This window comes from Richelia sinica FACHB-800, from assembly GCF_014698825.1.
In the GTDB taxonomy this organism is placed as follows: Bacteria; Cyanobacteriota; Cyanobacteriia; order Cyanobacteriales; family Nostocaceae; genus FACHB-800.
The window spans coordinates 1-104,612 of record NZ_JACJTT010000017.1 but is presented as its reverse complement, the minus strand read 5'-3'; the positions used below and the strand labels follow the sequence as shown (position 1 = coordinate 104,612).

General features: G+C 39.8%; 94 protein-coding genes and 1 pseudogene. 56 read left to right on the top strand and 39 right to left on the bottom strand.

What is annotated here, in order from left to right; all coding sequences use genetic code 11:
- Positions 1–67: 67 nt before the first annotated feature.
- Positions 68–955, bottom strand: coding sequence for an AAA family ATPase (locus tag H6G73_RS13690; RefSeq protein WP_190605305.1), 888 nt, complete (start codon positions 953–955; stop codon positions 68–70).
- 271 nt (positions 956–1,226) lie between these two features.
- Between H6G73_RS13690 and H6G73_RS13685 the strand changes: the two genes are divergently transcribed.
- Both H6G73_RS13685 and H6G73_RS13680 read left to right on the top strand, forming a co-directional pair.
- On the top strand, positions 1,227–1,673 hold the full coding sequence (locus H6G73_RS13685) for a VOC family protein (RefSeq protein ID WP_190605311.1): 447 nt from the start codon (positions 1,227–1,229) through the stop codon (positions 1,671–1,673).
- Positions 1,674–1,691: 18 nt separating this feature from the next.
- The gene (locus H6G73_RS13680; RefSeq protein WP_190605303.1) at positions 1,692–1,985 is read left to right on the top strand and encodes a hypothetical protein; all 294 of its coding nucleotides are present in this window, start codon (positions 1,692–1,694) and stop codon (positions 1,983–1,985) included.
- Positions 1,986–1,988: 3 nt separating this feature from the next.
- Here H6G73_RS13680 and H6G73_RS13675 read toward each other — a convergent pair whose 3' ends face one another.
- From H6G73_RS13675 to H6G73_RS13650, 6 genes are all read right to left on the bottom strand, one after another.
- Complete coding sequence (locus H6G73_RS13675; RefSeq protein WP_190605301.1) at positions 1,989–3,560, bottom strand: metallophosphoesterase family protein; 1,572 nt, start codon at positions 3,558–3,560, stop codon at positions 1,989–1,991.
- A 132-nt stretch (positions 3,561–3,692) separates the two neighbouring features.
- On the bottom strand, positions 3,693–4,334 hold the full coding sequence (locus H6G73_RS13670; RefSeq protein ID WP_190605300.1) for a hypothetical protein: 642 nt from the start codon (positions 4,332–4,334) through the stop codon (positions 3,693–3,695).
- A gap of 68 nt (positions 4,335–4,402) precedes the next feature.
- On the bottom strand, positions 4,403–5,785 hold the full coding sequence (locus H6G73_RS13665; RefSeq protein WP_190605297.1) for an HlyD family efflux transporter periplasmic adaptor subunit: 1,383 nt from the start codon (positions 5,783–5,785) through the stop codon (positions 4,403–4,405).
- Positions 5,786–5,805: 20 nt separating this feature from the next.
- On the bottom strand, positions 5,806–7,956 hold the full coding sequence (locus H6G73_RS13660) for a peptidase domain-containing ABC transporter (protein WP_190605295.1): 2,151 nt from the start codon (positions 7,954–7,956) through the stop codon (positions 5,806–5,808).
- Between the two features lie 123 nt (positions 7,957–8,079).
- Positions 8,080–8,412: a hypothetical protein gene (locus tag H6G73_RS13655; protein ID WP_206756234.1), complete on the bottom strand. Its 333-nt coding sequence runs from the start codon at positions 8,410–8,412 to the stop codon at positions 8,080–8,082.
- Positions 8,413–8,544: 132 nt separating this feature from the next.
- Complete coding sequence (locus H6G73_RS13650) at positions 8,545–8,799, bottom strand: CTB family bacteriocin (RefSeq protein ID WP_190605289.1); 255 nt, start codon at positions 8,797–8,799, stop codon at positions 8,545–8,547.
- A gap of 184 nt (positions 8,800–8,983) precedes the next feature.
- Between H6G73_RS13650 and H6G73_RS13645 the strand changes: the two genes are divergently transcribed.
- The 4 genes from H6G73_RS13645 to H6G73_RS13630 all read left to right on the top strand — a co-directional run bounded on the left by H6G73_RS13645 (position 8,984) and on the right by H6G73_RS13630 (position 13,198).
- Positions 8,984–9,277 carry a hypothetical protein gene (locus H6G73_RS13645; protein WP_190605286.1) on the top strand — a complete coding sequence of 98 codons (294 nt, stop codon included), beginning with the start codon at positions 8,984–8,986 and terminating at the stop codon, positions 9,275–9,277.
- 177 nt (positions 9,278–9,454) lie between these two features.
- Entirely contained in the window at positions 9,455–10,333 is an 879-nt protein-coding gene (locus H6G73_RS13640; protein WP_190605284.1) for a bile acid:sodium symporter family protein, read from the top strand.
- Positions 10,330–10,767, top strand: a complete 438-nt coding sequence (locus tag H6G73_RS13635) for a YidH family protein (RefSeq protein WP_190605281.1) — start codon at positions 10,330–10,332, stop codon at positions 10,765–10,767. The genes H6G73_RS13640 and H6G73_RS13635 overlap by 4 nt, the downstream gene beginning before the upstream one ends.
- A gap of 76 nt (positions 10,768–10,843) precedes the next feature.
- Positions 10,844–13,198: an arylsulfatase gene (locus tag H6G73_RS13630; RefSeq protein WP_190605280.1), complete on the top strand. Its 2,355-nt coding sequence runs from the start codon at positions 10,844–10,846 to the stop codon at positions 13,196–13,198.
- A 224-nt stretch (positions 13,199–13,422) separates the two neighbouring features.
- On the opposite strand, the gene H6G73_RS13625 is transcribed toward H6G73_RS13630, so the two are convergent.
- The 6 genes and pseudogenes from H6G73_RS13625 to cobU form a co-directional block, all read right to left on the bottom strand.
- Positions 13,423–14,460: a hypothetical protein gene (locus H6G73_RS13625; RefSeq protein ID WP_190605278.1), complete on the bottom strand. Its 1,038-nt coding sequence runs from the start codon at positions 14,458–14,460 to the stop codon at positions 13,423–13,425.
- 236 nt (positions 14,461–14,696) lie between these two features.
- The gene (locus H6G73_RS13620; RefSeq protein ID WP_190605276.1) at positions 14,697–14,936 is read right to left on the bottom strand and encodes a ketohydroxyglutarate aldolase; all 240 of its coding nucleotides are present in this window, start codon (positions 14,934–14,936) and stop codon (positions 14,697–14,699) included.
- 148 nt (positions 14,937–15,084) lie between these two features.
- A complete protein-coding gene (locus tag H6G73_RS13615) occupies positions 15,085–16,458 on the bottom strand; it encodes a S8 family peptidase (protein WP_190605274.1) in 1,374 nt (457 codons plus the stop codon).
- A gap of 469 nt (positions 16,459–16,927) precedes the next feature.
- Positions 16,928–17,389 (bottom strand): annotated as a pseudogene (locus tag H6G73_RS25215) (IS4 family transposase); the annotation flags it as partial.
- A gap of 145 nt (positions 17,390–17,534) precedes the next feature.
- Positions 17,535–17,981, bottom strand: coding sequence for a hypothetical protein (locus tag H6G73_RS13600; protein ID WP_190605268.1), 447 nt, complete (start codon positions 17,979–17,981; stop codon positions 17,535–17,537).
- Positions 17,982–18,037: 56 nt separating this feature from the next.
- Complete coding sequence (cobU, locus tag H6G73_RS13595) at positions 18,038–18,586, bottom strand: bifunctional adenosylcobinamide kinase/adenosylcobinamide-phosphate guanylyltransferase (RefSeq protein ID WP_190605266.1); 549 nt, start codon at positions 18,584–18,586, stop codon at positions 18,038–18,040.
- A gap of 231 nt (positions 18,587–18,817) precedes the next feature.
- On the opposite strand from cobU, the gene H6G73_RS13590 reads away from it, so the two are divergent.
- The 4 genes from H6G73_RS13590 to hpsU all read left to right on the top strand — a co-directional run bounded on the left by H6G73_RS13590 (position 18,818) and on the right by hpsU (position 22,293).
- Complete coding sequence (locus H6G73_RS13590) at positions 18,818–19,612, top strand: hypothetical protein (RefSeq protein WP_190605264.1); 795 nt, start codon at positions 18,818–18,820, stop codon at positions 19,610–19,612.
- A 169-nt stretch (positions 19,613–19,781) separates the two neighbouring features.
- Complete coding sequence (locus H6G73_RS13585) at positions 19,782–20,717, top strand: glycosyltransferase family 2 protein (protein WP_190605262.1); 936 nt, start codon at positions 19,782–19,784, stop codon at positions 20,715–20,717.
- A 9-nt stretch (positions 20,718–20,726) separates the two neighbouring features.
- On the top strand, positions 20,727–21,665 hold the full coding sequence (locus H6G73_RS13580; protein WP_190605259.1) for a glycosyltransferase family 2 protein: 939 nt from the start codon (positions 20,727–20,729) through the stop codon (positions 21,663–21,665).
- A gap of 40 nt (positions 21,666–21,705) precedes the next feature.
- Positions 21,706–22,293, top strand: a complete 588-nt coding sequence (gene hpsU, locus H6G73_RS13575) for a hormogonium polysaccharide biosynthesis acetyltransferase HpsU (protein ID WP_190605257.1) — start codon at positions 21,706–21,708, stop codon at positions 22,291–22,293.
- A 119-nt stretch (positions 22,294–22,412) separates the two neighbouring features.
- Here the strand turns inward: hpsU and H6G73_RS24840 are convergent, their stop codons facing one another.
- On the bottom strand, positions 22,413–22,538 hold the full coding sequence (locus tag H6G73_RS24840) for a hypothetical protein (RefSeq protein WP_256443772.1): 126 nt from the start codon (positions 22,536–22,538) through the stop codon (positions 22,413–22,415).
- 34 nt (positions 22,539–22,572) lie between these two features.
- On the opposite strand from H6G73_RS24840, the gene H6G73_RS13570 reads away from it, so the two are divergent.
- A complete protein-coding gene (locus tag H6G73_RS13570; protein ID WP_190605255.1) occupies positions 22,573–22,824 on the top strand; it encodes a type II toxin-antitoxin system ParD family antitoxin in 252 nt (83 codons plus the stop codon).
- A gap of 3 nt (positions 22,825–22,827) precedes the next feature.
- The gene (locus H6G73_RS13565; RefSeq protein ID WP_190605253.1) at positions 22,828–23,145 is read left to right on the top strand and encodes a type II toxin-antitoxin system RelE/ParE family toxin; all 318 of its coding nucleotides are present in this window, start codon (positions 22,828–22,830) and stop codon (positions 23,143–23,145) included.
- A 72-nt stretch (positions 23,146–23,217) separates the two neighbouring features.
- Here H6G73_RS13565 and nifJ read toward each other — a convergent pair whose 3' ends face one another.
- On the bottom strand, positions 23,218–26,787 hold the full coding sequence (gene nifJ, locus H6G73_RS13560; protein ID WP_190605251.1) for a pyruvate:ferredoxin (flavodoxin) oxidoreductase: 3,570 nt from the start codon (positions 26,785–26,787) through the stop codon (positions 23,218–23,220).
- Positions 26,788–27,298: 511 nt separating this feature from the next.
- Between nifJ and H6G73_RS13555 the strand changes: the two genes are divergently transcribed.
- The gene (locus H6G73_RS13555) at positions 27,299–28,189 is read left to right on the top strand and encodes an AAA family ATPase (RefSeq protein WP_190605249.1); all 891 of its coding nucleotides are present in this window, start codon (positions 27,299–27,301) and stop codon (positions 28,187–28,189) included.
- A gap of 36 nt (positions 28,190–28,225) precedes the next feature.
- Here H6G73_RS13555 and H6G73_RS13550 read toward each other — a convergent pair whose 3' ends face one another.
- A complete protein-coding gene (locus tag H6G73_RS13550) occupies positions 28,226–28,399 on the bottom strand; it encodes a hypothetical protein (RefSeq protein WP_242034195.1) in 174 nt (57 codons plus the stop codon).
- Between the two features lie 256 nt (positions 28,400–28,655).
- On the opposite strand from H6G73_RS13550, the gene H6G73_RS13545 reads away from it, so the two are divergent.
- The gene (locus H6G73_RS13545) at positions 28,656–30,086 is read left to right on the top strand and encodes a YcjF family protein (protein ID WP_449314288.1); all 1,431 of its coding nucleotides are present in this window, start codon (positions 28,656–28,658) and stop codon (positions 30,084–30,086) included.
- Positions 30,087–30,302: 216 nt separating this feature from the next.
- On the opposite strand, the gene H6G73_RS13540 is transcribed toward H6G73_RS13545, so the two are convergent.
- Complete coding sequence (locus H6G73_RS13540) at positions 30,303–30,671, bottom strand: hypothetical protein (protein ID WP_190605247.1); 369 nt, start codon at positions 30,669–30,671, stop codon at positions 30,303–30,305.
- A 77-nt stretch (positions 30,672–30,748) separates the two neighbouring features.
- Positions 30,749–31,984 carry a lipid-A-disaccharide synthase gene (locus tag H6G73_RS13535; RefSeq protein ID WP_190605245.1) on the bottom strand — a complete coding sequence of 412 codons (1,236 nt, stop codon included), beginning with the start codon at positions 31,982–31,984 and terminating at the stop codon, positions 30,749–30,751.
- Positions 31,985–32,726: 742 nt separating this feature from the next.
- On the opposite strand from H6G73_RS13535, the gene H6G73_RS13530 reads away from it, so the two are divergent.
- From H6G73_RS13530 to H6G73_RS13500, 9 genes are all read left to right on the top strand, one after another.
- A complete protein-coding gene (locus H6G73_RS13530) occupies positions 32,727–36,713 on the top strand; it encodes a magnesium chelatase subunit H (RefSeq protein WP_190605243.1) in 3,987 nt (1,328 codons plus the stop codon).
- Positions 36,714–37,021: 308 nt separating this feature from the next.
- Complete coding sequence (locus tag H6G73_RS24450; protein WP_244997518.1) at positions 37,022–37,231, top strand: type II toxin-antitoxin system HicA family toxin; 210 nt, start codon at positions 37,022–37,024, stop codon at positions 37,229–37,231.
- Positions 37,232–37,374: 143 nt separating this feature from the next.
- Complete coding sequence (locus H6G73_RS13525; protein WP_190370542.1) at positions 37,375–37,713, top strand: type II toxin-antitoxin system HicB family antitoxin; 339 nt, start codon at positions 37,375–37,377, stop codon at positions 37,711–37,713.
- An 8-nt stretch (positions 37,714–37,721) separates the two neighbouring features.
- Entirely contained in the window at positions 37,722–38,297 is a 576-nt protein-coding gene (locus tag H6G73_RS13520) for a Uma2 family endonuclease (protein ID WP_190605241.1), read from the top strand.
- A 73-nt stretch (positions 38,298–38,370) separates the two neighbouring features.
- Complete coding sequence (locus tag H6G73_RS13515; RefSeq protein ID WP_190605239.1) at positions 38,371–38,724, top strand: hypothetical protein; 354 nt, start codon at positions 38,371–38,373, stop codon at positions 38,722–38,724.
- Positions 38,725–38,775: 51 nt separating this feature from the next.
- The gene (locus H6G73_RS13510) at positions 38,776–39,786 is read left to right on the top strand and encodes a DUF4238 domain-containing protein (RefSeq protein ID WP_190605237.1); all 1,011 of its coding nucleotides are present in this window, start codon (positions 38,776–38,778) and stop codon (positions 39,784–39,786) included.
- Positions 39,787–39,843: 57 nt separating this feature from the next.
- Positions 39,844–39,972: a hypothetical protein gene (locus tag H6G73_RS24835; protein ID WP_256443773.1), complete on the top strand. Its 129-nt coding sequence runs from the start codon at positions 39,844–39,846 to the stop codon at positions 39,970–39,972.
- A 27-nt stretch (positions 39,973–39,999) separates the two neighbouring features.
- A complete protein-coding gene (locus tag H6G73_RS13505; protein ID WP_190605235.1) occupies positions 40,000–40,266 on the top strand; it encodes a type II toxin-antitoxin system HicA family toxin in 267 nt (88 codons plus the stop codon).
- The gene (locus tag H6G73_RS13500) at positions 40,250–40,462 is read left to right on the top strand and encodes a type II toxin-antitoxin system HicB family antitoxin (protein ID WP_190605233.1); all 213 of its coding nucleotides are present in this window, start codon (positions 40,250–40,252) and stop codon (positions 40,460–40,462) included. Before H6G73_RS13505 ends, H6G73_RS13500 begins: the two co-directional genes overlap by 17 nt.
- 107 nt (positions 40,463–40,569) lie before the next feature.
- Here H6G73_RS13500 and H6G73_RS13495 read toward each other — a convergent pair whose 3' ends face one another.
- From H6G73_RS13495 to H6G73_RS13465, 7 genes are all read right to left on the bottom strand, one after another.
- Positions 40,570–40,968 carry a type II toxin-antitoxin system VapC family toxin gene (locus H6G73_RS13495; RefSeq protein ID WP_190605231.1) on the bottom strand — a complete coding sequence of 133 codons (399 nt, stop codon included), beginning with the start codon at positions 40,966–40,968 and terminating at the stop codon, positions 40,570–40,572.
- A gap of 6 nt (positions 40,969–40,974) precedes the next feature.
- The gene (locus tag H6G73_RS13490) at positions 40,975–41,208 is read right to left on the bottom strand and encodes a hypothetical protein (RefSeq protein ID WP_190605228.1); all 234 of its coding nucleotides are present in this window, start codon (positions 41,206–41,208) and stop codon (positions 40,975–40,977) included.
- 189 nt (positions 41,209–41,397) lie between these two features.
- Positions 41,398–41,607 carry a hypothetical protein gene (locus H6G73_RS13485; protein WP_190605226.1) on the bottom strand — a complete coding sequence of 70 codons (210 nt, stop codon included), beginning with the start codon at positions 41,605–41,607 and terminating at the stop codon, positions 41,398–41,400.
- The gene (locus H6G73_RS13480) at positions 41,591–41,791 is read right to left on the bottom strand and encodes a hypothetical protein (protein WP_039203742.1); all 201 of its coding nucleotides are present in this window, start codon (positions 41,789–41,791) and stop codon (positions 41,591–41,593) included. Before H6G73_RS13480 ends, H6G73_RS13485 begins: the two co-directional genes overlap by 17 nt.
- Positions 41,788–42,033, bottom strand: a complete 246-nt coding sequence (locus tag H6G73_RS24445; protein ID WP_217312828.1) for a type II toxin-antitoxin system RelE/ParE family toxin — start codon at positions 42,031–42,033, stop codon at positions 41,788–41,790. Before H6G73_RS24445 ends, H6G73_RS13480 begins: the two co-directional genes overlap by 4 nt.
- A 5-nt stretch (positions 42,034–42,038) precedes the next feature.
- The gene (locus H6G73_RS13470; protein ID WP_190605224.1) at positions 42,039–42,281 is read right to left on the bottom strand and encodes a ribbon-helix-helix domain-containing protein; all 243 of its coding nucleotides are present in this window, start codon (positions 42,279–42,281) and stop codon (positions 42,039–42,041) included.
- 185 nt (positions 42,282–42,466) lie between these two features.
- On the bottom strand, positions 42,467–42,853 hold the full coding sequence (locus tag H6G73_RS13465; RefSeq protein ID WP_190605223.1) for a hypothetical protein: 387 nt from the start codon (positions 42,851–42,853) through the stop codon (positions 42,467–42,469).
- Between the two features lie 948 nt (positions 42,854–43,801).
- On the opposite strand from H6G73_RS13465, the gene H6G73_RS13460 reads away from it, so the two are divergent.
- On the top strand, positions 43,802–44,062 hold the full coding sequence (locus H6G73_RS13460; RefSeq protein WP_190605220.1) for a ferredoxin-thioredoxin reductase variable chain: 261 nt from the start codon (positions 43,802–43,804) through the stop codon (positions 44,060–44,062).
- Between the two features lie 9 nt (positions 44,063–44,071).
- On the opposite strand, the gene H6G73_RS13455 is transcribed toward H6G73_RS13460, so the two are convergent.
- The 6 genes from H6G73_RS13455 to H6G73_RS13430 form a co-directional block, all read right to left on the bottom strand.
- Positions 44,072–44,293: a hypothetical protein gene (locus tag H6G73_RS13455; RefSeq protein WP_190605218.1), complete on the bottom strand. Its 222-nt coding sequence runs from the start codon at positions 44,291–44,293 to the stop codon at positions 44,072–44,074.
- A gap of 49 nt (positions 44,294–44,342) precedes the next feature.
- On the bottom strand, positions 44,343–45,134 hold the full coding sequence (locus H6G73_RS13450) for a YdcF family protein (protein ID WP_190605217.1): 792 nt from the start codon (positions 45,132–45,134) through the stop codon (positions 44,343–44,345).
- 150 nt (positions 45,135–45,284) lie between these two features.
- On the bottom strand, positions 45,285–45,800 hold the full coding sequence (locus H6G73_RS13445; RefSeq protein ID WP_190605215.1) for a hypothetical protein: 516 nt from the start codon (positions 45,798–45,800) through the stop codon (positions 45,285–45,287).
- Between the two features lie 81 nt (positions 45,801–45,881).
- A complete protein-coding gene (locus tag H6G73_RS13440) occupies positions 45,882–47,426 on the bottom strand; it encodes a bifunctional aminoglycoside phosphotransferase/ATP-binding protein (protein ID WP_190605213.1) in 1,545 nt (514 codons plus the stop codon).
- A 289-nt stretch (positions 47,427–47,715) separates the two neighbouring features.
- Positions 47,716–48,012: a 50S ribosomal protein L25 gene (rplY, locus tag H6G73_RS13435; protein ID WP_190605211.1), complete on the bottom strand. Its 297-nt coding sequence runs from the start codon at positions 48,010–48,012 to the stop codon at positions 47,716–47,718.
- Positions 48,013–48,108: 96 nt separating this feature from the next.
- Complete coding sequence (locus H6G73_RS13430; protein WP_190605209.1) at positions 48,109–49,443, bottom strand: adenylosuccinate synthase; 1,335 nt, start codon at positions 49,441–49,443, stop codon at positions 48,109–48,111.
- 139 nt (positions 49,444–49,582) lie between these two features.
- On the opposite strand from H6G73_RS13430, the gene H6G73_RS13425 reads away from it, so the two are divergent.
- The 7 genes from H6G73_RS13425 (at position 49,583) to H6G73_RS13395 (ending at position 61,094) form a co-directional block, all read left to right on the top strand.
- Positions 49,583–52,015 carry an MASE1 domain-containing protein gene (locus tag H6G73_RS13425; protein ID WP_190605207.1) on the top strand — a complete coding sequence of 811 codons (2,433 nt, stop codon included), beginning with the start codon at positions 49,583–49,585 and terminating at the stop codon, positions 52,013–52,015.
- Positions 52,016–52,161: 146 nt separating this feature from the next.
- A complete protein-coding gene (locus H6G73_RS25000) occupies positions 52,162–54,438 on the top strand; it encodes an MASE1 domain-containing protein (RefSeq protein WP_190605205.1) in 2,277 nt (758 codons plus the stop codon).
- A gap of 400 nt (positions 54,439–54,838) precedes the next feature.
- Positions 54,839–56,209, top strand: a complete 1,371-nt coding sequence (locus H6G73_RS13415; protein WP_190605202.1) for a diguanylate cyclase domain-containing protein — start codon at positions 54,839–54,841, stop codon at positions 56,207–56,209.
- 573 nt (positions 56,210–56,782) lie between these two features.
- Positions 56,783–57,313, top strand: coding sequence for a Csu type fimbrial protein (locus tag H6G73_RS13410; protein ID WP_190605193.1), 531 nt, complete (start codon positions 56,783–56,785; stop codon positions 57,311–57,313).
- A gap of 172 nt (positions 57,314–57,485) precedes the next feature.
- The gene (locus H6G73_RS13405; RefSeq protein WP_190605191.1) at positions 57,486–58,265 is read left to right on the top strand and encodes a fimbrial biogenesis chaperone; all 780 of its coding nucleotides are present in this window, start codon (positions 57,486–57,488) and stop codon (positions 58,263–58,265) included.
- A gap of 95 nt (positions 58,266–58,360) precedes the next feature.
- Positions 58,361–60,631, top strand: coding sequence for a fimbria/pilus outer membrane usher protein (locus tag H6G73_RS13400; RefSeq protein ID WP_242034194.1), 2,271 nt, complete (start codon positions 58,361–58,363; stop codon positions 60,629–60,631).
- Positions 60,632–60,641: 10 nt separating this feature from the next.
- Positions 60,642–61,094 (top strand): Csu type fimbrial protein, encoded by a 453-nt coding sequence (locus H6G73_RS13395; protein WP_190605187.1) that lies wholly within the window; start codon positions 60,642–60,644, stop codon positions 61,092–61,094.
- Between the two features lie 186 nt (positions 61,095–61,280).
- Here the strand turns inward: H6G73_RS13395 and acs are convergent, their stop codons facing one another.
- Entirely contained in the window at positions 61,281–63,251 is a 1,971-nt protein-coding gene (gene acs / locus H6G73_RS13390) for an acetate--CoA ligase (protein WP_190605185.1), read from the bottom strand.
- A gap of 266 nt (positions 63,252–63,517) precedes the next feature.
- Here acs and H6G73_RS13385 point away from each other — a divergent pair, with 266 nt between their 5' ends.
- The 3 genes from H6G73_RS13385 (at position 63,518) to H6G73_RS13375 (ending at position 65,765) form a co-directional block, all read left to right on the top strand.
- A complete protein-coding gene (locus H6G73_RS13385; protein WP_190605183.1) occupies positions 63,518–64,213 on the top strand; it encodes a hypothetical protein in 696 nt (231 codons plus the stop codon).
- Positions 64,214–64,287: 74 nt separating this feature from the next.
- On the top strand, positions 64,288–64,707 hold the full coding sequence (locus H6G73_RS13380; RefSeq protein WP_190605181.1) for a hypothetical protein: 420 nt from the start codon (positions 64,288–64,290) through the stop codon (positions 64,705–64,707).
- A gap of 335 nt (positions 64,708–65,042) precedes the next feature.
- Entirely contained in the window at positions 65,043–65,765 is a 723-nt protein-coding gene (locus tag H6G73_RS13375; RefSeq protein WP_190605180.1) for a TerC family protein, read from the top strand.
- Between the two features lie 171 nt (positions 65,766–65,936).
- Here the strand turns inward: H6G73_RS13375 and ndk are convergent, their stop codons facing one another.
- Positions 65,937–66,386, bottom strand: coding sequence for a nucleoside-diphosphate kinase (gene ndk, locus H6G73_RS13370; RefSeq protein ID WP_190605178.1), 450 nt, complete (start codon positions 66,384–66,386; stop codon positions 65,937–65,939).
- A 274-nt stretch (positions 66,387–66,660) separates the two neighbouring features.
- On the opposite strand from ndk, the gene speA reads away from it, so the two are divergent.
- Both speA and H6G73_RS13360 read left to right on the top strand, forming a co-directional pair.
- On the top strand, positions 66,661–68,676 hold the full coding sequence (speA, locus tag H6G73_RS13365) for a biosynthetic arginine decarboxylase (RefSeq protein WP_190605176.1): 2,016 nt from the start codon (positions 66,661–66,663) through the stop codon (positions 68,674–68,676).
- Between the two features lie 656 nt (positions 68,677–69,332).
- The gene (locus tag H6G73_RS13360; protein WP_190605174.1) at positions 69,333–70,763 is read left to right on the top strand and encodes a calcium-binding protein; all 1,431 of its coding nucleotides are present in this window, start codon (positions 69,333–69,335) and stop codon (positions 70,761–70,763) included.
- A gap of 387 nt (positions 70,764–71,150) precedes the next feature.
- Here the strand turns inward: H6G73_RS13360 and mnmE are convergent, their stop codons facing one another.
- A complete protein-coding gene (gene mnmE, locus H6G73_RS13355) occupies positions 71,151–72,566 on the bottom strand; it encodes a tRNA uridine-5-carboxymethylaminomethyl(34) synthesis GTPase MnmE (protein WP_190605172.1) in 1,416 nt (471 codons plus the stop codon).
- A gap of 141 nt (positions 72,567–72,707) precedes the next feature.
- Between mnmE and H6G73_RS13350 the strand changes: the two genes are divergently transcribed.
- The 4 genes from H6G73_RS13350 (at position 72,708) to H6G73_RS13335 (ending at position 77,248) form a co-directional block, all read left to right on the top strand.
- Entirely contained in the window at positions 72,708–72,887 is a 180-nt protein-coding gene (locus H6G73_RS13350; protein WP_190605170.1) for a hypothetical protein, read from the top strand.
- A gap of 203 nt (positions 72,888–73,090) precedes the next feature.
- A complete protein-coding gene (gloA, locus tag H6G73_RS13345) occupies positions 73,091–73,519 on the top strand; it encodes a lactoylglutathione lyase (RefSeq protein WP_190605168.1) in 429 nt (142 codons plus the stop codon).
- A gap of 244 nt (positions 73,520–73,763) precedes the next feature.
- Positions 73,764–76,421, top strand: a complete 2,658-nt coding sequence (gene clpB / locus H6G73_RS13340) for an ATP-dependent chaperone ClpB (RefSeq protein WP_190605166.1) — start codon at positions 73,764–73,766, stop codon at positions 76,419–76,421.
- A gap of 281 nt (positions 76,422–76,702) precedes the next feature.
- On the top strand, positions 76,703–77,248 hold the full coding sequence (locus H6G73_RS13335) for a class I SAM-dependent methyltransferase (protein WP_242034193.1): 546 nt from the start codon (positions 76,703–76,705) through the stop codon (positions 77,246–77,248).
- A gap of 163 nt (positions 77,249–77,411) precedes the next feature.
- On the opposite strand, the gene H6G73_RS13330 is transcribed toward H6G73_RS13335, so the two are convergent.
- Both H6G73_RS13330 and hpsE read right to left on the bottom strand, forming a co-directional pair.
- Positions 77,412–78,359, bottom strand: a complete 948-nt coding sequence (locus H6G73_RS13330) for a glycosyltransferase (protein ID WP_190605162.1) — start codon at positions 78,357–78,359, stop codon at positions 77,412–77,414.
- Positions 78,356–79,351, bottom strand: a complete 996-nt coding sequence (hpsE, locus tag H6G73_RS13325; protein WP_190605160.1) for a hormogonium polysaccharide biosynthesis glycosyltransferase HpsE — start codon at positions 79,349–79,351, stop codon at positions 78,356–78,358. Before hpsE ends, H6G73_RS13330 begins: the two co-directional genes overlap by 4 nt.
- A gap of 270 nt (positions 79,352–79,621) precedes the next feature.
- On the opposite strand from hpsE, the gene htpG reads away from it, so the two are divergent.
- Positions 79,622–81,598 carry a molecular chaperone HtpG gene (htpG, locus tag H6G73_RS13320; protein WP_190605158.1) on the top strand — a complete coding sequence of 659 codons (1,977 nt, stop codon included), beginning with the start codon at positions 79,622–79,624 and terminating at the stop codon, positions 81,596–81,598.
- Positions 81,599–81,901: 303 nt separating this feature from the next.
- Positions 81,902–85,789 (top strand): DUF2157 domain-containing protein, encoded by a 3,888-nt coding sequence (locus H6G73_RS13315; protein ID WP_190605156.1) that lies wholly within the window; start codon positions 81,902–81,904, stop codon positions 85,787–85,789.
- Between the two features lie 171 nt (positions 85,790–85,960).
- On the opposite strand, the gene H6G73_RS13310 is transcribed toward H6G73_RS13315, so the two are convergent.
- Positions 85,961–86,956 carry an NAD-dependent epimerase/dehydratase family protein gene (locus H6G73_RS13310; protein WP_190605153.1) on the bottom strand — a complete coding sequence of 332 codons (996 nt, stop codon included), beginning with the start codon at positions 86,954–86,956 and terminating at the stop codon, positions 85,961–85,963.
- A gap of 302 nt (positions 86,957–87,258) precedes the next feature.
- Between H6G73_RS13310 and purD the strand changes: the two genes are divergently transcribed.
- The 9 genes from purD (at position 87,259) to H6G73_RS13265 (ending at position 95,736) form a co-directional block, all read left to right on the top strand.
- A complete protein-coding gene (gene purD / locus H6G73_RS13305; protein ID WP_190605151.1) occupies positions 87,259–88,536 on the top strand; it encodes a phosphoribosylamine--glycine ligase in 1,278 nt (425 codons plus the stop codon).
- Between the two features lie 209 nt (positions 88,537–88,745).
- Complete coding sequence (gene nblS / locus H6G73_RS13300; protein WP_190605149.1) at positions 88,746–90,650, top strand: two-component system sensor histidine kinase NblS; 1,905 nt, start codon at positions 88,746–88,748, stop codon at positions 90,648–90,650.
- Positions 90,651–91,365: 715 nt separating this feature from the next.
- Positions 91,366–92,088, top strand: a complete 723-nt coding sequence (gene cysE / locus H6G73_RS13295; protein WP_190605147.1) for a serine O-acetyltransferase — start codon at positions 91,366–91,368, stop codon at positions 92,086–92,088.
- Positions 92,089–92,104: 16 nt separating this feature from the next.
- Positions 92,105–92,359, top strand: coding sequence for an Asr1405/Asl0597 family protein (locus tag H6G73_RS13290; RefSeq protein WP_190605145.1), 255 nt, complete (start codon positions 92,105–92,107; stop codon positions 92,357–92,359).
- Positions 92,360–92,689: 330 nt separating this feature from the next.
- A complete protein-coding gene (locus H6G73_RS13285) occupies positions 92,690–92,887 on the top strand; it encodes a DUF2949 domain-containing protein (RefSeq protein ID WP_190605143.1) in 198 nt (65 codons plus the stop codon).
- A 489-nt stretch (positions 92,888–93,376) separates the two neighbouring features.
- Positions 93,377–94,510 (top strand): homocitrate synthase, encoded by a 1,134-nt coding sequence (gene nifV, locus H6G73_RS13280; protein WP_190605141.1) that lies wholly within the window; start codon positions 93,377–93,379, stop codon positions 94,508–94,510.
- Positions 94,497–94,790, top strand: a complete 294-nt coding sequence (locus H6G73_RS13275) for a nitrogen fixation protein NifZ (protein ID WP_190605139.1) — start codon at positions 94,497–94,499, stop codon at positions 94,788–94,790. The genes nifV and H6G73_RS13275 overlap by 14 nt, the downstream gene beginning before the upstream one ends.
- A complete protein-coding gene (nifT, locus tag H6G73_RS13270; RefSeq protein ID WP_190605137.1) occupies positions 94,765–94,968 on the top strand; it encodes a putative nitrogen fixation protein NifT in 204 nt (67 codons plus the stop codon). The genes H6G73_RS13275 and nifT overlap by 26 nt, the downstream gene beginning before the upstream one ends.
- Positions 94,969–95,196: 228 nt before the next feature.
- A complete protein-coding gene (locus tag H6G73_RS13265; RefSeq protein ID WP_190605135.1) occupies positions 95,197–95,736 on the top strand; it encodes a (2Fe-2S) ferredoxin domain-containing protein in 540 nt (179 codons plus the stop codon).
- A 12-nt stretch (positions 95,737–95,748) separates the two neighbouring features.
- On the opposite strand, the gene H6G73_RS13260 is transcribed toward H6G73_RS13265, so the two are convergent.
- The gene (locus H6G73_RS13260; RefSeq protein WP_190605133.1) at positions 95,749–95,982 is read right to left on the bottom strand and encodes a hypothetical protein; all 234 of its coding nucleotides are present in this window, start codon (positions 95,980–95,982) and stop codon (positions 95,749–95,751) included.
- A gap of 478 nt (positions 95,983–96,460) precedes the next feature.
- On the opposite strand from H6G73_RS13260, the gene H6G73_RS13255 reads away from it, so the two are divergent.
- From H6G73_RS13255 to truB, 5 genes are all read left to right on the top strand, one after another.
- The gene (locus tag H6G73_RS13255; protein WP_190605131.1) at positions 96,461–97,525 is read left to right on the top strand and encodes a vWA domain-containing protein; all 1,065 of its coding nucleotides are present in this window, start codon (positions 96,461–96,463) and stop codon (positions 97,523–97,525) included.
- A 178-nt stretch (positions 97,526–97,703) separates the two neighbouring features.
- Positions 97,704–99,749: an NAD-dependent DNA ligase LigA gene (ligA, locus tag H6G73_RS13250; protein ID WP_190605129.1), complete on the top strand. Its 2,046-nt coding sequence runs from the start codon at positions 97,704–97,706 to the stop codon at positions 99,747–99,749.
- Between the two features lie 227 nt (positions 99,750–99,976).
- Positions 99,977–100,897, top strand: coding sequence for a DMT family transporter (locus tag H6G73_RS13245; protein ID WP_190605127.1), 921 nt, complete (start codon positions 99,977–99,979; stop codon positions 100,895–100,897).
- 362 nt (positions 100,898–101,259) lie between these two features.
- Positions 101,260–102,915, top strand: coding sequence for an alpha/beta hydrolase (locus H6G73_RS13240; RefSeq protein ID WP_313947957.1), 1,656 nt, complete (start codon positions 101,260–101,262; stop codon positions 102,913–102,915).
- Between the two features lie 86 nt (positions 102,916–103,001).
- The gene (gene truB, locus H6G73_RS13235) at positions 103,002–103,904 is read left to right on the top strand and encodes a tRNA pseudouridine(55) synthase TruB (protein ID WP_190605125.1); all 903 of its coding nucleotides are present in this window, start codon (positions 103,002–103,004) and stop codon (positions 103,902–103,904) included.
- A gap of 208 nt (positions 103,905–104,112) precedes the next feature.
- On the opposite strand, the gene H6G73_RS13230 is transcribed toward truB, so the two are convergent.
- The gene (locus H6G73_RS13230) at positions 104,113–104,445 is read right to left on the bottom strand and encodes a tetratricopeptide repeat protein (RefSeq protein WP_418889591.1); all 333 of its coding nucleotides are present in this window, start codon (positions 104,443–104,445) and stop codon (positions 104,113–104,115) included.
- Positions 104,446–104,612: the final 167 nt, after the last annotated feature.

The window sequence follows — 104,612 nt, the reverse complement described above, 5'->3', positions numbered from 1 at the left end:
GTTATGTTCATTGGCTTGAGGAGATAATGTTATGTTGACTATTTTAGGCTTTTTAGAGCTACTCTATCTAAAGATGTAAAGTTTTGTATCGACATTCAACATTTCTGGTTTGTACCATAATCATTGGTAATACCTGGGAATTACCATATATTTCTAATAATGAAGCAGCTTTATCAGAATAAATTAGAGAAATTGGCACTGTATAAACTAAATGACAATCTAAATCTTTTAGTTGTTCATTACGGTCGATAAAAATCTGGTCGTGATTGCTACGTCCATCTGCTTGTGGAACAGGGACTATTCTATCTAAATTATCAGCAATTAAAACTAATTCTGTATATCCTGAAGGTAGATTTTTTTTGGAATCTTGAATAAATTCATTCAATGCCTTAGTTAAAGTAACTGTATGGGGATTAATCAAATCACGAATTTTGCGGCGTTCGCTGGGTTCACTGCGTATCTTAGTAGTTATTTTAGCAAATTGTGAAACCTGTGCTTCAATTGATAATTCTTCTAAAGAAATCTTCGTTTGTAAAAAATCTTTCAAGTCTTCACATCTTTCTTTTAACCAATTCAATATAGCTGGAGAATTAGTTTTATCTTTAAATGCTGTTAATATATTGCGTGTGCAAGCTAAGAGGATATCTGTATATTGAACATCCTCTGGATCAATATCTTCTTCATCAGCGGCAAAGTAGATGACAAAAAAACCTTTTTCATCTAAATCTTTTTGCAGTCTTAGTAATTCTGTAGATTTCCCCGCACCACGATGACCTGCATAAAGTTGACAGGTCTTTCTATCAGAATATAAAATTTCTCTCCCTACAGCTTCCAAAATATCACCATCTCCCCGCACTTCCTGACAGTCAACATAAGCAGGGTCACCAGCAGGTAAGGGACGAAATGGGTCAAAAGCATTATATAGGCGTTTTAAAAAAGCAAAATCTGAAGTCATATTCCAAAATCTCACCACCTAACGGCATTTTAGCGCGAAAATATTGAGATTTAGACTTGAGCTAATATTAAGTCAGTCGGCGATAAAAATTTAATGTATATGAAGAAATATAAATTATGGGTAGGGTGTGTTATGCCGTAGGCTAACGCACCTGAAATTATTGATGTTGCGCTGTGCGACAACACACCCTACATTTGAGTTTCTTAATATAACTTGAAATATTAGCATCTTACAGATAATTTTAAATTTATAAATTCTCAATTTAGGGATGATGATTGCTCAAAAAACTATTCCCGTCGGCTATCTACGCAAAGTCCATCATATCGCTTTAAATGTCCGCGATATGCCAGCATCCCGCCATTTTTATGGTCATATTTTAGGCTTACATGAACTCACAGGGGAAGAAGTCCCAGAAACATTAAAAGAACTGGTGGCATCTGGTAAGGTCGCTAATTTTATTACCCCAGATGGAACAATATTAGACTTATTTGGAGAACCGGAATTATTACCACCAGACCCTGACCCCAGTAAGTCTTTCACTAGGGCATATCATTTAGCCTTTGATATTAATCCAGAATTATTTGATCAAGCTGTGTCCGTAATCAGGGAAAATAATTTAGAAATTGCCCACGGGCCTGTTACCCGTCCTACAGGTAGGGGTGTGTATTTTTATGACCCTGATGGGTTTATGATTGAAATTCGTTGTGACCCTGCGTAGTGGTAAAGGAGTGTTGTCTTGAGTAAGAACTTAGCGCAAGTTTTAAAGGTAATTGAAGAAGCAATTACTAAACCACCAATTCCCCATGACCCCTATAAGCAATCTTTAAAGAATTGGGCTATGTATTGCTTACGGGACCGGGGGTTTATTGTAGTTTATGCCCAAAATGCAGATTTTGCTGTGCAGTTTAAAGGTGGTGACAAGTTATATTTCAAGGTGGCAAATACTGCTGGTGATTTAGATGATAAAACCAATTGGATTATTTGGGATAGTGCCACTAAAACCGCTAGTTTAATTCCCCAGATGTTGTAGATATTAAATCACAAAAGAATTCAACAAGCGATCGCACCATTTGTCCTCCACCAGTTCTGTTACCATCGGTGTAATGCGAAACTGAGGCAGATTGTCACCTAAAACATCCACACGCACGCAGGAATAAGGCTTGCGTGTATTTAAACCATGGCCACTCCGTCCCACATACAACAGGGAGTTTGCCACTTTGCGGGTGGAAATACCATTAGCCTCGTGAAAGGTTTCCATCAGTTCTAAACCCTCTTCCCGTTGCCGACGGGGACGGCGACCACTACCGCCGGAAATGATATAGTTGATATGAGAATCTGCATAACCCGTGTTTTCTGTTTGCAGGTGTTCTAAACAATGGGCATGACCGCTAAAAACTAAATCAGCAATGGGTCTTCCTTGATGGAGATTTCCCAAGGTCGCTGCAACCTGGTCAAATGCCCACCGCAAACGATGACGCACAGCTAAAGTTTGGCCTTGATGCCATTTGGTGGCTTCTGTCACATAAGGGGGATGATGGAGAAAAATAATTCGTCCCCGTACCTCGCTATTATGCCAAGATTCAATTAACCTATTTTTTAACCACTCCAATTGTTCCAAATCAACATCCGCACTGGTGTGAGACTCTAATTGCTTTTCTACGTCAATTTTGATTTCATTGATTTGGTCTAATTTACCACCCAAATCAGCTAGTTGTTCTGCCTCACTGGGATAATTGGGGTTGAGTTTGTCGCACGCTGCTAAAATCTGCAATTCTTCTTGTTCGATTTCCAGACGACGCTGCTGCAATTGTTGACGGTAAGCATCACCAGCTTGAGTTGCTGGTAAAGGTTCAGGAGTATTGAAAGTATTAGAATCTAGGGCAAAAAAGTCGATGCCACCATAGCGGAAAGTGTAGTAACGGTTAGGTAAGCGTGTAAATTCTCCTGGTTGATACCGTAAACACCTGCCATTATCAGTTTTCGCGGTGTAATACTGGTCTAGATGCCGTTCTAACTCTAGAGGGTAAGAAATGCCTCCTAAATAATCTAAAAATGCCCTAGCGTAAGCATCTCCTTGATTAGAACCATGCCAACCAATTTCAATATCTTTGTAGCGAAAGATGCGACGTAATGGCAAGGTAGCACCAGCAACCAAGCGATAGGGCCATGGTACATCATAGTAATCATGATTACCCAAAACTGGCAAAATTGGCAACTTAAACACCATATTGTCGTAGGTCAGACTATCTGGGTTTTCACCACCAACTAGAAATTCTCGATAGGGCTGAATAAAATTTCTGGGATAATATTCGCGGGAACCAACCACATAAATCACATCCCCGGTGTGCAGAACAAAACGGCAGTCCCCACCATATTTGAGCATCATTTCCATCACTTGACGTTGAGGATGGTGGGAATAATGGGACTTGGTACCGCTATCACCAATGACCATAAAGGAAAACTCAGAATTTTCCTGATAGTCATCATCTACGACCATGGAGGTTTGGTCAATTTGGCGTTGGACAATGCTGGGATGTTGCCACCTCACCCGTTGCTTCATCTTGTGAATTTTGACAGGAACTGGTGGTTCAGAAATCAATCTCATAGCTGAAATAAGCTACTGCCTGGGAACTAATATATGCAGGTTTGTAAATTTACTGTAACAAATTTATTGAGGAGGGACAAACTTGCACAGGTGCGATTGCTCTACACATTAGCACCAGCAATTATTGATATTTTACCAACAAAACGACCAAAATAAACTTAAATCTTCACTTGACCAAAAACATTTCCCAGACATTAAAAATTGAAAACTCTCAGAGAGATATTCTAAATCTGGTAAATTAGCATAAAAACTTAAAGTTGAGCGGTCAGGATAGGAAATTTTTATATTAATTTTGTCGAGAGTTGCGTCTGTTTCTAGATTTAAAATCATCGAAATAGCTAACATCCCTTCTGGTAATGTTATTTGCATTAACTCTTCTACAGCCATCAAAACAATTAAACTTCTTTCCTTCGATTCATTAGACCATGTCAGAGGCATATCAAAGCTAATAGATACCAAAGGATGAGATGACTGCCACTTTTCCACCAAATAAGCCATAGATAAAGGGAGGCTATCTTGAATGGAAGCTGGACACAAACGTTCACTCAATTGCACTAAAGAATAGTGAAAATTGTCACATTTTTGAATATAAGACTTAATTTCTGTGTGAGATAGATTTAAAGCATCTATTGCTAATAAATCAAAACTTCGACGAATAGAAAAATATTCCTGTAATAAATTATCGCGAATTTCTTCTGCTTCTAAAAAGAATTTAAGAGATTGCCGATAAGACCACCATTTTAGAGCATTCTGGATTTTTTGTTCGGAGGTCATAAACTGTAGTAGCAGTATGACTGATATAAATTGTAGAATAACCTGCTTGAGGAAGAAGTGAATTATGACTATAAATCTGTTGCGAATCTAGCCTTTCGCAACATAAATTGTAGTGCAGTTTCTTCCTGGGTAATAATGTCAGCTTGTGCTTCCATACCCGGTTGCAATTGACATTGTTTTTGTTGATTACCAAAAACATGCTGTGCTGGTTCAATAGTGGCTTCAAAATATCCCCCAGTAGCTGTTTTTTCTTGATTAGTAATCACATCTGGAGAAATATATTTAACTACACCATCTAAGGTACCGTAATCAGGGTAAGGACAAGAATTTATCCGTAGTTTTGCGACTTTACCAACCACAACTTTATTAATTTCTGCGGAGGGAATCTTCGCTTTAATTACGAGTTTAGTATTAGCAGGTACTATCTCCGCAATAGATTCACCCATGCGAATAACCTGACCAGAATTACGTAAATTTTGCTTGAAAATAATTCCACTACTAGTAGCGAAAACAATACTACTTTTTAATTTATTATCAAGCTGTTTAATTGCTTGTTGATATTGTTTAATTTGACTATGTAATTGAATTCTGCGCTCAATTAATTGTTGTTTCTCTTTATGTAAAGTTGCTAAACTAGATTCACCTCTAGCGATTTCTTGAGCCACACGTTCTTGAGCAATAGTCACATTGGCAATGGAGGGATTAACAGCTACCCGTGCCGATAAAGTCTTGAGTTTAGATATTTCTAAAGATTTGCGCTCAGATTGTAGGACAGATTGTAACTGCTTCACAACTAATTGTTTTTGCTCAAATTCTCGTCTACCAATAGCACCAATTTTGGCTAATTGTTGATAGCGATCGCGATCTACTTTAGCAAACTCTAAATCAGCTTGAGCCTTGCGTACATCTGCCTCAGACTTTTGGGAATTAGCCAAAGCTGCTAACCACTCACTTTTAGTATTTATTTGTCTTTCTTGATATTCTCTTTCATTCCTCATTAAATCTGCTTTAGCTGCATTGACCGTATTAGTAATTAAATTCTGTTCGGCTATGATTTGATTGCCTAAAGCATTAATTTGGGCATCAATTTGAATAACTTGCAGGTTACTCTGTTGAATATTATCTTTAACCTGACTTCTTTCTATGAGTAATTCTTCATTATCAAGTTGGGCAATTTTATCACCCAATTTAACTAACTGATTTTCTTTGACAAAGATACTTTTCACAGTACCTTCCACTTGAGATTGAACTACCCGCACTTCTCCTGTGGGACGCACAATTGCCCCAGCTTTAACAGTGACATTGTATTTAATCCAGGAAGATAAAACAACACCTACAGTTACTGTTCCCACCAAAAATATGCCTGTAAAATAAAGCCAACTATTAACTGGTGGTAGAACAGTATCAGTTTCAACAGTAGAAACAACCTGAGAATTATGAGTGTAAAGCATAACAGTAGAATAACTAACCCTTAGGTAACTAAAAAGTCTAAATGTTCTCCTGGAATTGCCTTCAAATCTGCTAAGGAACCTTGTAATTTTAGTTTGCCCTGTTCAAGTAATACCACCCAATCTACTCGATTAATTACTTGGGGACGGTGAGTAATTAAAATAGTAGTTTTGCCTTTTCGATGTTGGAACAATCGCTCTAATACCTGTGCTTCACTTACAGGGTCAAGACCACTAGTAGATTCATCTAAAATGAGAATAGAAGGGTCATTAACAATCGCTCTAGCAATAGCTAACCTCTGTCTTTGACCACCAGATAAATTCGCTCCAAATTCACCTAAGATGGTTTGATATTTATCAGGAAGATGGCTAATAAACTCATCAGCACCAGCAATTTGACATGACCTGACAATTTGCTCAAAGGAAACATAAGGTGCCCCTAACCGGAAATTTTCGACAATAGAACGACTCCAAAAATGAGCATCTTGAGGAACGAGTACCACTTGTTGACGCAGACATTCTAAAGACAGGTCTTGGAGATTATAAAGTCCAATGCGAATATTCCCTGATTGAATCGGATATAAGCCAGCAATGATTTTAGCTAAGGTACTTTTACCACAACCAGATTTTCCAATTAAAGCAACCACTTGACCACCAGGAATGTTTAAAGAAAAATTCTCTAATAATTCCAGACGACCACTATAGTGAAAGCTGAGATTAGTTAGGGTAATATCTGTGTTGTCGGTAATTTTAGCAAAGGGTTTTTTCCCATCGTTTTCATTTTCTGGAGTCGCATCAATGACTTCTGTTAATCGTTGGGTGGCTGTTTTAGCTCGTGTAAATTCCTCCACAAAACTAATGATGGTGCTAATCAAGCCTACAAAATTAGCATTCATAGAATTAAATGCTAGTAGTTGACCGATACTCAGGTTTTCTAGAGGATTAATGACTAAATTACCTCCAAACCATAATAAGATAACGCCACCAATTGCAGAAACAAAACCAGAAAAAGTATTATTGATAATGCCAATTTGAATTGTGCGGAAACTTAGAGTAGCTAATCGGCTAAATCTATTATCTAATTCGTCTTTAAATTGTAAACCGGAACCTGTAGTTTTAAGGGTCAAGGCACCTTTAAAGGTTTCCACTAAAACACCTTGAGTTTCCGCTTCCGTGACTAGTAGTTCACGAGTTTTTTGTCTTAATGTCGGTTGGAAAATAATAGTGGAAATAGTCATAACTGCGGCAATAAATAATGCTACAGCTGTTAATTTCCAACTATAAAAAATCATAAAACCCAAAGAAATTAAAGCAATAAAGAAGCGACTAGGTAAACTAACTACTACCTGAGCCACTAATTGATTAATTTGTTCTATGTCTTGGAGCCTACTGACAATTTCACCGCTACGTCGAGATTCATAGTAACTCAGAGGGAGACGCAAAATTTGTTGCCCAAACTCTAAAACTAAACCTAATTGTAAGCGTTGGGCAAAGTGAGCAATTAAGTTAGATTGGACAAAAGAAAGACTGTGAGAAATAAAATTCATCACGACTACAGCAATAGCTACGGTAGTCAGTAACTTAGTATCTCCTCTGACTAATACATCATCGGTGAGCAGTTGTAATAAAAAAGGAGAAGCTAAGGATAGTAAACCTAAAATTAAATTAATTGGTAAGGCTTGAACGAGAATGGCACGATAAATCCACACTCGTTTAAAGAAACGCCAAAAACCACCTACTTGGTCATCTTGTTGCTCAAAAAATTTATTGGGGTCTGGTTCTAATAGTAGGATTAACCAATCAGTCCAACCTTCTACCAAATCTTTGTGAGATAGCTGACGCATCCCCACCGCAGGATCAGCAACGAGAAAACTTTTGCCTTTTTTACCATATAAAACCACCCAATGATTGCCTTTCCAGTGAATAATTGCTGGCAAAGGTGCTTCATTGAGTCTATCTAGCACCTCTGCTGATGTTTTCACTGGTCTAGCTTTAAAACCTAATGTTTCTGCTCCTCGTTTCAATCCTAATAATGTCGTGCCAAACTGTCCAGTACCTACGGCTTCCCGAATATGATTTAGTGTAAAAGTTTTTCCATAAAACCTAGCAATTGAAGCTAAACAAGCTGCGCCACAATCTTCTTCGCTATGTTGTTTAACAAATTTATATTTCATGGCTTAATGAATAGATATAGCAAATAAAAAATGGAAATATAGAAATAAATCTAATCTGATTGTTAGTGTCTGGTGAAAGTAAAACTTGGTATATGCTAATTGCCATGTCAAAACATTGATTAACTACAAACCTAAAATCCTAGTCAAGAAGTTGCCACCTCTTCTGCCGCTATTTTGTCGCCTACTATCGCTCCCGAAAAACATGGCTAAAACAAAGGTAGTTTGAGCGAAGTGATATTCTGTTTGATTAAGAGCAGAACCATTAAAATTGCCTTGATTGATATTGATGGCACTGCTACCTCTGGTGTCTATATTTGTTTGTTGATAAAACATATAGACGATGCTAGGTAATCCTAAACTGGCGAAATTACCTCCTGATACTGACTCCTGTTCTTGTGTAGATAATGTTTTAAACAAGTTGGAGTTTACAGTTGTTTGGTGTTGCAGATGAACCACGATACAAACTCTATTTTTAGCAACTACTAGATTCGCCACAACATTCAGGTGTATAGTCCCTAACTGTATTTTGTTGGACTACACACCAAATATTTTGATTAGACTAATTGCAGTAATTAATCAATGGATCAATTACGGAATTAGAGGTAGTCTAAACTTGGGAATACCAAGAGTAGCACCAAGGGTAAGATTAGCCAAACTGAAGGTTAATCTTTTATCACTGAAACCGTAAGATTGGCTAGAACTGCCATTAGGACCAGAGGTTGTACCTGACCAGAGACCTTCAATATTTTGAACGTATCCAGTCAAGTTAACAGCGCTTGCTTTTCCACCAGCAACTACTGCTTGTTCTTCCAGAGATACTTGTGTAAACAATTGATCTAACATAGTAGAATGTCCCTTGATTTAAAGACTGCGGAGAGTGTTTTGCTGTATTTACGGCTCAACCCTGCGCTTGATATCCAAGATATCGGAATCAAATCAGTCGTTCATTTACGATTTCTGCAAACTTAATTGCCAGCTAGAGAAGAATATATTTCCCTATTCAGCCGATCAAATTACCGAAAAATTCATGCCAATTTGGCTGATGCTGGGGCAAAAGTATGCTTTGGGAGTAAATAGTAGATGTATAGCTGTAGACGAAGCAGTTAGGACATTAACTAAAGCTAAAAATTGTGGTTCTTCGGTACTTTTTATGGAGAACCCACTTCAAAATAACCCTCTCGGTAGCTACCCTCATTTGGGTTGGGAATTGCTGGAGATGTGCGAGATTGATATCAAATTCCAAAGGCTATTCCCATCAGTAGATGAATTGACATCTTTACTAAATAAAGTATTGAATCAGGGCGAGCTAGTTAGTCATTAAGTGGCATCGTCAGATAAAAACAAAGCAAATAGTGACTACGTTGCAATTTAAATGCCAATTAGCTTATTTTGCAGTTATTTAATGAGAATGATAATCAAATGATAGTGGTGGCTTAGGAAGTGATCGCTCACCCACCAACTGCTTTCGACCAGGTTCAGTATCAACTATCTGAAAGCCATGCACCATCCTTTACTACTGATTCTTGTTAAAGTCACTATTTTTTTTCTGATGTTAGCCATAGGGAGCAACCTCTCTTTTGAAAAGATGCTCTCCTTCTGGCGAAAACCTGCCTTAGTATTCCGTGCGTTTCTAGCCGTGTCGCTGCTTGTCCCTCTAGTAGTTATTCTTCTGCTGAAATTGTTTAACTTACCGCCAGAAGTGATGATCGGATTAGCTTTATTGGCAGCTTCTCCAGGTGCGCCTCTAAGCACAAAGCGCTCGCAAATGGCTGGAGGCAGCTTAGGCTATGCAGCAAGTCTTCAGCTTACCCTAGCAATACTTGCGGTTTTTCTTACTCCCCTCACCTTGGCGATTTTTGCCATCTTATTTACGGATATATCGCAAAAAGTGGCAATTTTAGAAGTTGCCCGACAAGTCATAATGGTGCAGATATTGCCTGTCAGTCTCGGTCTTTTAATGCAAAAGTTTGCTCCTACATTCGCTCAAAATATCGCCCAACCCTTAACTTTTATTGCTGATGGTCTCTTTTTGGGGCTGGTTATTTTAGCGTGTATCTTAGGGCTACCACTGTTTTTCAAGCTTTGGGTACTACCACTCGAAGCGATAGCGAAGCGCTGCTGCAAGCAGTTCGCCATTATGGTAGTTGCCTCTCTAGGAATTGGACACGCTTTAGGCAGACTCGATGATGATAGCCGTTCTACCTTAGCGATTTTCTGTGTGGCTCGCAATTTTGGTTTAGCTTTGTTTATCGCCATTTTGAATCATGTAGAGCAGCAGGTGATGCCGACGCTGGTGGCTTACTTAATTTTGGGAGCCTTTGTAGGTGTTCCCTACTCCATCTGGAATAAGCGCAGATTAGCTGGAAACCCTTTATGAGTCAGCCATCCGTCAACTCAGAAACACCTGAGCAGCCTTCTACCAATGATTTAGCAGCAGATCGTACCGAACTGGCTAAATACCGCAGCCGAGCGGCAGCAGACCGCACCTTAATGGCTTGGATACGCACCTGTCTCTCGTTGATTGGTTTCGGCTTTGGTATCCCCACCATCGTGAGGACGATTGAAAATACTCACCTTAGTCATAAACTTAACCCAGTCAGATTTTCAGTAATTGTGGGACTGTCTTTTATTGGTACGGGAATGTTGGGAATGGTTTTAGGGTTGAGGGAACATCGTCAACTACTCAAACAAATCCAAAGCGATCGCTATACTTACGAAACATCTCACAGTGCGGAAATTGTTGGGGTGGCTTTGCTAGTGATTGGCTTAGTTAGTTTTCTTGGCGTAGTAATTCGGGCAATGAATTTTTAAATTACCCCCCTCCTAAAGAAGATATAGAATTTCTGGGTTTTTGTTAAAAATTACATATTCTCAAGAGGTCAGATTTATGTCTCTGCGTGAATACAAACCCGGAACTACTTTCCCCGGAGTCATCGGACGGACAGTTGATAAATCCAGTCCAGCTTGGCCAGAACCATTGCGGGCAAAAGAAAATACACCAAACGTCCTATTTATCGTCTTTGATGATACGGGCTTTGGGCAATTTGGGTGCTACGGCAGTCCCATCAACACACCCAACTTAGACGCATTAGCTGCCAATGGCTTGCGCTATAATAATTTACACACGACGGCGTTGTGTTCACCCACTCGCTCTTGCCTTCTAACTGGGCGCAATCACCATTCCAACGCCATGGCCTGCATTACAGAAGGTTCTACTGGTTATCCAGGTAGTAATGGGAATATTCCTTTTGAGAATGGGTTTCTCTCGGAGATATTACTACAGAAGGGTTATAACACCTATGCGATTGGGAAATGGCATTTAACCCCCTCAGACCAGCTATCTGCGGCTGGACCCTATGACCGATGGCCTCTTGGACGCGGTTTTGAACGTTTTTATGGTTTTCTCGGTGGAGAAACCCACCAATATTATCCAGATTTGGTTTATGATAACCACACCGTTAAGCCAGAAAAGACCCCCGCAGAAGGCTACCATTTGACCGAAGACTTGGCAGACAAAGCAATTAGCTTTATTGCTGATGCCAAGCAGGTTGCCCCAAATAAACCCTTTTTCATGTATTTCTGTCCTGGGGCGATGCACGCTCCTCACCATGTGCCGAAAGAATGGGCTGATGCCTACGCCGGACAGTTTGATGATGGCTGGGAGGCATACAGGGAAAAGGTTTTTGCTCGTCAGCAGGAAATGGGAATCGTCCCCGCCGATGCTGAACTCTCCCGCCATGATCCCGACGTTCCCCACTGGGATACTCTCTCAGCCGCAGAAAAACGGCTTTATGCCCGGATGATGGAAGTCTTTGCGGGATTTCTCACCCATACTGACTACCACATCGGCCGCTTACTCGATTTCCTCAAAACTATTGGTGAGTTCGATAATACTCTAATTATGGTCATCTCAGACAATGGGGCAAGTTCTGAAGGTGGGCCGACTGGTTCAGTTAATGAAAATCTATTTTTTAACAATGTGCCAGAGTCTTTAGAAGAAAACCTCAAAGCATTAGATAAACTGGGTAGCCCAGAAACCTTCAATCATTATGCTTGGGGCTGGACTTGGGCGGGTAATACCCCTTTTCGTCGCTGGAAAAGGGAAACTTATCGAGGTGGTATCAGCGACCCGTTGATAGTCCATTGGACTCAAGGTATTGAGGCAAAAGGTGAAATCCGTACTCAGTATGCCCACGCCATTGACTTAGTACCAACGGTACTTGAATTATTAGAAATCGAACCACCAACAACTATTAGGGGTGTCACCCAATCCCCTATTGAAGGTGTCAGCTTTGCCCATACTTTTAATAATCAAAACGCACCCACTCAGCACCTGAGGCAATATTTTGAGATGATGGGACATCGCTCTCTTTACCATGATGGTTGGCGGGCGGTTTGTCCTTGGCCTGGCCCCTCATTTACAGAAGCAGGTCAGTTTTTTGGTGCGCCAATCTCGGACCAAACTTTGACAGACTTGGATACTCATCATTGGGAACTGTATCACGTTGCTGAGGATTTTGCCGAAAATCACAACATTGCAGCGGAAAATCGCCCTAAGCTAATTGAGATGATTGCCACTTGGTATGTAGAGGCGGGTAAATACAATGTTTTGCCTGTGGATAGCAGGGGCGTGCAAAGATTGACTGAAGAACGTCCTCAGATTGCTGTGAATCGTAGCCGCTATACTTACTATCCTGATACTCAGGCGATTCCCGCCAATAGTGCAGTCAAGTTGCTCAATCGTTCCCACAGTATTACAGCAGATGTAGAAATCCCCAGAGGTGGCGCACAAGGAGTATTACTTGCTCATGGGGGTAATGATAGTGGCTACTCCTTTTATGTCAAAGATGCTAAACTGCACTGGGTTCATAATTATGTAGGGCGATCGCTCTATCATGTCGAGTCTGAGTCATTAGTCTTGGAGGGTCGGCACAAGTTGAGTTTTGAGTTTGAAGTGACGGGTCAGCCAGATTTAGCGAAGGGGAAAGGATCGCCAGGTCACGCCCGACTTTATATTGATGGGAAATTAGTTGGGCAAGCTGATGTCCCTGTGACTACTCCTTTAGCACTAGGTCTGACCAGTGGTGTAACCTGTGGGATAGCCCCTGGTGCGCCTGTAACAACTGATTATGAACCACCATTCAAGTTTACGGGCAAGATTCATAGCGTGATAGTGGATGTTAGTGGAGATTTGATTCAAGACCGTGAAGCCGAAATGCGTGCCATAATGGCACGACAGTAGCAACAAGATTAAACATTCTTTTACAGCCCCGACCGTGCAATAGAGATATCCCACATTGGTTTTTAGGGGTAAAAGTAGCAAACATACCGTTGGCGAAGTATTTAGCCTGAGTTCGGTTTAAGTAGATTCAGCTAAAATCCAGTCCATATGAAGGCTAGGCTTCTTCGGTTGGTGGCAATAAATTTCTTATACTTTCTTTCCGAACTTCGGGTAGACTCTAGCAATTATTCCAGAATGCAGTGAGCAAAGATATCTCGGTTGACAGTTGTATTTTCCTTAACAAAATAGGAACCATGAGCGCAAGATAACCTATAGCCAAACAACTCTAGTAGACAACCTGCTGGCTGAAGTCCGAGGTTTTCCTGAGTAATCTCGAACATATCTCCTAACATCCCACCTACCAAATCTCCTTGTGCATCAAGGTTAATCCATTTATTCACCATAGAGGGACGACGACCATCCTGATTTTCTGGGCGCAAAGAGGTGCGTACTGGCCCAATAGATAATGCACTGCCCACAGTAAAGAAATTCGAGACTTGTCCCTGTAAAAATTTTTCAGCTTCAAGTTCTCGTAACCCTTCGTAGGCAACTACCGTACCCCAACTGTGAGAAATGATGTCGATTTGATTGTTATTGCCCAGGAGCGGTTTTACAGTATCAGTAAAGCGATTGATGATTTGTTGGCGCATTTCACTGCTCAACATATAAATGAGAAAGTCATCAATTCCCAAAATTGCACTAGGTTCTATAACACGAGTCTGCATTGCTAGAAATACTTGGCGACCACCACCAGTTTTTACGGCTATCTCTTGTCGCTGTCTATCTTCTAATATTGCTAGAATCTCTCGCTTTAATTGCTCCTTTTGTCTAGTATCAACGATATCTAGAGCAGTGGATGAATTAACTAAATCACTCCACAATACTTCTTGGCGGGTATCACCAAGGTTGCCATCCTCGAAAACTTTCCCAATATAAGGTTGTAATGCTTGCCACCAACTGTTGGAATATCCATATTGATGCTGGCTAATTCCATGCACATAGACAAGATAACGGTTTTTAGTTATGCTTGCCACTACTCTTGTTGATTCTTGGGAGGCTGCAACCATGTCTAATAGCTTTAGGTAAGCTTCAATTAGAAGCCGTTGATTTTCTGAAACACTTTTGGCTATTGTGAGAGGTGAAGATACCTCTGGTAGTGCTTGTTTCTGCTGCTCTAAAATCGAACCATTACGAGCTTGGTTTTCTTGTTGTGGAAATGGCATAAATTTTTACTTTTTTATGTTATAAATAGGATTTTTATCAATTATTGCGAGTTTCTATCTAGTGTAATTTTCGTATTATTTACACTGATAAAAAAATGAAAATCATCGAAAATTCAACCTTTATGTGTATGCTAATTTGATAGTATTTATGTGGATTGATTAGAGTGAAATTAATTATTAATTACACCACTGAATAAGCCTGAACAAGATGGATTTTTATCGAAAATTGGGCAAACCTATTGAAGATCAGATTCTGGTGAAGGTAATTGATATTCCCGTGAGAGTTCGACATGAGAAACTCCTTCAACTTGAGATAGAGACTCCACTTTTTCAGAATCACATGAGCCAGTTATAATTCCCAGATTGTCCAACATCTGTTCAACATTCATTCCAGCAGACTGTAAGTTTTGAGCTACTTCTTGGATCTGATTTAGGTAGTTTTCATCAACTGCAATTGATAAATTAACATTTGACATATCAACAATTCTCCACCGCTTTCTGGAGTGAAACCTGTAATGATTATCAGCTGAGCCGATATTGCAAAAATGGCTACTCAACCATCCCAAGGTATAATCTAAGGATGGTTGAAGCACAGTCTTAAGATTAGAAAAGAGAAAAAATATTCTAAGGAGCTTGAACAAGTCCAGCACCAACATCTACTGAAGGTAGAGGCAGTCTGAGAGCATTTTGAGTAATTCGGTTCCAGAGAACACGGCCAGTAGCCCCTGTAGCCTCAGCATACAGAGCAGCTATGCCAGCAACATGGGGTGTAGCCATACTTGTGCCTGCCAATCTTCTATACCTCGTTGGCATCAAGTAGCTTGAATGAACATCGATTCTCGAACCTCCTACTGTCCCTGGTTCAGCCCCTGGAGCGACAATATCGACCTGACCACCATTTGCATTCAGCCCAGCATTAGAAAACCAAGCAACTTGTAGTTGGGAGTCAATGGCACCTACAGCCATAATTGAGGGGCAGTTAGCTGGGTGTCCAACTGGCTCAACTATGCCTAAATGACGCTGACTTTCGTTACCAGCAGCAGCGATAATTAACGTTCCATTCCGCAGCGCACGATCTGCAACAACCTCAAACAACCCTGAGTACGGTTGTCCAAGTGATACACGCGCTCCCAATGACATCGAGATAATTTGGCAGCCATTGGCGATCGCCCACTCAATGCCTGCTAAAATTTGGCTATCTGTCCCACTTCCCTGATTGCTTAACACTTTGCCCACAAAAATTTCTGTTTCGTAACCAATGCCATAACGTGGGGGAATAACCGGGGAAAGAGGTCCACACGCCGTACCAATACAGTGAGTTCCATGCCCGTTTCTATCTTGTACCTCTTGGTTAGGTATGAACGATTTGCCGATCATTCTCCTACCGGCAAAGTCAGGGTGCGTTAAGTCAAAACCCGTATCGAGAACTGCAACTTTAATTCCACGTCCACTAAATTTGGAATTTACGACTTTTGTGATTTGCAGTCCCCATGTTGCAGTTGTTTCGTCAAGCACCTGGATACCGGGCGAGGGCAACATTCTTTGAACACCATTAGTGGGTACTAAATGATCCACCAGTCTATCGACAGCATCCCGGTAGCCTTTGAGATATTCCATTGCTGGACTGGTAGTAGTTCTGGGGGTTATTTGTTCGACGAGACCCCCCAATCCTTGGGCGTTTAAAGCGTAAACAACTCTTTCAGCTTCAATGAGGGCAATTGGGCTACTTTCATCACTCGCCTCATGGAGTGACTGCAACTGTTCTGGGTCTAGAGTACAAACAGCAACACCCAAATTATCAAAGATTGTGGTGTCTGTTTGCTCTAGCTGCTCTGCGGTAAGAGCATTTTTCTCAAAGTCGGCTGCTCTAGCGACTCTCCTGTTTCCAGTGTAATCACGCAGTGTGCGGATTCCTGAATCGATTGCATTCTCACGCAATAATACTAAGTACCTTCCTGTTGTCTCCAACCCATTAATTGATGAGAGAGAACTAATCATAATTTTCTTCCCTTATCATTCTCTAGCAACTTATTTGAGCGCAAAGGGCAAAAATACTGTCCCAACTACTGAGAGGTCTAGGGTAAATCTCTATTTTTTAAGATGAGAAAAAGCCAATAAGCATTTGAGATTTCTAAGCAAAAATTCCTTATGAGGTGATGGCTAATCTTTACCTTTTCACTCTGGCTTGAAATAGCTTGAGCCTGTCAATATGCTTGAAAAAAGTCTAGTAAGTAATAGACTGAGCATAGACTTAGCTTAATTAGCAAGATTTACCAGAAAAACACAATGGAATCAGCACTAATATTTTGCCATGAAAAATTAGTGACTTTGCTCGCATTCAAATTGCTCAAAAACGAATGCAAAAGCATTTCAACTTTTAACTTCAAATTGTCATGGATTAATAGAATTTGAACCTCTTACTTCAGGTGGATATTGATTTATTAATCTTATAATGACTACTACAGAGCTAAGTACAGGACAAAAATTGTAGAGGAAGAAAAAACTCACTATGCTTGAAGTCTAAATCAGTAACAAGAGAAAGCAGATAATCTAAACCATAACGAAAAATACTTTGAGATGGATGACCATGTTTCTTGATTTTGATAGGAAGAGATTGATGTAACCACTCTCCAGTTTTGATAGCCCAGCACATAGCTAATGACAGTAAAGCTAACAGCTTACTCAAGCGCTTATGCTCTAGAAAATGGGTAGATTAGAGGCAAAAACCATGAGTTTTGAACATGCCAAACAAAGTTTCAATGCCCCAACGATGGCCATAGTCAGCAATCATAGTTTGTGAAGAATCATCAGAAATAACAATTAATAACTTGCCATCATCAAGACGTAAACCAGCCACATAAACTAAACGACCCCAGACCCAACGACGAGTAGATAAGACCTGAGATTCACCCACCTTGAGATGAGCAAAATTGTATTCCCAAAGGCTTTTAGAACTGTCATCTGCTATAAAACTGAACCCCCCTTACTCGGTTGGTAAGAGGGGGCTAAAAGTTTAAACATTGGAGATTAAAACTGTCAGTGGATGAATGAGCCAAGATTTTGTAGTTGTAGCCTCAGTTTTCTGATGGACAATAAACAGAAACAGAACTGGTGTTTAACAGTCGGCTGTGAATCTGTTTTAATTGGTCTTGGTTATTGACAGGACATCTAGGTGCTGGCAGGTCAGTGTTAGGCCAGGAATCTAAACTATAGCAAGGGCATAACAACGAGGGCATTCCTAAGGATCTTAGAGGTACTGGCATTGCACAGCGTCCACAAGGTAGTATTTCCCAGGTTGGTGTGAGTAAGTCGGCTATAGTTTCTTGAGTGCCTTCTAAATAACAGTCGCTGATTTCAGATTTGAGAATTTTTTGCCAGCAGTCTTCAAATTCTGGACTATAGGTCTCTCCCCTTAACACTGGTTGCGGTAATATGCTGTAATTGCCCTTGATGAATATAACTTTTTTCCCTAATTGAAACCAGTGAGCAAGATATTTTTTTACTTCTTGTTTAGTTGCCATAGCTCAATTTTAGATTTTAATTTAGTAATTACAGCCACTCAATCTTTAAGTTTCAATTAAGACTTTGGTTTTGGTAAGGGTGAACCTAAAATACTCAGATTGAGGACATATCCACCAGTCACTAAGTAAACTGTGTCACAAATGGGGCCTAACTGACGGATGAGGGAACCCAAGCGATCGCGAAATTGTCGCCCTACAGGATATGCTGGAACTACTCCCCAACCAGTTTCTTCCCCCACAAAGATGATTTGGGCAGCTATCAATTGTACTTTTTCCAAAAACTCGGCTGTGGTCTGTTGCCACATCTCATCATCTTGCGATAAAAGATTAGCTACCCAAGTTCCCAAGGAATCAATTAGCAGGCAGGTATCATGGTTAGCAGTCATCACAGCCGCAGTCAGTTCTTCTGGTACACTGAGGGTGATCCAATCTTGAGGACGACGTTGTTGATGGAGGAGAATGCGTTGCTGCCATTCTGGATCATGGGGATTTTCTGTAGCTGTGGCAATATAAACAACAGGTTGACCTGACTCCATGGCCAAGGTTTCCGCCCATTCACTTTTACCAGACCGGGCTGGCCCCGTGACTAAAATCATTTTATTCATCTACATAAAGATAAAATTTGTCAATTGTGGCAGTAATGTTGTTTTTTCTACTTTTTATTCCTAAATACTTACCGTTAGATTGAGGATTTTCTGATGGACGAGGATAATATTAGCCTTTCATAAGTTATGATTCCTCTTAGACAACAACAAAAATTTTTAATAATTAGCTTTATCAATCAAAGATTTCTGCAATCTATTGAACTCCAACGGCATAAACTTTAGGATAGCTTTATGAAAGCAGGCTTAAAACGCATCGAGGCAACTCTACACGATTTAGGAACTCGCCATACAACTGCCGCAGATTCAGGAGAGCCAACAAAACGCTCTTTTTCTTTTAGAATTAGTGTTAACGCCACCGAGACCTCTGGCATGAAATCCCCTAGCAATGAAGACGGCCCAGACTTGGGGGATGAAAATAGACATCGCGCAACAGAACAGGATCTATTTCCTCATCATCCTTCTGTAGAAACCTTTCCAGCCCAAGAAACTGGAGGCAAAGCCCCTAGTCTGCCTAAGTTTAAAAGCCCTAGTTTCAGTAATCATCGCCATGCTGCCAACCCAGCATTAGCTATGAATATGTTGCAAGAAATTCAAGAAGTTGTAGCTGGTTGGCAAAGAGAACTGCAAAAAATCTTAAAACAAATTCAAGATATTTATTTGGAAGGGCCGATTATTAATGGTTGGTTAGAATCGAATGTTCAAGAGGTAGAACCGCAGAAAGGAACAGCAACTCTCCGTCATGCAGAAGTTGACCAATTAATGAATTTTGTGGAAGAAATTTGTGCTACTGCTTCCCAAAACAACCCTTCATCAATCAAGACTGGTTATCGTCTCTGTGGTGTAGACGATGCAGGTCAAGTCTGGTCACGTCCTTGCCCCCCAGAACAAGTACCAAATATCAGTGTAGCGATCGCTCGTTATCAAAGATTACGCCAACTCTTAGCCAAGCAGCAATACTTAGAAAATAAGTTGCATCAATTATCAGAAACACTAGTAGTATTACATAGCCATATTCAGCAAATCTAAAGCTACGGAAAACTTTTTGTACCAATGCTGTTGATAAAGCTGTAATATTTGATATATGCTGGAAACACTAGCAAGAGCATGTAAAAATAGTTTTTATCTAAAAATTTGCTAGTTTTCCAGACCGGAAATTAACCCAGAAATCCTGATTCAAAAACTACAATCCCTACTCATGTCAGATATCCAAATCTCTGCCATTATCTGTACTTACAATCGAGATGCCTATTTAGGTGCAGCGATTGATAGTTTATTAGCACAGGATTTTACTGGTAACTTTGAAGTCGTGGTGGTGGATAATGGATCAAGCGATCGCACTCGCGAAGTCGTCGCTCAACGAGAGACAGATCCCCGACTCAAGTATGTATTTGAACCCACCATTGGCCTCTCTGTGGCGCGAAATACAGGGGCAAAATTCGCGCAAGCCGAAATTCTCGCTTACTTAGATGATGATGCCGTAGCTAGCCCCCAATGGTTGCAAGTATTGTATCGTGCCTATCAAGATAACCCGAAAATAGCGATCGCTGGTGGCAAAGTTACCCTGCTTTGGCCTCCCAACACCCAACCACCTCAATGGCTATCCACTGGACTAGCTGGGAATTTAGGGGCTTACGATTTAGGAGACGAAATCCACTATATTCAACAACCAGGCTTAACCCCCAGAGGCTTAAATTACTCCATTTGCCGCAGCTTTTTAACATCAATTGGCGGTTTTGACCCCCATTTAGGACGAGTGGGTAAAAACCTCCTTTCCAATGAAGAACTACAAATGACAGAATTTGCCCTGCAACGCGGTTGGCAAGTAGTTTATCTTCCCCAAGCCCTAGTTGCTCATAATGTTTCCCCAGAAAGGCTTAAACCCTCTTGGTTTTTAAATAGAGGATGGTGGCAAGGTATCAGTGAATGTTATCGCGAACAATTGGCAGGAAAAGCAGGCATCAGGCAAATTGGCCGCGGTAGCGAAAAATTTATCCGTGGCTTATATAAATCTTTACAAAACATCACAAATCCCGCAGAACGCTTTGATAAACTAGTCTATGCCTATGGACAAATTGGATACCTCAATGCTGCTATTCAAGGGCTGTTATTTCCAGCAAAAAACAAAGAGTAAAGATTAATTATGTCCTCAAAAATACCTATTTCCGTACTGATTCCAGCCAAAAACGAAGAAGCAAATTTACCTGCTTGTCTTGCTAGTTTGCAACCAGCAGATGAAATTTTCGTAGTAGACTCTCAAAGCACCGATAGAAGTCAAGAAATTGCAGAAAGTTACGGTGCAAAAGTTGTGCAATTCAACTTTGTGAATGGTTGGCCAAAAAAGAAAAATTGGTCACTGGAAAACTTACCATTTCGTAACGAATGGGTATTAATAGTTGATTGTGACGAACGAATTACCCCAGAATTATGGGCAGAAATAGCTCAAGCTATTCAAAACCAAGAATATAATGGTTATTATTTAAATCGGCGTGTATTTTTCCTCGGTAAATGGATACGCCATGGTGGTAAGTATCCCGATTGGAATTTGCGCTTATTTAAACATCAAAAAGGACGCTACGAAAACTTAAGTACAGAAGATATCCCCAATACAGGAGATAACGAAGTACATGAACATGTATTACTAGATGGTAAAGTAGCATATCTCAAAAATGATATGCTCCATGAAGACTTTCGCAACATTTATCATTGGTTAGAAAGGCATAATCGCTACTCTAATTGGGAAGCAAGAGTATATTACAACTTACTTGTAGGTAAAGACGAAAACGGCACAATCGGCGCAAACTTTTTTGGTGATGCAGTCCAGCGCAAACGATTCCTGAAAAAAGTATGGGTCAAATACTTCCCCTTTAAACCATTCTTACGCTTTATCATCTTCTATATCATTCAGCGTGGTTTTTTAGATGGCAAAGCTGGATATATTTATGGTCGCCTGTTGAGTCAATATGAATATCAAATTGGCGTAAAACTTTACGAATTGCGTGATTGTGGTGGACAGTTAAATGTTGTTAAAACCACTGACCAACCATCTCTGCAAACAGAAATTCAACAAACAGCAACTTAAATAATCTCACTGCCAATCATCTCAGCTTTGCCCATCACCAATGACCAATTACCAAGCACCAGACACCAACGATAAACCCTTTGTTGATTTAAGTAAATACGATCAATCCTGGTTTGATCGTGGTCGTCCTGGTTGGTATATTTTACTCTGGTGGTTCGTGCAAGCGATCGCTTTTCCTCTCACACCCCACAATTTTAATCATCTGCGGTGCATCATTCTACGTTTATTTGGGGCAAAAGTGGGAAAAAATGTTTTCATCAGACCAACAGCCCGTTGCACTTATCCTTGGAAAATTTCTATTGGTGATTACAGTTGGATTGGTGATGATGTAGTTTTATATAGCCTTGATGACATAGATATTGGTGAACACTGCGTCATCTCCCAAAAAAGCTATCTGTGTACTGGTAGCCATGATATGCACGACCCTGCTTTTGGTTTAAAAACCGCAAGCATCACCATTGGTAATGGTGCGTGGGTTGCAGCTGATTGTTTTATCGGCCCAGGTGTCAAAATTGGTGCCAATGCCGTAATTGGGGCCAGAAGTAGCGTTTTTAAAGATATGCCTAGCGGTCAAGTGTGTTGGGGAAGCCCTTGTCACCCCCATCATCCCAGATTGAAGGAAGAATAGCTGCATTTTATAGCAGGTGACAGTTAACAGGTGACAGGTGACAGTGCTAGAAGCCTTTGGCTATCTCGGTTTTAGTGTTAGTTAATGTCCTAACCGTTCTGTCCATTGCTATAATTATACTACTTTGAGCGATCGCACCTCTCTACATCCTCACCAAGCGATCGTCTACGGTCTTGGGACATTTCCAGCATCCTCACCAGCCATCCGTTTGCTGAATTTTGACAAAAATTGACAATATTTGCCATAATAGAATAATGAGAAAAATAAAAACTATTAGCTATGACTACAGTAAATATTTCTCTTCCCGATTCTATGCGGGACTTTATCAATGAACAGGTTGAAAAAGGCGGTTATAGTACAACCAGCGAATACATTAGACACTTAATTCGTCAAGACTTAGAAAGAGTCCAAAAATCAAGAATAGAAAAGTTATTATTGGAAGGATTAGATAGCGGTGAAGCAATAGAAATTACGGATGAATGGTGGGAACAAAAACGCTCCCAACTTATCGACAAAATTCGCAAATCATAGTTAATGACTAGGCGAATTATAATTAGACCAAAGGCTAGTGCTGATCTGGATGAGCAGTTTGCTTATATTGCCCAGAGTAATCTTGATGCAGCATTGAGTTTTTTTGATGCTACGAGACAGACTTTTTCACAAATCGCTAAACTACCGAGTATTGGTAGTGTTTATGATATTAGTAATCCCCGTCTATTGGGTTTGCGAAAGTGGGCAATTAAAGGTTTTGACAAGCATTTAATTTTTTATTTGCCAGGGGATGACTATATTGAAATTGTCCGATTAATTCATGCTGCACGGGATATTTCACAGATATTAGCAGAAGAATAATATTAATTGGGTAAGTTCCACTTGATATTGGGAATGTTGGGTTTCCTTGCGTCAACCCAACCTACTGAAATCTTACCTATTCGCTAAGTATTGATACATTTCCCAACGGGCATTTACTTCCGCTTGGGCTTGTTCTAACAACTGTTTAGCAATTTCCGGTTTACTCTTGGTCAACATCTTGAAGCGGTTTTCTTGATACATTGACTTCTCGACGGACTCGGAAGGTGCTTTCATATCCAATTGTAGGGGATTCTTACCCTGCTGCTGTAGTACCGGGTTATAGCGATACAGTAACCAGCGTCCTGAGTCTACCAAGGCTTTCTGTTGATTTAAACCGGTGGTCATGTCGATACCGTGAGCAATGCAATGGCTGTAGGCGATAATTAAGGATGGGCCATCAAAGGCTTCGGCTTCCAAAAATGCTTTCAGGGTGTGTTCATCTCGCGCACCTAATGCCACACTGGCTACATATACGTTACCGTAGGTCATAGCAATTAAACCCAGGTCTTTCTTCGGTGCAGGTTTACCACTCGCAGCAAATTTGGCAACGGCGGCTTTAGGTGTAGCTTTGGAAGATTGACCGCCTGTGTTAGAATAAACTTCGGTGTCCATGACTAAGATATTGACGTTTTTACCACTGGCTAAAACATGGTCAATCCCATCAAAGTCAATGTCATAAGCCCAACCGTCACCACCAACTATCCAAACGCTTTTCTTGACTAAATAATCTGCGAGAGATTGGAGATTTTCAATTTTTGATTTTTGGTTGGGTTCCGATGTAGTTGCCAGAAGTTGATCTAACTTTTGTTTGACGGTTGCCACTCTTTCCCGTTGTTCCCAAATATCAGCTTCGGTTTTTTGTTCAGCTTTCAGGATATCGGTGACTAAGTTATCCCCTAATTCACTGCTGAATTGTTGGAGAAGTTCCGCGGCAAATTCAGTTTGTTTATCCAGGGAAAGACGATAACCAAAACCAAATTCGGCGTTATCTTCAAATAAACTATTAGACCATGCTGGGCCTCTTCCGTCGCTGTTTTGACTCCAAGGTGTGGTAGGTAAATTGCCACCGTAGATGGAAGAACAACCGGTAGCGTTGGCAATGAGGGAGCGATCGCCAAATAATTGTGTTAGTAATTTAAGATATGGTGTTTCTCCACAGCCAGCACAAGCACCGGAAAATTCAAACAACGGTTCTTGCAGTTGTTGTTGCCGAATTTGGTTTAATTTCAGCTTTCTCCGGTCTGGGTTGGGTAAACTTAAGAAGAAATCCCAATTTTCCCGTTCTTGTTCTCTGATGGGTAACTGGGGACTCATATTAATAGCTTTGCGTGTGGGTTCAGCTTTATTTTTCGCTGGACATACATTCACGCAAATACTGCAACCTGTACAGTCTTCCGGTGCCACTTGAATAGTAAACTTCTGGTTAGCAAAGTCTTTGTCTTTGGTGTTAGTAGACTTAAAGGTTGCAGGTGCATTGGTTAACATTTCCCCAGGATATGCCTTAGCGCGGATACTTGCATGGGGACATACCATCACGCACTTGCCACACTGAACGCAGACATTTTCATCCCAAACGGGTATTTCTTCGGCAACGTTGCGTTTTTCCCATTTCGCAGTACCAATGGGGAAAGTTCCATCCGCAGGTAAAGCACTGACAGGTAAATCATCACCTTCCCACAACATGATTTTACCAAGAATATTCTCGACAAAATCCGGTGCGCCTTTGGGTAGAGATATTTCATGAAAGGTCTCTACATCTAACAATTTACCTGTTTCTACGAGAGGAATTTCGATTTCGTGCAGGTTGTCTAAGGTGTTGTCTACCGCTTGTAGGTTCATGCGGACGACTTCTGCACCTTTTTTACCGTAGGTTTTTTCAATGGCTTGTTTGATTTTAGCGATCGCTTGCTCCTGTGGCAACACCCCAGCCAAAGCAAAGAAACACACCTGCATGATAGTATTGATGCGTCTACCCATGCCGCTATTTTTGGCTACCTGAGTAGCATTAATAGCGTAGACTTTCAGGTTTTTATCAATTATTTGCTGTTTGACCTTGAGGGGTAAATGTTGCCAAACTGTCTCCGCTTCATAGGGACTATTTAACAGTAAAGTTGCCCCAGGTGCAGCAGCTTTTAAAATATCGATTCTTTCGATGAAACCCCAATGATGACAACCGATAAAATTGGCTTGGTCGATGAGGTAAGTCGAACGAATCAATTGAGGGCCAAAACGCAAATGGGAAACTGTCATCGAACCCGACTTTTTCGAGTCGTAGACAAAATACCCTTGGGCGTAATTTTCTGTACCTTCCCCAATAATCTTGATAGAATTCTTATTTGCCCCCACAGTACCATCAGAACCCAAACCATAGAACATGGCCCGCACCACATGGTCAGGTTCGGTGGAGAAATTCGGGTCGAAATTCAAAGATGTGAAACTCACATCATCATTAATCCCAATAGTAAAGTGATTCTTGGTGACATTTTGGGTAAGATGATCAAAAATACCCTTGACCATTGCCGGGGTAAATTCTTTGGAAGAAAGACCATATCGACCACCAATAATTTTGGGGAATGTGGTTTTTTTCCAGCTTTCGTGAATAGCTGTCACCACATCTAAATATAACGGTTCTCCTGCGCTGCCTGGTTCTTTGGTTCTATCTAAAACCGCAATAGATTTAACACTATTAGGTAAAGCCTCTACAAATCTTCCCACATCAAAGGGTCGATAAAGTCGCACTTTTAAAACCCCAACTTTTTCCCCTTGACTATTCAGATAATCTACAGCTTCATGGACAGTTTCACAACCAGAACCCATGAGGACAATTACTCGGTCTGCATCTGGTGCGCCATGATATTCATATAATTTGTAATATCGTCCTGTCCGTTCCCCAAATTTGTCCATAATGCGTTGGACAATTTCCGCACAAGCATCATAATAGGGGTTTGCACCTTCGCGAGATTGGAAGTAAACATCAGGGTTTTGGGCAGTTCCCCGTAAAACTGGTCTATCTGGAGTCAGACAACGGGTACGATGGGCAGAGATTAATTCTTGGGGAATGAGAACCCGCAAATCTTCATCTGATAATAATTTAACTTTTTGCACTTCATGGGAAGTTCTAAACCCATCAAAGAAGTGCATAAATGGCACTCTGGTTTCTAAAGTTGCAGCTTGAGAAATGAGGGCAAAATCTTGACTTTCCTGTACAGAAGCAGAACATAGTAAAGCGAAACCAGTCGCCCTCGCTGCCATCACATCGCTATGATCACCGAAAATAGATAAAGCGTGAGTCGCTAAAGACCGGGCAGAAACATGAATCACAAAACTTGTTAATTCCCCTGCTATTTTATACAAATTGGGAATCATTAATAACAAGCCTTGGGAAGCAGTAAAAGTTGTACTTAAAGCCCCCGTTTGTAATGCCCCATGTACAGCAGCAGCCGCACCACCTTCACTTTGCATTTGGGTGACACTGGGAATTGTTCCCCATAAATTAGGCTTATTTTCTGCCATCCAAGCATCAGCCCATTCACCCATATTTGAAGATGGGGTAATCGGATAAATGGCGATAACCTCATTTAATTTATAGGCTACACGGGCAACAGCTTCATTACCATCTATAGTGGCAAAGGATTTGTTCATTATTCTACTTCCTGTCTCAACTGCTTTTGGTTGGTTATTTAAACTGTATGTAGAGCAAGTATGAAGTGAAGAATTGAAATAGCTAGAATCAGGAAGTTAATTTGTGATATTTTTTACATTTTTATGAATTGCGGCTTATGAATGGTGAATTATTACAACTTCTAGCCAATCTTTTAGATTTTATCGTTGCCTAGATATTCTATGTCTTGAATATTAATAATGTACTCAAAATTGAAAATGTGTGATAGATAAAGCTTTGGGGATTTTTTTAACGGATGATGGGGTATAGGTGCAGGTGTTTTGTAGTGGAGAGTTAGCCAGAGTATTTGTTTACCAATGAATTTGGAGTTTTTACAGTATTCAAGTATAATACAGGACATATGCAAAATACCTTTGAAACTCTTATTTCTTCGCGTACTTCGTTTCTTCGTGGTTTTATTATTCCGTATTTTCTGCGTAATTCCTATAATAAAATACTATTATTTCTCATATTTACCCAACTCTATAAACTATGAATTATCGAGATTTAGAAATAGAAGCTGAACTGCAACAACTGAAAAGAGAATTGAACCAATCTAGACAGGGTTTTCCATCTGAGAATCTAGAAAATGTGATGCAAGAATTAAACAATCTTGTGGGAATAGATAATGTTAAAAATGAAGTAAATAACCTGATTAATTTCTTGAAGATACAAAAGATGCGTCAGGCACAGGGTCTCAATCCAGTGAATATTTCACTGCATTCTGTCTTTTGTGGATCTCCTGGAACTGGTAAAACAACAGTGGCACGTTTGATGGGGAAAATATATAAGGAATTAGGTATTCTTGCACAAGGACATTTAATTGAAACAGATAGATCAGGTTTAGTTGCAGGGTATATTGGACAAACGGCAATTAAGGTAGACCAACTAGTTGAGTCAGCATTAGATGGAGTTTTATTTATTGATGAAGCTTATGCTTTAGCACCGGAAGGGTCGGGAAGAGATTTTGGACAAGAAGCAATAGATACTTTATTGAAAAGAATGGAAGATTACCGGGATAGGTTAATTGTAATTGTTGCTGGCTATAGTGAGGAAATGTCACGGTTTATCAATGCTAATCCTGGATTACAATCAAGATTCAATAAATATTTTTATTTTGAAGACTATCAACCCTTAGAGTTACTAAAAATTTTTGAAAAAATATGTGAACAGCAGCATTTTAGAATAACTGAAGAAGGGAGGAATAAATTATTAGAAAAATTCACAAAATTATATTCTCAAAAAGATAAAAGCTTTGGCAATGGTAGACTTGTAAGAAATATTTTTGAGCAAACGATTGAAAGGCAAGCTAATCGATTAGTGAATCTGGAAAACGTAAGCAAAGACATGATGATGTCTATTAACAGTGAGGATATAGTTTAAATATATTAAACCTAATCAATGTCAATTTATTTACTTCTAACGTTTAATTTGCTGAGGAAAATCAGGCACTAATAAAGATTGTGCTAATTCACCGTATTGATTATAGAATTTTATTTCACCTAGTTCATTGCATAACCATACTTCAATGGCTTTAGCTTCTAAATATAAATGGCGCTTAAATTCCATCATTCCATACCAATTTGTTGCCATATATTGATCACGTCCACTGTTAATAGTTGTGAATTGTTACAGAAAATAGCTTTCACAGCAGTCATTTACTGGTTATACTGTGGACTTTCACACCTTGCATCAATTTCTATTTCTGCTGGATAATGAGATTGATAGTTGCAGGTGTAGGAAAACAGTGAAATATTATATATGTTTTTTGATGTAGCTATCCCTAAAGTTCCTGATTTGAACTAAAGTGAGAGAAAAGCCATCCTCAAAAGTGCGGAGAACCAAAATTGTGAAGTTGCGACGACCGATTTTAGTGGGAGGACTAGGGTTGTCCTTCTCCTTGTGGATGTTAGACAGTTGGCATGATTCAATAGTCCGAGTAGGTGAGTTTGGGTTATTGAGTGCTTTAGCTGTTGGTGGTGGTTTGTGGTTATTGAAACAAAATCGCCCGGTTGGTGAACAGCTAGATGATATGCTGGTAGATAGAGCATCTGTAGAAAGTGCGATCGCTAAAACCACAGCTATCATTAACCAACTAGTTCAAGAAGCCGTCAACCATCCAACTTTAACTAAGCTACGGGAACAGTTAAACCAGTTACATTGGGAATTAGAACGCAAAGAACTCAAATTCGCTGTTACTGGTGGTAAATCTGTGGGTAAAACAACCCTGGTGAATGTGCTAAACAATGTAGAGGATGAGTATGGAAAATCCCTACATCTGACAGAAACAGCACCATTATTTACAGATTTACATAACAATTCTGATGCAGTTACTTTGTCAGCAGTCACTGAAGCTGATATGGTTCTCTTTCTCACCAATGGTGACTTGACTGACTCAGAGTTTCAAGTATTACAACAGCTAAAAACAGCAAAACAACCAACTTTACTGGTGTTCAATAAACAAGACCAGTATATGCCCGATGAGCGAGGGATTGTTTTACAATCTTTGCAACAGCGAGTCCAGGGTGATGTAGTAGCTACTGCTGCTTCTCCTGTGCCTGTGAAAGTCCGCAAACATCAAGCTGATGGTTCTGTACAGGAGTGGATGGAACAACCAGCACCAGATATACAGCAGTTGACCCAACGTTTAGCCCAGGTTGTCGCTGAACAAGGACAACAACTAGTTAACTGTACAACCATGCGAAAGACTTTAGCACTGAAAGCAGAAGCTCACGGTTATCTCAATGGAGTCAGACGCGATCGCTCTACACCCATCATAGAACAATATCAGTGGATATCTGCTGCCGCTGCTTTCGCTAATCCCATTCCTGCTTTGGATATTTTAGCAACTGCCGCTATTAATGCCCAAATGGTGATGGATTTAGGTAAAATCTATCAGCAAAAGTTTTCCCTGGAACAAGCCCAAACAGTTGCTGCCACCATGGGCAGTTTCATGTTGAAATTAGGATTAGTAGAACTATCCACAAAGGCTGTAACTGGTATTCTCAAGACTAATGCTGCAACCTTCGTCGCTGGTGGACTGGTGGAGGGAGTAAGTGCAGCTTATTTGACTAGAGTTGCAGGGTTAAGCTTAATTGCATATTTTGAACAGCAAGAAATAGCTATAGATACGGGAAATGCGTTAAATCTAGACCAATTACGCCAAGTATTGCAAACAGTATTTCAGCAAAATCAAAAATTGGCTTTTCTGGAAGGTTTTGTTAAGCAAGGTGTGAAGCATTTATTACCTGATGCACAACCAGTGGCAACGGTGGTTTAATTTCCTCCCAGACGCAAAGACGCAATGTGTTGAATGTGCGTTTTTGCGTCGATTCTTTCTAGATAGGGCTTGCGGAAAAAGTTATCTGTGAGGGCTAGGAGTATGGCTACGCCACGCTACGCGAACAGAAGTTACAGAAGTTCAGGAGTTCAGAAGGATTAGAAGAAGGTGGAAATAGTAAATTTTAAATGACGACAAATTAAACATATCAATATTTTAAAAAATACGCTGGGTTCTAGCTTTTAAACTTAAATAAGAAATCCGAATAAACCCAGCCGCATCTATCAAATCACAAGCCTTGCAAGCCATAGCCAGTGCATCTAATGCCATCAGAGTAGTAATACCCTCTGTTGACAAAGCAGCGATAAATTCCGTCACCCCTTCAGCCCTCGCATCTATTGGCATTGGCCCTAATAAATAACGCAAACAACCCACAGCCGAATTAATACTATGGGAATCTTTAGTATTAATAGCGAGACGAATAATCCCAATCATAATTTGGGCAGGATTGATACCTTCTTTCAAGAGTAAAATAAATAATGTTGCTATACTTTTTGGGGTGTTTTTGTCGAGTTTAAGATTCATTTTACCGACTGAATTTCCTTGATTTTCCGTAATTACTTACCACCTCTTTCAGGTTCAGACCCGGATAAATTAGAAAATCAATATTCTGCGGCTTTCTTGACCAAAGTTGCTAATTTTTGCGCTGCCCCACTTTCACCCCGGACACTGCGTAATTTATGACGGATAGCTGCTAGTTTTTCGGGATTTTCCAGCAAATTTAATACCATTTCTCCCACTTCCGAGGGTTGAAGTTTACCTACTAATTCGGGGACAACTTCTTCCTGGGCCCAAATATTTGGCCAAGCTAATACACCTTTGCGTCTGAGAAACCACCAGTTAATTAATTTAGCGAAACTAGAACCTATACCTGGTAAATTTGCTAACAACCCCGGTAAGCCATCCCAGGAACGCATGGCATCAAGTTGTTGAGTTGGTAATAATACAATCATAGGCACACCCAACGCACCTAATTCAGCAGTATTTGCCCCCACGGTAGTTAAGCAAATACAACATTGAGATAGGGCTTCATAAGCGGGGTTTTCTTGTTTTAATTCTACTGATAAACCTGTAGTTGTTTTGAGAATGTTACCCTGTAAGGTTGCACCTGGAAAATCAAAAGCTTTTGTCAAGGGGTTGCTGTCAGGGTCTGCAAAACTAGCTAAAGTTGGTAAATCTAAAGTTGGTGCCACTGGAATAAAAAACTGGGTTTGTGGTCTTTTGCGATGAATATATTCAGCAATGCCTACAGTTAGCGGTACACCTTGAGTTAATTTCGCAGCTTTTGACCCTGGTAAAATACCGATAATTTCCTTTGTACTACTATCTTCTTCCTGTTTCTCCTGCACCTCTGCCGCTTCTAACATTAAATCACCGACAACGGTAAATTTATGGGCATATTTTGGGGAGACATTTTGTGCCAACTTGGTGGTCATAACTGCAAAATAGTCAATTAAACTATGCCAACGCGCATCCCATTCCGCATAGACAACTGTACGGTAACCCAGTTTTTTACCGATAATGACCGGAAAAATCTGGTCTCCACCTAAAAATACAACTACACCTTTACTTCTCCAGTCCCAATTATCAGCGGTTTTGCCTGTGAATAAAAACGTCCAAAAATATTCTGCTGATTGTACTCTATCAACTTCTGGGTAAGATTGAGTGATCGCTACTTCTTTCCCGCTAGCATTAGGACAGGGAGATAGCACCACAGAAATTCTCACCAGGGAACGGTCATCACCTAACTGTTGTCTTAAAGCTTTAACTACAGGACGTACCCAGGTTGTAACTTCTCCTGGTCCGTTGGAAAGTATAAGAATATCTATCGGATTCATCTTTTTAAATACACATTATTTAAAATTCAATGCTTTTATTTGAGGTATTTATGAGATCGCCTATTTTTGATTATTGATGAATTTGAAAAATTCTTAGTTTAGGAAATTATGATTTGTTTGTTGATGCTTAATTTTGTAATTGTCGGATATGAATCAGGATAAACAATAATCTTCTTCATACAGGTTAGGTTGAATAGATGGTAATGCTTTTATCTTCATACCTAAACCCTAAAACAATATACACAGTAATTTTAACATTGCTGGTCAGAATCAGGACATCCTGTGGGAAGTCAAAATATCAATCAGGATCTACAGGATGCGATCGCAAAAAATAATCTTAGATAATCAAAAACTCGTTATATATGGGCGCACACTTTTCCATCCATAACCTAATCATACAATACCCTTACAGTCTTGTCAAGACTTAACCTCTTATGTGGTTCATTTCAATACAAGCGCCTACTCTTTTCCACATACATTAAAAACTATATAGTTAAATAGCAGACTGTCTATGTAAATGATATTTACAAATAGCTGAGAAAGTCTTGTTTAATTATTAAGAATTGTCAATAATAATTACGTTTTTTATATCATTTTGTGTCAGTTAGGGGACAAAATCCCCACTGAGTCAGAGTTTTCTGCTAAAAAACTCTTAATTGCCGAAGATAATTGGAGCGAAAAACGGCAGCATCAGCCGTGATCAACCTCCATTCGAGAACACGCCTCAAAGGAGCTTATCTGAATGTTCACCCAGGTCAAGTCCACTATTAGACATATCGCACCTGATGATGTACGGGGACGGCATTTAATCAAGGTGGTTTATGTTGTGCTTGAGTCCCAATACCAGAGTTCTTTGTCGCAAGCCGTGCGGGAAATTAACGCTAATCATCCCAACCTAGCGATTGAAATCAGTGGTTACTTGATTGAGGAACTGCGCGGTTCCGAGAACTATGAGGAGTTTAAACAGGATATAGCAAGTGCTAATATATTCATCGCCTCTTTGATTTTTATTGAAGATTTAGCACAGAAAGTCATAGCAGCCGTAGAACCACACCGTGACAATTTGGATGTGGCGGTTGTCTTCCCTTCCATGCCAGAAGTTATGCGCCTAAATAAAATGGGTAGCTTTTCTTTGGCGCAATTGGGGCAATCGAAGAGCGTCATTGCTAACTTCATGAAGAAGCGCAAGGAAAAATCCGGTGCTGGCTTCCAAGATGGAATGCTGAAGCTGCTGCGAACCCTGCCCCAAGTGCTGAAATTCTTACCCATAGATAAAGCACAGGATGCACGTAACTTCATGCTGAGTTTCCAGTATTGGCTAGGTGGTTCAGCAGAAAACCTGGAAAACTTCCTGCTGATGCTGGCTGACAAATATGTATTAAAAGGCGTAGAAAAACAAAACTTTACATCTGTCGAATATCAAGCGCCAGTAGTTTATCCTGATATGGGTATTTGGCATCCTCTCGCCACAACCATGTATGAGGATGTGCGCGAATACCTGAACTGGTATACTGCCCGCAAGGATATTTCCAAAGACCTGAAAGACCCCCTCGCGCCTTGTGTCGGGTTGGTATTACAACGGACTCACCTGGTAACTGGTGATGATGCCCATTATGTGGCAATTGTCCAGGAATTAGAATCTTTGGGAGCAAAAGTTATTCCTGTGTTTGCTGGTGGTTTGGATTTCTCTAAGCCTGTAGATGCTTATTTTTACGAACCAACTACAAACAAACCACTGGTGGATGCGGTAGTCTCATTAACTGGTTTTGCGTTGGTAGGTGGCCCTGCTAGACAAGACCATCCCAAAGCGATAGACGCACTCAAACGGTTAAACCGTCCCTACATGGTGGCTTTACCATTGGTCTTCCAAACTACCGAAGAATGGATGGATAGCGATTTAGGTTTACATCCCATTCAGGTAGCGTTACAAATTGCCATTCCTGAACTGGATGGGGCAATTGAACCTATCATATTATCAGGTAGAGATGGTGCAACCGGAAAAGCGATCGCACTCCAAGACCGAGTAGAATCAGTCGCCCAACGTGCGCTAAAATGGGCTAACCTGCGTCGCAAACCCAAACTCAACAAAAAAGTTGCCATCACCGTTTTCAGCTTCCCCCCCGATAAAGGAAACGTGGGAACAGCCGCATACTTAGACGTATTCGGTTCTATCTTTGAAGTCCTGAAAGCATTGAGAGACAACGGCTACGACGTACAAGACATTCCAGAAACTGCTAAAGAGTTGATGGAACAAGTCATCCACGATGCCCAAGCACAGTACGCAAGTCCAGAACTCAACATTGCTTACAAAATGTCCGTGCCAGAATACGAAGCACTGACACCATACTCCCAACGCTTAGAAGAAAACTGGGGGCCACCACCAGGAAACCTGAACAGCGACGGACAAAATTTGTTAGTTTACGGTAAACAATTCGGTAACGTCTTCATCGGTGTGCAACCCACCTTCGGTTATGAAGGTGACCCGATGCGGTTGTTATTCTCCCGTTCCGCTAGTCCCCACCACGGTTTTGCCGCTTACTACACCTATTTAGAGAAAGTTTGGGGTGCAGATGCGGTGTTACACTTTGGTACACACGGTTCCTTGGAATTCATGCCTGGAAAGCAAATGGGGATGTCCGGTGAATGTTACCCCGATAGCTTAATCGGCACAATTCCCAACCTGTATTACTACGCAGCAAACAACCCCAGCGAAGCCACCATTGCTAAACGTCGCAGTTACGCAGAAACCATTTCTTACCTCACACCCCCCGCAGAAAACGCTGGTTTATACAAAGGTTTGAAGGAACTCAGCGAATTAATAGCTTCTTACCAAACCTTAAAAGATACTGGTCGTGGCATTCCCATTGTTAACTCCATCATGGATAAATGCCGCATCGTTAACTTGGACAAAGATATTAACTTGCCAGAAAGCGATGCCAAAGATTTAACCGAAGATGAAAGAGATAACATTGTTGGTAGCGTTTACCGCAAGTTAATGGAAATTGAATCCCGGTTATTACCTTGCGGGTTGCACGTTATTGGTAAACCACCCACTGCGGAAGAAGCGGTAGCAACATTGGTGAATATTGCCAGCTTAGACCGACAAGAGGAAGAAATTCTCAGCCTTCCCCGCATTATTGCTAACAGCTTAGGACGAGATATTGACGAAGTTTACCAAAACAGCGACAGAGGTGTTTTGGAAGATGTGCAATTATTACAAGACATCACCTTAGCAACCCGCGCTGCTGTGGGTGCTTTGGTACAAGAACAAACCGACGCAGAAGGACGAGTTTCTCTAGTTTCCAAGTTGAATTTCTTCAACATGGGTAAAAAGGAACCTTGGGTAGAAGCACTGCACAAAGCTGGTTATCCCAAAGTTGACACCGCAGCTTTGAAACCTTTGTTTGAGTATTTGGAATTCTGCTTACAACAAGTTTGTGCAGATAACGAACTGGGTGGACTTCTCAAAGGTTTGGAAGGTGAATACATCCTTCCTGGCCCCGGTGGTGACCCCATCCGCAACCCTGACGTTTTACCCACAGGTAAGAACATTCACGCTTTAGACCCCCAATCTATCCCCACCACTGCCGCTGTACAATCAGCTAAGATTGTGGTTGATAGACTGTTGGCACGAAACAAAGCCGAAAATAACGGTAACTGGCCAGAAACCATCGCTTGTGTACTGTGGGGAACGGATAACATCAAGACCTACGGGGAATCACTGGCACAAATCATGTGGATGGTTGGTGTGCGTCCAGTTCCCGATGCTTTGGGACGGGTGAACAAGTTAGAGTTGATACCTTTGGAAGAATTGGGACGACCCAGAATTGACGTTGTTATTAACTGTTCTGGTGTGTTCCGCGACTTGTTTATCAACCAAATGAACTTGCTTGACCAAGCAGTGAAAATGGCTGCGGAAGCGGATGAACCTGTGGAAATGAACTTTGTCCGCAAACACGCTTTGAAACAAGCTGAAGATTTGGGCATTAATCTGCGTCAAGCTGCAACCCGTGTCTTCTCCAACGCTTCTGGTTCTTATTCTTCTAATATCAACTTAGCGGTTGAGAACAGCACTTGGGAAAGTGAAGCCGAATTACAAGAAATGTACCTCACCCGGAAATCATTTGCCTTCAGCGCAGATAACCCCGGTATGATGGAACAATCCCGGCAGATTTTTGAAACCACTTTGAAAACTGCTGATGCAACTTTCCAAAACTTGGATTCTTCGGAAATCAGCTTAACCGACGTTTCTCACTACTTCGACTCAGACCCCACCAAGTTAGTAGCAAATCTGCGTACCGATGGCAAGAAACCGGCATCTTACATTGCAGATACTACCACTGCTAACGCCCAAGTACGGACACTTTCGGAAACTGTGCGTTTGGATGCACGGACGAAGTTGTTAAACCCGAAATGGTATGAGGGAATGTTGTCTCACGGTTACGAAGGTGTGCGCGAACTCTCCAAGCGGTTGGTAAATACAATGGGTTGGAGTGCGACTGCTGGTGCTGTGGATAACTGGGTTTACGAGGAAGCGAATGAGACTTTCATCAAGGATGAGGAAATGCAGAAACGCTTGATGAATCTCAACCCCCATTCTTTCCGCAAGATGGTTACCACTTTGTTGGAGGTGAATGGTCGTGGTTATTGGGATACGAGTGAGGAGAATTTAGACAAGTTACGTGAGTTGTATCAGGAGGTTGAAAATCGAATTGAAGGGATTGAGTAAATATTCTCAATCTGGATAAAACATATTAACTTTAGGGACACAGATATATTGCTGTGTCCGTTTTTTATGTCATAAAACTCTTGACATGATATCATGGCATGATATCTTAGTGATGAGGTCGTAACCAAAGACAAGCTAAAGAAAGGAGTTAACAACACAATGAAACATTCTGCCAAACTAGGCTCAACGCTGTTCAATGCGCTCTGTGGTGTCAATACTGGTGCTGTCAGTAGCTTCATGCCAAGGTTACTCCTTGCTATGGCTTGGCTGGGTTATGAACCTGCAATAACATATCCAGGGAGTAATGAATAGCTCTTAATAATAAACAAAGAAAAACTTTAGAATTAATTTTTACAAATCCTGTACCAGCAAATATTATTTGGCAAGATATTGAAAGTTTATTTATAGCTTTAGGTGCTTATATTAGTCAAGGTAGCGGTTCAAGAGTAGGAGTTAAATTAAATGATGTTAAAGGTCATTTTCATGAACCACATCCAGAAAAAGAAACCGATAAATGAGCGGTAAAAGCAGTGAGATAATTTTTGATAAAAGCAGGAGTTGAACCATAATTAGTTGATTTATAATTAGTCCATATTGAAGATTTGGGGTAATTCCAAAAATTGCCCCACTACAATAAAATCGAGGTAGGGTTATTAGAGTTATGTTGACTTATAAAGGATACACAGCATCAATTGAAGTAGATGTAGAAGCAGGAATACTTTTCGGTCGTGTTCTTGATATTAATGATGTAATTACTTTTAAAGCGAAAACGGTAGAAGAAGCACGTCAAGAATTTCAGACTTCTATTGATGGTTATTTAGCTTTTTGTGAAGAATTAGGCGAAGAACCGGATAAACCTTTTTCCGGGAAACTACCGTTTCGTACAACTCCAGAACATCATCGTAAAATTTTTATTGCAGCTAAAAAAGCTGGAAAAAGTATCAATGCTTGGATGGATGAAATTTTAATCAATGCTGCTGAAAAATCAGTCAAAGCATAGATTATTATATGGATAATATAACGTTGTATCTACCTCCATCAATTAAAATAACTGATGAGCAATTATTTAAAATATGCCAAATCAATGAATTAATTAGATTTGAACGTAATGCTGATGCTAGTATTTTATTAAAGCCTTTATTGGGTGGTATAACTAGCAATATTAATGCTGGGTTAACTACTCAATTAGCAAACTGGAATGATGACAAATCACAAGGTGTAGTTTTTGGTTCTGATGTCGGTTTTATTTTACCAAATGGTGCTATTTACTCTCCTAGTGCTGCTTGGATTAAGTTAGAAAGATGGGATACTTTAACTGATCAAGAAAAACAAAAGTTTCCTCCTATTTGTCCTGATTTTGTAATTGAGTTACTCTCTCCTAGTGATAGTTTGAAGACTGCACAAGAAAAGATGAGGGAATATATAGATAATGGTGTGCGGTTAGGTTTTTTAATTAATCGTAAATCTCGTCATGTGGAAATTTATAGACCTGGTAAGGAGGCTGAGGTTTTGGAATCTCCTGGTACGGTTTTGGGGGAAGATGTTTTAAAGAGTTTTGTTTTGAATTTGGGAATGATTGGGTAAGCTTTTAAATGCATTTATTCGATCGATTAAATAATTGATTCTAATAAATGAAAATTCTTCACCAACAAAAATTATGGGCAAGAAAATATTAATTGATTATAGTAGTTTAGCTAAACTTATGATTATCTCTTTTCCTCATGGCTGGAAAAGTCTAATTCCTGGTTACGACATATACAAAATAATAATTGAACCATTAGCTCAAAAAGTGATTGATTCTGCGACATTAAGCCAAGGCAATGACATTGAAAATATAAAGGAAATAATTAAAGCGGGTAAAGAAAATAGAATCGATGAGCTAGAGATAAAAATTACTAAAGAATCCGGTATAAATATTGGAACTGATTTAACTTCATTAGGTGTTCCTTGTGACATAAACTTCAAAGTTGGAGGGCAAGATGAAATAATTATTAATATTAAATATAAATAAAATAATGCTACTCAATTTTTTTATGAAATATCCACTCTATAACTATCAGTTATGTCAAAAGTTATTAACCAACACTATGTTCCTCAGTCATATTTAAAAAATTTTAGTTTGCACAACTCTCAAGTCTTTGTTTTTGATAAACTAAACCAAAAGATTTTTACCAGTCATGTAAAAAACGTTGCTAGTGAAAGATTTTTTAATGATTTTCCTGGAGATGCAACTCAGCTAAAAAAAATACAAATGATGGAAGAGTTGTACTCGCAATTAGAAATGAAACAGAATAGATTTCTAAGACATATCAAGAAAAAAATAAATAATATCTTTGACTTGAGATTTCATCATAATAAATCGGAAAAGGCTTATTTAACAAATATTCTAACAAGAGAGCAGAGAAATGATTTAGCTTGTATAACCGCTATTCAATTTCTGAGAACAAAAAAATTTAGAAATTTCCTGTTTGAAATCCAGCAAAACCAAGTAACAAAAACTTTAATAAGTGAAATACTAGAGCAATCATCTTTTGATTTTATTAAGCAATTTCAAGTCATTAATGATATGCAGTTTAATCCTAACCAATTTGATTGGATTGAAGATTTTATTGTTGAACAATCTACAAAAAATATAGATTATATATATAAAGATTGTTTATCAGTAGTACACGCTAAATTTATTATGACTTACTATGATAAAGTTGCTAAAATATTTGATAATCATATCTGGATAATTGGAATAAATAATACAGAACAACACTTATTTACTTCAGATAATCCTGTAGTTAGTCATGCTCATTTATCCTCCAATGGAATTGCTTCTGAAGGAATTGAAATTGTCTTTCCTATTGATGGAAAATTAATACTAATCATGAAAGATAAATTGTATTTTAATGAATATATTGATAGAAATAATAGGCTTATTATTTTAAAGAGCAATGATGTTGATTATTATAATAGTTTACAAGTATACAACAGCAATAGACAAATCTTTTGTTCCCAGAATATGTTCAGTTTGGCTAGAGAAATCTGTCAACAAAAACCAGAAATTTGTTCTCAGAATATAATATAGATTGCAAATTAGAATAATTGACACATAATCTGACTAGTAGTGTAATGTGATCGCTGCTTGGGTGTGTTTTGGATGCGATCGCTTTTAGGGATGTGTGGGAAGTGCGATCGCTTGTTGGGTATGTGTGGGAGTGTGATCGCTGTTTGGGATGTGGGGGAGTGCGATCACCGAAATAGTTTATTGTAGAGATTTGAACCAATAAAATCATAACTTGTGAGTCAACAAGACAAGCTATTAGCTAAAATTCTATCAGGTGCATCTGATACAAATATATCCTTTGAGCAACTGTGTCAACTATTAATCAAATTAGGATTTGATGAAAGAATTCGTGGAAGTCACCACATTTTTACAAAAGAAGGAGTAGCAGAAATATTAAATCTCCAACCCAAACAAGGAAAAGCTAAAACGTATCAAGTTAAACAAGTCCGTGAAGTTTTACTGAAATATCAGCTAGGAGGTCAAGATGATTCTACGGTATGAAATAACCATTTATTGGAGTGAAGAAGACCAAGCATTTATCGCAGAAGTTCCAGATTTACCGGGATGTGCTGCTGATGGAGAAACTTATCAAGAAGCTCTGCAAAATATAGAAATTATTATGCAGGAATGGATAGAAACTGCTCAAGAGTTAGGTCGAAAAATTCCTGAACCTACACAGCGTTTAATGTCTGCTTAATTGATGCTTTTGGGATTTCTAGGAGTGCGATTGCGCGGAGCGCACTGCCGTAGGCAATCGCGTTTGAGGGATGTTGGGGATGCGATCACATAGACTTAATATATGAACTACCAAACAATAGCAACTAAACCCGAAGCAGTTATATTTTGGTCGCACGTCAGTAACTGCACAACTTCACCTTTACTTGCTAAAACTAGCGCAGTTGCTGCAATTTGCCTATCGTGCATTTCATTAATACCAGATAAGCTTATAGTCATTTCAATTACTTCTTGATCAAGTGGATAAATTACCACACGAGGCTCAGCTTCTACTACTGAAATTATATCTTTAGGATCAGGAATAGATGTTCTACCTCTTTCTACAATCCAAACAGCCTCAGCTAAAGTAGTCGCAGGAATAACTAACTGTGAGTCAGGAGCAGAAAGGATAGCTTTGGCATTTGTACCTAAGCGTGAATTACCTTCGAGAAACCAGATCAGAGCATGAGTATCTAGGACGTATTTCATAACTACTCATGACCAGTCTAAACTGTCCTCTCTATCCCCATGAAATTCAGCAACTTCAAAATCTTCTGCTGTTGACTGATTATTTCCAGAAAACATACCAAACTGCATTATTTGCTTTTTCTGTTGCTTTTCTTTCGATTCTAAAAAAGTGACAATAACAAGACTTTCTGAAATATTAGAAGGTAATTCTCTTAGTTCTACCTTACCATCTTTGTAAATTCCTTCAATTGCTTGCAACATAGTTTTGACCATGAGCAAATTTTGCTGATGTTATGACTTTAACCTTACTATACACCATAGAGAAGCGATCGCTATTGAGGGAGTGTAGGGAAATGCGTTAGCGTTCGCGTAGCGTCTCGTAGAGATAGCTTACCAAAGGTATCGCTTTTAGGGATGTGGAGGAAGTGCGATAGCGAAGCGCTGCTGCTTTCAGCAGATCGCTGTTTTGAGGTTTGGGAAATGCGATCGCTTTTTGAGGATGAAGGGAGTGCGATCGCATTTAGGGATGTGAGGATATGCGATCGCTGTTTGGGAATGTGGAGGAAGTGCGATCGCGTTTGGGGGATGTAGAGGTGCGATCGCTGTTTGGAGGTTTGGGGAAGTGCGATCGCTTTTATTGCTTTTACTGAATACTTTCAATTAATTTAATATTATTTCTCAACCATTCATTAACTAAAATTTGGACATCAATATTTTTCTCTTGAGCAATTTTCTTGAAAAAATTATCAACATCTGGTTCAAGGTAAATCGGATAATGAAACGTTGCATCAGAATGATAAAACTTACCTTGTTCAGCTTGTGAAAAATCATATTCGGCTTTCATAGCTTTCTTCCTTGGTAATGTTGCTGTTCATTAAAAGTTGCTGTCCGTGCTGAAATAATACGAATCACAAAAGACGACACAACTTTACCCATATTGGGAGTTATTGCCAATTGAGCAAAAGCATACTCAACAAACTCCAAAAACTTCTCTGCTGATTCCCGATTACTATTCACCAAAATATAATTTGCTTGTTGTCTGATATCCTGAGTAGCACGGTTGCGAAAAATTACCTGAAAAGCCATACTCACTACTGCGCTGCACCAAAGATTGATCGGCGCAAATCCTGCCAATATTCAGGAGTTACAGGTTCTGCTTCTGAGTCCAAACCTTCTTGCAACAAACTAGCTAATTTTGCTTGAGCATCTTTACGTCGTTTATCTTGCTGCAACAACATCAAAAAATAGTCCGCTACAGTAGCATAATTGCCAGATTGAAGTTGAACCTCAAGATAAGACTCCAGTTCTTTTGGTATTGGAAAACTCACATTCATAAGTGTCTAATATCAATAAAATTTTATTAGTATTTTATCATTTTTTATTCTGGTGATGAATTTAGGCATTAGCAAAGCGCACCGTTCGCATAGCGTTCCGCAGGAAAGGTATCGCTTGTTGGGAGATGTGAGAAGTGCGATCGCGAAGCGCTGCTGCTTTCAGCAGATCGCTAACTTCTATTTTCTTAATTTGGTGCAGAGCGAAGTAGTCTATTTAAAAGGACTCGGCCATTAGGTCCGATTACCTGCACACGGATAAAATTAGGGTCACTGGGTCGCCAAGTCACTTGATACCTCGTACCGTTATTATTCCAAGTATAAATCTGGCGTTGTTTATTTCCTGAAGCTCTCGCACCTGCCAAGGTAATATTAGAACCACTACTGCGATTTTGACCGTAATAATAATAAGCGTTATTACTAAAAGATAAAGTTACACTCCAATTCCTATCAATAAACTCTCCTTCTGGATAATTAAAGGTTGCAGCAACAGCTTGGTGAGGAGTAGTTAATTCGATCATGGTAGGATTGGAAAGACCCAAAATAGCTGCTAGGGCAATAGATTTTAGTTGCATATATTTTCCTGGATGGCTGAACAATAAGCGTGTGTTGTATATATTAGCAGCGTTCAATTATTTCATATGTATTAAGCAAAATTACTTAAATTAATTTATGTAATGAATGTCGTCAAAATGCTCATATTAGAGGAATTTTATTTAAATTGAATGCTATAAATCAATATGCTTGTAAATATAAATATACAAATTTGGAAAGTTGAACCGCAAAAATTAATACAAATATTTGTTTTGCAACTATCACGATTTGTCTGTGAAGGAATCCACTCTACAGCTATTATTAGTTAGTCAAAATATGAGCAAATTATGGAAAGTATTGGCATCCGCGTTGGCAGACTATGTGTAAAAAATCATTTTTAAAAAATTCAATCAAATTCCTATGGATTAGATTATTGAAAATCTATGCAATGAAGGATATATCTCAGTTAAGGATAAATTAGTAGATACGAAATCTAGATCCAGCAGCTAATAACCAAGGGAAAAGCCAAAATTTTAGACGATGGAGAATAGGATGATATCTGAGTTTTTCCCGTTACAACCTAGATGAGCGCCAAATTAAAAATTAAAAATTAAGAATCCATTTGTTGTAAAATTAAACTTGGCATTAAAGCACACAGCAAGAGCATAGTGGTTATTTACTTGCCTATCTGCTGCTTTGTCCTCGAAATTTAGCACTTCTGAAACATTTGTGGAAGTCCCTAAGTGCATTAGAGACAAAATTAGTATAGGCTATAACCAGTTTGGGATGCTATCTCACACTTATTGTGCAAGTCTACCAAAGTGAACTCAAATCCTTTCTCAGTCGTCTTCTGACGATGTTTTCCATCTGCTGGAGATATTGATTTTCTAGCAGTTGGTGAGACTGGTGTGAGATGTAAATAGAGTGACTATTAGCAGTAGGTTGATGTTTTAAATCAGACAAATTGGAACAGTAAAGCTCAGGTGGAGATGTTTGTGCAAGAACAAAAGTTAGGTGTAAATGAGGTTATGAAAGCTGGCGATCGCGTTCGTGTAATAGAATCTGTGGTAGTGTATCATCATCCTGAGCATCGTGGTCAGGCCTTTGACCTCAAAGGTTCAGAGGGCGAAATTGCTGCTATTGTTACTCAATGGCAAGGTAGACCTGTGAGCGCTAACCTACCCCTATTAGTTCAATTTAGTAAGAAATTTAAAGCTCATTTGCGGGAGAGCGAATTAGAACTGATCTAAAACTACTCTTTAGCGGCGACGAAACCACCCCATAATATTCAGTTCGCCGCGCATTTTATCTAAGTCTCGCCGATTTTGGGCTGCTGTTGAGTGATACCACTGGCAATAACGCTGAAACTCAGAACGAGTCTCGACTTCATGATAGAACTGCTTGGTGGTTTGGTAAGTGGCAAAGGCTTCCTCAACTGGCGGTTGAGAAGATGGGAGAATATAAGGTAAGTTTTTAGTCATTGGTAATTAGGCTAAATATTTCAGCTTGAGACTTAACACTCATATTCTGTTATAGCCAACCACGGAGACGATAAACAAAAGTACCAATATATTCTTTTAAGGCTCTGGTGAATTGGTCTAGATTTGCTGTATCTGGTAATAAATTCAGGATAGCAGCTTTGGGTGTGCTGCCTAGCTCTTCTAAGTCACTTTGACTAACGAGAAAGTCTGTTGGTGTGGGGATAGCATCAATTCCTTGACGTTGAAAAATTTTCAGCGATCGCGGCATGTGCATAGCTGAAGTGATTAATAATACACGTTTAATGCCTCGCTCATCGAGAATTTTTTTGACATTTGTCGCATTTTGATAGGTATTGAGGGAGTCTGGTTCCTGGATCATAGCTGTAGATGGAATACCAATAGAAGTCAGAATATTTGCCATATCTGCTGCTTCAGGAGCACCGCTACCACGCCAATCAATCCGACCACCACTGAGGATAATTGTCGGAGCTTTTTTTTGCCGATAGAGTTGGGCGGCATAGATCACCCGATCGCCTGGTTCACTTAAATCGACCGTCGGACGGGGCCATTGAGCAGATTTAGTCGCACCACCTAAAACAACAATGGCTTCTGCATTGGGTATTTCTGGAGAGGGGAGATTTTGCCATTCTAGCGATCGCGCCAAATATTTGGCACTCCAACCATTACTGCTGACCAAGACGACAATTAAACCAAAGGAAATAGCGATCGCTGCCGTCCTGGGACGCTTCCACAAGGTGATGAGAGCCACAATCAGGCTAATACAAACTAAACCCAAAGGATAAAAAAATAGTGGCAGTAATTTAGAAAGATATAAAAACATCTTGGTTATAGCAGGTGACAGGTAACAGGTGACAGGTGACAGTGCTAAAAGCCTTTGTTTGTCTCAGTTTTAGCTGTAGTTAATGTCCTAACTTCCTTGTCTACGGCTATAATTAGCAATAGGTGATCAGGACTATTACTTTCTTTCAGCCTATCTTTCCCAAAACCGAAAATTGAAACTGCCAGCAGCGCGACGAAACCTTTTAGTAGCTCTTCTTTTAAATTTTTTCTCTGGTCGCTCTGCTTCTACTTCTGTTTCCTCTGGTTCTAGAGATATTTCTGGTAATTGAGTGCGGGTTTCTTCCTTACTTCTCCACCAAGCTATAATCCAGCCACCACCTATGCCAGCGAGGATACCAAAGAAAATGCTGATGGGTGCGGGATAACCAAATAATACAAAACCCAACATGAAAAACAGCCAGTATTTGAGGGCTGCGTCAATACCATCATTAGATGCAACTGTAGTAGGTTGGGGGTTATTTTCATTGGCTGTAGTAATCCAACCTAAAATGGAACCGCCCAAAATCCCCACACAGATACTCACAGGGATGGAAGCCCCAGCTAAGGCAGCGATAATAAATATAAGTAGCCCAAATAGCAGTTGTGATACAAAGTTAGGTGAAGAAGAGAATATTTCACTCAGAATATTCTTATTTTTGGGTGCCATAATATTGATTTTGGATGTTAGATTTTAGATTTGCCATTGGGATAGATTACCTTGTCCCAATGGGAGTATCTCATCACAACACTATTGAGAAATAACTGATTGTAATTGTGATTCTAAGGGTTGGGTGGTATCCACAATTTTTATGTATGGTTTTTCCTCATCGGTGAAAGATTCAGCTTGTTGAAATTGCGATGCTAGTAAATCAGCCGTAGCATCAGCAATATCACCAGTGCGATTGACCAGACGCTGTTGTAATACCTCCAATGGTGCCGAACAATGAATAATGTGGATAGGTAACTGGTGTTGCTGTGCTTGGGCGATCGCATCCTGACGCAAATTCTGGCGATCGTACTTGGCATCTAAAATTACAGTCCATCCTTGACTAGCCAGTTTAATTCCCAGTTCCCCTAAACGTCCATAGGTTTTGGCGGTCATCTCTGGGGTATAAACTTCATCACCCCCCCTTTCTAACAGCGGAATTCCGGCCAAATGTTTCCGCACCGCATCAGAACGAATCTGTACCGCACCCAATTTCCGCGCTAAATATTTAGCTGTGGTACTTTTACCAGAACCGGACAAACCAGACATCAAGATGATTTGCCCTTGTTTGAGTTGAGTATATTCCCACGCTTGGCGATAATATGCAGATGCTGTGTTTGCTGCCTCTTCTTTGACCTGGGCAGGGATACTAGGATCATCTAGTAAAAAGGATGTCACCTTGGCTCGCACATAGGCTTGTCGGCTCAAATACAGAGGTAATACCTGTAACCCTTCCCAATCTCCAGTTTTCTCTACATAAGCATTCAAAAAGGCATTACCCAAATCTTGGCGTTGTCTGGCTTCTAAATCCATCACCGTAAACGCCACATCATACATCACATCCACAAACCGAAATGGCTCATTAAATTCGATACAATCAAACAGCATGATTTTGTCATGCCATAAAGCCATATTTCGCAAATGCAAATCACCGTGACACTCACGAATGTAGTTGTTTTTGATGCGGTCAGTGAATAATTCTGGACGTTGGGCAAAAAAGTTATCTGTATATTCTTTTGTACCGTCAAATTGTTCTTGTGTCTGTGCTCTACCAATATAATTAACTGTTTGTGCGTAATTTTCATCGATGGCTTGGCGGACTTTTGCTACTTCCCCAAAACTGCGGATGTAATCATTGGTCTCTGCTTCACCATGGTAGTTAGCTACTACTCGTCCCAATTCTTCTAAATTGGTTTCCGTCAGTTTTCCCTGGGCAAACAATTCACTAAATAAAGACTCTTGGGGGAATTGACGCATCTTCACCGCATATTCTACTGGTTCACCACTCCCACCTATCTGATATTGCTCACCCACTAAAGTGATAGGCACAACTTCTAAATACAGTTCACCTGCACCCCGTTGATTCAAGCGTAGTTCTTCCTGACAAAAATGTTGTCTTTTTTCCAAGGTAGAAAAATCTAAAAAACCAAAATTGACTGGTTTTTTGAGTTTGTAGACATAATCACCAGTCAGCAACACGTAGGATACATGGGTTTGAATCAGTTCTATTGGTTCTGTCACACCATGGGGATAAAATCCAGGCTGTAACATTTGTTGAATTAAGGCAGGAAGAGTAGCTTCTGTCATTTGTGTAGTAATTTTTGACTTGTTTAAAGTTGCTATTAGTGGAGAATTAATCTGAGTATTTTAATTTTGATTTTTATAGCAATGGACAGAACGGTTAGGACATTAACTAACACTAAAATCGAGACAGCCAAAGGCTTCTAGCACTGTCACCTGTCACCTGTTAACTGTCACCTGCTATAATTTTCAATTCTCCAGGATAGCGTAACAAAAAACCAGGGTTTTAGCCCTGGCATTCTCAGTAATTATGACAAAATTTAAGTTGGTGTTACGAACAGAATCACACCTAATTTTAAGCTTTAGACGCAAAGAAACTCACGTGGTAGGGAGTACCCTTAGCTGGGTGAACTTGCACTTCTCTAATCACGGTAGAACCACTCCATTGCAGTTCAGGGATATTGAGTACAACTTCTGTTTTGTTAGGAACAGCTTGTTTGAGCAAACGTTCAAGGACTTTAGCATCAATTACCAAAGAAATTGATTCTACTCCATTGTGTCCGTATAAATTTGCTGGGATTAATCCAGAACGGCGCAAAGCATTAGGCTTGCTACCTTCTGGGCGTTTTTGAGATTCAACAGTAATAGCCATAGTAGTTTGAATGTGTCAGTTGAGAGTTTTAAATGCCAGGGGTGAAGTTGTACTTAACCCCTACTTATGTGGTTGTCAGTTGTCATCTACTTATGACTAAACCGCAACTGGTGTACCGTCTGGGTGTAGCAAAGCCCGTTTTGGCCCATGAATCGGATCTTCCACAATAATGGTTTGATCACGACTAGCTCCCAGCGAAACGATCGCTATTGGCACTTCCATCAATTCAGCTAGGAATTTGAGATAATCCAATGCTTGTGGTGGTAAGTCTTCCAAGCTACGGCATTCAGTTGTTGATACCCGCCATCCTGGTAAAGTCTTGTAGATGGGGCGACAATTGGCAAACTGACGGGCGCTAGTGGGGAAGTGTTCACAACGTTCGCCATCGATTTCGTAGGCTACACAAACTTTGATTTCCTCTAATTCATCAAGGACATCCAGTTTGGTAATGGCGATACAATCCATACCGTTGATACGGACAGCGTAGCGACCAATGACGGCATCGAACCAACCACAACGGCGCTTTCTGCCTGTAGTTGTGCCAAATTCCGCACCGCGATCGCACAACAGTTCGCCGATTTCTCCATCCAGTTCTGTGGGGAATGGCCCCTCACCCACTCTAGTGGTGTAGGCTTTTGATACCCCAATTACCCGGTCTATCATTGTCGGGCCTAGTCCCGTGCCAACGCAAGCCCCCCCAGCTACAGGGTTGGAGGAGGTGACGTAAGGATAGGTGCCATGATCCAAATCTAGGAGGGTTCCTTGTGCACCTTCAAATAAAATATTGCGTCGTTTTTGTACCGCTGAATATATTTTCAGAGATGTATCAACTACATAGGGACGCAAGCGTTCTGCGTAACCCAAGTATTCCTCGATCACTGCTTGAGGATCTAGGGGCGGCAAATTATAGAGCTTTTCTAAAATGACGTTTTTATAATTAATCGTCCATTCCAATTGCTCACGCAGTCCATCGGGGTCCATTAAATCTAAAACCCTGATGCCTGTGCGTTCTGATTTATCAGCATAGGTAGGACCAATACCTCTACCAGTGGTGCCGATTTTATGAGTGCCCCGTCTTTCTTCCGATGCCTGGTCAATTAACCGATGGTAAGGCATGGTAACGTGAGCCGTCTCTGAGATCAGCAGATTGGCAGTGGATATATTTAATGCTTCTAGTTGGTCGAGTTCTTTTATCAAAACCTGTGGATCTATGACTGTCCCACAGCCGATAATACACTCGGTATCTGGATACAATATACCAGAGGGAATTAAGTGCAGCTTAAACGTCTGACCTTGGACTACAATTGTGTGTCCAGCGTTAACTCCCCCTTGGTAACGTACCACCACATCTGCGGAGCGGCTGAGTAAGTCAGTTATTTTACCTTTTCCTTCATCGCCCCATTGAGCGCCTATGACAATGACGTTAGCCAAGAGATTATATTAAAGGGTAAAGTTTCCACAAATAACAATTATTAACAGATTTTTGATTTTCTGTCAAGCCTTTTTCTGTGGCAATTGTGCCAAAATTTAATCATAGCATTAGTAATGACAACATCCAGAGTTGTTAAAAATGAAACCACAAACATCATTTACTCTCGACTTAACTTTGATAAAGTTGGGACTTGATCTGAGAAATACAGGTTGGTGGACTCAGATTTTAGCCATTACTTTGATTTATTACTTGTTTTCTTGGCTGGTACTAAAAAAAATATCGATGGATCAGTTTGGTTCACCGGTGTGGCCAGCGGCGGGTATTTCCGTGGGTTTATTGTTGTTGTGGGGGCGATCGCGCTGGTTAGGTGTATTTTTAGGGTCATTATGTAGTAATTATATCAACTTTCAACCCATCCTCTTTGCTGCCTTGCCAGCCATGGGAACGACTATCGGCTCACTGATTTCTATCACCTTAATTTTGCGTTGGATAGGTACAAACTATCCCCTCAACCAAGTCAATCATGTGGTGATATTTACAGTTTGTAGCTTATTTACTGGCACAATTTTGCAGTCCTTAATTGGTGCCTTCGCTGTTTGTCTCGGTGGTTTTATTCCTTGGAGTAATTATTTAGGAGTTTTTTGGAATTGGTGGATTGGTGATGGAGTGGGCATTCTGGTGTTTGCGCCCCTGGTTTTGGCTTGGGGCAGGCCCCAACGGGATGCTCAAATCAAATCTTGGCTGAGTTGGGAAGTATTAATTGATGTTGTCAGCTTAACAGTTATTACTTATTTAGCTTGTATTCATAACCAACCAGTAGAATATCTGCTGTTACCACCATTACTGTGGTCTGCCTTTCGGTTTGGAGCAAAACTTTCCACCCTCCTGGTGAGTTTGATTGCTACGAGTGCCGCAGCTGCCACTGGTTACAAGATGGGGGTCTTTTATCAAACCACAGTAGAAAACAATTCTTTGTCTTTATTGCAAATTTTCATTGGTGTGATTTCCGTCACCATCATGGCCACTTTGGCAATTGTGGCGGAAAATCGCCGTGCCGAATCGAGGTTACACCAAGTCAATGCAGACCTAGAACAGCGAGTGTTTGAGCGCACCAAGGAACTACAGGAAAGCGAAGCCAAGGCACAGGAATTAGCTGCAAAAGCCGAAGCCGCGAACCAAGCCAAAAGCGCATTTATTGCCAACATGAGCCATGAATTGCGATCGCCTCTCAATGCAGTGCTGGGCTTTTCACAACTCATGTTAAGAGCTAATCATCTTCCCCCTGACCAGTATGAAAATGTAGGCATCATTTATCGCAGTGGGGATTATTTGTTGACATTAATTAATCATATTCTCGATTTATCGAAAATCGAAGCCGGGAAAGCCACCTTGAATGTGCAAGATTTTGACCTGTATCGATTGTTAGATGATTTAGAAGATATGTTGCATTTGCGAGCCAGTAATGCTGGCTTAGAATTAATTTTTAATCGGGCTGGGACTGTGCCTCATTACATTTGCGCTGATGAAGTCAAACTGCGTCAGGTATTAATTAATTTATTGACTAATGCCATTAAATTTACTCCCAGTGGTAGAGTAATCTTGAATGTAGAAAATACCAATGAATCCACAGAAGATGTATTTACTATCGATTTTTACATCAGTGATACTGGTGTAGGCATTGCAGCGGCAGAAATTCCTAAACTATTTGATGCCTTCATCCAAGCTGAAGCAGGAAGAGAAATGCAAGAGGGAACCGGTTTAGGCTTGGCGATTAGTTACAAGTTTGTCCAGCTGATGGGAGGGGATATTGACGTTAAAAGTGAGTTGGGTAAAGGTTCAACTTTCCACTTTTATATTCAGGCTAAATTAGGACAACCAACAAATCATCATAGTTGGGAAGAACGCCCACGAGTTTTAGGGCTAGCACCTGGACAACCTACATACAAAATTCTGGCAGTGGATGACAAAGCGATTAATCGACAGTTATTAATTAAGCTCCTGGCCCCCTTAGGATTTGATCTCAAGGAAGCTAGTAATGGACTAGAAGCGATCGCTATTTGGGATCAGTGGGAACCCCATTTAATTTGGATGGATATGCGAATGCCTGTGATGGATGGTTACGAAGCCACCAAGCATATCAAATCTACTACCAAAGGCAATGCCACGGCGATCATCGCCTTAACAGCTAGTGTTTTAGAAGAAGAAAAAGCGATCATTCTTTCTGCTGGTTGTGATGATTTCCTGCGTAAACCTTTTGTGGAGCAGAATATGTTTGATACCCTAGCTAAACATTTGGGTGTAAAATATATCTATGCCGAAAATCCTGCCAGTGATGTAGATAATTGCCAAGAAAAAACTTTGACATCAGAGAGTTTAACTTGTATGCCAAAAGAATGGATTAGTCAACTATATGCGGCTGCGTTGGAAGCTAATACTAATCTCTTCTTGCAACTTTTGGCAGAAGTTCCCACAACAGACACTGTTTTAGTTCAATCTTTGACTAAACTGGCACGCCAATTTGAATTTGAGCAAATAGTTGACTTATTGGAACCTTTTCTTGAGGGTGTTTGAAAAATATTCATTGCCATTTTGCCCATTTATTTGTAAACAAATTATTCTCTATTACCTAGTTACACAAGTAATTATTAAACATAGAATAGCCATTCACAGCTTCTTACCCAAGTCCAAAAAGATAAAATAGCCACATAGCCAAATCAGTGAATATCCCTCCCCAACTAGATTTATTTAACTTTCGTCGAGTTGCTTGGTGGAAACAGGTACTAGTAGCGATCGCCTACTATATCACAGCCCAACTCAGTCATAGTTTGACAACTTATCCCCAAACTGGATCAACTCCTATTTGGATTCCTGGTGGTATTGCCGTAGGGCTGATTTATATTTGGGGCTACCCTTTATGGTTGGGTGTGTTTATAGGTGTTTTGAGCGCAGAATTAGTAATTTATCAAGCATGGCTTAGTCTGACATCTTTTACTGTCGCCATTGGTATTGTGTTGATAGCAACAACGGGAAAAGTTTTTGCCACCTACATAATTGAATATTTAGTTGGTAAAAATTATTTTTTACACCGAGCTAAAAGCACAATAGATTTTATGATTTATGGCTGTTTTCTCAGTCATTTACCTGTAGGTATTCTTTGTCCTGTATTAATTTGTTTATCAGGAAAAGCATCTTGGCAACTGTACCCCGATATTGCCATGACTTGGTGGTTAAGTGATGGGTTTGGGATTCTCATTTTTGCACCTTTAATTATTGCTTGGCATAAAAATATTTTTTGTTTCAAAAAATTATTACAACAACGCCCCATCGAAGCGGTTATTCTTCTCTTACTTACTCTAGTAATTAGTAATATTATTTCTAGCGGTTATCATACAGAATATTTATTAGTTCCTTTATTATTGTGGGCTACTTTCAGATTCAAAGAACTAGGTGCGACCTTGTTAATGATAATTATCACTTTGATTATAGTGATTGGTACTGTTCAAGGGTATAGTTCATTTTCTCAAAACTCTATTAGAGTTTCGCTGTTATTATTACAATCTTTTATTGCCTGTATTGGCATGACAACCTTAATTTTAAATGCTGTTTTAAATGAAAATAACGAAGCCAGGAATGATTTACATTTAGCAAATATTAGCCTGATAGAGAAAAATATCAAACTACAAGAATTAGATCAGCAAAAAGATGCTGAACGACAACAAAGAGAACAAATTATTACCGATTATAATAAAGCCTTAGAAAAACAACTTGCTCTTGTTCAAGCTAAGGAGTTAGCAGAAAATGCGGCTAAAGCTAAAAGCGAATTTCTCGCTAATATGAGTCACGAAATTCGTACTCCCATGAACGGCGTAATTGGCATGGCAGAATTGCTATCTATGAGTAACTTAACCCAGGAACAACAGGAGTTAGTTGACACTATTCGAGATAGCGGTAATGTGCTCTTAACTATTATTAATGATATTTTAGATTTTTCTAAAATTGAATCAGGGAATGTGCAATTAGAGTCAACTCCCTTTTGCTTAAAAAATGTCATCAGTTCTGTGTGTAATCTCCTCTCTACCCAAGCGGTTCAAAAAAATATTCACCTTGAATGGGACATTGCTGATGATGTTCCTAATTATCTTTTAGGGGATAGTTCTCGATTGCATCAAATCTTGCTCAATCTCATTGGTAATGCTATTAAATTTACCGATAATGGTCGTGTTGATATCTCAGTAAATAGTAAATTAGTCGCTAATATAGAACCCATTACAGAATATGAATTGACCATTACAATCAAAGATACAGGAATTGGTATTGATAGCAAGCGTTTAAATCACTTATTTCAGCCTTTCACACAAGCTGATGCTTCCATTAGCCGCAAATATGGTGGTACAGGTCTAGGTTTGGTAATTAGTAAAAGCTTAATCAATTTAATGAGAGGTACTATTTGGGTAGAAAGTTTAGGATGTGTTGGTGGTTTTCCTCCTGAACATTGGGTACTCAGCCATAAATATCATCTAGGTTCAATCTTTTATTTTACTTTGATTGCCAGAACAGCAGATACATATTTCACAGAAAAAGATGATTTAGAACAATTACAAGACAACAATATCTTATCTATACCCCAGTTAAGAATTCTTTTAGTTGAAGATAATAAAGTCAATCAAAAAGTTGCCACTTTAACTCTTAAGAAAATCGGATATGTTGCTGATATTGCTAATAATGGCTTAGAAGTTTTAGAACAATTAAAAAAACAAGTTTATGATTTAATATTTATGGATATGCAAATGCCAGAAATGGATGGCATAACCACAACCAAAATTATTCGTCAATCTAATATTCATCAGCCTTGGATTATTGCTTTAACTGCTAATGCTTTAGAAGCAGATAGACAAAATTGCTTAGATGCAGGGATGAATGATTTTATTACTAAGCCAATTGCACTGCCAGAAATTAGCCGTGTTATTTCCAAATATTTACAAAATCAGAGTTAAATATATTTGCTAATTTGATGTTAGTTTGTAGATATAACATCCGTAGGTCGCACTTTTAAATAAATGTTAGGTATTATCTACAGTTTCATTCAAGTTCCAAATTGGCAATGTGTGGTTTATCAGGGTTTGCTGGCCTAATCTGCTGCCTTTTTTGTGCCAAGGAAATACGGTGTCTAATACAACAGTTTTATTGCTACACTACTACAGGGAAGTCATTTCGCTTGTTCATCGTCAATGAGCATTAAATAATTGATTGCAGCTAATCTAAAAGTTAAGCTTCCTCATGGGACTGTAACAAAAAATTCAAAAAAAGCAGGAAATCGGGTAAAATTACCGATAAAATTAGTTTGTCAATTTACACTTCCATAGCTTTTTTAACTAGCCGCACCCTTGATCAGCAATGAATTTTGACTCTGAAAGAGACAACAAAGGTAATATTCTTCTAGTAGATGACATACCAGAAAATCTACAATTACTGAGCGATTTACTCCTCAAACTTGGCTACACTGTTCGTAGTGTAACCAGTGGACGAATGGCACTAAAAACTATTAAGGTTAAGCGTCCAGATGTCATCCTCTTAGATATCAAAATGCCGGAAATGGATGGCTATCAAGTTTGCAGGGCCATCAAAGCAGATGAAGATTTACGTCATATTCCAGTGATTTTTATCAGTGCTTTAGATGATGTTTTTGATAAGGTAGCAGCTTTTGAATCAGGTGGTATCGACTACATTACAAAACCCTTTCAAATTGAAGAAGTGGTTGTTCGTTTAGAAAATCAGTTAACAATTCAACGTCAGCAGCAACTACTAGAAAAAGAAATTAACCATCGCAGACAAACAGAAGAGGTTCTGTATCAATCTCGTGCCTTACTAGCGAGTGTTTTAAATAGTTCCTTAGATGGAATTGCGGCAATGCAGGCTGTTCGTGACCCACGAACAGGGGATATTGAAGATTTTCGTTGCTTAGTTGTTAATCCTGTGATTGCCAAAGTCTTTGAACGTAATCGCGAAGATTTGATTGGTAAATTAATTTTAAAAAAATTTTTGAGCAATTTGGAGCCTGGATTATTTGATCAATTTGTGCAAATTGTGGAAACTGGTGAACCCCTGGAGAGGGATTTTGAGTATCCATCAGGCATGTCCTATTGGTATCACTTTGTAGCTGTTAAATTGGGTGATGGTTTTTCTATTACGATTAGAGATATTACTGCGCGTAAACAAATAGAATTAGCACTACAAGAAGCCAACAAAAGATTAGAAGAACTAGCCAATTTAGATGGTTTAACGCAAATTCCTAATCGGCGTTGTTTTAATAATATCTTACAAAGTGAATGGAAACGTTTAGCACGAGAACAACAACCAATAGCTCTCATTTTATTTGATATTGATGCCTTTAAACCTTACAACGATTACTATGGCCATTTGAGTGGTGATGATTGTCTTGTAAGTATAGCTCAGACAGCGCAAAAATCGGTTTTTCGTCCTGCTGATTTGGTTGCGCGTTATGGGGGAGAAGAATTTGTAGTGCTGTTACCTAATACAGATTTAGCGGGGGCAATTAAGGTCGCAGCGAACATTCAAACAGCAATTCATAATTTAGCGATTCCCCATGCAGCATGTGATGTGAAGAATATAGTTACGGTCAGTTTAGGTATTGCTTGCATGATACCTAACTTGGATATTAAACCAGATACCATTGTTTCCTATGCAGATAGAGCATTATACAATGCCAAACAACAAGGACGCGATCGCTATGCCTGTCATAGTTAAGCTCATTTAAGTTTGAGTCAAGGATGTTTTTGAATTTACTCAACGAGATCATAGTCTGTCTAGGCTAGGAAAGAATCAGGGTTTCTAAGTTGAAGCTATAGATTCAGCTGCCTATTCGAGGCTGAATTGATCATGCTGACGGGAATCCTAAACTCAAATGCGAATTTACACTACGACTGCGAAATGAGAGCTAATAGAGTTTTAGGGATTGTTCGTACATGTTTTACTCATCTGCACTGTAATTACCGTAGCTTATAATACAATTTTTTTAAGTGATTATGCAGCTTAAGACTTACTTGAAAAACCAGAAAATTTACTGTTATTTTTATAACTAACCTTTTGTAGTGTGAATACAGTCAAGAAAAACGGAATTTTGTAGCCGTTGAAGAAAAAACACTTTAAGGCAGTGCATTGAAGACATTCGGAATGAATTTGCAGTTAACACTAGTATTAATTTGTATATAATCTGACAGATTTGTTACATATGTTGTCAATGTCAAGGTAGAAATTCAATTCGTAATCCAGACTATCACTCACAAAAATTACACTTCAATACATTCGGAGGCATTTACTATGGTACGTCGTTTTAATATAGGTTCTGCACTACTCGTTGCTGGTTCATTGTTTGCATCTGTCGCTACTCCCATGGCTGCAATGGCTAGTACAGCAAGTAGTAACCTTTCAGTTTCAGCTTCAGTTTCACCTAGCTGTACAATTTCTACTTCCGCTCTATCCTTTGGCAGTTATGACCCAGTAAGTGCTAATACCAGCCTTGCTTTAAATGGTACTGGCAGCGTCACAACAACTTGTACTAATGGTGCTTCTGCAACCATTATCTTGGATCAAGGTAGCAATCCTAGTGGAGGCTCTAGTAATGCTGCACCTTTACGTATGATGAGTAATGGTAGTGGAAACAACTTGTCCTATGCTCTGTATCAAGATTCAGCACGGACAACTACTTGGGGAAATACAGCAGGAACAGGTCTAGGAGTTATTGGTTCCGGTACATCTCAAACTAACACTATTTACGGTTCTATCGCTGGTGGACAAAATGTTCCCGTAGGTAATTATAGTGATACAGTTGTGGCTACTATCAGTTTCTAACCAAAAGTTTTTCTAGTGCTGGTAAGAACAGTATTGGGTCAACTGTTTCTTAACTTTAGCACTAAATCTTCTCATTTATAAGAATCAATTGTTGATGTTGGGTGGAATAATCCGCCCACATTTTCAATTCAGAGATTAATTAGTAAAAATCAAATTATCTCCAAACTGCTGTATGTATTTTTATCATCATAAAAGAGCTAGTTTAGTAGTTTTGGCTTTACTCACTGGAATAGGAATAATTCCAGGAAAACAAGCTTGGTCCAGCAATTTTCAAGTAAGTCCTGTAAAAGTTTCTTTATCTAGTCAAGTTTCTAATCAAGTTCTCACTCTACGGAATACTAGTGATGAAACTTTACGCTTTCAAATAAAGACTTATGCTTGGAGTCAAGATAATCAAGGTGAAATGCAACTCACTCCTACAGAAGAAATAGTTGCGTTTCCGGGATTACTTTCCTTAAATCCTGGAGAAGAACGCCGTATACGTGTGGGAACTTTAACTCCCGTAAGTACAGTGGAAAAAACTTACCGTATTTTTGTGGAAGAACTTCCCCCACTAAAAACACCTAATCAAAGCAATCCAGGAATTAAAATTTTAACCAAAATGGGACTTCCCATATTCTTACAACCAAATCAACAAGTTGTAAATGGTAAAATCGACAATATAAATATTAATAAAAACCGCTTAGTTTTTAATGTAAAAAATACTGGTAACACTCATTTTATTGCTCAAATAATTAGAGTTAAAGGCACAGACATAACAGGTAAAACAGTATTTAATAAAGAACGAAATGGTTGGTATATTCTCAATGGTATATCCCAGCCTTATGAACTCAATATTTCTCAACCGGAGTGTAGCAAAACGCAAACTTTATTGATAGAGGTCAAAACAGAACAAAAAGTTTTAACAGAAAAGCTCGAAATGCCTACAGGAGCTTGTAAAAATCCAAAATAATTTTCTATGCAGTATTTTTAAAAATGGGATCAATATTTCTTAAGGGACCACGCCTATTAAATTTGTTGTTCTGGGTATTTTTTTTTGGATCTAGTTTGATTACCTGCCCTGCATGGGCAGTACAAGAGCAAAAGGCAATCCTAGAACTAACACTCAATAATATTTCCCAAGGGGAAGTTTTTGTTATTTTGCGTGACAAGGATGTTCTAATTCGTCGTTTGGATTTGGAAAAAGCAGGATTACAAAATTTTGCTGGTGTTCAAGAAACCATTAATAATGAAATTTATGTTTCTCTTGGCTCTCTAAATTCTAGTATTACCTACGAGTTTGACGAAAAGTCTTTAAGTTTGCGGATCACTGCCCAAACTCAATTACTAGGAACTACTTCACTTAACTTAGGCAATACTTCACCGAAAAATATAGTTTACACTCAAGATACCAGTGCTTTTCTCAACTATGCTTTCAATATACCTTTAGATGAAGCAAAGTTAAATGATTATACATTTTTTGGAGAGTCTGGTCTAAGCCTTAATGGTAATTTATTATATAGTAATTTTTCTCGGAAAGCAGACGGTAATATTGTCAGAGGATTAACTAATTTTACTATAAATAATCCTAAAAATTTGACTCGATGGGTAGTTGGTGACTCTTTTGCTAACTCTGGTAATTTAGGAGGATCACTATTTTTAGGAGGTGTGAGTTTATCCAAAGAATTCAACCTCAATCCTTATTTTACTCGTCAACCAACATTTGGATTATCTGGTGCTGTTATTACGCCTTCTACTGTAGAAGTATTAGTCAATGGACAAAGGGTTAGCCAAAGAGATGTACCCCCTGGTAAGTTTGAATTAAATAATCTGGTGCTACCAGTAGGTAATGGTTCAACCAAAGTAGTGATTCGTGATGCTTTTGGTAAAGAACAAGTAATTAATTCACCATTTTATTTTTCTACAGGATTACTCAAACCAGGATTATCTGACTATAGTTTTAATCTCGGTTTCCGCAGAGATAATTTAGATACTGATAGCTTTAATTACGGTTCCTCTGTTTTTTTGGGTCGATATACTCAAGGTATAACTGATTCTCTAACAATTGGGGGGCGTTTGGAAACGTCTTCTGATTTAATCAGTGGTGGTACTACTTTAACCACTGCATTGCCTTTTGGTGCTGTTGAATTATCTTTAGCTGCTAGTAATGAATCAGGAAATACGGGTACAGCCGCATCCTTAGCCTATAGCTATTCTAGTAGAAGTGTAGGGTTTGGAGGTGCTGTACGTCTATTCAGCGATCAATATGCAAATTTGAGTCTCAAAGCGGCAGATGATAGACCAAACTTAGAGTACAATGGTTTTGTTTCTTCAAATTTAGCACGGGGTCTGAGTGTAGGTTTACAATATGCTGCTGCTGACTCACGTGATCGAGGACACAGCGATCGCCTTTCTCTCTACAGCACAATTCAATTGAGCGATCGCGCCAACATATCTATTAATCTTAGCCGTAGCTCTCAAGATTTACAATCTACCAACAACGAAATATTTATTGGATTTAATTATTATCTCGGTGACACCAGTGCTAGTTTAAGTGAACAAATTAATGAGCAAAAGGCAACCACTACCCTATCTCTGCAAAAATCTGCTCCTGTTGGGGAGGGTTTTGGCTACCGTCTTCAGTTAACCCCCAGCGAAGCAGAAGTTCCAGCTAATGCACGTTTCACCTATCGAGCACCTTTTGGTATATATGAATTAAACTATGATCGCAACAACAATGGAGGAGAAGCCACTACACTAAACGCATCAGGGAGTGTTGTAGCCATTGGCAAAAATATTTTCTTTACCCGTCCCATCACACAAAGTTTTGCTCTGTTGCAAGTTCCTGGAGTGGCAGGAGTACGTGGTTATGTTAGTAATCAGGAAATGGGAAGGACTGACCGGAACGGGAATTTGTTAATACCACACTTACTCCCATACTATGGCAATAATATCAAAATGCAGGATGAAGATATTCCTCTCAATTACAAGATTGGTGCTAATGATAAAGTCATTGCTCCTCCTTTAAGAGGAGGGGCGATAGTGCGGTTTTCTGTTCAACGTATTCAGAGTTTTATTGGTACTATTGCTATAGAATCATCAGGAAAAACAGAAATTCCAGCTTATGGTCAATTAACTGTTAATGTAAACGATAAACCAATAATCTCTCCTATTGGTAGTGAAGGCAATTTTTATTTAGAAGATAATATTGCTCCTGGAAGCTACACAGCTAAAGTGGAATATGCACAAGGTACTTGCGATTTTACAGTAAATATTCCTCAATCTGAACAACTATTAGTGAATTTAGGGCGATTAAAATGCATATTCCCGCAAAAATAAGAGGCAGATTATGAACGGGCAAAAATTATTATTAATATCAGGAACAATAATTACTAGCAATTTATTGATTAGTCCAGCTTTATGTCAATGTTCTGTTAGTTCTACTAGCGTTATTTTTGGTAATTATGATGTTTTTAGCAATACCCCTACTACTTCTACTGGTTCCATAACTTATGATTGTTCCGCCGCCAGTCCCACACCTACTTTAATCACGATAGACCTCAGTCCAGGTAATTCTGCTGCTTATAATGCACGTGAATTACGCAGTATAAATGATGTAATTAATTATAATTTATATTTAGATGCGGGTGGACAATTTATTTGGGGAAATGGAACTAATAGTCAACACTATACAAGTTCTAACCTCTCTGCCACTGTCACGATTTATGGCATTATTCCTGCTAGACAAAATGTCAAAGTTGGAAATTATACAGACTCAATTACTGCTACAATAAATTTTTAAGTAGGGCTGGCTGAAGAAAAGCAAAAGCTAGATAAATCAAAAGTTTCAGAGTCAGAAAAGAGGAACAAAGTGGAAGGAAAATTCAAGTTCTCATCTGCTTCCCAAAATACAGGGTAGGCAAAATTGCCCACCCCATATTACTTGTCCTCTCTGTGCCTCTGCGTCTCTGCGTGAGCTTAATTCAAACTAAGCACCTTCCCGCAACTTATCCAAAACACTGCGGTCTTCTAAGGTGGAAGTATCACCAGAAACCTCTTGTCCAGCAGCTAGATTCCGCAACAACCGACGCATGATTTTACCAGAACGGGTTTTTGGCAATGCATCAGTAAACCTGATTTCACCAGGTCGAGCGATCGCCCCAATTTCTTGAACAACGTGTTTCTTCAGTTCCTTACTCAACTCTTCACTAGGTTGATAAGTTCCTTCTAAGGTCACAAAGGCCACAACTTCTTCACCCTTCAACTCATCGGGTTTACCCACCACCGCAGCTTCTGCAACCGCAGGATGGGATACTAGGGCAGATTCTACTTCCATTGTGCCTAAACGGTGTCCAGAGACGTTTAACACATCATCCACACGTCCCATGACCCAGAAGTAGCCATCTTCATCCTTTCTCGCACCATCACCAGCAAAATAAGTATATTGGCCATCTTTAGGGGGTATATGTTCCCAATAGGTGCGACGGAAACGGTCTGGATCACCATAAACTGTCCGCATCATCCCCGGCCAAGGATAGCGTACTGCTAAATAACCACCTTCGTTGTCAGGGACAGAGTTACCATCTAAATCAACGATATCTGCAATAATACCTGGGAACGGCAAAGTTGCGGAACCTGGTTTAGTGGGAATGGCACCAGGTAGAGGTGTAATCATAATCCCACCTGTTTCTGTTTGCCACCAGGTATCGACAATAGGACAACGTTCACCACCGATGACCTTGTAATACCACATCCAAGCTTCGGGGTTGATGGGTTCTCCCACGGTTCCCAATAATCGCAAGGAAGAAAGATTCCGCGCTTTGGGATGATGTTCACCCATTTTAATAAAGGCGCGGATGGCTGTGGGTGCAGTATAAAAAATGTTAACGCCGTATTTTTCAATTACATCCCAAAAACAGCCAGGATTAGATGCACGGGGGGCACCTTCGTACATCAGGGTAGTTGCACCGTTGGAAAGGGGGCCATAGACGATATAGCTGTGTCCTGTAATCCAACCAACATCAGCAGTACACCAATATACATCAGTATCTTGTAAATCAAAGATCCATTTGGTGGTCATGTGGCTGTATAGGTTATAACCACCGGTGGTGTGGACAACTCCCTTCGGTTTACCTGTACTACCGGAGGTGTAGAGAATAAACAGCATATCTTCGCTGTCCATTGGTTCCGCAGGACAATCAGCAGAAACGCCTTTTTGTAAATCATGCCACCAATGGTCTCGTCCCGGTTCCATGTGGATTTTTTGACCAGTGCGTTGTACTACCAACACATCTGTGACACTGGGAACAGTACCATCAGCTAAAGCTTTGTCTACTTGCTCTTTCAAGGGAACGATCGCATCTTTCCGCCATCCCCCATCAGCTGTAACTACTAGTTTAGCTTCGGCATCAATCAAGCGATCGCGCAAAGCTTCCGCACTAAATCCCCCAAACACAACGCTATGGGGTGCGCCTATTCTCGCACAGGCTAACATAGCAATGGCAGCTTCCGGTATCATGGGCATATAAATACCCACGCGATCGCCTTTTTTTACCCCTAGCTGTTTTAAGACATTGGCAAATTGACAAACTTCTCGATGTAATTGAGCATAGGTGAGGGTGCGGGAATCACCTGGTTCTCCCTCCCAAATTAATGCCGCCTTATTTTTACGCCAAGTAGTCAGATGTCTGTCAAGACAGTTGTAAGAAATATTGATTTTGCCATTGACAAACCATTTGACAAAAGGTGGTTGCCAATCTAGGACTTTGTCCCATTTTGCAAACCAATGTAACTCACTTTCCGCCAATTCTGCCCAGAACTGCTGCGGATCAGCCTTAGCTCGATCATAAATACTCTGGTAATCTTCCAAGCTTTTAATTACAGCTTTTTGCGAAAATTCACTAGCAGGAGGAAATAACCGCTTTTCTTGTAGGATGGATTCTATAGTCGGTTGAGACATGGTAATGTGGCAAAAAATAATATCGTCACTGAAAACTATTTTTAACAAAGTTTTGATGCATCGCGTTTAGATTTTCATTAAGTTGTGAGACAAATAAAAATATGTAAAGATAATTTACTAAATATTGTATTTTGCCTGGTAGTTAATACCTAATTTGCTGGTAGTGATGTTAAAATCATAAAAAAAAGTTTTTGAAACTTTATTTGTTACTTTATTTAGGTATCAATTTTTAACAAATGTGTTAGCGTCTAAAGATAGGGTAGAGTTTGCAAGCGAAAGAAATCAAGGATAAGCTAAAGTCACTGATCGAGCAATCCTCCTCGATTGATCCGACCTTAGCCAGAAGATTAGAGGAAATTAACCGTTGGGTTAAACACATTAAACTCGGTTGCCTCAATGCCAAACCAATGGTTCTAGCTTTTTTGTTAGAGGTAATTACGGATTCTACTGTGTGGCTAGCAATTAAATCTTTACCTTCAGCGGCAGAACAAAATTCACATTTTGCAAAAATGACACCTATAGAAAGGTACTGGTATGGTTGTCTCTTTCCTCGGTGGATAAATTCTACAGATGCCAAATTTTATATTTGGAAGAAAAAAATGATGGCAGGCCAATTTAATCAGTTCGATAATGATATCATTAGATGTATAGCTCAGGATATTGTTAAACGTGAAGGGAACTTTTGGCAGCGATATATAGCCGACCTTTCTATGGCTACAGATTTAATCGTGAGTAGTCATAAAAACCAACCTCTGTGCGTCCAGTTTACGACTGTTTCTAAAGAGTTGAATCAGCAAAAGTATCAAGATTGGCAACACACTCTGCAATTGTGGGATATAGAGCGAGGATTGTTTATCAGTTACAATCCCCTAGACGATGACCTTGTTCACCAATTAGTCAACATCTCATTGTATAACAGTGATTACTTAGGAAACAAAAAATATCTGAACTTTTCGTGCTGAATCTCAATTAATACCTGCGAAGATTCTATTTTTGAACCAACTTCATTAACTCCATCAATCTGCCATCAGCATTTATGCTTAATCAACAACAAATAAAGACCGACGAGCAAGTTACATTTGCTGAAGCGTTATCAGCCGCTCGTAGAATGCAAGAAGATTGGTTACAATTTGGTTTAAATTTTGTGCATATATATGTAGAAGATGTGGAAAGTGACTGGCTAGAAACTTGGGGTGATGATGAAGTGCTAGTTAATCCACTGTTAGATAAAATCAAAGATTTTTTAGTTAGCGATCATGATGTAGCTGTAACTTTGAGAAACAATTTAGGAGAGCATTCACTGTTTGATTTAGCCGTCAATTTAGAAGAATGTTTGCGGATAGCACCAGCAGATAACAGAATATCTGCCGTGGAAAATTTATTCAACCACAGTGGCTGTTTGAATGATATCAATACACAAGAGTTAGCTAGCAAGTTAATTGAAGATTTGTTGTAATGCCAATGACCGAATATTATGTTGGGCAGAATTTAATACAACCCAATTTATCTATGTCTCCTCTGCTTGTTTGAATTGGCATCATTGATCAGAACATTCAATACATATCTATTATTTTTTGTCAATGAGTAATTCCTGGAAGCGGGCTTGATAGACTGACACATATGTAGTGAAATCTTCACAGATTGATGTATTGAACAGTCGCAGGAACTTAACAGTTTTCAAAATTCCAGAAGCAAGTGTTAAGCTGGGATAAGGTAGCAATTTATTGCGCTTTATATAATAAAAATAGCTGTTACTGTTATTTTTAAATTTTCCCAGCTTGAGAAATCGGAATGCTAGACCGGATTTTTGATTATCTAAACTTTCATTTCAGTATTGAAGCCCCTATAGTCCTGCTGATATTAATATTTTTAGAGGCGGTACTATCTGCTGATAATGCGATCGCCCTAGCGGCTATTGCCCAAGGATTGGAAGATAAAAATCTAGAACAGAAAGCACTGAACTTCGGGTTGGTGGTGGCTTATGTGCTGCGAATCAGCTTGATTTTAACGGCAACTTGGGTACAAAAATACTGGCAATTTGAATTGTTGGGTGCAGCTTACCTGTTGTGGTTAGTCTTTCAACACTTTACTTCCGAAGAAGACTCAGAAAACCACCATCATGGGCCCCGGTTCCAATCACTATGGCAAGTGATTCCAGTTATTGCCTTGACAGATTTAGCGTTTTCTTTAGATAGCGTTACCACAGCGATCGCTGTTTCTCAGGAAAAATGGTTAGTATTAACTGGTGCAACCATCGGCATTATCACACTCCGATTTATGGCAGGGCTGTTTATTCGGTGGTTAGATGAATTTGAAAACCTAGAAGACGCAGGCTATATCACTGTAGCTTTTGTGGGGTTACGTCTGTTGTTAAAGGTCGTCAACGATGCCCTAGTGCCACCAGAATGGTTAATGATTAGTGCGATCGCCATCATTTTAACCTGGGGATTCTCCAAACGTACCATCGTTGAGACAGTGGCAGAAGAACCAGAAAAAACCGAAGCGCAAAAGTAGGTAATTGCCTTAAGCACAGGCACAGGTGAGGCCACAGGATAAAGATTCTCACATCTCATGTTCTAGCTATAGCCCAGATGCTGAGGATGTCTACAGATGATGGATACTTGATCACACAAGACTCACCTGCTATATCTTACCTGTCGCCTCTCACCTGTCACCGATCAATAATTACTCTTTCAACCAAGGTGTAATTAAAGGTTGCCAGTTAACTAATTCCTCATCCTTAAACCACAGAGAAACTTCCCGTTGTGCGGTTTCTGGGGCATCAGAACCGTGAATCAAGTTACGGCCGATATTGATGCCAAAATCACCACGAATTGTACCTGGTTCTGCGTTTAGGGGGTTGGTTGCACCAATAATTTTTCTAGCAGATGCAATAACTCCATCACCTTCCCAAACCATTGCTACCACTGGGCCAGAAGTAATAAATTCTACTAAGCTGCCGAAAAATGGCCTTTCCCGGTGAACGTCATAGTGTTGTTCTGCTAATTCTTTGCTGACGTTCAAGAATTTTAAGCCTACGAGAGTAAAGCCTTTGGTTTCAAAACGGCGAATAATTTCACCCACCAACCCACGCTGTACACCATCTGGCTTGATTGCTAAAAATGTGCGTTCCAAAGCTATCTCCGAAAACTTAACAAAATTTTATGGGTCAATTGTCAATGGTATTCAGGTGTTTTGTCTAGTAGCTGGGGGATTTTCTCTGGCAGGATTTATCCAGGGTGGTAGTCAGCTGTTGTGCGGGGACTTCTTTACACCAATAATCTCTCGTTAAAAGTCTTTTCGTTTAACTTCCTCTTAACCATCAGAAATTATTTCTGGGTACATATCTATTGCCAGGCGAATGCGTTAAATTGTTAATTCGTGGGAGAAACACGGAGGTCAGGAAGAAATGGGTGTTGAGTCAACCGCAGACGAAATTATCAAACTACCGTCTAACGGGCGTAAATCGGAATTATTGAAAGGTCAGAAGCAAAAGAAACTCCTTGCACCTAGTAGTAATACAGGTGATTTGTCCCGCAGTTGGAAAATAGAAGACAGTGAAGACCTATATCGCATCGGTGGTTGGGGACAGCCCTATTTTTCCATCAATGCTGCTGGTCACGTGACAGTTTCCCCCAAAGGCGATCGCGGTGGTTCCCTAGATTTGTTTGAATTAGTTAATGCACTCAAACAGAGAAACTTAGGCTTACCGTTGTTAATTCGGTTTTCTGATATTTTAGAAGACCGCATCGAGCGGTTAAATGCTTGTTTTGCCAAAGCGATCGCTCGTTATAACTATCCTGGCGTATATCGTGGTGTTTTTCCAGTCAAGTGCAACCAACAACGCCATTTAATTGAAGATTTAGTCAGGTTTGGCAAACCCCATCAATTTGGTTTAGAGGCTGGTTCTAAGCCGGAGTTAATGATTGCCCTAGCGATATTGGATACCCCCGGTGCATTGTTAGTTTGCAATGGCTACAAAGACCGGGAATACATCGAAACAGCAATGTTAGCTCAAAAACTAGGACAAACACCGATTATCGTCCTAGAACAAATAGAAGAGGTGGATTTAGCCATTACTGCTAGCCATCAATTAGGAATTAAGCCAATTTTAGGAGTGAGGGCCAAACTCAGTACCCAAGGAATGGGACGCTGGGGAACCTCCACAGGCGATCGCGCTAAATTTGGTTTGACTATTCCTGAGATTATGGAAGCAGTAGATAAATTGCGGGAAGCCGATTTACTAGATTCTTTGCAGTTGTTACATTTCCATATCGGTTCTCAAATTTCAGCCATTAACGTCATCAAAGATGCCATCCAAGAAGCTAGCCGCATTTATGTGGAACTAGCAGGTTTAGGGGCTAACATGAAATATCTCGATGTTGGTGGTGGCTTGGGGGTAGATTACGACGGTTCCCAAACCAACTTCTACGCCTCCAAAAACTACAACATGCAAAACTATGCCAATGATATTGTGGCAGAGTTAAAAGATACCTGTGCAGAAAAGCAAATAGCCGTTCCCACATTAATTAGTGAAAGCGGTCGGGCGATCGCATCCCACCAATCAGTCCTCATCTTTGATGTTCTCAGCACCAGTGAAGTCCCCCGTCATCCCCCTGAACCACCTCAAGAGGGAGAATCCCCCATTATTAACTATCTCTGGGAAACCTACCAATCCATCAACAAAGAGAACTACCAAGAGTTTTATCACGACGCAGCCCAATTTAAAGAAGAAGCCATCAGTCGCTTTAATTTAGGCATTTTGAGACTGCGAGAACGGGCCAAAGCCGAACGTTTATACTGGGCTTGCTGTCAAAAAATTCTGGAAATCACCAGACAGGAAGAATATGTACCCGATGAACTGGAAGACCTAGAAAAAATCATGGCTTCCATCTATTACGTCAATTTGTCGGTATTTCAATCAGCACCCGATTGTTGGGCCATTGACCAACTTTTCCCCATCATGCCCATCCATCGGTTAGATGAAGAACCCACCCACCGCGCCATTCTAGCTGACCTCACCTGTGATAGCGACGGGAAAATAGACCGATTCATTGACCTGCGGGATGTGAAATCAGTTTTAGAACTCCACACCTTCCAACCAGGAGAACCTTATTACTTAGGCATGTTCCTCAATGGTGCATACCAAGAAATCATGGGTAACCTCCATAACTTATTTGGAGATACTAACGCTGTTCACATTCAACTCACACCTAAAGGCTACCAAATCGAACATGTAGTCAAAGGTGATACCATGAGCGAAGTTGTCAGCTATGTTCAGTATGACTCAGAGGACATGGTGGAAAATATTCGCCAACGCTGTGAACAGGCATTAGAAGAAAAACGCATCACTCTAGCAGAATCCCAACGTCTTCTCCAAACCTATGAACAAAGTTTACGTAAATACACTTATTTAATAAGTTAAATTCAAACTTTTTCATTGGTTTGCAAGAGATTATCTGTAAGATGATTTTTCTATGTAACTAGGACTTACACGTTGACATAAGACACCAAATATGTGTCAAGGGAAAACCATATTTTTCCTAGGGGTTTAGCAATGCTAAACCCTTACAAAATGGACGATTTACTATCAATAGAATCATTTTCCACAGTCTGAAATATCTATCATATCGTTATCTATAGCAGGTGACAGTTAACAGGTGACAGGTGACAGTGCTAGAAGCCTTTGGCTGTCTCGATTTTATTATTAGTTAATTAATGTCCTAACCGTTCTGTCCATTGCTATAAAAGACCATTTCATTTATGAAATGAATAACAAAATAGTCTGAACTCGAACTGATATTGACATTAGTTCTTGTATAAATTATGCTAGTCTTGTTTGTTACAATCTCATCAAAGCAAATTAAGTAGCGTTCCAAGTATTAAGTAACAGGTAACAATATTGTGTGTGTAGCGGCAGTGGTTACACCTAATTTGTATTAGTCAGTTTTTTGCTGAGTCTCCATGTCAATTATCCTCGTGCCTCTTTAATTGTAATTAAGGTTAGAGAAACTGAGATAAACATGACATCTGCACTCAAAATCAATTCACACCAAACATTTAATCGCGAGAAAAAGTTTTATGGCTAATATCGTAATATTTCAACCTAACAGGTACGGTGGAGGTGGAACATCCTCCAATGCCCCAAGCTGGGGAGCGCAAACTTCCACCACTTTTGAAATTTACTACGGCAACGGTGTTTTAGGGGAGAGCAACATAGGTATCAATTTCACCTTTAGGTCAAACGGATTCTTTAATTCTGGAACTATTACTTCGGTCTATTACTTTAGAACTAACGGTGAACTTAGTTCCCAAGAGACAAATGTAAATATTGATGTTGCGACAAGAAATAACCTTTTGACTGTTGGTGAGTCAACATATGACTATAATCAATATATCTATCGGGGGAATGACAGTTTTCTCGGTTCTGCTGGCGATGATAGTTTCCTCGGTTCTAAAGGCAACGACACCATTAATGGTGGGGCTGGTATTGATGTTATAAACTTCAAAGGATTTAGTGAAGGTGTAGTTGTCAATCTTTCAACAGGACAAGCAATTACTTCTTATGGTACTTCGGTGATTTCCAATGTAGAAGACATCGAGGGGTCAGCCTATCTCGATGTATTAACTGGAAACTCTGGTAATAACCAAATTCAAGGATTTGGTGGTGCTGATCTGATTAATGGTGGTACTGGATTTGATACTGCTGTCTATTTTGATGCTACCTTTGCAGTCAATGTGAATTTATCCACCGGAGTTGTGACTGGTGGTAGTGGTGGAGATTCTTTAGTTTCCATTGAACGGGTGTTAGGTTCTCGTTTTAATGACGTGCTAACCGGTTCTGCTGCTAATGAATCTTTCTTAGGGGGATCTGGTGCAGATACCATTAATGGTGGAGGTGGTACTGATACCGTTGAGTATGGTTTTGTTGGTTCAGGGGTTGTGGTCAATCTAACAACTGGACTCACCAGTGGAAGTGCAGGAAATGACGTTATTTCCAATGTTGAGAACGTCAAAGGTTCAATTTTCAATGACAATATCACTGGTAATAATGGGGCCAATACTCTCAATGGTGACAATGGAAATGATATCCTCAGAGGTGGTGGCGGCAGAGATTCCTTAAATGGTGCTGGTGGTAACGACACTTTGACAGGTGTGGGTACAGAGAATGGAGTTGGCTCCATAGACACTTTAACAGGCGGTAGTGGTTATGACCGCTTTGTTCTTAGCAGTGCAACAACTGTTTTCTACAACGATGGCAATAATTCTAGTGCAGGTTTATCTGACTATGCTTTGATCACAGACTTCAATTCTAGTCAGGATAAAATTCAATTGGAAGGCTCTGCAAGCAAATATTTTCTGCGGACATCACCTGTTTCTGGTGTAACTGGTACTGCTATTTATCTAGATACGAATATTAATGGTATTTTCAACTCCACTGATGAATTGGTGGCTATTGTGCAGGGTTCTTCAGGTCTCACCCTGGGGTCTAGTTACTTTGTTTATGTTTGAGCAATGATTATTGTTGAATTTGACAAAGAAATTCTCTCAACCTTTATTCAACTTAATTAGACTTCTCCGAGAATTAAATGTGTGTGGTTTGAAACCCTTGTAGAGACGTTATACCAATTCTCCAAAAGCAACCAACACATTGAGTAAACCTCTCCCCAACCCTCCCTGCAAGCGGGGAGGGTGCGCGATAGCGCGGGTGGGGTAATCATCTGTTGCCAACATTTTTCGATTTGGTATTAGTTCGATTTGGTATTAGATGGAACTTCTCTACTTGTTCAGAGATATAGCAATGGACAGAGTGGTTAGGACATTAACTAACACTAAAACTTGACAGCCAAAGGCTTTTAGCACTGTCACCTGTCACCTGTTACCTGTCACCTGCTATATCTATTTACCAATACAAAATCTGCTAAATATCCTATCTAAAACTGACTCTGTAACTTCCTCTCCAGTGATTTCTCCCAAAGCGTAAATTGCTCCTCGTAAATCAATTGTCCAAAAATCTAAGGGTAATTGTTGCTCAATTGTTGTTCTTACTTGTTGTAAGGCAATTTGCGCTTTGGTTAAGGCTGCTGCTTGTCTTTGATTAATAGCTAAATCTAAATCAGCCGCTTGAACTTTACCAGTTTTAACTATGGCTAAAATTGCTGTTTCTAAAGCGTCAATACCTTGATTTTGTGCGGCGGCTGTTTTGACAATTTGATTAATTTGGCTGGGATATTTGATAGCGAGAGATTGTGTCGATAAAGATGCTAAATCATCACTATTTTCTATGAGGTCAATTTTGTTTAATACCAAAATTAACGGACGGTCTTGTACTTGGGTGTAAATCTCTTGATCAGCTTCCGTCCAACCCACTGAAGCATCAATGGTGAATAATACTAAATCAGCAGCATTAGCAGCACGACGCGATCGCTCAACTCCGATTTTTTCCACTTGGTCTTCTGTGTCGCGAATTCCCGCTGTATCTAGCACTTGCACGGGAATTCCCCCCACAACTAACTGGGATTCCACTACATCACGGGTGGTTCCTGGTAGGTCTGTCACAATAGCGCGATCGCTCCTACTCCAGGCATTTAATAAACTAGATTTACCCACATTGGGACGGCCCACAATTGCCACCTTTAAGCCTGTGCGGAGTAATTCCCCTTGGTCTTTTGTGGCTAATAGTCGGTTAATTTCCCCATTAATCAACTCTATTTGGGCAATTATCCCTAATTCATCTAAAGGGGGTAAATCCTCTTCAAAATCGATTCTGGCTTCGATTTCTGCCAAAATATCTAAACACTGAGCGCGTAATTGACGGATGGGATGAGCTAATTTACCTTGTAACCCAGCTAACGCCGTTTGTGCAGCTTGGGGTGACTTTGCTCCTACCAAATCAGCAATACTTTCTGCTTGGGTTAAATCCAATCTACCATTTAAAAAAGCACGCAGAGTAAATTCACCCGGTTGGGCTAATCTTGCTCCCTGTTCTAAACACAGTTGCAATACTTGTTGAACTGCTATAATTCCTCCATGACAATGGAACTCCACCACATCTTCACGGGTGTAAGAACGGGGTGCTTGCATGATTAGTAACAAAGCTTCATCTATGAGTTGCTTTGTCTGCGGTTGGTAGATATAACCGTAGAGAATGCGGTGACTTTCCCAAACTTGACGACCAGGTGCATGAAACAAAGTTTGGGCAATAGCGATCGCTTGAGAACCAGAAACCCGCACAATACCCACACTCCCTTGTTGCGGTACAACAGCAGTAGCGATGGCAGCGATAGTTCCCGTATTAGCCAAAAGTTCGGACATGGTATCAGTTGAGGGGTTCCAAAAATGCCTAGCCCCTATCAGGAGCTACGCTGACAGTGTATCTGTCAATTAGGATAGCAACTACCAAGGTCATATTTATCTGAAGGGTAAAAACGCCCCGATTGTAGAGAGGAATAAACTGTGGAGCAGAAAATTAACTGCGCTCAAGCCTGCACCAATGGATGCGTTTTAGGCGATAAATGTCCCTACATTGAGTTTAGAGAAGCAACTTCCAAGTTCATTGCGGAAACTCCTCTAGACCAAATTCTCGCCATCGCACAGGAAAGATTAAGGAAAAAAATGATGGAACCGCCAAAATGATTTATTTCTCTAACCTCCTCATTCTATAACATCTGGAGTTAAACCAGCCTATGGAGCGATCGCTAAGGGGTTACCCCTACTTTAACTAGCGATCGCTCTCCCTTGTCGAAACTATTCATACTTCTATATTTACCCTTCCCTATTCAATCAGGTTTTCCAGTAGCATTCTTAGTAGAATGTAGAGATTATAACGAAGGCTCAATATGCGATTACTACATACAATGCTGCGGGTAGGAAACCTAGAGGAGTCCTTGAAATTCTACTGCGACTTACTAGGGATGAAATTACTCCGACGCAAAGACTATCCAGGGGGAGAATTTACCCTAGCTTTTGTCGGTTATGGCGACGAGAGCGACCATACAGTGCTAGAACTAACATATAACTGGGGCGTGGAAAAGTACGATTTAGGTACTGCCTATGGTCATATCGCCTTGGGTGTAGATGATATTTACGCCACCTGTGAGGAGATTAAAAAGTTAGGTGGGAAGGTAGTACGGGAACCTGGGCCAATGAAGCATGGTTCCACAGTCATTGCTTTTGTGGAAGATCCCGATGGCTATAAAGTCGAATTAATTCAAATTGGAACTCAAGGGACTAAAGCAGAATCCCAAGCACAATTGGTCAACCAATAATTTATCCCCAGCTACCCACAGGCGATCGCACCAGATTGTCATCCACCCCTAGAGCTAATCTAGTTTATCAACTCAGGGGATAGGCCCGTGCGATCGCCCACAAAAATTTATGGTTAACTAAAGTAATCAACCCAGATACCCACAGTTATAGATAATCAATAAGATAAAATCTAAAATTATCGATTTTCACCGCTCCCCAAATTCTCAACTAAAATTCCCAATCTCAAACCCAAAATTCTCAAAGATGCAGCCTACAGATCCAGATAAATTTACTGATACAGCCTGGGACGCAGTGATTAAATCTCAGGACGTAGTTCGAGCTTATTTACAACAACAACTAGAAGTAGAACATTTAATTATTGCTCTTTTAGAAGAATCTAACAGTTTAGCTACTAATATTCTTGCCCGTGCAGAAATTGATGTCCAACGTTTACAACAGCAACTCCAAGCTTATTGTCAACGTCAACCAAAAATTGGCAAAAGTGATCAGCTATATTTAGGACGAAATCTAGATTTAATGTTAGACCGGGCCGATGAAATTCGCGCCAAAATGAAAGAAGAAGAAATCTCGGAAGGACATATACTTTTAGCCTTTGCAGAAGATGAACGCATTGGCAGAAGAATTTTTAAAGGACTCAATGTAGATATTATTAAACTAGAATCAGCCGTTAAATCCCAACGTTCTCCCACCAAAGTCACAGAATCTAACATGGAAGGCCCCTATGAAGCTTTAAAAAGATTTGGTAGAGATTTAACAGAACAAGCTAAAGCTGGAAAATTAGACCCTGTAATTGGTCGAGATGAAGAAATTCGTCGGGTCATTCAAGTATTATCTCGACGTAGCAAAAATAACCCTGTGTTAATTGGTGAACCAGGTGTTGGTAAAACCGCCATTGCCGAAGCCTTAGCCCAGAGAATGGTGAATGGTGACGTACCTGAATCTTTAAAAAACCGCCAATTAATCTCTTTAGATATTGGCAGCTTAATTGCTGGGGCTAAATATAGAGGTGAATTTGAAGACCGTTTAAAAAACGTTCTCCGCGAAGTTACTGAATCGAATGGCCAAGTAGTTTTATTCATTGATGAACTGCATACCGTCGTTGGTGCAGGTTCCAACCAACAGGGTTCAATGGATGCGGGCAATTTGCTCAAACCAATGTTAGCCAGAGGTGAGTTGCGGTGTATTGGTGCAACCACCTTAGATGAATATCGCAAATATATTGAAAAAGATGCGGCTTTAGAACGACGTTTTCAACAGGTATTTGTTGACCAACCTACCGTAGAAAATACCATTTCCATTTTGCGTGGTTTGAAAGAACGTTATGAAGTGCATCATAATGTCAAAATTTCCGATTCTGCCCTAGTGGCTGCGGCAACTTTATCAGCCAGATACATTGCAGATAGATTTCTCCCAGATAAAGCCATTGACTTAGTAGACGAAGCCGCAGCTAAGTTAAAAATGGAAATTACCTCCAAACCGGCAGAATTAGAAGCAATTGACCGCCGTTTAATGCAGTTAGAAATGGAAAAGTTGTCTTTATCAGGAGAAGATAAAGGAACGCCCCAAACCAGAGAACGGTTAGAAAGAATAGAAGACGAAATTACTACTTTGACGGTTAAACAACAAAGATTTAATGAACAATGGCAAGGGGAAAAGCAGCTATTAGAAGATATCAGCACCCTCAAAAAAGAAGAAGATGCCCTGCGGGTGCAAATTGAACAGGCAGAACGGGATTACGACTTAAATAAGGCAGCGCAATTAAAATATGGCAAACTAGAGGGAGTGCAGCGCGATCGCGAAGCCAAGGAAACGAAACTCCTAGAATTACAAAGCCAAGGTTCCACTCTGCTGCGGGAACAAGTTACAGAAGCAGATATTGCCGAAATAGTCGCCAAATGGACAGGTATCCCCGTTAACCGTCTCCTAGAGTCAGAAAGACAAAAATTACTCAAACTCGAAAGCCATTTACACGAGAGAGTCATCGGTCAAGAAGAAGCTGTTTCCGCTGTTGCTGCTGCCATTCGTCGGGCCCGTGCGGGGATGAAAGACCCCTCTCGTCCCATCGGTTCTTTCTTATTCATGGGCCCCACTGGTGTGGGTAAAACCGAACTGGCCCGGGCCCTAGCCCAATTTCTCTTTGACTCCGATGATGCCTTAGTCAGGTTAGATATGTCCGAGTACATGGAAAAACACTCGGTTTCCCGCTTGGTGGGTGCACCTCCCGGCTACGTTGGCTATGAAGAAGGGGGTCAACTGTCCGAAGCAATTCGCCGTCATCCTTACTCAGTGGTGTTGCTAGATGAAGTGGAAAAAGCCCACCCTGATGTGTTTAATATCCTGCTGCAAGTTCTAGATGATGGACGTGTGACAGACTCCCAAGGCAGAACAGTAGATTTTCGCAATACGGTCATTGTTATGACCAGCAACATCGGTAGTGAACATATCCTCGATGTATCTGGTGATGATACCCAGTATGACACAATGCGCGATCGCGTCCTCGATGCCCTACGCAAACATTTCCGCCCCGAATTCCTCAACCGCGTGGATGATACTATTCTCTTCCATGCCCTCAGCCGTGCAGAAATGCGCCATATCATCCGTATCCAACTCAAACGAGTGGAAAATCTTCTCCGAGAGCAAAAAATCTTCTTCGAGATTACCCAAGCTGCCTGTGACCACCTTGTAGAAGCAGGATATGACCCAGTATACGGCGCACGTCCCCTCAAACGGTCTATTCAGCGCGAAGTAGAAAACCCCATCGCCACCAAGATATTAGAGAATACCTTTATTTCTGGAGACACCATTTTGATTGATAAAGGGGAAAATGGTATTACCTTCAGTAAAAAATTACCAGTAGTCACTGCTCCTGTAAAATTACTGGAAGCATCAGCAGAGGTATAATTATGTTTATAGTCAGCATCCGCTGGCTATGAACCCACAGCAATCAATAGTTTAAAAAGTTACAAATTTTCCTAACAAAACCATATATCAACAGCTTTTTCAGCTTATTCTCTGTTAACAGTGCATTTACAGTTGATTCTCCCCTTAGTAATCTCTATCCTCCACTCTTCACAAAATAGTTATAGTTTAGGTTTATTATGCAGTTAATATCCTCATTAAACCTTAAAAGTGCAGATTATTTCTCCAAACATAGATTTATCAGTTACCATCATCAGCTTCGCTTGACCTTATCACTGGGTAGCCAAGTAAAAAATGTCCTAGAAATTGGTATTTTTAATTCTCTTTTGACTGATCTTCTCAGAAGAACTAACTACAACGTCACCACTGCCGATATAGACCCTCACTTATCACCAGATATAGTTTTAGATTTGGCACAGGATTTTACATTACCAGAAAATACCTTTGATTTGATTATGTTGTTTCAAGTGCTAGAACATATGCCCTATGAACAATCAGAACAGGCTTTACAAAGACTAGCAGCAGCTACAAAAAAATACTTAATTATATCCATTCCCTACAACACTGAACATTTCTCAATCCAGTTGAAATTATCTTTTACTAACCGACCCAGGCATATATTTATCAATATACCCAAATTCTGGAGTCAAAAGCCATTATGCTCACAGCATTATTGGGAAATGGGGCTAAAAGATTATCCCAAAGAACGCATTTTAAACTCTGTTGCTAAAGCTGGTTTAAAAGTCAAACAGGAATTTATTGATCCTCTCAACCCATACCATTATTTTTTAGTATTACAAAAGAACTGAGTTATGGCTATTGATTTTACTGTCGCCATACCAACTTACAATGAAGAAAGCAGACTACCCAAGGTGATGGAGCATTTGCCAAACTCACTTTTAATAGCTATCTTTCAATTTTGACCACCTTATTTGACATTTATAAACAATCCTAAGATTGAATTTTCTTTGCTCAACTATTGTTTTTTCTATCCATTTTGTTCAGCAGATTTGGAAAAACAACGGATATTATTACCTTTACAGCTAGTTTAAGAATAAAGTTAGCACGCTCTAGTCTGGAAGATTCGTGAAATACGTACTTACAGAGAAATACGGCTCCTGCTAATCCCTTATCCTTGGTTAATGGTTTTTGTAATGCTTTGCAAGTCAAATATTTATATAAATTAGCTAAACTAACATTCAAGCTATTTTTAATAGTAGATGGTCTGAATTGATAAGCTTTAGTGATTACCTGTAAGCACGACTTTTCTTGTCGTGCAAGATTAGTAGAAACAGAATTAGCACTAAATCGGTAGAGAATTTGTACAGTAGGTACACACACAAACTCAAACTTTGCTGCTAATCTTAGCCACATATCCCAATCTTGGGCAGCATTTAGAGATTCATCAAAACCACCTAATGAGATTATTGCTTCTTTCCTAATTAAAGGATTAGATCCATTTTCTAAGAAATTATTTGTTAATAATTTTTCATAAACATCTCCATTGACATTGATATGTGTTCCAGCTAGGAGAAATTTACCATGTTCATCAATATAATCAGTCCAACTATAGGCAACAGCAGCTTGCGGATTTTCTGCCAAAGCTTGTAACTGACTGGCAAGTTTATCAGATGTCCAGATATCATCTGCATCTAAGAAACTCACAAATTCACCAATTGCATATTTTAATCCACGGTTACGGCTGACATTACCACCAGCATTCTCAAAAGAGAAGAGTTTGATTCTTGTGTCATCAATTTGGCTAATTATCTCTAATGTTCCATCTCTTGAACCGTCATTAATGATAATTAATTCAAAATCATTCCAATTTTGATTGAGAACAGAATTAATAGTACCTTTAATTGTTTTTTCGCAATTATAAGCTGGGATAATTACAGAAATTGTCGGTTTTATAGTCATATTTTATTTTGGCTTTTCCTCAGTCTTTGAAAATAAAGCTGGATAGAATAAAACGGACTCAGCATACTACCCCAGTAAAACTTTATCTCAAACATAATAATTAAATCTTGATATATTTTTTGTCTATACTCGATCATATGTTTTAATATCCGGCGCAGATTAGATAACACAGTACGAATAAAAATTATCAGCATTTGCCATTTTTTGGTATTAATTAAACGTAGTTGAAAAGTACACAAACCATAGCCGTAAGCAAGACGCATTAAATAATCTTTTTCCAATCTCCACTTAGGTATTTGGTGATAAGTGTGCATTTCAGGGTTATACCAAACTTGCCAGCCTGATTTATGAATATGTAGGAGTGCTTCATAATCATCCCCACCAGGCAATGCACCACTCAGAGTAGGTTGTTTGGGAACATGTTCACACCATACTTGTTTACGTACAACTAAAGCAGCGCCAGGAGGAAGCCTTAAATTATCAGCATCAAATATATATGGTTTATTACCATGTTCTCTAATTGCGAGAAAAGCTTGAATTTTGGCAAAATTTTCTGGTGGATTAACTTCAAAATTAGCATGAATTTGCCCTCCCCAAGCACCTGCTGTCGGATATTTAAGTCCAAATTCATAAGCAGCAAATAACCAATTAGGGTCAGGTAAATTATCATCATCTAAAAAAGCCACTAGATTACCTTTAGCTTCTCTAACTGCCCGTAATCTTGCAAAACCTACACCTTGTTGATGTTCTACATAGTAGCTGATGATTGGTTGTTCTTGGTTCTTTTCTTGGTAAACACTGACTATGTTTGATGTATTGTCAGAACTATTATTATCTATAACAATAATTTCCCATTTAAAATGTTCTATACCTGTTTGATTTAATAGATGATCTAGAACTTGTGGTAGACGTTTTTCTCCGTTGTACGTAGGAATAGCTACGGTAATATCTAAATAATCATCTGAATTATTAGTTTCCAAGGTAGTAGACATAATTAAATTTGCTTCTTGCGTCTGTTTTATGGAGAATTAATACTACTGAAACAAACTACAATTATATTGATAGCAATTCTAAAAATAGCTTTCCCCAGATTGTACCTTTATTTTCACAGGTTTTGGAAAGCCGATAGATAAATGTAACAAGCAGATGATGTAGGGAAATCCACATCAGTATTAGGGTGTAAACAAGCCTTGATAGGGGGAGCGATCGCTCCCATTATCCCCTTAAAATTTTCAGTAGGCAAATTTTATGCAACTAAGGTTATGCTAGAACAAGGCACTATCAGCATTCATACTGAGAATATTTTCCCGATTATCAAGAAATCTCTTTACTCTGACCATCAAATTTTCTTGCGGGAACTAGTATCTAACGCTGTAGACGCTATCCAAAAAATCAAAATGGTTTCCCGCGCTGGGGAGTACAATGGCGACATCGGTGAACCAGAAATTACAATTACCATTGATAAAGATAAGAAAACACTGGCTATTGCCGATAATGGCATCGGGATGACTGCCGAGGAAGTGAAGAAATATATTAACCAAGTAGCTTTCTCTAGTGCGGAAGAATTTATTCACAAGTATGAAGGGAAAGCTGACCAACCGATTATTGGTCACTTTGGGTTGGGTTTCTACTCCTCCTTTATGGTGGCGAAAAAAGTAGAAATTGATACTTTATCTTATAAAGAAGGGGCCGAAGCGGTTCACTGGACTTGTGATGGTTCACCAGAATTTACCATAGATGAGTCTTCCCGCACTACTCGCGGTACTACTATTACCCTCACCTTGATGCCAGATGAGGAAGAATATTTAGAATCGGCAAGAATTAGAAATCTAGTCAAGACTTATTGCGATTTTATGCCTGTACCCATTAAGTTAGATGGGGAGGTGTTGAATAGACAAAAAGCACCTTGGCGCGAGTCTCCTAGCAACCTTACCAAAGAAGATTATTTAGAGTTTTATCGCTATCTATATCCTTTCCAAGAAGAACCCCTGTTGTGGGTGCATTTGAATACAGATTATCCATTTATTATCAACGGGATTTTGTATTTCCCGAAAATGCGCCCTGATGTAGATGTTACCAAGGGACAAATTAAGTTATTCTGCAATCAAGTGTTTGTCAGCGATAACTGTGATGAAATCATTCCCCAATTTTTAATGCCGATGCGGGGGGTAATTGATAGTACAGATATTCCCTTGAATGTTTCACGGAGTGCGTTACAAGGCGATCGCACCGTCAAGAAAATCGGCGATTATATAGCTAAGAAAGTAGGCGATCGCTTAAAAGAACTATACCGCGATAACCGCGAGCAGTATATCAGTGCGTGGAAAGATTTGGGAACCTTCGTGAAATTCGGCGTTCTCAACGATGAGAAGTTTAAAAAGCAAGTTGAAGATATTATCGTTTTCCGCACTACTGCCAAAGCAGAAGTTAAAGCTGCTGACACTCCCACCGTGGAAGTACAAACCCAAGATGGTGATGTTTGGCAAGATGCGACCCCAACAGAAAATACTGTCCTCAGCCTTCCCTACACTACTCTGAAAGAGTATCTGGAACGCAACAAATCACGCCATGAAAATCGAGTGTTTTACAGCACCGATGAAGCTAGTCAAGCTGCATACATAGAATTGCACAAAAATCAAGGGTTAGAAGTCCTGTTTATGGACTCCTTCATTGATACCCACTTTATTAACTTCCTGGAACAAGAATACAAAGATGTCAAATTTACACGGGTAGATTCTGATTTAGATAATACCCTCCTTGACCAAGATAAATCTGGGGAAATAGTTGACCCTAACACGAACAAGACCCGCAGCGAAGTTATTAAAGAACTATTTGAGAAAGCACTCAACAAACCCAAAGTTAACATCCGTACTGAAGCGTTAAAATCGGATGATCCTCAAGGTACACCACCTGCAATGGTATTGTTACCAGAAATTCTCCGTCGTCTGCGGGAAATGAACGCCATGATGCAGCAACAAACAGCCGAGTTTCCTGAAGACCATATTCTGTTAGTGAATACCGCACACCCATTAATTCAAAACCTGACTACCCTGAATCAAGGTAGTATTATTCAAGGCAGTGGTGAGTCACCTACAGGACAATTGGTGAACTTAATTTGTCAGCACGTTTATGACTTGGCATTAATGTCACAAAAAGGCTTTGATGCAGAAGGGATGAAGTCATTTATTGAACGGTCTAATGATGTACTGACTAAGTTAACAGAACAGGCAAGTAAGTAGCATTTGACCTGAAAGTAACATCTTTTGATTGAATATCAAGCTAGGGGTGCGGACGAGAAATCAAAATTCTCATCTGTCACCCTTTTGTTATATAGCAGGTGACAGGGGACAGGTGACAGGTGACAGTCTGAAGAGTCTTTTGGTGTTTAGGTTTTATAATCAGTTGGTGTTCTAACCGCCCTGTCCGTTGTTATGTAAACAAATAGCAGTTTGATAGCAACAATCAGTTACAACTGACTCACAGGTGGCATAAGATGAGCCAAAATATACTTTGTGCTATACACCTAGATCATACTGCGGTTTATGTCATCACCCCTTGACCGTCCGCTACAAATTAATCTGAGATTGCCTTCTAACCATCCCCAGTTATTAGAAGGACTAGATATTTGGCTACGTTTAGGCTTGATTTCCGATGCCAAAGTTAGGCAAATATGTAGCGAGTATTTGATTTGTGCTGTCATCTTCCAATCACAGGTAGAAAGTCAACCAGAGGTTTTTACAACAAGTTATCAGCGAACCACAGAACCATTAATTGCGACTTTACCACCAGAACCCCAACAGCCAGCTAAACCTAATTTCGTTACTTCGATGTTGCAGTCTTTAGGTGAGGAATTGAGTGTCCGCTGGCTGTTATTTTTAGGTGTGTTTTTGGTGGTGATTTCCTCTGGGGTGCTAGCGGCCAGTCAGTGGGAGAGATTTCCCGCAGTGGGACAGTATGGGGTGTTATTAACTTATACGCTGAGTTTTTGGGGTTTTACTTTTTGGGCTGGAAAACAAAGTAATCTCAGGTTGACAGCACAGACACTGTTAGCTGTAACCCTGTTGTTAGTGCCTGTAAATTTCTGGGCTATGGATAGCTTTGGTTTATGGCAAAGTCCTGTCAATTGGCTGGTAATGGCCATTGCTGCCTTGATACTTTCAGCTATTACTAGCTTACTCTGTAGCGATCGCACAATTATTGCTAATTTCCCCAGAGGCAAATTACCTTTAGTCAATCTTTTGGGTTTGAGTTATCTCCATTGGGGTTGGCAGTTTCCAGGCTTTCCCCTAGTGGCTGTGTATTTGGCGATGGTGGGTACAACGTTTACCAATGTTTATCAAAGCCTAAAATATCCCCAATCTAATGCTAATGAACAATCTAGTTGGGGTAAGGGTATATATTTTGCTGCCATTATTTATAGTTTATTAACTCTATTATCACGGGCTATTTTCTTAGCAGGGGTCAATGTCACTCAATTGGGGTTGGCTATTGGTATTTGTGGGTGGTTGGTGACTTGGTTAGCACAACAGCATCTCACCCTCTCTGAGGAGGCAGATAGAGAAGTGAGGGAAGATGTCAATTTCACCATTTCCCCATCTGCTTTACTCTGGGAACAACTAGGAGGAATTTTATTATTTCTGGGTTGGTTAGTTTCCGTAGTCACCCAACCAGCACAAGCCATTGCGGTGAGTGGTTTAAGTTTGTGGGTATTTAGCAGACGTGTACAAAAATATAGTTCCCGAATAGATTTAGCAGCGTTTTTTCTCGTTGGGTTACAAACAATTTGGTTAGGATGGCGGTTAGTTCCTGACCCAGCACAGAGATTAATCATTGCTACAGCTACTACTTTTACCAATGCTCAAACTCAACCTTGGGCATTATTGAGTGTGGCCTTATTTCCCTACATCATTTTGATGTTAGTCCTCAGCCATCGTTGGGGACGTGATAAGCCAGAATTAGAGACCTTTGGGGAACAGTTAACCCTGATATTGGGGGTTGGTTTAACGATGTTGGGGTTACTAAATCCCCTGTTGCGATCGCTCAATTTACTATTTTCTACCATCACCCTCGCTACTGTCACTAAACGTCGTTCTTTTGTACCCTTTTTAGTCTATTTAACCCATATCACCGCAGTTTTGACCCTGTGTTCTACCATCAATTGGCTATCACCCAATCTCAATAAAGACATTTGGGCAGCGATTTTGTTAGTAATTATGGTGGGAGAATGGGTATTTAGTCTCGGTGAAGGTATTTGGCAGCGTAGCAGCTGGTATATCGGTTTAGGACTAGCTGCTCAAAGTTTTGCATTCTTATTTGTTAATGTCCAATCATCAGCCACTGGCATAATTTACGTTTCTAACCAGTGGGGTGTCATTTGGTTAATTACACCTTTAGCACTCACAGGTTTAGCTAGTCGCACCAGGGAACAAAAACAAACAATCAATACTTTCGTCAGTGTGTTAGCGGTGATAGCGTCCCAGTTCCTAACCTTAGCGGTAACAGAAACCAGATTAATCGGTTTAGGGGTAGGTGTGGGTGTGATGTTTATCAATACCCGCTATGTGAAAAAGCAAGAATTGGCAGGATTAACAATTGGGTTAGGACTGAGCTTTATCGCTGCCCTACTATGGATTATACCGGATTTAACTCTATCAATTTGGGTGATGGCAGGTGCGATCGCTATTTTTAGTTTATGGGTAGGAAGCACCTTACTACTCCGGCAAAATCAGGAATTAACAGAAATTTATAGTTTAGCCGCAGATAAATGGGCGATCGCTCTATGTGGTGTAGAGTTATTAGTCATGACTGTACACTCAGCCCTCGTTTATCAAAACATCCTCAAAGCCGGAATCTTTTATATTATTGCTACTGCCATTACTTTAGGTGCAATTATTTATCGCAGTTGGCAACAACCAAGTAACATCGCATTTTATAGCATCGGCTGGTGTTTAGAATTATTAGCAGCAGAAATACTCGGTTTTGGTGAACATTCCATTGTGAAAATAGCCATTGCCAACATTGCTTTAGGCTTCTCCTCCCAAATATTTGGTGAATGGTGGAAACGAAAATATCAATTAGCCAAATTACCCAGCAGCTTCCACATTCTTCCCCTCATCTATGGTGCCTTTAGTATTGTTCTGCGGTTAACCACCTTTACCAACTGGACTGGTTTTTGTTCTTTGGGTGTAGCCTTAATTCTGGTTGGTGTCGGGAGAAGAAGAGAAGAATTCAAACCCCTGTTATATCTGGGTATCATCGGTATCTCTATTTCTGCCTATGAATTATTGTTCTATCAAATGTTCCAAGCTACAGGAGGACAACTAGGAGATGGCTTAATTGCCATGTCAGCTTTAGGAACCAGCATCTTATATTTTTACCGTATTCTTGCCCCTTGGTTAGTCAACTACTTCCAGTTGTCCCTGAGAGAACTGAAAAATATTGCCCATCTCCACTGGGTTTGGAGTAGCGGCTTATTCCTGGTTGCGGTGATAGTTCCCCTGGAAATCAATCTTTACGTAGCCATAGGCACAGGAGCATTTTTAATTCGTTATGCCATTTGGCAAGGTAGAAGAGATGCCATCACCCCCAGAAACATAATTGGAAATATCACCCTAGATGAAATATGGGTGTATCTGGGTTTATTCACCGCAGGGATAACAGGTCTTTACTTACAGAAATTACCTAATGTCAGTTTTTGGTCTCAACTATTACTACCTTGGCAAGGTGCGATCGCTTGCGTCATTGCCTACTTCCTTTATATCTTACCTTGGGAAACCTGGGGTTGGTCAAAAACCCCTTGGCAACGTGCTGCTTACATTTTGCCATTAATCATTGTAGGACAAACCAGTCTGCAAATTTCTTCCATCACTTTAGCGATCGTTGCCATTTACTATATCTTCATTGCCAAAATCGCTAATGCCATACGCTTTACCTACCTGAGTGTAGCCTTAATTGATTGGGCATTATTTAATTGGTTTTTTGACCTCCGCCTCACCAATAGTCTTTGGTATGTTACACCTATCGGCTTATCATTTTTATACATTGCCCAAATCGACCCACAACTGCAACTACCAGAAACTAAAAACATTCGCCACATCTGGCGGATAGTAGCCAGTAGTATAATTTGTGGCTGGCCAGTTTTATTCCATCAAAACCTGCCCCTCATTCCCGGAATTTTCAGCCTCATTGCCATATTTGCTGGACTAGCTTTGCGTATTCGCGCTTTTCTCTATGTAGGTACAGCCGCCTTTTTCTGTACCAGTATCTATCAACTAGTCATTTTCAGCCTCCGCTACTCCTTCCTCAAATGGATAGTCGGTTTACTAGTTGGTATTTTATTGATTTACATAGCTGCTAATTTTGAAACCCGTCGTACCCAAATCAATACTCTGCTTCGCAACAGCAGTAATCAATTTGAGGATTGGCAATAGGATAATGGGAATGTAAAAATATTGACGTTTGGTGAAATTAAATATGCGTTTCTCATCACCCTTGTAGAGACGTTACATGTAACGTCTCTACATCCATTACCACCAGAGGTCTATTACCTATAGCCGTAGACAAGACAGTTAGGACATTAACTACAACTAAAACTTAGACACTCAAAGGCTTTTAGCACTGTCACCTGTCACCTGTAACCTGTCCCCTGCTATATATAAACCCTTCACCCACTCCCATTCCTGCTTTAACCCTTCCCGGAGAGAAACTTGCGGCTGATAACCAAGGATTTTTCGCGCCTTAGACACATCAGCCGCTGTGTGACGCGCATCTCCCATCGCCTTTTCGATGTGGTTGCGTTTTATAGGTTGACCAACAATTTCCTCCATCGTGTCTAACACCTCAGCTAAAACCACCCTGCTACCACCACCAATGTTAAAAATTTCCCCCACCGCTGAAGGTGTAGCAGCCGCAGCTAAATTAGCAGCTACGGCATCACTGACAAATGTAAAATCCCTGGTTTGTTGTCCATCTCCATAAATAGGAATCGCTTCATCCTGTAAAACAGCTTTAAAAAACTTATGAAAAGCCATATCTGGCCTTTGTCTAGGCCCATAAACCGTAAAATAACGCAACGCCACAAATGGCACACCAAAGTTTTTATGATAAAGCCCACATAACCTTTCAGCCGCTAACTTCGTAATCCCATAAGGTGAAACTGGTAAAGGTGGAATACCTTCATGGGTTGGTAAAGTTTCCGCATCACCATATACACTGGAAGTTGAAGCATAGACCAACCTTTGCAAATTTTTCGCATCCTTAGCCGCTTCTAATAAAACTTGAGTAGCATTAATATTTCTTTCGGTATAGGCACGAAAACCTTGGCCCCAGGAATTTCTCACTCCTGCTTGAGCTGCTTGATGATAAACTACTTCCACATCTACCAGCAGTTTTGGCCAATCTAAAGATTGAATATCTCCTTCCACTAAAGTGAAATTCGGTGAGCCTTTTAAATGAGCTAAATTATTGCGTTTAAATTGCGGTTCGTAATAATCATTAAACTCATCAATACCAATTACTTCTTTTCCTTTTTTTAGTAGTGCATCAACTAAATTAGAACCAATAAATCCAGCAGCGCCAGTGACAATAACTTTACTCATATTTTTGATTTTTTTTAAATCTTATTTATATCTAAAATAGAAAAATAATCTAGATTTACTCTAATCAATAATTTTTCTAGTAAATTATTTTATACCATAGTATAGCTAACAATACCTTTGAAATTTTATTGAAGATTTTCCATCACCTTTTAACCAAAGTCCTTACACACATCTGTTCAAAAATCAATCTGTAGTCAGCATGAATTGTCTGGCTCTTGATTCGGTAGGATATTTAAGGGAAAATTTGATTCGCGAGTAACCCGCAGGGATTCTCGTTTCGCAAGGAACGCACGAGGACATCAGTGAAAGTTTTAGTTGTAGGTAATGGGGGACGTGAACACGCTCTAGCGTGGAAACTGCTGCAATCCAATAAAATTGAGCAAGTTGTCTGTGTACCAGGCAATGGCGGCACAGCAATTATGGAACGCTGCCAAAACTTGCCTTTAGCAGTTGATGACTTTGCAGGCATTAGCGCCTATGCTTTAGCAAATGGTATTTCTTTGGTGGTAGTCGGGCCAGAAGTGCCATTAGCCCAAGGAATTACAGATTATCTCCAAGCACAAGGATTAATGGTATTTGGCCCTAGTCAAGCAGGGGCGCAAATCGAAGCTAGTAAGGCTTGGGCTAAGGCTTTGATGGAAGAAGCAGGAGTCCCCACCGCCAAGGCTGGTGTATTTACAGATGCTGTATCTGCCAAATCCTACTTACACTCTCAGGGAGTGCCAATAGTCATCAAGGCTGACGGTTTAGCCGCAGGGAAAGGTGTGACAGTTGCTCAAACCTGGGAACAAGCAGAAAGTGCCATTGATGCAATTTTCCAAGGACAATTTGGCAGTGCAGGCAGTTCTGTGGTGATTGAAGAATGCTTGCTTGGTCAAGAAGTATCAGTTTTAGCATTAACTGATGGGTTAACCATTCGTCCCCTCTTACCTGCCCAAGACCATAAGCGAGTTGGTGAAGGCGATACAGGAGAAAATACGGGCGGAATGGGAGCCTATACCCCTGCACCCATTGCCACAGCGGAGTTGATGGCACGAGTACAAACGGAAGTTTTAGAAAAAACGATCGCTGCATTAAGAAATCGGGGCATTGATTACCGGGGTATTCTTTATGCTGGATTGATGATTACACCAGATGGTGATTTTCGCGTTTTAGAATTTAACTGTCGGTTTGGTGATCCAGAAACCCAAGTCATTTTACCTATGCTGGACACACCCCTAGAGGATTTAATTCTAGCCTGTATCGAGCAGCGTTTAGGAGATATGCCCCCCATTGCTTGGAAACAGGGCGCAGCAGCCACCGTAGTAGCCGCTTCTGGGGGATATCCCGGCAACTATGACAAAGGTAAGGTCATTACTGGCATTGACCAAGCCACAGTCGCAGGAGCAACAGTCTTTCATGCTGGCACCAAGTTGGATGCACAACAACAAATCCTCACAGATGGCGGTCGGGTATTAAATGTCACTGGACTAGGCGAAAATTTCCAACAAGCGATCGCTCAAGCCTACAAAGGACTCCAACACATCCAATTTGACGGCATCTACTACCGCCGGGACATTGGGCATCGAGTCTTGAAGTAGAAGGCAGGAGGAAGGTGACAGGTGACAGGGAACAGGTGACAGAAGAAAAAGAGTGAATTGCATTCTTTTCTTCACTTGCGTTCGCGCAGCGTGGCGCAGCCATACTTCTGCAACTCCTAAACTCCTTCCCCTACCATATTTGGCAAAGAAACTGTTAATTTTTAAGTTGTTGGAGTCAAAAAAAAGAACTACTAACAACTCTATTGAACATGCTGGGTCCTTTGAAAACAATCCGAGATGCGATCGCCAATTGGTGGTCAGAGTTCACCCTCCAGACTAAACTTCTAGCCGTTGCTACCCTAGTAGTCTCCCTGGTAATGAGTGGTTTGACCTTCTGGGCTGTGAATACCATTCAACAGGATGCACGTCTCAATGACACCCGTTTCGGTCGTGATTTGGGACTGCTGCTTGCTGCCAATGTTGCGCCCTTAGTGGCTGATCACAATCTCACAGAAGTGGCTAAATTTTCCCAAAGGTTCTATAGCAGCACATCTAGTGTGCGCTATATGCTTTATGCCGATGAAACTGGGCAGATATTTTTCGGTGTACCTTTTTGGGAACCGGAAGTCGAAAACTCCCTCACCATTAAACGGCGTATACAATTACCAGAAGATTATGCTGGAGACACTGACCAACCAATGGTGAGGCAACACATGACCCCAGATGGGGCTGTGACAGATGTATTTGTCCCATTAGTTGTTGATAAAAAATATTTAGGGGTGTTGGCTATTGGCATTAATCCCAATCCCACCGCCGTTATTTCTACTAATTTTACCCGTGATGTCACCATTGCTGTGTTTATCACCATTTGGGTCATGGTTATTTTAGCTGGTGTTATTAATGCCTTAACTATTACAAAACCAATTAAAGAATTATTAGTAGGGGTCAAACAAATTGCCGCTGGTAACTTTAAACAACGGATTGCTTTACCTTTAGGAGGTGAACTAGGAGAGTTAATTTTTAGCTTTAATGAAATGGCAGAACGTTTAGAACGTTATGAAGAACAAAATATTGAGGAATTAACCGCTGAAAAAGCTAAATTAGAAACCCTAGTTTCTACAATTGCTGACGGTGCAGTGCTGATTGATAACAGTATGCAAGTTATTTTAGTCAACCCCACAGCCAGAAGGATTTTTGGTTGGGAGGGTGTGGATGTGGTTGGTAACAATGTCTTGCATCACTTGCCTACATCAGTGCAAATGGAAATCACCCGTCCTTTATATGAAATGGCGGTAGGTGAATGTGAAAGCGCAGAGTTTCGGATTCCTTTAAATCAACCTACCAAACGCACTATCCGTATTCTTTTAACTACAGTTCTCGATTTACAAAGGGAAAGTCTCAAAGGTATTGCCATAACCGTTCAAGACATCACCCGTGAAGTTGAATTAAATGAAGCGAAAAGCCAATTTATTAGCAACGTTTCTCACGAACTGCGTACACCATTATTTAACATCAAAACTTATATAGAAACTCTACATGATTATGGTGAAGATTTAGGTGTAGAAGAACGGCAGGAGTTTTTACAAACAGTTAATAATGAAACTGATAGATTAACTCGGTTAGTTAATGATGTGCTTGACTTATCTAAATTGGAATCTGGACGTACTTACAATTTTGATAAGGTAGACTTAGCCCAAGCCTTAGAACAAACATTACGTACATATCAACTTAATGCTAAAGATAAAGGTATTGAATTAGTTCAAGATGTAACTGCCAATTTACCTTTAGTAGTTGGTAATTATGATTTATTACTGCAAGTCTTTGGTAATTTAATCGGTAATGCTCTCAAATTTACACCCGCAGGTGGTAAGGTTGCCATTCGTGCTTATCAGTTAACCTCTCCACTCAATAATCATAATCAACCTGGTAAAGTCCGCATCGAAATTAGCGATACAGGTATTGGTATAGCACCAGAAGACCAACAAGCAATATTTGACCGCTTTTTTAGAGTGGAGAACCGAGTTCACACCTTAGAAGGAACAGGCTTAGGTTTATCAATTGTCAGAAATATTATTGAAAGACATCACAGTAAAGTAAATTTAGTGAGTGAAGTAGGTGTGGGTACAACATTTTGGTTTGATTTAGATGTATTTGAAACTGTGCCCGTTGCATAGATGTTGGTGATTTTCACAAAATGTATAGAGAGCGATCGCGAAGTGCTGCTGCTTTCAGCAGATCGCTGTGTTTAGGAATGCTAAGAGAACAGATAACTTTTATGTGTCAGGCTTTTGGGTTTCCCACCGGGAAATAATCTCTAGTCCAGAAGGGAAAAAGATGAATTTTGGTTGCTGCTGTAAATCACCCAATCGGGTGTTTAACTCTCTTTTCAAAAACTCCTAGAATGCTTATACTTTAAACCTTTTGTTTTTACTCTTTTGATTTTGTATCTGCCCATACAGCAAAGAAGACTAAAAGAAAATGAAGAAATTGGTTTTTTGAATACCAAAACTATAGAATACTAAGAGTAGCCGGAAATACAAAATTTTCCTTTCTCCAGCCTCTAAATGCCTATTTTTGGGTAAATGAGTACAGCAAAATCACAAGCTCATGATCTGGCCAAAACCGCTGCAAATTCGTACAGGCTAAGATATTTGTCCTGAGTACAAAAATGCTGACTCCCTAGCTCAAAAATACTAGTACCCATGTGCAAAAATACTAGTACCCCTACCCCAAAAGAAATGTAAAGTTATTTTAACTGGGTTAGTTGAGGCTGTTGAGTACAACCTTAATCTATTCAATAAATATAATCAGCATCGGTTTTTGCCTCTGCTGGAGAGTCACCTGATATAAGCAGGAAAAGTACAAGGCTCATTTAACCAGACAGTACCGATGCAACAGTCTTTCGAGAGTACCAGTAATTCTCATTCTGCATCCGCAGAACGGAGACAAAATCAACTTTCTGGCCTTTTTCTTGAGCCATTAATCAGTGATTTTCGGATTATTTTTGAGCGAGATCCAGCCGCACGTAACTGGTTAGAAGTTTTCTTCTGCTACCCTGGATTTCATGCGCTGTGTCTATATCGTTTTGCTCACTGGTTGCACCGTCGAGGAGTAGCATTTTTCCCTCGCTTTATTTCCCATTTAGGGAGAATGTTCACAGGCATTGAAATTCACCCAGGCGCAAAAATTGGTAAGGGTGTGTTTATCGATCATGGCATGGGTGTGGTGATTGGTGAAACTGCTATTGTTGGAGATTATACCTTAATTTATCAGGGTGTAACTCTCGGTGGAACTGGGAAAGAAACTGGTAAGCGCCACCCTACAGTTGGGAATAATGTGGTTGTAGGTGCTGGTGCAAAGGTGTTGGGAAACATTCAAATTGGCGATCGCGTTCGCATTGGTGCAGGGTCAATTGTGTTACGCAATATCCCCGCAGATTCTACAGTAGTAGGCATTCCTGGACGGATTGTTTCTCGTAAACAACGCAACGGCTTACTGGAACATGGAAAGCTTCCCGATGTAGAAGCCACAGTTATTCGTTCTTTACTGTCCCGCATTGAGCAACTGGAACAGAAATTAGAACGTTTGACTAAAGATGAACCAAACTCTTGAAAGTTGAATTTTGTTGATGTTACCAAATTGTAATTCTGACGCATTAGGCGAGCAAATTTTGCTGATCCCTTTGGCTGATAGATGGTCAGTTTATCACCGCTTACAAGAGTTAAAAATTTCTTGTTCTTGTCCACCGGATGGTTCTTTGCGAGTACAAGTTAATAATGTTCAAGAAGCAATTCTCATCCGTAGTACATTAATGCAGTTTTTTGCTTCTCGTCCGCAGTTAATAGCCTGGTTAAATTGTTGTTGGCAATACAGTCATGAATGAAAAGATATGGTGCAGGGTATGGCTATTATCCACCCCATTATCGAGCACAGATTATCTCTAAATAATTGGTGTGAGTGATGACAATTGCAGCTAAAGGAGATGATTAATCCATACAATATCAGAGCTAAATCTCAGATGCAAGTACATTATTTCATCGAAAATCTTGTAAGTCATTATTCACTCACAAATTAGCTTGCAGACTCCAGCAATTTACCCTAAGCTTAGTTTTCATCCTGTTGGCAATACTTCACCAAACTCTGACATATGCTCTGCCATCAACTAGTGAAGTTAAGCCAATTAGTTACGACTTGGAAATTTGTAAAGTCAATTATGTTAACCCGTAGTAGTGAGAAAAAATTACTCCAATTCCTCCACAAAGAATTAGAGCTTTCTCAGGCTGATATCGCTGTAGCACTCAAACATCGTGAATTTAATCATGGGCCGATACCGATGTTACTTTGGCAGTATGGCTTAGTGAATTTAGAACAGCTAGATAAAATTTTTGATTGGTTGGCAGAACATGCCTAAAAAATTAATAAGTAAAAATTAAATTTGCCCATTTATCAGGTTTTGGTTGTCGAGGGGTTGAATCTTGAAGGTTTATGTTTCTGTGCCAATTGTCCAGGGTGAAGAAAATAGCAACCAAAACCGAGTAACCTTCATTTTTAATTTTTAACTACCCCAGAGTGAGGTCAATACCATGGTTACTAGTTTAATTGCGGGACTAAGTATATTAATTTTGACAGGAGTTGCTAATACTTATCTGGGTTATTGGTTGTTAACAAAAAGTTCTCAATCCCGCCGGAAAGGAACTTTGTAAAACTTACCATTTTTTAGTTCCCTGTCATACAGATTATTTCCTGATATTTAGGTAATAATGAAGGATCGTAAATCATGCTTAATCAGGAATAATTTTTTAGCATTTACCTGACGTAAAGTATTTATAGCACATCTACCACTGCAAAGAATTTCAGCCAGCAAAGATATTCAGACAGTTCTGCTAGAGGGATGTTTCCAATGCATCAAATCATTGTTAATGATACAACATTACGTGATGGCGAACAGGCGGCGGGTGTTGCTTTTAACTTAGAAGAAAAAGTAGCGATCGCTCGTTTTCTAGATTCCATCGGTGTTCCTGAATTAGAAGTAGGAATTCCCGCCATGGGAGCCGAAGAAATGCGTGCCATTACCGCCATTGTTAATTTAGACTTAAGTGCCAAATTACTAGGTTGGAACCGCGCTGTTATATCTGATATTAAAGCTTCTATCGCTTGTGGACTGCAACGAGTACATATTGCCATACCCGTTTCTGGTATTCAAATTGCGGCTAAATTTCATGGTCAGTGGCGAGTTAGTTTACAGAAATTGAAAGACTGTATTAGTTTCGCACTAGACCAAGGTTTATGGGTATCTGTAGGTGGAGAAGATTCATCGAGAGCCGATGAAAGTTTTCTCCAAGATGTGGCACAATTAGCACAGGAATGGGGTGCATCTCGCTTTAGATTTTGTGATACTGTTGGCGTTCTCGATCCCTTTAGCACCCATAGAAAAGTTAAGCGATTAGTATCTACTTTATCAATTCCTGTAGAAATTCACACCCATAATGATTTTGGTCTAGCTACTGCTAATGCACTATCAGGAATTAAAGCAGGTGCAGTATCAGTAAATACTACTGTTAATGGCTTAGGAGAAAGAGCCGGAAACGCTGCTTTAGAAGAAGTGATCATGGGTTTAAAATGTATCTACGATGTTTCCTTGGGAATTGACACTCGATGCTTATTAGAACTATCTCAATTAGTATCACAAGCATCCGGTGCAAATGTCCAACCTTGGAAAGCAATTGTTGGCGAAAATACCTTTGCTCACGAGTCAGGAATTCATGCTCATGGTGTTCTGCAAAATCCTGACACCTATGAACCATTTAATCCTGAAGAAGTTGGTTGGGAGCGGCGTTTAGTAGTCGGTAAACATTCTGGTCGTCATTTAGTTTCTAATCTATTAGAACAGCATGGCATCTTTTTGAATCCTCAAGAAACCCAAGCTGTGTTAGATGCTGTCCGTCAGCAATCAATTCTGAAAAAGCGCAGTCTCACTACAGAAGAGTTGCTGAATTTAGTTCGTGAACAGAGGTATTCTCATGCGACCAGATGAAATGGAACTCGACTCAGAACCAGTTTTTGAAATTGGTCAAAAAGTCCGCATTAAGAAACTAATCAAAAATGATGGTACTTTTCCTGGTCGCGAAATTGGAGAAGTATTAGCCAAAATTGGTGATGTTGGTTATGTTGCCAGTATTGGAACATTCTTGCAGACTTACTATATCTATGCTGTGCATTTTTTAGATACAGGGTACATCATCGGTTGTCGAAAAAGAGAACTAGAATCTGCTGAGGAAAACACAAACAATGAAAGTAATGCTACGGGTCAATAATTCCGGTAATTTAACTGTTTATGTTGCTAAAAAAGACCTGGAAGAAGAAGTAGTCAAACAAACACCAGGGGAATCAGGAACAGTTCTCACTCTCGCCAACGGTTGGGAATTAGAATTTAGCAATTTACCAGATAAAGGCAGTTTACCTTTAACAGTGGAAGCTAAACGTCTATCTTAAAAACTGGATAGGCAGGTGGGTAAAGTTCATCTTTGGTTTCATGTTCAGCTAATTACTTAGTTGCTAGGATGGTAATTTTTGGTAATAGGTAATTGGCACTTCACCCATTACCCATTGCCGATTATTTAAGATTAGCAATATAGGAAAATATTATTTTAGCTGACATGATATTACCCTAGCTAATCGCTGTGCAATATCAGTTGATTTGATAAACTTTGAGGTTTGGATATGGGTGACAAGTTACTGACGCTATCGGACTTAGATATTGAAGGTAAGTTTTTAGGGTTTGTCGCTGAAGAAAAGGGTAAATATAAGCATCTACGGTTGGCAATTCCCGCAGGTAATGTCAAAATTAAACTACCGAAACAGTTGCGTTGTTCGATTATTTCGGCGTTAATGCCTGGTGAGCAAATTCGCGTGAGTGCGATCAGTAAATTAAATCCCCGTACCAATAAAATTAAACTCAAAGCTTATCGAATTCAACAAGTTGGCTTTTGTCCAGTGGAAAAGCGACCACACCAACCAAAAGCCAAGATTATGGTTTGTCAGAAGTCTGGCTGTGTGAAACGGGGTGGTAAAAGTTTATTATCAGAGTTACATAAAACTTTGTGCGATCGCGGTTTGTTAGATAAAGTAGTAATTGAGCATACTGGCTGTCAAAAACGTTGTAGCAGCGCACCTAATTGCGTAGTGATGCTGGGTAAAAAACAATACAAAAAAGCCCATCCCGAAGCGATCGCATCATTACTAGAAAATCATCTCACTTAATTTGGTGCAAAATCAATAGTGATGACAGACAGAAAAAATCATTTTTTTTTCCTCTGAAAAAAGTGCTATTTTCTTCAGCAATATCATCTCTCTACAGATTTGGACACATCCTCTAGGGAGATGATCTGTTAAGAGAGTAGCATTAAATTTATTTAGTACGTTGTTAAGCACAGCAATTAAAGGGGTTTGGTTCAGCACCAAACCTTTTTTATTTTTGATCATTGCGGCAATATCAGTTTTATCCATATTTGTACACAATCTCTAGACAGATGAACGAAAGAGAGACTGATTCTAAATTAATTTTGGTGTAGTAAATGCTTGGTATATGAAGAGGCTTGGCTTAACCAAGCCTTTTATTATGAAATTTAGATATAGGCATGTAGTTTAATTCTTGGCATTGCTGATTGTGGTGATCACAAGGAATAAGAAATAATCTTTTTATATATTATTAGACATCTGGTAAAAATGAATGTAGAGACGTTCCAGCAGAACGTCTCTATAAGGGTTTCAAACCACGCACATTTAATTACTACCAGATGTCTATTTAGTATATCTATATTTTTGACTAACTTTTGATATCCCCTCTGAGACAATAGTCATTATTTTCCAAGAACCAAAAACCAAATTTAAAAAAATATTGCAAATTTACAGTTATCTTTTACACTTTCTGGGGAGAAAGTTAAAATAATAACATTCTATCAATAAATACAATTTGCCTATCCCTATGACAAGCAGCAATATAGAGGTAGTTTTCAGCTTCGATACTACAGGAAGTATGTATCCTTGTTTAACTCAAGTACGACGCAAAATCAAACAGACAGTCACTAGATTGATGAATGAACTACCATTAATTAAAATTGGGATTATTGCTCATGGTGATTATTGTGATCAAGATTCAACCTATGTTACGAAAATTTTGACCCTCTGTGATGATGTAGATCAGATTTGTGATTTTGTTCAAAATGTGGAACCCACTGGTGGTGGAGATGCACCAGAATGTTATGAATTGGTATTACATCAGGCTCAATCTTTATCTTGGTCAGACTCAGCTAATAAATCCTTAGTTTTAATTGGTGATGACCTGCCCCATGCACCAGCACACAACCCACAAAAGCTGAATTGGCGAAAAGAATTAGAGAAATTAGCTGATGGGGGTATTACAGTTTATGGTGTGCAGGCCCTGAATCGTTCCCATGCTACTCCTTTTTATCAAGAAATAGCCAATAAATCAGGGGGATTTCATATCAATCTTGACCAATTTTCCTATATTACTGATTTATTTTTAGCAGTTTGTTATCAGCAATCGTCTAATGAACAACTCCAGGCTTATGAACAAGAAATTATTAGCCAAGGGAGAATGAATAGAGGCTTAAATAAAATCTTTAACACCATGATGAAGCGGGAAGCGACATCCTATTTTGAATCCACTGATTTAAGGGCTGTAACACCTGGACGGTTTCAAGTGTTGGAAGTAGAACAGGATATTTCTATTAAGGCTTTTGTGTTAGAAAATGGCTTAAGATTTAAAATTGGTAGGGGATTTTACGAATTCACCAAAACTGAGACTATACAAGCCAAAAAAGAAATTATTCTCATGGATAGGACAACGGGTGATTTATTTGAAGGTGGTGCAGCAAGAGAAATGTTAGGTCTACCGATGGATGCAACGATTCGCATTAAACCTAGTAATTTAGAAAAGTATATTGTGTTTGTTCAAAGTACCTCCGCTAATCGGAAGTTAATTGGCAATACCAAATTTTTATATGAAGTAGAAGATTGGGATAGTTAATATAGGATATACTGCCCCAGGCAATAGCAGATAATGATTGAAAATCGTCCTCATGAATGTGGCGAAAATCAGGCGATCGCTAAACACTGTTAGTCTAGAGTTATCTGTACCAAGGTCTGCCTAGTGCAGGTTTGATATTCTAGAAAATCTATTTGCTGGGTATTTTGCTTTACATCTTATGATCCAAATTTCCTCTGAAGCGAAGCGTGTAGCAGAAGTACGGCGGTTGTTACAACAAGCTAGCTACGCCTATTATGTCTTAGATGCACCGATTATGGAGGATACTGTCTATGACCGACTGTATCGTGAATTACAAGAATTAGAAGCTAAATATCCAGAACTGGTAACTCCTGATAGTCCTACCCAAAGGGTAGGGGAAAGACCAGCAACCCACTTTACTTCCGTTCGCCATAATATCCCCCTCTATAGCCTGGAAAACGCTTTTAACCTGGAAGAATTGCAAGGATGGGAACAACGTTGGCGACGACATTTACCACCTCAGTATTCGCTGGGGGATGTTGACTATGTGGCAGAATTGAAAATTGATGGTGCGGCCTTAGCTTTAACTTATCAAAACGGGGTGCTGGTTCGTGGTGCCACCAGGGGTGATGGGGTAACGGGTGAAGATATTACCCAGAATGTGCGGACTATTCGCGCCATACCTCTGCGCTTAAACTTTGATGGAATGGAAAATATCGAAAAGGTAGAAGTGCGGGGAGAGACATTTTTACCTTTGGATGTATTTAAAGAAATTAATCAGGAAAGACAAAAAGCCGGTGAACAGGTGTTTGCTAACCCCCGCAATGCCGCAGCGGGTACACTCAGACAATTAGACCCCCGCATTGTGGCACGACGCAGGTTAGATTTCTTTGCTTATACCCTGCATATTCCCGGAATGGATGATGCAAGTATTGCTAATACCCAGTGGGATGCTTTGGAATTGTTGCAAAAGATGGGTTTTCGCGTCAACCCTAACCATAAGTTATGCGCGACTTTGGCAGAGGTAGGGGAATATTACGAATATTGGGATAGGTCACGGCTGAATTTACCCTACATGACCGATGGGGTGGTAGTGAAGCTGAATTCCTTTAAGCTGCAAGAACAGTTAGGGTTTACCCAAAAGTTTCCCCGCTGGGCTGTAGCCCTCAAATATCCAGCAGAGGAAGCGCCAACTCGCGTAGAAAGAATTACGGTGAATGTGGGCAGGACTGGGGCCTTAACACCATTGGCAGAAATGTTACCTGTGCAGTTGGCAGGGACTACAGTTTCTCGCGCTACTCTACATAATAGCGATCGCATTGCCCAATTAGATATCCGCGTTGGTGATACGGTCATTGTTCGCAAAGCCGGGGAAATTATTCCTGAAGTGGTGCGGGTAATTAAAGAATTGCGTCCAGCAGATACTCAAGCTTTTATTATGCCAACTGACTGCCCTGTCTGCGGTCAACCAGTTGTCAGAGAGTCGGGGGAAGCAGTAACCAGGTGTGTGAATGCTTCTTGTCCAGCCATTCTCAAAGGAGAAATTGAACATTGGGTCAGTCGTGATGCCTTAGATATTAAAGGGATGGGTGAAAAGCTGGTGCATCAATTGGTAGATAAAGAGTTGGTGCATTCCGTTGCTGACTTATATCATTTGACCACAGAAAAACTATGTACCCTGGAACGGATGGGTCAAAAGTCAGCCGAAAAATTAGTGAATGCGATCGCCCAATCAAAAAATCAACCTTGGGCTAGGGTATTATATGGTTTAGGGATTCGTCATGTAGGCAGCGTCAACGCCCAACTATTGACAGAGAAATTCACTACCGTAGAAAAGTTAAGTGCCGCTAAACAGTCAGATATAGAAGGCGTTTACGGTATCGGTGCAGAAATTGCTCAATCAGTCTCTCAATGGTTCCGCACCCCTGCCAATCAAACCTTGATTTCCCGTCTCCAAGAAATTGGCTTGCAATTTACTCAAACAGAAGAAACACTAGTAGTTGGTAAAATTAACGCCCAAATTGCAGGTAAAGTTTTTGTCATTACTGGCACGTTACCTACCTTAAAACGTGATGAGGCTAAAGGGTTAATTCAAAAAGCTGGTGGTAAAGTCACAGACTCAGTGAGTAAAAAAACAGACTATTTAGTTGTGGGGGCAGATGCAGGTTCTAAGTTAGAAAAGGCCCAGTCTTTGGGAATTACTCAGTTGAGTGAGGAACAATTATTAGATTTGTTAAACACCTAAAGTGCAGTGTATTTCGCTTAGGGCAAATCTACAAAACTTGTCCAATCTCTTTTTCCCTGCTGACCTAATCATCATTAACTGAAGATGATATTAGACCCGACACCCCACACCCTCAATTTCTAGGATGTGCATTACAACTATACATCAGGTTAGTTTTCCCCTGGGAGAGCTAATTTCTGTAATTTAACAGCAAAAAAGGCCAGATATATGACAGTTCCTGCTACTAAATGATACATCAAACTTCCGGTCGCTGGCGTTTAGGACTGGGTTTATCCTTAGTCACAGTTTTTCTCTGGGGAATTCTGCCTCTAGCTTTAGCTGTCACACTACAAGTCCTAGACGTTTACACCGTCATTTGGTTTCGCTTTTTTGGTTCTTTTTTATTGCTGGCAATTTATTTAGCTGTGCAGAACAAACTACCCAATTTAGGACAATTAAGTTCTACATCTTGGCAGTTATTAGTAATAGCTACTATTTTTTTAGCAGCTAATTACTTTCTGTTTATGCAAGGTTTAGCTTTAACTACTCCTGCCAATGCTGAGGTAATTATTCAATTAGCCCCGGTGCTATTGAGTTTCGGAGGATTAGTTTTATTCCGAGAACGTTATACCCAGTGGCAATGGTTGGGAGTGGGTGTATTAACTTTGGGGTTTGTCTTATTTTTTCATGCACAGTTAGCTAATTTAATTACAGCCCCAGATAAATATTTACTAGGCAGTGGATTACTAGTTTTAGGTGCAGGTGCTTGGGCAATATATGCCTTAGCGCAAAAGCAGTTACTACAATATTTATCTTCTGAAGGTATCATGTTAATCATTTATGGAGGATGTACTTTACTATTTACACCATTAGCTCAATTTAAAACTCTTTTGAATTTAGATATTTTACATTCTTCCATGTTAATTTTTTGCAGCTTGAACACCTTAATTGCCTATGGTGCTTTTGCCGAATCTTTAGAACATTGGCAAGCATCCAGAGTGAGTGCAGTGTTAGCTATAGCCCCGATTATTACCTTAATTGCCGGATGGTTAACATCAGCAATTGTACCAGGATTAATTGCTCCTGAAAATATCACCTTCATTGGCATTATCGGTGCAATTCTGGTTGTGATTGGTTCCGTTAATATTGCTTTAGCAAAAGCTAATTAAGATAATTCTCACTTCTATATTCTGACAATTACAGGATACATACTGAGGCAATTTACTCGATAATTTGTTAAGATTTTGATGTGAATACAGGTATATAGATTTAATCTTTACTTGGTGTATTTTTGTCTACCGCATTGACTCCGAAAATTCAAATTTTCACTGGCTGAAATTCACCAGTAAACATCTGCCAATAAATCCAGGAAATGAGGCGAATTAATTATGTAGTTTCGTCAGGGTGTTAAAACAACTACCAAAATCATAGCCTCGCTCAACAACATCACCACAACAGTTAAGCGATGAATAGTTTGTTTGGTAATTGGGCCAGCACCCTGAGAAAACATTCCCTATTGCTGGTTCTTTCTATGCTGCTGCCAACATTTGGTATGAGTAATGCTGTGATGGCAGCAGAGAAAGTTTATGCTGCTTATTCGAGTTTAGAGTTTGCAATTCCTGTTAGCTCTTTAGAAAGATATGTAGAAACTGGTTTCATTGATCTAGATCTAGCTGGATATGAGCAGTATATCTTACCTCACAAACTGCAAGAAATAAGGCAGATTTTAACTCAGCCTATCAAAATAAATCCTATGGTAGCGGCTCATTTTCTCTCCTCTGAACAGGGGGCATTTTTGCTGCGAAGATTAACTGAATTAATCAAAACCAAATATGGAGAATCAGAATTTAATCTACAAGCTTTAAAAACAGCTTTAATTTCTGCTTCTGAAGCACCGGAAGGTTTTACTTTATTAAATTTATTGCGTCAATATCCCAATCAAAGTATTCATATTGATGTAGCTTCTAGTTTAGAAATTGCAGCAGAGTTGGGAAAACTGATGAGTGCAACTCAACAAGCGATCGCTGCTGTCCAAGCACAGGCTACTATAGAAGCAGCTAATTTACCCCAATTGCCCCAACCTGCAACCCCAGGTAATCTGTCATTTCAACAATATCAAGTCAAATTTTTCGACCATAAACGTCAGCGACTGTTATTAACAGATATATATATTCCTGTGGTGAAACAACCAGTACCTGTAATTGTGGTTTCCCACGGTTTAGGCTTAGATAGTAGCAATTTTCGCTATTTAGCTCATCACTTAGCTGCCCATGGTTTTGCAGTGGTGATTCCTAACCATCCAGTTAATCATCAAAAAATCAATTCATTACTCGTAGAGAAAAGAAAATTCCTGACCAATACCAACAGTGAATTTAGCGACCCTAGTGAATTTAAAGATAGACCTTTAGATATTAAATTTATCCTCGATGAATTAGAAAAAAGTAACAAATCAGATGCCAGATTGCAAAATCGTCTCAACTTACAACAAGTGGGAGTATTTGGTCAATCACTGGGTGGTTACACTGCACTAGCTTTAGCAGGGGCAAAAATTGATTTTCAGCAGTTACGAGCAAACTGTCAACCAGAAATCTTAGATAAAACCTGGAATATATCTTTGCTGCTGCAATGTCGAGCTTTAGAATTGCCAGCCAAGTCTATTACCAAGTATAATTTTCGAGATGAAAGAGTCAAAGCAGCGATCACAGTTAACCCCATCACTAGTTCTATTTTTGGTCAACAGGGTTTAAGCCATATTCAAACCCCAGTCATGATAGTAGGTAGCAGTGACGATACCGTTGCACCTGCTTTAGCTGAACAAATTCTGCCTTTTTCCTGGGTAACACAACCCCATAAATATTTAGTCATGCTCTTAGGTGCAACCCACTTTTCTACCATTGGTAATAGCAGTGAACAAAGCAAACAAGTCCAACTACCACCGGAAATGGTCGGAGATGCTGTCCAAGCACGTCAATCTATCAATGCGTTGAGTTTACCTTTCTTCCAAAATTATGTGCATGGTAAATCAGAATATCTACCTTACCTCAAAGCTACCTACGCTCACAGCCTTTCCACTCCCTCTTTAAAGGTCAATCTCGTCCAATCTCTCAATCAACAACAACTAGCACCCTTACTAGATAATCCCCTCAAAGGACTAAATCCACCAAAAAAAAAATCCCTCACATTATAGCCAAATTCGGATTTTGGATTTTGGATATCGGAGTTTCCTTACTGCATGTCATAATTTTCTTGTGATGCTCCGAAGGTTAGTAATTGGTGACTGGTAAACAAACAGAAACTCTACAAGGATTTCTCAACTTAAACAAACCATTTGATTGGACTTCCCACGACTGTGTAGCGCGGGTGCGGAAGCTGTTGAGGATGAAAAAGGTAGGACATGCAGGAACTTTAGACCCAGCAGCTACAGGGGTGTTACCAATTGCTTTAGGTAAGGCCACAAGATTATTACAATATCTACCAGGAGAAAAAGCCTACAACGCAACTATTCGTTTTGGGGTGCGTACCACCACCGACGATTTACAAGGGGAAATTATCGCTACCCAATCTTGTCCAGAATTGAATTTAGATGACGTAAAAGCAGTAATGACCTGCTTCCTGGGAAAAATTGAGCAAATACCCCCCAGCTACAGCGCAATTCAAGTCCAGGGAAAGCGTCTTTATGATTTAGCACGTCAAGGTGAAATTGTAGAAGCACCTGTACGAACTGTGGAAGTATTCAAGATAGAAGTGTTAGACTGGCGGGATGGTGATTTTCCTGAATTGGATTTAGCGATCGCTTGTGGTGCAGGTACATATATTCGAGCGATCGCCCGTGATTTAGGCATAAAATCAAATACAGGTGCTACTCTAGCTGCCTTAACCCGTACAGAAAGCAGTGGTTTTCATTTACCAGATAGTCTCACCCTCACAGACTTAGAAAACCAACTCTCAGCAGCAACCTTTCAACCTCTGTCCCCAGATGCAGCTTTGCAACATTTACCCTCCCTTACCCTAGTTGCACCAGAAAGTACAAAATGGTGTCAAGGTCAAAAAATCCCTGTCAATGTAGATACTGTGGGACTGGTGCGAGTTTATCAACCAGAAATAGGCTTTTTAGGAATTGCTAAATTAGAAAATCAGTTATTAATTCCCCAAATGGTATTTGAACCAATATCTTAGAGGGTGTTTATTTGGTCAGTTTTTTAGTAATAAGTAGATGGGCATAAAAAATATAATATCTTCCGTCATTGCCAGCAATGCAGTCTCAAGCCTATATTTTCAGGTATACGTAAGTCATAAAATATTTAATTGATGATATAAAGAAGGTAAGTTTACAATTGATATCATTTTAACAGATGAAAATCTCTACATTCATTCTCGGAGAAGGCTATTCATTATTCATCGATTTTAATACTCGCTCTATTTGCCTGGGTGCGTCAATCTGTTCGGGACCCCAAAGATAAATTGCTTTGTTAAAATATTCTTCACTACTGGCTGTATCTTCCATTTTTTGATAGGTTAATGCTAGTTGAAAGTAGGCTTCTGCAAGATCGCATTTTGCACGAATTCTATCTAATATTTCAATTGATTCCTGATGACGAGTAAGAGCTGTTTCAATTTTGTTCTGGATACGGTAAAGTTCAGCTAAACCTGTTAATGCTTTTGCCTTTACCTGTATATAATTGGTATCTTCTGCAAATGAAACTGCATGATTATACATTACAAAAGACTTTTCTATTTTTGCTAAGTTCTTATATGTTGTACCTAGTAGTAAAAAACTCAGAAATGTTGAATGTTAAGAAAAATCAGATAAAAATAGCCCAAAATATGGTAATTTTGGGCGAATAATTAAAATATATTAGTTAAGTTGTGATTATAAATTCCTTT

Coding starts and splice junctions, on each gene's coding strand:
- H6G73_RS13635 (WP_190605281.1), top strand. CDS start 10,330: ATGAGTCAGCCATCCGTCAACTCAGAAACACCTGAGCAGCCTTCTACC.
- ligA (WP_190605129.1), top strand. CDS start 97,704: ATGATCCAAATTTCCTCTGAAGCGAAGCGTGTAGCAGAAGTACGGCGG.
- speA (WP_190605176.1), top strand. CDS start 66,661: ATGGGTGTTGAGTCAACCGCAGACGAAATTATCAAACTACCGTCTAAC.
- H6G73_RS13275 (WP_190605139.1), top strand. CDS start 94,497: ATGCGACCAGATGAAATGGAACTCGACTCAGAACCAGTTTTTGAAATT.
- H6G73_RS13670 (WP_190605300.1), bottom strand. CDS start 4,334: ATGACCTCCGAACAAAAAATCCAGAATGCTCTAAAATGGTGGTCTTAT.
- H6G73_RS13650 (WP_190605289.1), bottom strand. CDS start 8,799: ATGTTAGATCAATTGTTTACACAAGTATCTCTGGAAGAACAAGCAGTA.
- H6G73_RS13410 (WP_190605193.1), top strand. CDS start 56,783: ATGGTACGTCGTTTTAATATAGGTTCTGCACTACTCGTTGCTGGTTCA.
- H6G73_RS13660 (WP_190605295.1), bottom strand. CDS start 7,956: ATGAAATATAAATTTGTTAAACAACATAGCGAAGAAGATTGTGGCGCA.
- H6G73_RS13445 (WP_190605215.1), bottom strand. CDS start 45,800: ATGGCACCCAAAAATAAGAATATTCTGAGTGAAATATTCTCTTCTTCA.
- H6G73_RS13455 (WP_190605218.1), bottom strand. CDS start 44,293: ATGACTAAAAACTTACCTTATATTCTCCCATCTTCTCAACCGCCAGTT.
- H6G73_RS13460 (WP_190605220.1), top strand. CDS start 43,802: ATGTTTGTGCAAGAACAAAAGTTAGGTGTAAATGAGGTTATGAAAGCT.
- H6G73_RS13240 (WP_313947957.1), top strand. CDS start 101,260: ATGCTGCTGCCAACATTTGGTATGAGTAATGCTGTGATGGCAGCAGAG.
- H6G73_RS13645 (WP_190605286.1), top strand. CDS start 8,984: ATGCCAATTTGGCTGATGCTGGGGCAAAAGTATGCTTTGGGAGTAAAT.
- H6G73_RS13515 (WP_190605239.1), top strand. CDS start 38,371: ATGGGCAAGAAAATATTAATTGATTATAGTAGTTTAGCTAAACTTATG.
- H6G73_RS13230 (WP_418889591.1), bottom strand. CDS start 104,445: ATGTATAATCATGCAGTTTCATTTGCAGAAGATACCAATTATATACAG.
- H6G73_RS13450 (WP_190605217.1), bottom strand. CDS start 45,134: ATGTTTTTATATCTTTCTAAATTACTGCCACTATTTTTTTATCCTTTG.
- H6G73_RS13315 (WP_190605156.1), top strand. CDS start 81,902: ATGTCATCACCCCTTGACCGTCCGCTACAAATTAATCTGAGATTGCCT.
- H6G73_RS13580 (WP_190605259.1), top strand. CDS start 20,727: ATGTCCTCAAAAATACCTATTTCCGTACTGATTCCAGCCAAAAACGAA.
- H6G73_RS13440 (WP_190605213.1), bottom strand. CDS start 47,426: ATGACAGAAGCTACTCTTCCTGCCTTAATTCAACAAATGTTACAGCCT.
- H6G73_RS13480 (WP_039203742.1), bottom strand. CDS start 41,791: ATGAAAGCCGAATATGATTTTTCACAAGCTGAACAAGGTAAGTTTTAT.
- H6G73_RS13375 (WP_190605180.1), top strand. CDS start 65,043: ATGCTAGACCGGATTTTTGATTATCTAAACTTTCATTTCAGTATTGAA.
- H6G73_RS13685 (WP_190605311.1), top strand. CDS start 1,227: ATGATTGCTCAAAAAACTATTCCCGTCGGCTATCTACGCAAAGTCCAT.
- H6G73_RS13640 (WP_190605284.1), top strand. CDS start 9,455: ATGCACCATCCTTTACTACTGATTCTTGTTAAAGTCACTATTTTTTTT.
- H6G73_RS13495 (WP_190605231.1), bottom strand. CDS start 40,968: ATGAAATACGTCCTAGATACTCATGCTCTGATCTGGTTTCTCGAAGGT.
- H6G73_RS13285 (WP_190605143.1), top strand. CDS start 92,690: ATGTTAACCCGTAGTAGTGAGAAAAAATTACTCCAATTCCTCCACAAA.
- nifV (WP_190605141.1), top strand. CDS start 93,377: ATGCATCAAATCATTGTTAATGATACAACATTACGTGATGGCGAACAG.
- H6G73_RS24840 (WP_256443772.1), bottom strand. CDS start 22,538: ATGGCAAATATTGTCAATTTTTGTCAAAATTCAGCAAACGGATGGCTG.
- H6G73_RS13310 (WP_190605153.1), bottom strand. CDS start 86,956: ATGAGTAAAGTTATTGTCACTGGCGCTGCTGGATTTATTGGTTCTAAT.
- H6G73_RS13465 (WP_190605223.1), bottom strand. CDS start 42,853: ATGCAACTAAAATCTATTGCCCTAGCAGCTATTTTGGGTCTTTCCAAT.
- H6G73_RS13360 (WP_190605174.1), top strand. CDS start 69,333: ATGGCTAATATCGTAATATTTCAACCTAACAGGTACGGTGGAGGTGGA.
- H6G73_RS13490 (WP_190605228.1), bottom strand. CDS start 41,208: ATGTTGCAAGCAATTGAAGGAATTTACAAAGATGGTAAGGTAGAACTA.
- H6G73_RS13570 (WP_190605255.1), top strand. CDS start 22,573: ATGACTACAGTAAATATTTCTCTTCCCGATTCTATGCGGGACTTTATC.
- H6G73_RS13405 (WP_190605191.1), top strand. CDS start 57,486: ATGTATTTTTATCATCATAAAAGAGCTAGTTTAGTAGTTTTGGCTTTA.
- H6G73_RS13470 (WP_190605224.1), bottom strand. CDS start 42,281: ATGAATGTGAGTTTTCCAATACCAAAAGAACTGGAGTCTTATCTTGAG.
- H6G73_RS13675 (WP_190605301.1), bottom strand. CDS start 3,560: ATGAGATTGATTTCTGAACCACCAGTTCCTGTCAAAATTCACAAGATG.
- acs (WP_190605185.1), bottom strand. CDS start 63,251: ATGTCTCAACCGACTATAGAATCCATCCTACAAGAAAAGCGGTTATTT.
- H6G73_RS13565 (WP_190605253.1), top strand. CDS start 22,828: ATGACTAGGCGAATTATAATTAGACCAAAGGCTAGTGCTGATCTGGAT.
- H6G73_RS13550 (WP_242034195.1), bottom strand. CDS start 28,399: ATGGCAACAAATTGGTATGGAATGATGGAATTTAAGCGCCATTTATAT.
- H6G73_RS13665 (WP_190605297.1), bottom strand. CDS start 5,785: ATGCTTTACACTCATAATTCTCAGGTTGTTTCTACTGTTGAAACTGAT.
- cysE (WP_190605147.1), top strand. CDS start 91,366: ATGCAACAGTCTTTCGAGAGTACCAGTAATTCTCATTCTGCATCCGCA.
- H6G73_RS13255 (WP_190605131.1), top strand. CDS start 96,461: ATGACAAGCAGCAATATAGAGGTAGTTTTCAGCTTCGATACTACAGGA.
- H6G73_RS13265 (WP_190605135.1), top strand. CDS start 95,197: ATGGGTGACAAGTTACTGACGCTATCGGACTTAGATATTGAAGGTAAG.
- H6G73_RS13260 (WP_190605133.1), bottom strand. CDS start 95,982: ATGGATAAAACTGATATTGCCGCAATGATCAAAAATAAAAAAGGTTTG.
- H6G73_RS13530 (WP_190605243.1), top strand. CDS start 32,727: ATGTTCACCCAGGTCAAGTCCACTATTAGACATATCGCACCTGATGAT.
- H6G73_RS13500 (WP_190605233.1), top strand. CDS start 40,250: ATGATTCTACGGTATGAAATAACCATTTATTGGAGTGAAGAAGACCAA.
- gloA (WP_190605168.1), top strand. CDS start 73,091: ATGCGATTACTACATACAATGCTGCGGGTAGGAAACCTAGAGGAGTCC.
- htpG (WP_190605158.1), top strand. CDS start 79,622: ATGCTAGAACAAGGCACTATCAGCATTCATACTGAGAATATTTTCCCG.
- H6G73_RS13590 (WP_190605264.1), top strand. CDS start 18,818: ATGAAAGCAGGCTTAAAACGCATCGAGGCAACTCTACACGATTTAGGA.
- H6G73_RS13290 (WP_190605145.1), top strand. CDS start 92,105: ATGTTACCAAATTGTAATTCTGACGCATTAGGCGAGCAAATTTTGCTG.
- H6G73_RS13245 (WP_190605127.1), top strand. CDS start 99,977: ATGATACATCAAACTTCCGGTCGCTGGCGTTTAGGACTGGGTTTATCC.
- H6G73_RS13600 (WP_190605268.1), bottom strand. CDS start 17,981: ATGGCAACTAAACAAGAAGTAAAAAAATATCTTGCTCACTGGTTTCAA.
- H6G73_RS13625 (WP_190605278.1), bottom strand. CDS start 14,460: ATGCCATTTCCACAACAAGAAAACCAAGCTCGTAATGGTTCGATTTTA.
- nifJ (WP_190605251.1), bottom strand. CDS start 26,787: ATGAACAAATCCTTTGCCACTATAGATGGTAATGAAGCTGTTGCCCGT.
- H6G73_RS13380 (WP_190605181.1), top strand. CDS start 64,288: ATGCTTAATCAACAACAAATAAAGACCGACGAGCAAGTTACATTTGCT.
- H6G73_RS13415 (WP_190605202.1), top strand. CDS start 54,839: ATGAATTTTGACTCTGAAAGAGACAACAAAGGTAATATTCTTCTAGTA.
- H6G73_RS13690 (WP_190605305.1), bottom strand. CDS start 955: ATGACTTCAGATTTTGCTTTTTTAAAACGCCTATATAATGCTTTTGAC.
- H6G73_RS24445 (WP_217312828.1), bottom strand. CDS start 42,033: ATGGCTTTTCAGGTAATTTTTCGCAACCGTGCTACTCAGGATATCAGA.
- cobU (WP_190605266.1), bottom strand. CDS start 18,586: ATGAATAAAATGATTTTAGTCACGGGGCCAGCCCGGTCTGGTAAAAGT.
- H6G73_RS13630 (WP_190605280.1), top strand. CDS start 10,844: ATGTCTCTGCGTGAATACAAACCCGGAACTACTTTCCCCGGAGTCATC.
- mnmE (WP_190605172.1), bottom strand. CDS start 72,566: ATGTCCGAACTTTTGGCTAATACGGGAACTATCGCTGCCATCGCTACT.
- hpsU (WP_190605257.1), top strand. CDS start 21,706: ATGACCAATTACCAAGCACCAGACACCAACGATAAACCCTTTGTTGAT.
- H6G73_RS13620 (WP_190605276.1), bottom strand. CDS start 14,936: ATGTCAAATGTTAATTTATCAATTGCAGTTGATGAAAACTACCTAAAT.
- H6G73_RS13425 (WP_190605207.1), top strand. CDS start 49,583: ATGAAACCACAAACATCATTTACTCTCGACTTAACTTTGATAAAGTTG.
- H6G73_RS13395 (WP_190605187.1), top strand. CDS start 60,642: ATGAACGGGCAAAAATTATTATTAATATCAGGAACAATAATTACTAGC.
- H6G73_RS13615 (WP_190605274.1), bottom strand. CDS start 16,458: ATGATTAGTTCTCTCTCATCAATTAATGGGTTGGAGACAACAGGAAGG.
- H6G73_RS13535 (WP_190605245.1), bottom strand. CDS start 31,984: ATGAATCCGATAGATATTCTTATACTTTCCAACGGACCAGGAGAAGTT.
- H6G73_RS13330 (WP_190605162.1), bottom strand. CDS start 78,359: ATGACTATAAAACCGACAATTTCTGTAATTATCCCAGCTTATAATTGC.
- rplY (WP_190605211.1), bottom strand. CDS start 48,012: ATGGCTATTACTGTTGAATCTCAAAAACGCCCAGAAGGTAGCAAGCCT.
- nblS (WP_190605149.1), top strand. CDS start 88,746: ATGCTGGGTCCTTTGAAAACAATCCGAGATGCGATCGCCAATTGGTGG.
- hpsE (WP_190605160.1), bottom strand. CDS start 79,351: ATGTCTACTACCTTGGAAACTAATAATTCAGATGATTATTTAGATATT.
- clpB (WP_190605166.1), top strand. CDS start 73,764: ATGCAGCCTACAGATCCAGATAAATTTACTGATACAGCCTGGGACGCA.
- H6G73_RS13585 (WP_190605262.1), top strand. CDS start 19,782: ATGTCAGATATCCAAATCTCTGCCATTATCTGTACTTACAATCGAGAT.
- nifT (WP_190605137.1), top strand. CDS start 94,765: ATGAAAGTAATGCTACGGGTCAATAATTCCGGTAATTTAACTGTTTAT.
- H6G73_RS13555 (WP_190605249.1), top strand. CDS start 27,299: ATGAATTATCGAGATTTAGAAATAGAAGCTGAACTGCAACAACTGAAA.
- H6G73_RS13520 (WP_190605241.1), top strand. CDS start 37,722: ATGGATAATATAACGTTGTATCTACCTCCATCAATTAAAATAACTGAT.
- H6G73_RS13510 (WP_190605237.1), top strand. CDS start 38,776: ATGTCAAAAGTTATTAACCAACACTATGTTCCTCAGTCATATTTAAAA.
- H6G73_RS13540 (WP_190605247.1), bottom strand. CDS start 30,671: ATGAATCTTAAACTCGACAAAAACACCCCAAAAAGTATAGCAACATTA.
- H6G73_RS13525 (WP_190370542.1), top strand. CDS start 37,375: ATGTTGACTTATAAAGGATACACAGCATCAATTGAAGTAGATGTAGAA.